This window comes from Paracoccus sp. SY, from assembly GCF_002901215.1.
GTDB lineage: Bacteria > Pseudomonadota > Alphaproteobacteria > Rhodobacterales > Rhodobacteraceae > Paracoccus > Paracoccus acridae.
In genome coordinates this window covers 1-112,212 of the sequence record NZ_NWMQ01000008.1, presented here as the reverse complement: position 1 = coordinate 112,212, position 112,212 = coordinate 1, and the positions used below count along the sequence as shown (strand labels likewise).

The following is a 112,212-nucleotide window of genomic DNA, read 5'->3' as shown; positions in this document are numbered from 1 at the left end:
GCGCGTTCGTCGGCCGCCTGGCGCAGTTCGCCGGTCATGATGTCCAGGGCGGCCGTGACCTCCTCGGGGTGGGCGGTGTCGGGCTGGACACCCGTGGCCTGGGCCATGGCGCGGGCGCTGTCGCGTTCGCTGATCGCGTTGCGCAGGGTCGATTGAACGACGTCAAGCCCGGCTTCCAGTTCGCGGCGCTGTTCTTCGGATTGCAGCAGCTGGGACTGCATCTGCGACACCTGGTCCAGGGCTGCGGCAAAGCGGTTCTGGGCGGCAAGCGCCTCGGCCGCGCGGGCGTCGCGTTCCTGGGACAGTTCGGCCAGCCTTTCCTCGAACGCGGACTGGGTGATGACGATGCTGTCGCGCGACGATCCGGCACTGATCGCGTCGATGGCCAGGACCGAACTGGCAACCAGCGTCCAGCCGAAGGCCAGGGTGATGCCGCTGATCGCGGCCAGTTGCGTCAAGGGGCGCAGGCGAACGAACCGGCTATCGTCATCCGACCGCAGGAACAGGCGCTTTTCGGGCAGGACGCGTTCCAGCGAAGCGTTGAGGCGGTTCGTCACGTTTGGCAAGTCATGTCCCCCGACGGCCTGCCCGATCTTTTCGGGCGATCTGGTTCCAGTTGCAGCGGGTTAAGCCCATGTGTGCCTTCCTGGCAACAAGGGCGATGATTTCGGTTCCCTTCATGCGCGGAACATCGCCCCGCCGGGCGAGAATCCGCCGAACCACGCAAGATATAGCTTCTAAGTCTCGGAAATTTCATAAGGTAGTGGTCCGTTCCGATCCCCTGGAATGCGCAAGGGGCGGTCAATGGGCGGCACGGAACGCTGATGGCAATCGGGACGCGGGCAGATCCGGCAGGAGATCCCGATGGGTTCGAAGGCCCGCGGCTTGGTCAGATCCAGCCCGTCGGCATAGACGACGCTGCCCGCATGGGCCACTTCGCAGCCCAGGCCGATGGCAAAGCGGCGCACCGGCGCGTTGAAGGCGCCCGCGTGCTTGGACACGTCGCGCGACATCAGCAGATAGCGCACCCCGTCCGGCGTTTCCGCCAGTTGGCGCAGAAAGCGGCCCGGCTGCTCGAACGCCTGGTGGACGTTCCACAGCGGGCAGGCGCCGCCGAAGCGGGCGAATTGCAGCCGGGTGGCGGAATGGCGCTTGGTGATGGTGCCGGCCTGATCGACGCGCACGAAGAAGAAGGGCACCCCCTTGGCCCCCGGCCGTTGCAGGGTGGACAGCCGATGCGCCACCTGTTCCAGCGAGGCGCCGAACAGATGCGACAGCCGTTCCAGGTCGTGCCGTTCCGCCTGCGCGGCAGACAGGAACGCGCGATAGGGCATCAGCGCCGCCCCCGCGAAATAGTTGGCAAGGCCCACCCGCGCGACGTCTCGCGCGGTCTGGCTGCGGAAGCGGGCCAGATCCAGCGTCGCCTCCAACAGGTCGGCCTGACGTTCCAGGGCAACCAGGTGCAGCAACTGGAACAGCTGCGTCGGCTTTTCGGCGGCGGCATTGACGTGGATTTCGGAGCCCGTGCGGCGGAACACGGCATTGGCGGGCAGTTCGGCGCGCGTCACGCGGATGCCGCGCTGCGCCAGGGCCGCCACGCCCGCATCCCACGGATCCAGCCGTTGTCCCGCCGGGCAGGCAAAGCGTTCCGCCGCGCGGTCCACCGCGTCGATATAGTTGTCGCAATAATGGAAGAAGTCGCGCACCTCCTCCCACGGGGTGGAGAGGGCGTTCTGCCCCGAGGCACCGATCGCCTCGTCCAGGGCGGCCAGGCGTTCCTGGCCCTGCCGGTGGGCGCGGTAAAGATCCAGGAAGGCGCGGGCCAGCACCGGCGCGTTGGTGGCGGCAAGGCGCAGGTCGGCCAGGGGCGGAACGGCATCGAACAGGGGATCGGCCAGGGCTTCCTGCATGTCGATCACCATGCGTTCCGCATCGCCCGCCGCCAGCGTGGACAGGTCCACCCCGAATTCCTGGGCCAGCCGCAGCAGCACGCCCACCGAGATCGGGCGGTGGTTGTTTTCCATCTGCGACAGATAGGGCAGCGACACCCCCAGCCGGTCCGCGAACCGCTTCTGGGTCAGCCCGCTGCGCGCCCGCGTTTCGCGCAAGGAAGTGCCTGCATAGATCTTCTGCGTGGCCATGACGTCCCCCCACCTTTGCAAAAGCCGCATTAGCGTTTGCAAAGCGGCCAGGGCAAGGGCCGCGATGATGGGGAAGGGAAGGGCGCGAGTCAGGATCATGGGGGGATCATCGCGCGAACATCCTAAGATATCGTTGCCGCTTGCGAAGCCCGTCCCACCGGGCTTTCATTGCGCCATGAAACAACGCAGCGGCAGCCGCATCCTGACCGGAACCCGCATCCGCGAACGCCGCCTGGCGCTGTCGCGGCGGCAGGCGGATGTCGCGCGGGCGGCGGGGATTTCGGCCGCCTATCTGAACCTGATCGAACACAACCGCCGCCCGGTGGGCGACCATCTGGTCCTGCGCCTGGCCGCCGCGCTGGAGGTATCGGCCGCGGAACTGGCCGAAGGCCGCGAGGAGGCCCAGATCGCCGCCCTGCGGGAGGCTGCCGTGCGCCTGCCCGACGACGTGGCCCCGGAACTGGACCAGGCGCCCGAACTGCTGGCCCGCTTTCCCGGCTGGGGCGCGGCCCTGATCGCCACCGCGCGGCGGGCCGACGCGCTGGAACGCCAGCTTGTCACCCTGTCGGACCGGATGCGGCAGGACCCCTATCTGCTGACCACGCTTCACGAGGTTCTGTCCGCCGTCACCTCGGTCCGGTCCACCGCCTCGATCCTGGCCGAGGGGGGCGAGATCCCGCCCGACTGGCGGCAACGGTTCCATGCCAATCTGGATGCGGACAGCCTGCGCCTTTCGAACACGGCGCAGGCGCTTGTGGCCTATCTGGACAGCTTCGACACCCAGGACGCGATCTTCACCCCGCAGGAGGAGGTCGAGGCCTGGCTGGCCGCCGGCGCCCCCCCGGTCGAGGAGGCGGGCGACCTTGCCTCGGACGCCGCGCGCGCCCTGGCGCGTGTCCATCTGCGGGGGTTGGAGGATGAGCGCGCGGCCTTGCCCGACGCCGTCCTGGCGGTTGCGGCCGAGGATCCCGATCCGCTGCGCATGGCCGCGCGCCTGCGCCAGCCGCTGGATCTGGTCATGCGGCGTCTGGCGGTGCTGAAGCCCGCTGGCTTCGAATCCGCGGGCCTGCTGGTCTGCGACGGGTCGGGCGCGCTGATCCTGCGCCGTCCCGCGCCGGGCTTTCCCTTGCCCCGCCCGGGCGACGCCTGCCCCCTGTGGCCGCTGTTCCAGGCGCTTGCCGCCCCCCAGACCGCCATCGCCCGGCTGGTCGAGGCGCCGTCGGGCCGCCGCTTCCGCACCCTGAGCCTTGCCACCCGCCTTCAGCCCCTGGGCACGGACGGGCCGGTCCTGACGCAGGCGCAGATGCTGATCCTGCCCGAGGATCCGGGATCATCCGGCCGCCCGGACCTGCTGATCGGTCCCGCCTGCCGGATCTGCCCGCGCGCGGATTGCGTGGCGCGGCGCGAACCCTCGATCCTGGCCACCGCGTGAAGACAGGCTTTGACAGCCCTGACCCTGGCGTCACATTATGCACCGAAACGCCGGAGGGAGGGGGCCTTGGCGCGATGCTCGACATCCTGATGATCGAGGATGAACCCAACATCGCCGAGGCGGTGCGCTTCATCCTGACCCGCGAAGGCTGGCAGGTGGAACTGCATTCCGACGGCCTGGGCGGGATCGAGGCGATCCGGGGGGCCAAGCCCCGGCTGGTGATCCTGGACGTGATGCTGCCGCATCGGTCGGGAACGGAAATCCTGGCCGAACTGCGCGGCGATCACGACGCAAGCCTGGCCGCGACGCCGGTGCTGATGCTGACCGCGCGGGGGCAGGCCTCGTTGCACCTGCCGCAGGCGGATGCGGTTCTGGCCAAGCCCTTTGCCAATGACGACCTGCGCGCCATGGTGCGCCGGATGCTGAACTGAGCCATGCCGGACCAGCCGCTGTTTCTTGAACGCGCCTCGTTCCGCCGCAGGCGGCTGGGCGATGCCGCCCGCGTCCTGCCGGTGCTGGCGGCCTGCCTGATCCTGGTCCCCGTCTGGTGGATGCCGGCCGAGGTCAGCTTCGCCTGGGGCGCGGTCTGGCTGTTCGGCACCTGGGCGGTGCTGATCGCCGCCGTCTGGGCGCTTCACCGCGCGCTGCGCCGGGCCGATGCCGCGACCCTGCGCGCCCGCCGCGAGATCGACCAGGACCACGACCATGCCCTTTGAGGCGCTTGTCGCGGGCTGCCTGGCCTATGTCGCGCTGATGTTCGGCGTGGCCTTCGCCGCCGACCGTGCCGCCGCGCAGGGCAGGGTGCGGTGGCTTGACCATCCTGCCGTCTATACGCTGTCGCTGTCGGTCTATTGCTCGGCCTGGACCTTTTATGGGGCGGTCGGTTACGCCAGCCGGTCGGGGCTGGAATTCGCGACGATCTATCTGGGGCCGACGGTGGTCTTCACGGGCGCCTGGTGGGGGCTGCGGCGGCTGGTGCGGGTCGCGCGGATGCACCATGTCACCTCGATCGCCGACCTCATCTCGGCGCGGTTCGGCAAGTCGAACCGGCTGGCGGCCTTTGTCACGCTGATCGCGGTGATCGCCGCCACGCCATACGTCGCGCTGCAACTGCAATCGGTCAGCCTGTCCTTCGATGTCTTCGCCACCGACAGCCTGACGGATATCCCGCTGGCGGGCGGGGGCGGCACGGCGTTGTGGGTGGCGGGCGGTCTTGCGCTGTTCACCATCCTGTTCGGCACCCGCAACCTGGCCGCCGACGAACGCCACCACGGCGTCGTCACCGCCATCGCGCTGGAGGCCATCGTCAAGCTGATGGCCTTTCTGGCGCTTGGCGTCTTCGTGGTCTGGGGTCTGGCCCATGGTCCCGCCGACATGCTGGCCCGCATCGCAGAACGCGCGGGCGATTCCGGCTGGGTCCTGAAACCCGACCGCTGGACCGCGCTGCTGTTCGTGTCGGGCGCGGCGGTCGTCGTGCTGCCGCGCATGTTCCAGGTGCTGGTGGTCGAGGCCGCGGACGAGGATCGCCTGTCCGTCGCGGGCTGGGCCTTTCCGGCCTATCTGTTCGCCATGTCGCTGTTCGTGCTGCCCATCGCCGTGATGGGACAGGAATTGCTGCCCCCGGATGCGAACCCGGACTTGTATGTGCTGACGCTGCCGGCCCAGTCGGGCCAGAACTGGCTGGCCTTCCTGGTCTTCCTGGGCGGATTCTCGGCGGCGACATCGATGGTGGTGGTCTGCACCATCGCGCTTGCCACGATGATCTCGAATCACTGGCTGATGCCGCTGTGGCTGATGCTGCGCCGCAAGCCGCAGGGGGACGACCCCGAGGATCTGCGCGGTTTCGTCCTGAACGCCCGGCGCCTGGCGATCCTGGCGGTGATGGCGGTGGGCTGGCTTTACTACCAAGCCACGGGCGGCACCACGGCGCTTGCGGCGATGGGGCTGGTGGCCTTCACCGGCATGGCGCAGGTGCTGCCCGCGATGATCGGCGGGCTGCTGTGGCGCGGCGCCAACCGGCGGGGTGCCTTTGGCGGGGTGGGCCTGGGCTTTGCGCTGTGGCTGGCCACGATCTTCCTGCCCTCGGTCGGGATCGGCAGCCCGTTGCCGGTGCCGCCCGGCGTCGATCCCCTGGCCTTCGCGATCTTCCTGTCGCTGGCGGTCAACACCCTGGCCTTCATCGGCCTGTCGATCTTCGGAATGCCCGACCCGGTCGAGCGTCTGCAAGGCCTGTCCTTCGTCAGTGCCGTCGATCCGATCCGCCACAGCCGCATCGCCCGCGGGTCCGATCAGGTGGAGCCCCTGCTGGTCATGGCCCGCCGCGTCTGGGGGTCCGAGGATGCGCTGCACTTCTTCCAGTCCGAGGCCGCGTTCCAGGGCAAGTCCGGCTATCTGCCCGACCTGACGCCGCGCTTCCTGACGCGGCTGGAACGGCGGCTGGCGGGGTCCATCGGGGCGGCCACGGCCCATGCCATGATCGACAGCGTGGCGGGCGGGTCGGAACTGACCGTATCGGACCTGATGCAGGTCGCGACCGAGGCGCAGCGCGCCAAGGAGGAAGCGCAGCGGCTGGAAAACGCCACCACCGAACTGGCCCGCACCGCCCGCCAACTGCAGGAAGCGAATGACAAGCTGACCGCCCTGTCGGTGCAGAAGGATGCCTTCCTGGGCCAGATCAGCCACGAACTGCGCACGCCCATGACCTCGGTCAGGGCCTTTTCGGAAATCCTGCGCACCCCCGACCTGTCGGATGCGGACCGGGACCGTTTCGCGAAGATCATCTATGACGAAGCCGGGCGCCTGACCCGTCTGTTGGACGACCTTCTGGATCTGTCGGTCCTGGAAAGCGGCCAGGCGCAACTGTCGATCACGCCCGCCAACCTGCATGACCTGATCGAACGCGCGCTGTCCGCCGCATCCGCCACCCGGCCCGAACGCGTCTTCCGGGTCGAACGCGAACCGCTGGCTGAATATGTGGGCATCATCACCGACGCCGATCGGCTGTTGCAGGTCCTGATCAACGTCATCACCAATGCCCGCAAGTATTGCGACGCCGAACCCCCGGTCCTGTCGATCCGCGTCCGCCGGACCTTGCGGGGCGGGGCGCAGATCGACATCATCGACAACGGATCGGGGATAGAAGCCGCGCGCCAGTCGCTGATCTTCGAGAAATTCTCTCGCCTGAACGATCCGGCGCGGGCCGGGGGGGCGGGCCTGGGGCTGGCGATCTGCAAGGAGATCATGGCCAACCTGGGCGGAGAGATCACCTATCTGCCAGGCCACGGCGGCGCGGCCTTCCGCATCCTGCTGCCCCGGCGACCCCCGGTGCCGGTCAACGCGGGATTGCGGCGCGCTTAAACCTTTCTCAACCGCTTCTTGCCACAGTGCGGATCAGGGAATGCGATTCGGGATGGTCATGGCGCAATCTGGACAGGCAGAACTGCTGAGGACGCTGCTTCGGGTGCGCGGCCGTGGCGCGGACAATCCCGCCCGCCTGCCGCAGCCGCAGCCCTTGTCGCCCGCCCGCGCCGCCGCAAATGCCGTGGGCCGCGCGGCCGAACGGCTGTACCGGATGCCCGTCCTTCCGGTCGATATCACCGCGGGCGCGGCGACCTTGGCGGAACTGCCCGAACTGCTGCCGGACCAATCGCTGCTGATCGTGCTGCAGGGGCCGGGCGACCAGATCGGCGTGATGGCCCTGTCCTTCGAAACCGTGACCGCCCTGATCGAGGTTCAGGCCCTGGGCCGCGTCACCGCCCGGCCCGCCGAACGGCGCAGGCTGACCCGAAGCGACGCCGCGATCTGCGTCGATTTCGTGAACGCCCTCATGTCCGAACTGGGGACCGAGATGGAGCAGGTCGAGGGGTTCGGACCGATCCAGGGCTATCGCTATGCCACCTATCTGGACGATCCGCGCCCGCTGGTCCTGATGCTGGAGGATCGGCCCTATCGCAGCCTCAGCTTCGATCTGCGGCTGGGTGGCGGGGAGGCCCGCAACGGCACGATCCTGATCGCGCTGCCGCACAAGGCCGATCCCCGTCCGGCGCCGGTGCATCGGTCCGCAGTCGCGCAGGCCCCTGCGCCGACCCCGTCGCAGGCCACGCTGGCCGGCGCCATGGCCGCCGCCCCGGTCGAGGTGGTGGGCGTCCTGTGCCGCCGCAGCATGACCCTGGGGGAATTGCGCGCCCTGGTTCCCGGCAAGCTGCTGGCGCTGCCGCGCGTCACCCTGGCCGAGGCGCGGCTGGAAACCCGCGACGGCCAATTGCTGGCCACCGGCAAGCTGGGCGAGGCCGAGGGCTGTCACGCCCTGCGCCTGCACGATCCTGCCCGGAAGGCGGCGGATCCGCAGCTTGGCCCGATTGATCCGCCCGCCACGATGCTTCCCTCGGACCTGGGCGAGGCTGACCCGTTCCGTTCCCGCCAGACAGCGGGGGCAAAGGCCGGCGCCGGCATGGCGCCGCAGGCCCTGGGGGCATGAATCGCGCTTTACACTTGAAATCCGGGCGTGTCGGTCGCATTTAACCCCCGTCCCGAATCAGGCGGGGCGATTATCACGGAGTGACCATGGCCAAGGAAGAAATGCTCGAATTCCCCGGCGTCGTGAAGGAACTCCTGCCGAATGCGACGTTCAAGGTCGAGCTGGAAAACGGCCATGAGATCATCGCGCATATGGCAGGCAAGATGCGCAAGAACCGCATTCGCGTCCTTGCCGGCGACAAGGTGCAGGTCGAGATGAACACCTATGACCTGTCCAAGGGACGGATCAATTACCGCTTCAAGTGATGCAGGCGCCGCGATGACCACGCCCCTTGCGGCCGTGGAACGCCCGCGCCTGATCCTCGGCTCGGCCAGTCCGCGCAGGCTGGACCTTCTGGCCCAGATCGGCATCCTGCCCGATCAGGTCCGCCAAGCCGATATCGACGAAACGCCGCTGAAGGGTGAGTTGCCGGACCGTTACGTCCGGCGGATCGCGCGTGAAAAGGCAATGGCGCTGGATTCCGGCATGGACGATGTGCTGCTTTGCGCGGACACGACGGTCGCGGTCGGCCGCCGGATCCTGGGCAAGCCCACCTCGCGCACCGAGGCAGGGGATTTCATGCGCCTGATGTCCGGTCGCCGCCACCGCGTGCTGACGGCCGTCGTCATCCGCCACGGGGACAAGCTTCGCGACCGGCTGGTCGAAACGACCGTGCGGATGCGACCCATCACCGCCGCCGAACTGGACGCCTATCTTGATGTGGGCGACTGGGAAGGCAAGGCGGGCGGCTATGCCATCCAGGGCGCTGCGGCCGCGTTCATTCCCTGGATCCAGGGATCGTTTTCATCCGTCGTCGGGCTGCCGCTGGCCGAAACCGCCGCCATGCTGGCAAGCTGCGGCATCACCAGGAAGGAAGTCCGGTCATGAAGGGACGTCAGGTCGTTCTGGGCGATTTGTTTGGCGCCGAGGCCGCCGCCCTGATGGAGGACGGCCAGCTGACCGATCTTCTGGTCGATGCCAAGGACCTGGCGCCGCTGGTGCCGGGCGACATCTGCCGCGGCGTGGTCGAACGGCTGATGAAGGGGCAGGGGGGCGTCTTCCTGCGCCTGCCCGACGGACAGCGCGGCTATCTGCGCGACCGATCCGGCCTCTCCGAAGGCCAGGCATTGCTGGTCCAGGTCACGGGTGTCGCCGATGAGGGCAAGGCGATCCCCCTGACGTCGCGCATCCTGTTCCGGGGCCGTCATGTGCTGGTGACGCCGGGTGCGCCGGGGATCAACGTCTCTCGCCGCATCCGGGACGAGGAAGCGCGGGCCGAACTGACTGCCCTGGGCGCGGCGGCCAACCCCTCGGAAGGCACCGGCATCATCTTCCGCAGCCTCTGCGAGGCGGCCCATCCCGACGACATCGCCCAGGAACTGGAAGGTCTTCTGGATCTGGCGGGCAAGGTCATGGCGGAACAGGCGGGATCGCCCGAACTGCTGCTGGGAGCCGCGTCTCCGCATGAACAGGCCTGGATGGAATGGGCCGATCCCGAACCCGACGCGATCGAGGAAGGCGAGGACAGCTTTGACCGCTGCGGCGTGCTGGAGGCCGTGGATGCCCTGCTGACGCCCGCCGTGACGCTGCCCGGCGGTGCCCATGCGGTGATCGAGCCGACGCGCGCCCTGGTCGCCATTGACGTGAACACCGGCCAGGACGGCAGCCCCGCGGCCGCGCTCAAGGCCAATATCGCCCTTGCCCGCGACCTGCCGCGCCAGTTGCGCCTGCGTGGTCTGGGCGGGCAGGTTGTGGTCGATTTCGCGCCGGTCCCCAAGCGCGACCGCGCCACGCTGGACCAGGTGCTGCGTGCCGCGTTCAAGGGCGAAAGCGCCGAGACGTCCCTGATCGGCTGGACCACCATGGGGCTTTACGAGATCAACCGCAAGCGCGACCGCATCCCCCTGCACCGCCTGGCCGGGGGGGCGGACTGATGGCCTGCCCGATCTGCAGCAAGCCGGGGGTGCCGGCCTATCGGCCGTTCTGTTCGAAACGCTGCGCCGACATCGACCTGGGCCGCTGGCTGCGGGGCGATTACGTGATCCCCGGCGCATCCCAGGACGACCTGTCTTCGGACATGAACGGGGAAATCGAAAAAAACAGCGGCGAGGGACTGGACAGTCGCCCCAAGCGACCGTAAACACCGCCCCACACCCCGCCTGACGGCGTCAGGTTGCCCGGATAGCTCAGTTGGTAGAGCAGCGGATTGAAAATCCGCGTGTCGGCGGTTCAAATCCGTCTCCGGGCACCACTTCAACCAAGAAGATCGGTGATTGCTTCCTTGGAAAGCTTGTGCGGCGGTCGGCTGACCTGGTGACTGGCGCGGTTCCGAGCCAAGGGTTCATCCATCAACTGCTGCGAACCGGCCTATGGCATCGCCTGTGCCGGACAGCGGCTTGCGGTGGCATGGGGCGGCGCATTCCTGTCGCATCTTCTTCAACAGGCGCTGCAGTCCTGCCAAGGAAGCCAGATGTGCGGTGGGACCATCGCCCCGCCCCTCCTTTCAAGACAATCCTTGAAAAGGCCATGCATCGGGCGGCGATTTCAGTCGCTTGTCGAAAAGAACAATGCATCCGAAAGCCCGTTTCCTCGTTGAGCATGGGAAAACCCTGCCGAACAAGGAGCCGCCCGATGGTCAACTTCCTCATCACCACCGCCGTCATGTTCCTCGACGCCATCATCATGTTCGGACTTGCCGTCGCCTCCGTGCCCTGAGGGCCGAGGCCGCGCAAAGGCCGTTGCCCCCAGACCCCGGATGGCCCAACTTCGCCGGGTCCACAGAAGGACATAGATGCACAGGGGCCTGATCTGAACCCCCGTGACGGTTTGTCTTCCGCGCGATGCGCCGCCGATTCTGTTGCATGTCTGATCTGTGGGAACACCCTGACGCACAGGATCACGGCCAGGATGCCACCCCCAGCCGCTTTTCCAGCCCTGGTTCGACAAGCGCACCCATCAAGTGCCGGCGTCAGCTAAGCCCGTGACGCGCGCCACCCCGTGCAGTCCGGCAGCCAGCGGAAAGGGGCGACCCGAGGATGACGGGCGCCCCTTCGACGGCTTCGCAGGACAGATGGCCTTACCCCGCCAGCAGGGCCGCGTTGCCCCCCGCTGCCGTGGTGTCCACGCACAGGTGGCGTTCATGGACCACATGGGCCAGATCGGGCATTCCGGTGACAAGGGGAACGATCGCCCCGTCGCGTGCCGCCAGGGCCTGCGCATAGGCGCGGCCTTGGGTATCATCGCCCCACCACAGCGCCGCAGCCATCGGGGGCAGGCGGGTCAATGCCTCAGCGGGGAGGGGGCCGTCCACGCCCACGGCATCGGCGCCAAGGGCGGCAACGGCGGCGATCTGCGCAGCAACCGTCTGCGCGCCGGGGCCAAGGCACAGGACCGGCGGGCGGGTATGGGCGGTCAGGCGGTTCAGCTCTCCGGTCGGGCCGGGCATCAGGCGTTCGTCGATCTTGCGTGGACGATGCGTGGAAAGCTGGTTGCGGATCCGGTCTTCGTCGGCCTGGCCCTGCCAGTCGCCCCCGGCGGCCGCGGGCGCATCGGGGGCGAAGAAGCGGGTGACATAGCACGGCCCGCCCGCCTTGGGCCCGGTGCCCGACAGGCCCTCGCCCCCAAAGGGCTGGCTGCCGACAACCGCGCCGATCTGGTTGCGGTTGACATAGATGTTGCCGACATGGATCGCATCCGACACCTCTTGCACGCGAGAGTCGATGCGGGTGTGCAGCCCGAAGGTCAGTCCGAAGCCGCGCGCGTTGATCTCGGCCACCACGCGGTCCAGTTCATCGCCCCGGAAGGTCGCGACATGCAGGACGGGGCCGAAGATTTCGCGGTCCAGGTCGCCGATACCCCCCACGCGCAGCATGGTCGGCGGAACGAAGGTGCCCTGCACGGGCACGTTCCGCCTGTGAATGACCCGGTTGCCGTTTGCGGCGACATAGCCCGCGATGTCGTCCCGCGCCCTGGTGTCGATCACCGGGCCGACATCGGTCGCCAGATCCCAGGGATCGCCCAGGACCAGTTCGTCCATGGCGCCACGGATCATCTCGATCACATGGGGGGCGATGTCTTCCTGGACATAAAGGCAGCGCAGCGCCGAGCAGCGTTGACCGGCGGACCGGAAGGCGCCGTTCACGATGTCGCGGACGGCCTGTTCGGGCAGGGCGGTGCTGTCCACGATCATCGCGTTCAGCCCGCCGGTTTCCGCGATCAGGGGCGTGCCGGGGGTCAGGTTCGCGGCCATGCTGCGCGCGATGGTCTGGGCGGTGGCGGTCGATCCGGTGAAGACCAGGCCGCGCACGCGGGGATCGGCCGACAGGGCCGCGCCCACCACGCCGCCGCGTCCCGGCAGCAGTTGCAGGGCGGCAAGCGGCACACCCGCCTGATGCATCAGCCGCACGCCCAGGGCCGCGATGATCGGCGTGGCCTCGGCAGGCTTGGCGATCACCGCATTGCCCGCCATCAACGCCGCCGCGATCTGGCCGGTGAAGATCGCCAAGGGGAAGTTCCACGGGCTGATCGCGCCGATGATGCCGCGCGGCGCGCCGGGGTTCGTCTCGCCCTCGGCGGCGTAGTAGCGCAGGAAATCGACCGCCTCGCGCAGTTCGGCCACGGCATCGGTCAGGGTCTTGCCGGCTTCCTTCGCAAGGATGGCGAAGATGGGGCCGAAGTTTTCCTCGTAAAGGTCGACGGCGCGGCGCAGGACGGCGGCACGGTCGGCCGCGGGTGCGTCCCAGGGGCGCGCGTCCTCGATGGCGCGCGCGGTGGTGTCTGCGTCGGCCATCATTACCGTGGCAAGTCTGGCGCCGGTGGCGGGGTTCGTCACGTCCTGCACGGTGCCCGAGGGTTCGCGCACCGTCAGCGGCACCACGTCGGCCAAAGCCACGTTTCGCGCGGCATTGATCCGCGCCAGGGTCTGTTCGTCCGACAGGTCGAACCCGGCCGAATTGCGACGCGACGCGCCATAGAGATCCGCAGGCGCCAGCAGCGACGCCGGGGCCTTTGCCGTGGCAAGCGCGCCGAAAGGATCGCGGGCGACCTCCTCGGGCATCACGGCTTCATCGACGATCTGGTTCACGAAGCTGCTGTTGGCGCCGTTTTCCAGCAGGCGCCGCACCAGATAGGCCAGCAGGTCGCGATGCGCGCCGACGGGGGCATAGATGCGGCAGCGCCCGCCGGTTTCGCGCAGCACGATGTCGTGCAGCCGTTCTCCCATGCCATGCAGGCGCTGGAATTCGAAGCGGGTGTCCCCAGCCATTTCCAGGATCGCGGCAACCGTATGGGCGTTGTGCGTGGCGAATTGCGGATAGATGCGGTCGCCGTATCCGATCAGCTTGCGGGCATTGGCGATATAGCTGACATCCGTGCCGACCTTGCTGGTGAACAGCGGAAAGCCCGGATGGCCGTCCACCTGGGCACGCTTCATCTCGCTGTCCCAATAGGCGCCCTTGACCAGGCGCACCATGATGCGGCGGTCCAGCCGCACCGCCAGATCATGCAGCCAGTCGATCGTCTGGCCCGCGCGCTTGCCATAGGCCTGCACGACGACACCAAAACCGTCCCATCCGGCCAGCGAGGGGTCGGACAGCACCGCCTCGATCACCTTGAGCGACAGGACCAGCCGGTCCTGCTCCTCGGCGTCGATGTTCATGCCCATGTTCGCGGCCTTCGCGGCCTGCGCCAGACGCAGCACCACGGGCACCAGATCGCGCATCACGCGGGCTTCCTGCGCGACCTCGTATCGGGGATGCAGCGCCGACAGCTTGATCGAGATGCCCGGGTTCTGTTCCACCGACCTCTTGTCGCAGGCTTTCGCGATGGCGGCGATGGCATCGCCATAGGCGCGGGCATAGCGGGCGGCATCGGCGCCGGTCATCGCGGCCTCGCCCAGCATGTCATAGCTGTAGGTGAAGCCCTGCTTCTCGCGCGCCCTCGCGCGGTCCAGCGCATCGGCGATGGTCTGTCCCAGCACGAACTGGCGGCCCATTTCCTTCATGGCCCGGCCCACGGCGGTGCGGATCACGGGTTCGCCCAGGCGGCGGACCATGCGGCGCAGCGTGCCGGCCTGATCGTCGTCCAGAACCTTGCCGGTCAGCATCAAGGCCCAGGTCGAGGCATTGACTAGCGAGGACGAGGCCTCGCCCAGGTGCTTGCCCCAGTCGGACGGGGCGATCTTGTCCTCGATCAGCGCGTCGATGGTGGTCTTGTCGGGCACGCGCAGCATCGCCTCGGCCAGACACATCAGGGCCACGCCCTCGCGGGTGGACAGGCCGTATTCGGCCAGGAAATGCTCCATCAGGGACGGGCGCGCCTCGGCCCGGATGCGGCGCACCAGGTCGGCCGCGCGGTCGCTGATCGCGGCGCGGGTCTGGGGCGACAGGGCGGCCTGTTCGGCCAGCCGTTCCAGAAGCTGCCTTTCGTCTGCGAACTTTGCCTGGGTGGAAAAGACGCTGGGGCTGACGGAAGACATGGCCGATCTCCTTGACTGGATCGGACAGGTTTATCATAGGTCCGGCAGGCCGTGCGCCTGAAGACGGCGGGCGATCTGGTCCGATAGAACATTTTGGGGGCGATTTTCAGGATGAACGTCAAGCTGGACGCCCTGGACCGCAAGATCCTGGCCGAACTGACCCGCAACGCCCGCATCCCCATCGCGGAACTGGCGCGAAAGGTGGGCCTGTCCAAGACCCCCGTGGCCCTGCGCATCCGGCATCTTGAGGAGATCGGCCTGATCACCGGATACCGCGCGATCCTGTCGCCCCTGAAACTGGGCCTGACCCATGTCACCTATGTCGAGGTCAGCATGAGCGACACGCGCGAGGCTGCATTGCAGCAATTCAACGCAGCCGTCCGCGCCATTCCGGAAATCGAGGAATGCTACATGATCGCGGGGGGCTTCGACTATCTGGTCAAGGTCCGGTCCCGCGACATGGCCGATTTCCGGCGCATCATGGCCGAAAAGATCTCGGGTCTGCCCCATATCAGCAACACCTCCAGCTATGTCTCGATGGAGGCGGTGGTGGAACAGACCTTCACCTTCGGCTGAACGCCTGTTCCCTTTCCGCCAGAAGCACTTTGGGCAGCGCCTGGGCAAAGGCGCGCAGCATGTCCGGGCAGGTCAGGGCTTCCGGGAAGATCGCGTGGCTTTGTGCCGCCAATCTCCATTCGGCTTACCTGGGCGTCACGGAAGAAGCACGGGATTTGACGGTCTGCACTGTCAGGCCTCCGACCGTGATGCGCTTTGCAAAGAACCCAAAGGCGAAGGGGATCGTTGGGTGTCGGAGAAGCGGCAGACCGGCAATCAGACCGCCATCACGGCTGGTTGCCGTGCCATCCGGGGGCAGGCACTGCCAAGCCCGGCATGGTGGTAAACGATCTGTCAGGGAATAATGGCGGAGAGGGTGGGATTCGAACCCACGGAACCCGTGAAGGCTCAACGGTTTTCGAGACCGCCGCATTCGACCACTCTGCCACCTCTCCGCGGCGTGGTGAGGCGGGGATTTAGAGGGGTGGGGGTTGAAGCGCAAGTGGTTTTGTCGAAAAAAACACCTGTGTCACGAAAGGATGCCGGATGCTGCGGTTCTTGTGCCTTTGTCTTCTGGTCGCGGTGGGGCAACCGGCCCATGCGCAGCCGCGCCAGCCTGCGCCCCACCACCAACAGGCCGCCCATGTGCTGTGGGATGTGATGCAGCTTGACCGGCTTGCCCCCGTCCTGCGCGACGAGGCCGTGGCCGAAGCTGCGGACATGGCCGCGACGATGTTTCCGCGCGGCGGCACCGGACGCTGGCTGCGGCAGGTCGCGGCGATCCATGCGCCGCCGCGTGTCCAAGCCCTGTTCACGCGCGGCGCGTCGGAATCGCTGTCCACGACGGATCCGGCCGATCTGCAAGCGGGCCTGGCCTTCTATCGCACCCGTCTTGGTCAGCGGCTTCTGGCGCTGGAAACGACTGCGCGGGTGGCGATGCTGGACAAGGATGTGGAGGCTGCCGCCGAGGCGGCCTGGGCACAGGCGCAGCAGCGGTCGGCCCCACGCGCCCTCCGCATTGCCCGGCTGATCGAGGCGGCGGACCTGGTCGATCCGAACGTGGCGGGCGGGTTGAACGCCTCCATTGCCTTTGCCAGGGGGTTCCAGGCAGGCAGCGGTTCCCCGATGCCGCTGGCCGAGGGCGAGATCATCCAGAACGCCTGGGCCGGGGAACCGGAACTGCGCGCCGACACCGAACGCTGGATCGGCGCCTATCTGTTTCTGGCCTATGCCTCGCTGGGGGACAGGGAACTGGAGGCCTATATCGCCTTTGCCGAATCCAGCGGGGGCCGGGCGCTGTCGCGGGTGATGTTCGCAGGCTTCGACCGGGTCTTCACCCAGACCGCCCATGACATGGGCCTGGCCGCCGCGGCCGAGATGCGCGGGCGGCAATTGTGAACGGTTCTGTCCTGTTGACGGGCATCCTGGCGCTGCCCCAGATGATGGATGTCTTCGGCCTGACGGGAAGGCCCGAAACGTTGCCGGGCACCTTGGTCGGCGGTGCGCGGGCCGGGATCGACCGGAACGGCTGGCCCAGGCTGGCGGCGGGGCAGGGGACCGTCGCCGCCCTACGCGTCGTGCCGAATGCGGCGCTGAACCGCTATGCCGCGGTGATGGGGCTGGAGCCACGGGACGGCATCCTGGGGCTGGGGTCCGGCACGGCCGAGGGAGAGCCGCAGGTGCCGCTGGCCGCTGCCATCGCGCGCCATGTCCTGGCCGCGCCCGCCGATCGGCCCGTGGAAGACATCGCCGCACGCCTGCCGATGATCGGGGTGATCGCGGCATCGGAACTGCGCGGTGCGGCCAGCCCCCCGTCCGGCGGATCGCTGGTCGATCTGCGGGCGCCCGATGCCGTGAAGGCCGTGGCGTGGGACGAGCCCCATGCGGGCTTCTTCTCGCTGCAAATCTGCCAATTGCGTCACGGCACCCATGCGGGCGGCATGACGCCCCTCCTGCGGCGAGAGGTGCTTGTTTCTGGCGACGCGGTCGTCGTGCTGCCCTGGGATCCGGTGCGCGACCGTGTGCTGCTGATCGAACAGTTCCGGGTCGCCCCCTGGTTGCGCCACGATCCCCAGCCCTGGCTGCTGGAGGCGGTCGCGGGCCGCGTCGATGCCGGCGAAACGGTCGAGGATGCCGCCCGCCGCGAGGCGCGCGAGGAAGCGAACCTGACCGTCACGCGGCTGTTCCCCGCGATGCACCATTATCCCAGCCCCGGCGCGCTTGGCGAATACCTGTATCTGTTCGTGGGCATCGCCGACCTGGCGGATGGCATCGAGGGCATCCACGGCCTGGAAAGCGAAGCCGAGGATATCCGGGGCCATCTGACGTCCAGGGCGGAACTGACCCAGATGGCCTTGTCGGGACAGCTGGCAAGCGGGCCCCTGGCCATGATCGCGCTGTGGCTGGAACTGCGCCACCAGGCGATTCGCACGGAATTGGGACTCGGTTGATCCGGGCTGCGGGGTTGTGCCTCTGACGGACCCGTGTGTAGGTAACGCGGAACTGGACCCCGACGGATAGGTTGCTTGACCATGCGAATTTGCCCTGACCTGGCCGACATGATCGGCAACACGCCCTTGATCCGCCTGCGCCAGGCCAGCGAGGCGACGGGCTGCGAGATCCTGGGCAAGGCCGAATTCATGAACCCCGGCCAGTCGGTCAAGGATCGCGCGGCGCTCTACATCATCAAGGATGCGGTGGCACGCGGCGTCCTGCGGCCCGGCGGCACCATCGTGGAAGGCACGGCGGGCAACACCGGCATCGGGCTGGCGCTTGTCGGCGCCTCGATGGGCTTCAGATCCGTGATCGTGATTCCTGAAACCCAAAGCCAGGAGAAAAAGGACATGCTGCGCCTGGCGGGGGCAACCCTGGTCGAGGTTCCGGCGGCCCCCTACAAGAATCCCAACAACTATGTCCGTTATTCCGGCCGTCTGGCCGAGGCCCTGGCCCGGACCGAACCCAATGGCGCGATCTGGGCCAACCAGTTCGACAACACCGCCAACCGCCAGGCCCATGTCGAAACCACCGGCCCCGAGATCTGGGACCAGACCGGCGGCAAGGTGGACGGCTTCATCTGCGCGGTCGGTTCGGGCGGCACGCTGGCGGGCGTGGCGCAGGCATTGCAGCCCAAGGGCGTGAAGATCGGCCTGGCCGACCCCGAGGGCGCGGCGCTGCACTCCTTTTATACCACGGGCGAATTCGACGCGCCCGGAAGCTCGATCACCGAAGGCATCGGGCAGGGGCGCATCACCGCCAACCTGGAAGGCTTCACCCCCGACTTCAGCTATCGCATCCCCGATGCCGAGGCGCTGCCGGTGGTCTTCGACCTGCTGGAACACGAAGGGCTGTGCCTGGGCGGGTCGTCCGGCGTCAATGTCGCGGGCGCAATCCGCATGGCGCGCGACATGGGTCCGGGCCACAGGATCGTCACGATCCTGTGCGACTATGGCAACCGCTACCAGACCAAGCTGTTCAACCCGGACTTCCTGCGCGCCAAGGGCCTGCCCGTGCCTGGCTGGCTGACGCGCGAAGCGCCCGACATTCCCGAAGTTTACGAAGGCTGACCCCCATGATCCGCGCGTTCCTGGCTGTCGTCCTGACGGTCCTGACCATCCATGTGTCGCCTGCCTGGGCGCAAGAGCCGGCGGTTCCCAATTACCAGACCTGGGAACGCGTCGCGACCCAAAGCGAGCAACTGGTGGGCGAGGCCGACACCCCGGCCGCCCAGTTGAACGACATCCGAACCCGCGTCGTCGATTGGCGCCGGCAGTTCGAGGCGGCGCAGGGCATCAATGCCGACCGGATCGCCACGCTCGAAAGCCAGATCGCTTCCCTGGGTCCCGCGCCGGCTGAAGGCGCCACCGAGCCCGAGGACATCGCCAACCGGCGGTCGGAATTGCAGGCGCAGCTTTCAGAATTGCAGGCCCCCCGGCGTGCCGCCGTCGAGGCCTTCAGCCGCGCGGATTCCATCGTCCGCCGCATCGACCAGGCGTTGACCGAACGCCAGGTCAGCGAACTGGCGCGCTTGTCCACCTCGCCGCTGCTGCCGGGCAACTGGCTGCTGGCGGCATCGGAAACGACGCGGCTGGTCAACGGGATCTGGGAAAACACCGGCCAAAGGATCGCCGAGCGGGCGACCTGGACGGAACTCCGCCCCCGTTTGCCGCAGGTGGCGGGTTACCTGATCGCGGCGCTGCTGCTGCTGACGCTGGGGCGGCATTGGGTGGGAACGCTTCCCTCGCGCGTGTCGGCGCGGGCAATGGATTATTCGCGCGCCGTGCTGGCCTTCGTGGTCTCGCTGGGGCAGATCGTGCTGCCGATGATCGGGATCTATCTTCTGATCAGCGCCCTGACGGCGACGGGGATCTTTGGCCCCTGGACCCGGCCCTTCCTGGACGCGCTGCCTGTCGCGGCGGTGATCCTGTTCGGCGCCGCCTGGCTGGCGCGGCAACTGTTCCCCACCAAGGCGGTCGCCTATGACACGCTGAACGTGCCGCCGCAAAAACGCCAGAACGCCCGCTGGCTGGTGAACGCGCTGGCGCTTGCCCTGGCGGTCCACCATGTCGCCTCGGTCGCCTTCCTGCCGCTGTCGGGTCTGGCCGAGCGCAATGCCAGGCTGCAGCGCGTCCCGCTGGATTTCGCCGAAGGCGCGGCGGTCGTCTGGCATTTCGTGCTGATCGTGATCGCCGGGGCCTTGCTGTTCAAGCTGGGCGTCATCCTGCGCCGCCTGAAACCCTGGGCCGACCAGACCGGCACCAGCTATCGCCATCGCGTCCTGTCCCTTGCGGGCACGCTGAGCCGGCCCCTGGCCATCGTGGCGGTGATTGCGGCCGCCATCGGCTATGTCAATATCGGCAACCTGCTGATCTGGCCCTGGATCCAGACCCTTGCCATGCTGGGCCTGCTGATCCTGTTGCAGGATTTCGTCGCCGATCTGTTCAACATGCTGAAACGCGGCCAGGAAGGCGCGCGCGACGGGCTGGCGCCTTTGCTGATCGGCTTTGCCTTGGTGCTGCTGTCGATCCCCGTCTTCCTGCTGATCTGGGGCGCCTCGGGCAACGAGCTTGCCGAATACTGGGTCCGCTTCCGCCAGGGCGTCACGCTTGGCGGCGTGCGCTTGTCGCCCGGCGCGGTCCTGATGTTCCTCTTGGTCTTCGCCCTCGGCTATTCCATCACCCGTGCGGTGCAGGGGGCGATGCGCACCTCGGTCCTGCCGAAGACCAAGCTGGACGCCGGCGGGCAGAACGCGGTCGTGTCCGGCATGGGCTATGTCGGCATCATCCTGGCGGCGATGCTGGCCATCACCTCGGCCGGGATCGACCTGTCGTCCTTTGCCATCGTTGCCGGTGCGTTGTCGGTCGGCATCGGTTTCGGCTTGCAGAACATCGTGTCGAACTTCGTGTCCGGCATCATCCTGCTGATCGAACGTCCGGTCAGCGTGGGCGACTGGGTCAGCGCGGGCGGACAGCAGGGCATCGTCAAGCGGATCTCGGTCCGCGCGACATCGGTCGAGACCTTCGACAAGCAGCAGGTCATCATCCCGAACAGCGACCTCATCAGCCAGCCGGTGACCAACTGGACGCGGCAAAGCAAGACGGGGCGGATCATCATCCCCATCGGCGTCAGCTATGGCAGCGACACGCGCCAGGTCCACCGCATCCTGACCGAGATCATCGAGGATCAGCCCCTTGTGACCATCGACCCGCCGCCCTCGGTCCTGTTCCGGGGCATCACCGTCGATTCGCTGAACTTCGAGATCCGCGCGGTGATTTCCGACATCGGATCGGGCATGTCCGTCACGTCCGAGGTGTATCACCAGATCGTGGAACGCTTTGTCCACGAAGGCATCGGGATGCCCTTCACCACCCGCGACATCTGGCGCGACACGGACGACCTGCCCGATGCGGACAAGGAAGACGACAAGGCCGGCCTGCCGCCGGGGGCGCAGGCGCAAAAGCAGCAGCAGGGCGCAAGCTAGGGATCGGTGGCGGGTCTGGCCGTGTCGATATCGGCCAGGCCTTCGCGCGACAGCAGGATCGCGACGGGGCGGAGCCAGGGGATGTGCCAGCAGACGATCATCACGGCCACCATGATCGGCACCGCCAGGAAGGCCCCGGCGATGCCCCAGATCGCGCCCCAGAAGGCCAGCGACAGGATGATCCCGAAGCTGGACAGTTGCAGCGTCTGGCCGGTCAGCATCGGGTCCAGGATATTGCCCAGCACGAAATGGACCAGCAGGCAGGCAAAGCCCACGGCGATGGTGGCGGTGGAATCGCCGGTCAGCACGAAGGCCAGGGCGACGGTGATCCCCCAGGCGATGACCGAGCCGATATTGGGGATGAAGTTCAGCACGAAAGTCAGCAGCGCCATCGCCATCGCCAGCTCAAGCCCGGCGACGACATAGATCAGCCAGACACCGGCCGCGGTCAGCGCGCTGACGAATGTCTTGACCACCAGATAGCGGTTCACCCGCCGCATGATCGAGGCCATGATCAGCCGCACCCGCAGCGCCTGGTCGGGATCGCCCGTCAGCCGTTCGACCTTGATCGGCAGCCAGACCCGTTCGGCGAACATGAAGCCCACGAACAGGATCACCAGCAGGCTGCCCGACAGCAGCCCCGAGGCCTGCCCGGCAAGCGAGCGCAGCCAGCCGGTGATGTTGAACTCTGTCAGCGCGGCCAGCAGGCGGGTCTGGGCCTCGGGGCCGAAACGCTCGATCAGGGCCGTCAGCGCCACCTGCACGGATTCGGCATAGGTGATGGCGCGGCCCACGACCTCGTTGATCTGGGCCATGATCGTGGTGGACAGCCAGATCAGCCCCAGGGTGATGCCGATCAGCGCCAGCGTCGTCGCCAGCCAGTTCGGCACCTTGAGCCGGGTCGAGATCGCCTGGATCGCGTCCGAGGTCAGCGAGAACAGGATGATCGCGATGGCCAGGCAGATCAGCACGAAGCGCGCCTGGAACAGCAGGAACAGGACCAGCGAAAAGGCGATGATGCCCAGGAACCCCGTCTGGAGCCTTTGCCGCAGCACCTCTTCGCTGGATGGGGTCAAGCTGTCCTCGTCTTGAAAAAGGCCCGGCAGATGCCGGGCCCTGGTTCATGCTTCGGCCGGTTCCTCGTCGCCCTGTTCCGCGATGCGCGCCACGGAGACGACTTCCTCTTTCGCGGCGGTGTTGAAGACCCTGACGCCGCCCGCGCTGCGCGACCGGAAGCTGATCCCGTCCACTGGCACCCGGATCGACTGGCCCGTGGATGTCGCCAGCATGATCTGGTCGTCCATCTCGACCGGGAAGCTGGCGACAAGCGCACCGCCCCGCATGGCCTTGTCCATCGCCATCACGCCCTGGCCGCCGCGCCCGCGCACCGGGTAATCGTGGCTGGAACTGATCTTGCCCGCACCCTTGGTGGTGATGGTCAGGATCAGATCCTCGGCCGCCGACATTTCGGCATAGCGTTCCTGGGTGATCGCCGCCTCCACCACGGTTTCCTCGTCCTCGTCGGCCTCGGCCCCGTCGTCAAGCGCACCTTCAACCGCACGGCGCATCTTCAGATAGGCGGCGCGTTCGGCGGGATCGGCCTCGAAATGCCGGATCACGGACATGCTGACCACGCGGTCGCCATCCGCCAGCCGGATGCCCCGCACGCCGGTCGAATCGCGGCCCTTGAAGACGCGCACGTCGGTCGTCGGGAAGCGGATCGCCCGGCCCGATGCCGTGACCAGCATCACGTCGTCGTCCACGGTCGCCATCCGCACGCCCACCAGTTCCACGCCCTCGGGCAGCTTCATCGCGATCTTGCCGTTCGACTTGACGTTGGTGAAGTCCGACAAGGCGTTGCGCCGCACGTCCCCGTCCGAGGTGGCGAAGACCGCCTGATAGTTTTCCCATTCGGTTTCCGGCGCATCGACCGGCATCAGCGCGGCGATGGACACGCCGGGTTCGATCGGCAGGATGTTCACGATGGCCTTGCCCTTGGCCGTGCGCCCGCCCAGCGGCAGGCGCCAGGTCTTCAGGCGATAGACCATGCCGTCCGTGGTGAAGAACAGCAGTTCGGTATGGGTATTGGCGACGAACAGCGTGGTGACCACGTCGTCTTCCTTGGTCGCCATCCCCGACAGGCCCTTGCCGCCACGGCGCTGCGACCGGAACTCGGCCAGGGCCGTGCGCTTGATATAGCCGCCCGAGGTGATGGTGACGACCATGTCCTCGCGCTCGATCAGATCCTCGTCCAGCATGTCGCCGGACCAATCGGTGATCTCGGTCCGCCGGGGCACGGCGAACAGGTCGCGCACCTCGCGCAGCTCGTCGCTGATGATGCCCATGATCCGTTCCCGCGATCCCAGGATCGCCAGATAGTCGCGGATCGAATCGGCCAATTGCTGCAATTCGTTGGTGACTTCCTGGACGCCAAGCTGCGTCAGGCGCTGCAGGCGCAGGTCCAGGATCGCGCGGGCCTGGGTTTCCGACAGGTTGTAGGTCCCGTCGTCGTTCACCGGATGCAGCGGATCGTCGATCAGGCGCAGGTATTCCAAGATTTCATGCGCGGGCCAGCGGCGTTCCATCAGCCGTTCGCGCGCCTCGGCCGCGTCGGCAGAGGACCGGATCGTCGCCACGACCTCGTCCACGTTGCTGACCGCCACGGCCAGGCCGCACAGCACATGGCTGCGTTCGCGGGCCTTGCGCAGTTCGTATGCGGTGCGGCGGGCCACCACCTCCTCGCGGAAGGTGATGAAATGGGTCAGGAAGTCGCGCAGCGTCAGCTGTTCGGGCCGCCCGCCGTTCAGCGCCAGCATGTTGCAGCCGAAGCTGGTCTGCAGGGCCGTGAAACGGAACAACTGGTTCAGCACCACATCGGGCGTGGCGTCGCGTTTCAGCTCAACCACGACGCGGACACCCTGCCGGTCGGATTCGTCCTGGACCGAGGCGATGCCCTCGACCCGCTTTTCCTTGGCCAGTTCCGCGATGCGTTCGATCAGGCTGGACTTGTTGACCTGATAGGGCACCTCGTCCACGACGATGGCCCAGCGGTCCTTGCGCAGTTCCTCGATATGCGTTTTCGCGCGGATGATGACGCTGCCCCGGCCTTCCAGGTATGCCTTGCGCGCGCCGGACCGGCCCAGGATCAGCGCCCCGGTCGGGAAGTCCGGGCCGGGGATGATTTCAAGCAGGCGTTCGGTCGGCAGGTCGGGGTTGTCGATCAGTTCCAGCGTGGCATCGACCACCTCGCCCAGGTTGTGGGGCGGGATGTTGGTCGCCATGCCGACGGCGATGCCGCCCGCCCCGTTGACCAGCATGTTCGGGAAGCGCGCGGGCAGGACGGTGGGTTCGCGGTCCTTGCCGTCATAGTTGTCCTGGAAATCGACCGTGTCCTTGTCGATATCCATCAGCAGGAAGTTCGCGGGCTTGTCCATCCGCACCTCGGTATATCGCATGGCGGCGGGGGGATCGCCGTCCATGGACCCGAAGTTGCCCTGGCCGTCCAGAAGCGGCAGCGACATGGAGAAATCCTGCGCCATCCGCACAAGCGCGTCATAGATCGCGGCGTCGCCGTGCGGGTGATACTTACCCATCACGTCGCCCACGGGCCGCGCGGACTTGCGATAAGCCTTGTCATGGGTGTTGCCGGACTCGTCCATCGCATAAAGGATGCGGCGGTGAACGGGCTTCAAGCCGTCGCGCAGGTCGGGGATCGCGCGGCTGACGATGACCGACATGGCATAGTCCAGATACGAGGTCCGCATCTCGGCGCTGATGTCGATCACCGGGCCGTCATGGGGCATCACCTGGCGGGTCGCAGCGGCGGTATCGTCACCCGCCTCGGGGGTCTCGGGCAGGTCGTCTTCGGGGGTGTCGGCCACGGGATTTCCTCAACATCTTGTTGGGTTATATATAGGCAACCTCCCCCTTGGGGGCAATGTTTGGCGGCACCCCGAACACGGTTTAAGACCGCCTTACGACCGTTTCGCCGCCATTCCCCAGACGACCGCCAGCCCGACCGAAAAGACCGCGTTCCAGGCGGCCATCGACAGGCCCAGGAACCGCCACGCCACCTCGTCGCAGCGGACCACGGGGGCCGATTGCAACCGTTCCATCAGATCCTGCGCGGACATGGTGGCCAGGTTTCCGATCGTGCCTGAACAATGCGTCGGACCCTGCCACAGCTTCCATTCGACCCCCGTGTGATAGATCGCAAGCCCCATCGCGGCCCCCGCCGCGATCATGCCCAGGATCGCAAGTCCGCGCACCCGGCCGGTCCACCACACCAGCACCGCCACGACGATCGCCATGACATGCGGCCAGCGTTGCAGGATGCACAATTCGCAAGGCGCGTAACCCGCCGCCTGAAAACCCAGGGCGGCGATCAGAAGGCCCGCCGAACCGGCCCCTGCCAACAGGGAAAGTTGTCGTCCGTCCATGATGCCCTCGTCCTTGATTTGGCTTGTGGATCGTCCCGCGGGACGGCGGCGTCAAGCGCCTTGCGATCTTGTCGCGGCGCTGTGATTGCCGCGCCAGGGGATGCCGCGACGGGAACCGGCGGCATGGCCCTTGTGTTTTGGGGTGGAAGGCCACTTTGGCCAAGGGAGATGGCGGCAATGCAATGGCGTGGACGGCGCGGCAGCAGCAATATCGATGACCGGCGCGGCATGGGCGCCGCCGGGGCAGGGGGCGTCGGCGTCGTGGGGATGCTGGCGATCCTGGCCGTGGGCTATTTCTTCGGCATCGACATCACGCCGGTCGTGCAGGGACTTGACCAGGGCCAGCCGCAAGAAAACCGTCCGCTGACCCAGGAAGAACAGGAATGGGGCGAATTCGTGTCGGTCACGCTGGCCGACACCGAGGAAGTCTGGGGCCAGGTCCTGCCGCAGCAGGCTGGCATCGACTATGCCGAACCCCGGCTGGTGCTGTTCAGCGGCGTCGTGCAGTCGGCCTGCGGGGGTGCGTCCTCGGCGATGGGCCCGTTCTATTGTCCGAACGATCAGCGGGTCTATCTGGACACCGACTTCTTCGACATGATGGCCAGCCGCATGGGGGCAGGGGGCGATTTCGCCTATGCCTATGTCATCGCGCATGAGGTCGGCCACCATGTCCAGAACCTGACCGGCGTGCTGGGTGAAACACAGCGGCTGCGCAGCCAGGTGGGTGATCGGCAGGCCAACCAGATCTCGGTCCTGACCGAACTTCAGGCCGATTGCTATGCGGGCATCTGGGCGCGCCAGGCGCAGCAGCGCTTCGGCACGCTGGAGGAAGGGGATCTTGAGGAAGCCATGGGCGCGGCCGAGGCCGTGGGCGACGACGTGATCCAGTCGAATGCCGGGCGCACGCCGATGCCCGACAGCTTCACCCATGGCAGCGCGGCGCAGCGTCAGGAATGGCTGATGCGCGGCTTCAATTCGGGCGACATGGCCCAGTGCGACACGTTCCAGGCGGCGGGGCTGTAAGCCCCCGCAACGAAAGGAAAGGCAATGCTGACGCTTATCACCCTCATGACGCTGGGCCTTGCGGCCCTGGCAGTCCGTCGTCCCCAGCCGCAGCCCGTCCGTGCCCGTCGTTAACGCGGAATTCGCGGGGCGCGGCCTTCTTCCAGGCGCGCCCAGTCCGGCCACATTTCCAGCCATTCCAGGACGGCGATCGACAGACCTGCCGCGACGACCAGCAACACCAGCTTGACCATGCGGGCGCTTGGCGGATTGCGCGCCCATTTCGACGCGCGCAGCAGCCAGATCAGGTTGTTCAAGGCAATAGCCTCCTGCTAGACCGGGCGACAGGATCAGAAACCAGATCGCCTGACAAGACAGAACCCTGCGAGACACCATTGCCCCATCATCAGGATTCCCGCGACCTTCCCTATACCGCCCAGCAGATGTTCGACCTGGTGGCCGACATCGAAAGCTATCCGCAGTTCCTGCCGTGGAACAGCGCCGCACGCATCCGGTCCCGCGAAACCCGTCCCGACGGATCCGAGGAAGTCGCCGCCGATCTGGTCATCAGCTTCAAGGTCTTCCGCGAACGCTTCGGCAGCCGAGTGGTGCTGTGGCCCAAGGCCGATCCGCTGAGGATCGACACCGAATACCTGGATGGCCCGTTCAAGTACATGCGCAGCGGATGGACCTTCATCGACCGCCCCGAAGGCGGTTGCCATGTCGAGTTCTTCGTCGATTTCGAATTCAGGAACGCGATCCTGCAAAAGCTGATCGGCGTGGTGTTCCACGAGGCGATGGTCCGGATCGTCCGTGCCTTCGAAAGCCGCGCCAAGGTGCTTTACGGTGCGAAGGTGGGGTAAGGCCCCACCCGGCAACAACAAGCCGCGACGGGCGGGATTTTACCCGCCCACCCGCCTTCAGCTCAGGGCCGCCTTCAATGCTTCAGCCCGGTCGGTCCGTTCCCAGCTGAAGGCGGTTCCCCGGTTCAACTGATATGGCTGGCGCCCGAAATGCCCATAGCTGGCCGTCGGGCGATAGATCGGGTGCAGCAGGTCCAGATCGCGGATGATCGCGAAGGGGCGCAGGTCGAAGACCTCGCGCACAGCGGCCACGATCTTGTCGTGCGGGACGGTCTCGGTCCCGAAGGTGTTCAACGAAATCGACGTGGGCTGCGCCTCGCCGATGGCATAGCTGACCTGGATCTCGCAGCGGCTGGCAAGCCCGGCTGCCACGATGTTCTTGGCGACCCAACGCCCGGCATAGGCCGCCGACCGGTCCACCTTGGAGGGATCCTTGCCCGAAAACGCCCCGCCGCCATGGCGCGCCATGCCGCCATAGCTGTCCACGATGATCTTGCGGCCCGTCAGCCCGCAGTCGCCCACCGGCCCGCCGATCACGAACTTGCCCGTCGGGTTGATGAAATACTTGGTATGGTCCGACAGCCATTCGGCGGGCAGGACGGGCTTGATGATCTCCTCGATCACCGCCTCGCGCAGGTCCGACAGGGTGATTTCCGGGTTGTGCTGCGTGGACAGCACCACGGCGTCGATCGCCTCGGGGCGGCCGTCTTCGCCGTAACGCAGCGTCACCTGCGACTTGGCGTCGGGACGCAGCCATTTCAGCGTGCCGTCGCGGCGGACCTTGGCCTGTCGTTCCACCAGCCGGTGGGCATAGGTGATCGGCGCGGGCATCAGCACGTCGGTTTCGTCAGAGGCATAGCCGAACATCAGACCCTGGTCGCCCGCGCCCTGGTCTTCCAGGTTGTCGCGATCGACGCCCTGGTTGATCTCGGGCGACTGCTTGCCGATGATGTTGATGACCGAACAGGTCGCGCCGTCAAAGCCCACATCCGACGAGGTATAGCCGATGTCGTTGATGACGCCCCGGACGATGCCTTCCAGGTCAACCCAGGCATTGGTCGAAATCTCGCCCGAGATGATCGCGACGCCGGTTTTCACCATCGTCTCGCAAGCGACGCGGGCGCGCGGATCCTCGGCCAGGATGGCGTCGAGGATCGCGTCGGAAATCTGGTCGGCAATCTTGTCGGGATGGCCCTCGGACACGGATTCCGAGGTGAACAGGCTGTATTCTGTCATGAACTCAATACCGGTAATGATCTGACTTGAAGGGACCTTCGGGCGTCACGCCGATATAGTCGGCCTGTTCGCGCGACAGTTCTGTCAGCTTCGCGCCCACCTTGTCCAGATGCAGCCGCGCGACCTTTTCGTCCAAGGCCTTAGGCAGGATATAGACGCCCGGCGCGTATTCATCGCCCTTGGTCCACAACTCGATCTGGGCCAGGACCTGGTTGGTGAAGCTGGCTGACATCACGAAGGACGGATGGCCCGTGGCATTGCCCAGGTTCAGCAACCGGCCCTGGGACAGCAGGATGATGCGGTTGCCCGAAGGCATCTCGATCATGTCCACCTGGTCCTTGATGTTGGTCCATTTGTGGTTGCGAAGCGCGGCGACCTGAATTTCGTTGTCGAAATGGCCGATATTGCCGACGATCGCCATGTCCTTCATCTCGCGCATATGCTCGATGCGGATGACGTCCTTGTTGCCGGTGGTGGTGACGAAGATGTCGGCCGTGGCGGCCACATCTTCCAGCAGGACGACCTCGTATCCGTCCATCGCGGCTTGCAGGGCGCAGATCGGGTCCACTTCCGTGACCTTCACCCGCGCGCCCGCGCCGCGCAGGGACGCGGCCGAGCCCTTGCCCACGTCGCCATAGCCGCAGACGACCGCGACCTTGCCCGCCATCATCGTGTCGGTGGCGCGGCGGATGCCGTCCACAAGGCTTTCCTTGCAGCCGTACTTGTTGTCGAATTTCGACTTGGTAACGCTGTCGTTCACGTTGATGGCCGGGAAGGGCAGCAGGCCCTTCTTGTGCAGGTCGTACAGGCGGTGGACGCCGGTGGTCGTTTCCTCGCTGACGCCCTTGATGGCGTCGCGCTGGCGGGCGAACCAACCGGGCGTTTCGGCGATCCGGCGGCGGATCTGGGCGAACAGGGCCTCTTCCTCCTCGCTGGTCGGGACGTCGATCAGGCCGGTTTCGCCCGCCTCGACCCGCGCGCCCAGCAGGACATACATGGTGGCATCCCCGCCATCGTCCAGGATCATGTTGCAGGTGCCTTCCGGGAACTGGAAGATCTTGTCGGTATAGGCCCAGTATTCGGCCAGCGTCTCGCCCTTGATGGCGAAGACGGGAACGCCCGATGCCGCGATGGCCGCCGCCGCGTGGTCCTGGGTCGAATAGATGTTGCACGACGCCCAGCGGACATCGGCGCCAAGCGCCACAAGCGTTTCGATCAGCACGGCGGTCTGGATGGTCATGTGCAGGCTGCCCGCGATGCGCGCGCCTGCCAGGGGTTTGGCCGCGCCGTATTCCGCCCGCAACGCCATCAGGCCGGGCATTTCCGTTTCGGCGATGTCCAGTTCCTTGCGGCCGAAATCGGCCAGCGAGATATCCCTGATGATGTGGTCTGTCACGGCGGTTCGTCTTTCATCTGCTGCGGTCGTGGATGGGATAGCCCAAGGCCGCCGCGACCGAAAGGGAAAATGGCTGCCGTGCCCGACGCCGTCCAGGCCACCGGGATGTGGCTGCGGCGGAACCCCAGATCCGCCGCAGCCCGGAAGACGGCGGTGCGCCACGCGTCTTCCTTTCCTGCGACAAGCACGCTGCGGGCGACGGCAGCCACCCTTCGAAGCAGCAAGCTGTCAGATAAATCTGAAAATATGATTAAGCCGGGGTCGGCCCGTGGGGCAGGTTGACCGCGATGTTAAATGGCATCACTGAAACAGCCGGCAGCCCGAGGTTCTTACCCCCTGCTGCGGCGCTTGCGCCTGGTCGTGGCACGGGCGATCCTGGTCACGAAATCCGCCATTGCCTGTTCTGCCGCCTCCAGCGGGGAGCGGGCGTTCCGGGGCGTTTCCAGGCGCCCTTCGACGATCATCTGCGCCAGGCCGACGGCGAAGGCGCGCGACGACAGGACCAGCATCGGGATATCCTCGTCGGCGCGCAGGTGGCCTGCATTGCGCGCGCGTTCCAGCATCCGCGTCATCAGGTCGATCACGGAATCCAGATAACGGCGCAGGTCAGGTTCGCGCGCAGCATCAAGCCCGGGATGGCTGGAGATCAGCCGGAACTGGACCCGATGATCCACAGCCCAGCGGATATAGGCCTTGCCCAAGGCAAGGAACTGGGCCACCGCGTCGTCGGGATTGACCTTCACGACCGCCTTGGTGCAGGAATCCATCAACCGGACCAGGGCCTGTTCGGCCACCGCGATCAGCAGGCTGCGATCATCGGGAAAGATGCGGCGAAGATCATCGACGGGAATTCCGATGCGCCTGGCGACACCGGGAAGATCGGGGTCGCGGCTGTCGGGATCCGCGATGATCTCCAGCGTGGCCACCACCGCCTGTCCGTGCAGACCCAAGCCCTTCATGATGTCGTTGTGCTTGGTCACGCGGCTGTCCTGGTCAACAAGGTTCATGGCGGGGCAAACGTGCAGGCGTGGCGCCGGACGCCCCTCCCATAACTTGAACCGATCCTTTCGTTGCTGGTTCCCTGCCAGTGTCGCCGACAAGCGAAGATGTGGCCGATCCATCGGATGCACGGCACTGTCGCAGACACCACAAGACCCTATCACCAGACATCAGGGACATGCGCCGACGATCCCGACACGGGTTCCATCGACGCAGCCTAACATGCCGCGGCCGGTCTGCGAACTTCGCCAAATGGTCAGGTCAGGGATTTCAGCCTTCGGCGCGGGACTGGCGCTTGCGCTCGTGCGGGTCCAGATAGCGCTTGCGCAGGCGGATGTTCTTGGGCGTGACCTCGACCAGCTCGTCGTCGTTGATATAGGCGATGGCCTCTTCCAGCGACATGCGGACCGGGGGCGTCAGGCGAACGGCCTCGTCGGTGCCGGATGCACGGACGTTGGTCAGCTTCTTGCCCTTCAGCGGGTTCACTTCCAGGTCGTTGTCGCGCGAGTGTTCGCCGATGATCATGCCGGTATAAAGCTGTTCCTGCGCGCCGATGAACATCTTGCCGCGCTCTTCCAGGTTCCACAGGGCATAGGCGACGCTGACGCCGTTCTCCATCGAGATCAGCACCCCTTGGCGGCGGCCCTGGATCTGGCCCTTGTAGGGGGTCCAGCCGTGGAAGATACGGTTCAGGACGCCGTTGCCGCGCGTGTCGGTCATGAATTCGCCATGGTACCCGATCAGCCCGCGCGAGGGCACATGGGCCACGATCCGTGTCTTGCCCACGCCTGCCGGGCGCATGTCCACCATGTCGCCCTTGCGATCGCCCGTCAGCTTTTCGATGACGACGCCGGTATAGTCGTCGTCCACGTCGATGATGACTTCCTCGACCGGTTCAAGCCGCTGGCCGTCTTCCTCGCGGAAGATCACGCGGGGGCGGCTGATCGACAGTTCGAATCCTTCGCGGCGCATGTTCTCGATCAGCACGCCCATCTGCAATTCGCCGCGCCCCGAGACGATGAAGGCGTCGCCGCCCGGCGTATCCTCGACCTTGATGGCGACGTTGACCTCGGCCTCGCGCATCAGGCGTTCGCGGATCACGCGGGATTGGACCTTCTTGCCGTCCTGTCCGGCCAGCGGGCTGTCGTTGATGCCGAAGGTCACGCTGATGGTGGGGGGGTCGATGGGCTGGGCGGGCAGGGCGGTGTCCATCTCAAGCGCGCAGATGGTGTCGGCGACCGTGGCCTTGGACATGCCGGCCAGCGTGACGATGTCGCCGGCCTGCGCCTCGTCGATGGGGGTCTGGGTCAGGCCGCGGAAGGCCAGCACCTTGCTGATGCGGAACTGTTCGATCCGTTCGCCGTCGCGCGACAGGGCCTTGACGGTGTCGCCCGCCTTGGCGCGCCCAGCCTCGACCCGGCCGGTCAGAAGGCGGCCCAGGAAGGGGTCGGCCGACAGCGTGGTCGCCAGCATCTGGAAGGGCTCGGCCACGCGCGTGATCTGCTTGGGCGGTTGGACATGCGACAGGATCAGGTCGAACAGCGCCGACATGTCCTTGCGCGGACCGTCCAGCGTGTCGTCCGCCCAACCGCCGATGCCGCTGGCATAGACATGCGGGAAATCCAGCTGTTCGTCATTCGCGCCCAGGTTGGCAAACAGGTCGAAGACATCGTTCAGCGCGTTGTCGGGTTCGGCTGCGGGCTTGTCCACCTTGTTCAGCACGACGATGGGGCGCAGACCAAGCGCTAGCGCCTTCGAGGTCACGAACTTCGTCTGCGGCATCGGGCCTTCGGCGGCATCGACCAGCAGGCAGACGCCATCGACCATGGACAGGATCCGTTCCACCTCGCCACCGAAATCGGCGTGGCCGGGCGTGTCCACGATGTTGATGCGCGTGCCCTTCCATTCGACCGACGTGGCCTTGGCAAGGATGGTGATGCCGCGTTCGCGTTCGATGTCGTTGCTGTCCATCACCCGTTCGGCGACGGCCTGGTTTTCGCGGAACGACCCGGACTGGCGCAACAGCTGGTCGACCAGCGTCGTCTTGCCGTGGTCAACGTGAGCGATGATGGCGATGTTGCGGATATCCATGGGCGACCTTTTCAATTTGCGGCCGCCCTACAGAAAAGTCGCCCGAAAGACCAGACGCAATCGCGGCGCCCGCTGGCGCCGCGCGCCGGGCCTCAGCGCAATCCCAGGAAGGACAGGATGAACAGGACGACGACGACCAGGCCGACGATGTAGATGATCGAGTTCATGGCAACGGCTCCTTTGTGTTGACTGCCATGCCTGTATCCTTGAGTGGATGCGGCCGGGCCTGTGCCCCCTTGGGCGATCGAACCTTTAACGGTTTGATCTGCATCGGGTTCCATCGTCAAGGCCGACCGTTTCAGGTCCGTGGCAACCAGCCCAGACCCTGCGCGGTCAAGGCGCGGGGATTGTATTCCGCGCTGACCCAGCCCTTGTAGCCCGATTGATCCAGGGCGGCGAAAAAGCCCGGATAGTCGATCATCCCGCCCGTCGGTTCGTGACGTCCGGGAACGCCCGCGATCTGGACATGGCGGACGATGCCCGCATGCCTGCGCCAGACTTCCATCGCGTCCCCGGTGATCAACTGGGCATGATAGCTGTCGAATTGCAGCCCCAGATTCGGGGCACCGACCTGGGCGATGATTTCCGCCGCCAAGTCGAAGTCCGCCAGGAAATAGCCGGGCTGGTCCATGGGGTTCAGCGGCTCGATCATCAGGCTGACATGGGGGGCACGATCCGCCGCCCAGGCCAGGTTGCGCGTGAATGTCGCGCGTGCGTCCGGGCCTTCGGCGTAACCCGCCATGATGTGGACATGCCGCGCCCGCAGCGCCTCGGCAAAGCGCAGCGCGCGGTCGAAGTCGCTGCGGAACCGATCCTCGCGCCCCGGTTCGGCGGCGAAACCGCGCGGCCCGCCCGCCCAGTTGGGCGGCGGCGTGTTCATCAGCACGAATTCCAGCCCCGCCGCTATGGCTGCGCGCGACAGGTCGCGGGCGGGGATGTCATAGGGGAACAGGATCTCGACCCCCTGGAAGCCTGCATCCGCGGCGGCCGCGAATCGCTCCAGCATGGGCAGTTCGGTGAACAGCATCGTCAGGTTGGCGGCGAAGCGGGGCATCAGGGTTCCAGCGGAAAGAACACGCCGCCCGACCGGATGCCCGCGCGGCCCGCATCCTCGATTGCGGCGGCGGCAAGGCGATAGAAGGTCTTGCGGTCGATCAGGGCTTCCAGCCCGGCGCGCACATGGACATAGGGGCGCGGCGCGTCGGGGGTGCCGCGCAGGGTGATCGGGTTGTCCGGCCCGGCCGTGACACTGTCGCCCACATTCGTGGTGAACGTCACCGCATCGGGCAGGATATCGGCGTCGATGGCCACGAAAGGCGCGTCCACCACGCGGATGCCCACCTTTTCGACGGGCGTCACCAGGAAGAATTTGTCCCCTTCCCGTTTCAGGATCGTCGAGAAAAGCCGGACCATGGCAGGACGGCCAATGGGCGTGCCCTGATAGAACCAGCTGCCGTCGGCGCGGATCTCCATGTCCAGGTCGCCGCAGAAGGGCGGGTTCCACAGATGCACCGGCGGCAGGCCCCCCTTGGCCGCCTTGCTGGCCGCTGCGGCGATGCCTTCGGCGCTCACAGCTTTGTCACCGCGATCTGCCATTCTCTGTAGTCGCCTTTCCGATATCCTCTTATGGTTCGTGTAAAGCAGCGAAGGGACGTTGTCATGGCTTCGGATGAGAATCTGGTTACGCGGGTCGAGCAGCTTGGGCAAAGCCTTGCCGATGCCCGCGCCAGCATCGAGCGCCGCTTCGTGGGCCAGCATCAGGTGGTCGAACAGGTGCTGGCGGCGATCCTGTCGGGCGGGCACGCGCTTCTGGTGGGCCAGCCGGGCCTGGGCAAGACCATGCTGGTCGATACGCTGTCCACCGTCATGGGCCTGGGCAGCCAGCGGATCCAGTTCACCCCCGACCTGATGCCCGCCGACATCCTGGGGTCCGAGGTTCTGGACGTGCTGCCAGACGGTTCCCGCGCCTTCCGCTTCATCGAAGGCCCGGTCTTCACCCAGCTTCTGATGGCGGACGAGATCAACCGGGCGTCCCCCCGCACCCAATCTGCCCTGCTGCAGGCCATGCAGGAACGAGAGGTCACGATCAGCGGCCAGCACCGGCCCCTTGGCCGCCCATTCCATGTCCTTGCCACCCAGAACCCGATCGAACAGGAAGGCACCTATCCACTGCCCGAGGCGCAGTTGGACCGCTTCCTGTTGCAGATCGACGTGGACTATCCCGACCGCGACACCGAACGCGCGATCCTGCTGGCCACCACCGGGGTCGAGGATGGCCGCGCCCATGCCGCCTTCGACGCCGAGGGGCTGATCGACGCGCAGCGCCTGGTCCGCCAGATGCCCGTGGGCGAGGGCGTGGTCGAGGCGATCCTGGATCTGGTCCGCGCCTGCCGTCCGGGCGGGGCCGAGGCGGCCGGGTTCATCGGCGACACCCTGATCTGGGGACCGGGGCCCCGCGCGGCGCAGGCCCTGATGCTGGTGACGCGCGCCCGGGCGGTGCTGAACGGCCGCTTTGCCCCCACGCTCGAGGATGTGGAGGCGATGGCCGCGCCCGTCCTGCGCCACCGCATGGCGCTGTCCTTCGCCGCCCGTGCGCGGGGCGAAACCGTGGACGGCGTGATCGGCCGTTTGCTGGACGACCGGTTCAGCGCGCGCCAGGCGGCATGAGGGCGTCTTGACACGAAGCCCCGTCGATCTTCGCGCCGCCACCCTCAGATCGGGGGCGCAATCGGCCAGCGGCCATCTGCCGGCGCTGATCCTGTCGGCGGAACGGCTTGCCGCGATGATCGCGCCGGGCGCCCATGGCCTGCGTCGCAGCGGTCCTGGGGAAGATTTCTGGCAATACCGTCCCGCCACCCAGGGCGATTCCGCCCGGTCCATCGACTGGCGCCGGTCGGCCCGGTCGGACGCCCAATTCGTCCGCGACCGAGAGGCGCAGACGGCGCAGGCGGTGGGCCTCTGGGTCTCGGCCGGGCAGGGCATGGGTTATGCGGGTGCGCCGGATCGGCCGACCAAGGCGGACCGGGCGCATCTTCTGGCCCTGGCGCTGGCGATGGTTCTTCTGCGCGGAGGAGAGAAGGTGGGCCTGCTGGGCCAGCCCGCCCGCGCGGGCCGGGTCCAGGCGGACCGGCTGGCCGAACGGATCGCCGCCTCCGTGCCGATCCCCGGCGACGACGACGCACCATCCCCCGACATGCTGCGCCCCAACCAGCGTCTGGTGATCCTGTCGGATTTCCTGACCGACACGGCTTGGGTCGATGCGCTGCTGGCCCGCGCGGCGGGCATCGGCGTCACCGGGGTCCTGATGCAGGTCCTGGACCCGGACGAGGAGGTCTTTCCCTATGCTGGCGCGGTGCTGTTCCGGTCCCTGTCGGGCGCCATCCGCCATGACAGCCGTGACGCGGGCGGGCTGCGCGATGCCTATCTGGCGCGGCTGGCTGAACGGCGCGACTGGCTGCGCCGCCGCGCGACCGAGGCGGGCTGGCAGTTCGGCCACCATTCCACCGGCAATGCCCCCGCCACGGCACTAAGCTGGCTTTATCAGGTGCTTGCCGACTGATGTTGATGCTGGGTCCCATAGGTTTCGCGGCCCCCTGGGTGCTGACCGCCCTGATCGCGCTGCCGGTGCTGTGGGTGATCCTGCGCGCCCTTCCGCCCGCGCCGCGCCAGGTGGCCTTTCCCGGCGTAGCGCTGTTGCGCGGGTTGCTGGACCGCGTGCCGGTCGCGCGGCGCACGCCCTGGTGGCTGCTGCTGCTGCGCCTGGCGGCGGTGGCCGCGATGATCCTGGCCTTCGCCGGACCAAGCTGGAAGCCGGCGGCGCCCGGCAATCAGACCGGCCCGCTGCTTGTGGTCCTTGACGCGGGCTGGTCCGCCGCGCCCGACTGGCCCGCCCGCGTGACGCGCGCCGAAGCGGCGCTGACGGACGCCGCGGCCCAGGGCCGACCCGCCGCCCTTCTGCTGGCCGACGGCCACCCCGCGCCCGGCGCGCTGCCCTTTGCCCCGGCCGATACGCTGCTGGCGGGCCTGCGCGCCGCGCAACCGGTGTCCTGGTCAACGGGGCTTCCCGAGGATCCCGGCGCGACCCTGGCGGCGGTGCCCGAGGGCCAGCTTTCCACCCTGTGGATCAGCGACGGGCTGGATCACCCGAACCGCGCCGCCTGGCTGGCGGCCCTGGCCGATCTTGGGCCGGTCTCGGTGGTGCCGCCCGCCCGCGCCCTGCGGTCGCTGTCGCTGCATGCGGGCGACACGCCGTCCCTGACGCTGTCCGCCACGGACGAATCCGCGCCCGCGATCATGGCCATCGGTCCCGATCCGCAGGGTGTCGAACGCGAACTGGCCCGTCTGACCCCCGGCGACGCGGCCACGGCTGACGGGATCAGCACCCGCCCCACGGCCATCGACCTGCCGCCCGAACTGCGCAACCGCATCACCCGCTTCCAGGTCGAGGGCGAGGCCCATGCCGGCGCCGTGGTCTTGGCCGACGACCGGGTGAAGCGCCGCAAGGTGGGCCTGGTGGGCGAGGCGGATCGCCAGGCCGAGGGGCAGCAGCTTCTGTCGCAACTGCATTATCTTCGCCGTGCGCTGACCCCCACGACCGATCTGGTTGAAGGGGGGCTTGGCGATGTCCTGAACACCGCCCCCGACGTGATCGTGCTGGCCGACCAGGTCGATCTGGCCGAAGCCGGCGATCTGGCCGGCTGGGTGGATGACGGCGGCTTGCTGATCCGCTTCGCAGGCCCGCGCATGGCCGCGTTCGAGGATTTGCAGGATGAACCCCTGATCCCCGTGGCCCTGCGCCAGGGCGGGCGCGACATCGGCGGGGCGCTGTCCTGGGGCGATCCGCGCGGCATCGCGCCCTTTGCCGCAGACGGGGTCTTTGCCGGTCTAACCCCGCCGGAGGATGTCGCGATCCGCGCGCAACTGATGGCGCAGCCCGCGCCCGAACTTGCCGAACGCACGCTGGCCGCCCTGTCGGACAACACGCCGCTGGTGACACGCGCCCGCATGGGGCAGGGGCAGGTGGTGCTGTTCCATGTCACCGCCAATGCCGAATGGTCGAACCTGCCGATTTCGGGCCTGTTCGTGGACATGCTGAACCGGCTGGTCCAGACCGCCCGCGTCTCGATGGCCGAGGAACAGGCGGACGACCGCGACCAGCCGTTCTGGACGCCGGAAACCGTGCTGGACGGCTTTGGCCGCGCCTCGCCCGCCGAAGGGTTGGCCCCGGTCGCGGCGGCCGACCTGACGCTGGGACCGGGGCCGGACCGCCCGGCGGGCATCTATGTCGCGGGCGAACGGCAGGTGGCGCTGAACGCGGGCGGCCCGCTGGTGCTGGCGCAATGGCCCGGCGCCACGGTCGAGGCTGCGGGCACGGCCACCGGCCGCGACCTGCGCGGCCCGCTTCTGGCGCTTGCGGCGCTGCTTCTGGCGCTGGATGCGCTGGGGTCGGCGGTGATCGCGCGCGGCGGGCGGGTGGCGGCGGCCATGGTGCTGGCCGTGATGATCCTGCCTGCGCCGCAGGCCCAGGCCCAGGCACAGACGCAGCCCCAGGTCCAGGCGCAGGACGTGAACCCGGAACTGGCCCGCGCCGCGAACGAGGTCGCGCTGGCCTATGTCGTGACCGGCGATGACCGGGTGGACAATGCCTCGCGGGAAGGGCTGCGCGGGCTGTCGATGGTGCTGGCGCAGCGCACCTCGGTCGAGCCGGGCCAGCCGGTCGCCATCGACCTGGACCAGGACGACCTGTCGGTCCTGACCTTTCTTTACTGGCCGATCACCGACACCCAGGCCTCTCCCTCGCCGCAGGCCTATGTCCGGCTGAACCATTTCCTGCGATCCGGCGGGATGATCCTGTTCGACACGCGCGACGGGGATGTCACCGGCGTCGGCGGGCCGGACATGTCGCAGGCGCTGCAAGCCCTTGCGGCGCCGCTGGAGGTGCCGCCCCTGTCGCCGGTCCCCGACGATCACGTCCTGACCCGCAGCTTCTATCTGCTGGCCGATTTCCCTGGCCGCTGGCAGGGCAACCCTGTCTGGCTGGAAGCGCCCCCGGCAGGCGCCCAGGCGGCCGAGGGCGTGCCCTTCCGCCAGTTGAACGACGGCGTCAGCCCCGTGGTGATCGGCGGCAATTCCTGGGCCGAGGCCTGGGCGGTCGATGAGAACGGCTATCCGACCTTTCCCATCGGCGGCGGCTGGGAGGGCGAGATGCAGCGGGAAATGGCCTTCAGGTTCGGCGTGAACCTGATCATGTATGTCCTTACCGGCAATTACAAATCCGACCAGGTCCATGTTCCCGCCCTGCTGGACCGGATGCGGACCGAGGAGATGCTTGGCCCATGACCCAGCTTCGCTTCGACCCGCTTCTGCCCTGGTGGGCGATCGCCGCGCTTGGCGTTCTTGCGCTGCTGGTGGCGGGCTTCGCGCTGTGGCGGGGCCTGCGCGGCTGGGCTTGGCGCGGGCTTGCCGGGCTTGCCGCCGCCCTAGCGCTTGCCGGACCCGCGCTGGAAATCGGCAGCCGCGCCGGGTTGTCCGATATCGTGATCCTGATCGACGACCGGTCGGCCAGCCAAGGCCTGCCGGAACGGACCGCGCAGGCCGATGCCGCCGTCGATGCCATGACCCGCCAGATCGCCGCGCTGCCCAATACCGAACTGCGCCGCGTGACGGTGGGCGACAATGACGACGGCACCCTTCTGGCCACGGAAATGGCCCGCGCCATCGCCGCCGAACCCGAAGCCCGGCTGGCCGGCGTGATCGCCGTCACCGACGGGCGGCTGCACGACCCGGCCATGCTGCCCGCGACCGCGCCCGCCCCGGTCCACGTCCTGCTGACCGGCAGGCCCCAGGATTGGGACCGCCGCCTGGTGATCGAGGAAGCCCCCGCCTTCGGCCTGATCGACCAGCAGGTGACGATCCGCCTGCGGATTGAGGACCAGGGCGCCGTCCCGCCCCAGGCGCAGACCGGATCCGTCAACCTGCGCCTGTCCCTGGATGGAGAGGACGAGCAGGTTCTGGCCGTTCCCTTGGGCCAGTCCATCACCCTGCCTTTGACGCTGGATCACGCGGGCCAGAACGTCGTGCAGGTCGGTTTCGACGCGCCCGAAGGGGACGAGCTGGCTGATCGCAACAACAGCGCCGCCATCACCATCAACGGCGTGCGCGACCGGCTGCGGGTGCTGCTGGTGTCGGGCGAGCCCCACGCGGGTGAACGCACCTGGCGCAACCTGCTGAAATCCGACGCGGCCGTGGACCTGATCCATTTCACCATCCTGCGCCCCCCCGACAAGTCGGACGGCGTGCCTGTCAACGAACTGTCGCTGATCGCCTTTCCGACCCAGGAATTGTTCATGGAACGGATCGGCGATTTCGACCTGATCATCTTCGACCGCTACAGCGTGCGGGGCATCCTTCCGCCGGACTATTACCTCAACATCGCCCAATATGTCGAAGACGGGGGCGCGATCCTGGTATCCGCCGGCCCCGAGATGGCCGGGGTGGAAAGCCTGTACCTGTCGCCCCTAGGCCGCATCCTGCCCGCGCGCCCCACGGGCCGGGTGTTGGAGGAACCGTTCCTTCCCCGCCTGACCGAAGAAGGGCAGCGCCATCCCGTCACCGCTGCCCTGCCGGGTTCGGGGGGTGAGGATCCGACATGGGGCCGCTGGCTGCGCATGGCGACGGTCCAGCCCGACCCCGAAGCGCAGGTGGCGATGACCGGCATCGACGGCGAACCCCTGCTGATCCTCGACCGCGTGGGCGAAGGGCGGGTGGCGCTTCTGACCTCGGACCAGGTATGGCTTTGGGGGCGCGGTTTCGAAGGCGGCGGGCCGCAGCTTGAACTGCTGCGCCGCATCGCCCATTGGTCGATGAAGGAACCCGAGCTTGAGGAGGAGGCCCTGCTGGCCGATGTCTCGGACGGGATGTCGGTGCGCTTCACCCGCCGCACCATGGCCGACAGCGCAGGCCCCCTGGTCGTGACCCGCCCCGATGGCCGGACCGAGGAAGTGCCGCTGTCCGAGGCCGGGCCGGGCCGCTTCACCGCCGACTGGACCGCGCCGGAACCGGGGCTGTACCGCCTGGCTGACGGCGACCTGCGCCGGGTGCTGGCGCTTGGTCCCGCCGCCCCGCGAGAGTTCGAGCAGACCGTGGCAAGCCCCGCCGCCCTGCAGCCGCTGATGACGGCGACCGGGGGTGGGGCCGTGGCGCTGTCGGACGGAATGCCCGACCTGCGCACGGTCGATCCCGGTCGCAGCGCGCATGGCAGCGCGGCGCTTGGCGACTGGATCGCGATCACGCCGCGCGACGCGGCTTCGATCACCGGGCTGGAACGCCGGCCCCTGCTGCCCGGCTGGGCCTGGCTGCTGCTGGTGTCGGGGCTGATCCTGACCGGCTGGCTGCGCGAGGGACGGCCCGGCAAGGCTGCGCCCATGGCCCCGACCATGCCGGGCTGACCGCTTGCCAAGTGGCAACCGCATTGCTAACCGGGATAAAACGTCCTGAAGGAACGCTCATGGCCGAAGAAACGCGCGCGCCCGCCCCTTATGCCGAGGCCGATCTGTCGCTGATCAAGCGCATCATTCCCCATCGCTATCCGTTCCTGTTCATCGACAAGGTGCGCGACATCGTCCCGCACGAAGGCGGCGTGGGCATCAAGATGGTGACCTGCAACGAGCCGCATTTCCAGGGCCACTTCCCGGGTGAACCCGTCATGCCCGGCGTCACCATCGTCGAGGCGATGGCCCAGACGTCCGCCGTGATCGTGGGCATCAGCATGAACATCATCGACAAGCCGCTGGCGACCTATTTCATGGGCATCGACAAGTGCAAGTTCCGTCGCATGGTCGTGCCCGGCGACGTGCTGGAACTGCATTGCAAGGCCCTGCGCGGCGGCGGCAAGATCTGGAAGTTCGAGGGCCGCGCCCTGGTGGACGGCCAGCTTTGCGCATCCGCCGAATTCACCGCCATGATGGCGCTGAAGGCCGATGGTTGACATTCATCCCACCGCCGTGATCGAGGACGGCGCGCAGATCGGCGCGGGCGTGCGGATCGGTCCCTTTTGCGTGGTCGGCCCCAAGGTCCGGCTGGCGGATGGGGTCGAGCTGAAATCCCACGTCGCCATCGCCGGGGACACCAGTATCGGGGCGGACACGGTGGTCTTCCCCTTCGCATCCATCGGCGAAGTGCCGCAGGACCTGAAGTTCAAGGGCGAGGATGTGCGGCTCGAGATCGGGGCGCGCAACCGGATCCGCGAATACGTCACCATGAATCCCGGCACCCAGGGCGGCGGCGGGGTGACCCGCGTGGGCGATGACGGGCTGTTCATGGCGGGCTGCCATGTGGGCCACGACTGCCAGTTGGGCGACCGGGTGATCCTGGTCAACAACGCATCCCTGGCGGGGCATTGCCACCTGGACGACGACGTGATCATCGGCGGGCTGTCGGGCGTGCATCAGTTCGTCCGCATCGGTCGCGGCGCGATGATCGGCGCGGTGACGATGGTGACGGCCGACGTGATCCCATACGGCCTCGTGCAGGGGCCGCGCGGGCATCTGGACGGGCTGAATCTGGTAGGGCTGAAGCGCCGGGGCGCCAGCCGGGCCGAGATCCACGAATTGCGAGAGATGCTGGACCGGCTGGGCGCAGGCAGCTTCCGTGACAGCGCCCGCCAGATGGCCGAGGCCGAGACGGGCGCGATGGTGCGCGACGTGCTGGACTTCATCCTGGGTCCATCGGACCGCAGCTTCCTGACCCCGAAACCCGCATGAGCCGGCCCGAATGACTCGAACCGCCGTCATCGCGGGCCAGGGCGCGCTTGCCCCCGCCGTCATCGCCGCGCTGGACGCCCCCCTGGTCTATGCGCTAGACGGCTTCGCGCCCGAAGGGGTCGAGGCACAGCCTTTCCGCCTGGAACGACTGGTGCCATTCCTGGACAGCCTCACCGATCAGGGGGTCGAACGCGTGGTCTTTGCCGGGGCGATCCGCCGCCCGCGCCTTGACCCCGAACTGTTCGACAACCGCACTGCCCAACTGGTGCCGCGGATCATGATGGCGATGCAGTCGGGCGACGATGGCGCGCTGCGCGCGGTCCTGGACGTGTTCGAGGAGCATGGGCTTTCCATCGTCTCGGTCGCCGAGGTCGCGCCCGACCTGATCCCCGGCGAAGGCGTCCTGGCAGGCGAACCGACCGCCGCCGACCGGCGCGATGCCGAACGGGCCGCGCTGATCCACGCGACGCTGGGACCGCTGGACGTTGGACAGGGCAATGTTGTGGCGCAGGGCCAGTGCCTTGCCATCGAAACCCTGCCGGGCACGCAGGCGATGCTGGAATTCGCCGGGCTTCATGCCGGGCTGCGGCCCAATCCAAAGGGGGCGAAAGGCGTGTTCTTCAAGGCGCCCAAGCCCGGCCAGGACATGCGCATCGACCTGCCGACGCTTGGCCCCGACAGCGTGACCCAGGCCGCCGCTGCAGGACTCGCAGGGATCGCCTGGCAGGCGGGCGGGGTGATCCTGCTGGACCGGGCAGAGGCCATCCGGCGCGCGGAAGCGGCTGGATTGTTTTTGTGGGCAATGCCGGGTTAGGGTATTTAGACAACGAAGAAATTGGCTTCTTCGTTGCATAAATACCCACAGGACATCAGCAACGGGGTGACTCGCATGAAGTTCTTCCTGATCGCTGGCGAGCCTTCGGGTGACCAGTTGGGCGCGGCGCTGATGGCCGGGCTGCGCGACCTGGTGCCGGATGCGGAATTTGTCGGCATCGGCGGAGAGGCGATGACGGCCCAAGGACTGACAAGCCTGTTTCCCATGCAGGAACTCAGCGTGATGGGCATCTGGGAGGTGTTGCCGAAATACCGTCACCTGAAGCGCCGCATCGTGGAAACCGCCGCGCGCATCGCGGCCGAGAACCCGGACGCGCTGATCGGCATCGACAGCCCGGATTTCTGCCTGCGCGTGGCCCGCGCGGCGCGGGCGCAGCGTCCCGGCCTGCGGGTGATCCATTACGTCGCGCCATCGGTCTGGGCCTGGCGGCCGGGACGCGCCTTGAAGATGGCCGAGGTGGTTGACCACGTCCTGGCGATCCTGCCCTTCGAGCCGCCGCTGATGCAGGCGGCCGGCATGACCTGCGACTTCGTGGGCCACCCGATCGCGACGGCCCAGGTCGCCGGTCCCGACGAGGCCGCGCTGTTCCGCGCGGGCCATGGCATCACGCCCGAAAGTCCCGTGGTCCTGTGCCTGCCAGGGTCGCGGGCGGGCGAAGTGGGACGTCTGCTGCCCCGCTTCGGAGAGGCGCTGAACGACCTGCGCCACCACGTCCCCGACATGCAGGTGGTTCTTCCGACGATGACCGGCGTCGTGGGACAGGTCCGGCATCTGACCGCGCAATGGCCGATCCGCCCCCTGATCGTCGAGGATGCGGACCAGAAGCGCGTGGCCTTCGCGGCGGCCGACCTGGCGCTGGCGGCATCGGGCACGGTCAGCCTGGATCTGGCGGCGAACCGGGTACCGATGGTGATCGGCTATGACATGGCACCGCTCAGCCGGATGCTGGTGGGAATGCTTCTGAAGACCGACACGGTGACGTTGGTCAACCTGGTCAGCGACACGCGCGCGGTGCCCGAATTCCTGGGGCGCGACTGCCAACCCGCGCCCATGGCGCAGGCGCTGCTGCGGTTGCTGAACGATCCGGCCGCCCGTCAGGCCCAGCTTGACGCGATGGACCTGACCATGGACCGGCTGGGCAAGGGGGGCGAGGCGCCGGGTCTGCGCGCCGCCCGTTCCGTGCTGGGCGCGATCAAAGGACCGCGGTGACGATCACCTCGACCTTGTAGTCCGGCGTTGCCAGCTTCGCCTCGCCCGTGGCGCGGGCGGGGGTGTGGCCCTGGGGCGCCCACTGGTCCCAGACGGCGTTCATCTCGGCGAAATCGGCCATGTCGGCCAGCCAGATCTGGGCGGATACGATGCGGGTCTTGTTGGTCCCCGCCTCGGCCAAGAGGCGGTCCACCTGTTCCAGCACCACGCGGGTCTGGTCGGCCACGGATGCGCCGGGCTCGCCCACTTGGCCCGCCAGCCAGACGATGCCGTTGGCGATGACCGCCTGGCTCATGCGCGGGCCGGTTTCGATACGCTTGATGTCGCTCATGTTCATGCTCCTTGGATGAGACGCCAGAAAAAGATCGCGGTCATGCCGAAGCCCACCACGGCGATCAGCAGGCGCAGCATGTCGCGCGGGATCATGCGGGCCACGGGCGCGCCGGCATAGCCGCCCGCGATGGTGCCCACCGCCATCAGCGCCGCCGGTCCCCAGGCCACCGCGCCGCCCGCCGCGAAGATCGCGAAGGCGATCAGCGACAGCGCGAAGGACAGCCAGCATTTCAGACCGTTCATCGCGTGCAGGTCGGTCATGCCCCACATCGCGAAGACCGCCAGAAGGATGATGCCAAGCCCGCCGTTGAAATAGCCGCCATAGACCGCGACCGGCAGCAGGATGCCCAGGCCGAAGGGCTTGACCACCGACCGCCATCGCGAGGCCATGCGCCGCACGTCGTCGGCGCGATAGAAGACAAGGGTCGCGGCCAGCAGCAGGAAGGGCACCAGGATCGAGAATGCCTCGTTCGAACTGACCAGCAGCAGCCCGCTGCCGATGGCGCCGCCGATCATCGTCCAGATCGTCAGCTTGGCGAAGGGCGCGTCCTGGATGCGGCGGATGTCGCCGCGAAAGGCGATGGCTGCCGACAGATAGCCGGGCAGGGCGGCGATGGTGCTGGTGGCGTTGGCGACGACCGGCGGGATGCCCACGAAGACAAGCGCGGGAAAGGTGATGAACGTGCCGCCGCCGGCGACGGCGTTCAGCATCCCGCCGAAAAACGCGGCGACGAACAGAAGCAGGGCTTCCAGCATGGCAATCCTTCGATCAGGGGCGAAGGACGCATGTCCTTGGCGGTGGCCGGGATTCGGATCGGACGCGACGCTAGCCGCAGGGTTGCAAGGGCACAAGGCCATGCGCTCGTGACCGGTTTTTCGGCGGGGTGATCACCCTGCGGGCGGGCGTGCTTGTGGCATGTTAGCGACCTAAACCCCCGATGAAATGTCGCAAATGGTGTTGCGCGACCACTGGCCGGAGGCTTAACGTGCAGATGCGCTGAACAACGAGAACCAGAAACAGGGAGAGCGCCTTTTGCTGGACACGACCCGCGGCGATGCCTTCGTCGCCTTTGAACATGTGCAAAAAAGCTATGACGGCCAGACTCTTGTGGTCAAGGACCTGAACCTTTCGATCGGCAAGGGAGAGTTCCTGACCATGCTGGGTCCGTCGGGATCGGGCAAGACCACCTGCCTGATGATGCTGGCGGGGTTCGAGACCGCGACCCATGGCGAGATCCGCCTGGCGGGCCGGCCGATCAACCAGGTGCCCCCGCACAAGCGCGGCATCGGCATGGTGTTCCAGAACTATGCCCTGTTCCCGCACATGACGGTCGGCGAGAACCTGTCCTTCCCGCTGGAAGTGCGCGGCATGTCGAAATCCGAACGCGACACCCGCATTACCCGCGCCTTGGACATGGTGCAGATGGGCAAGTTCGCCAACCGCCGTCCCGCCCAGCTGTCTGGCGGCCAGCAGCAGCGCATCGCGCTGGCCCGCGCGCTGGTCTTCGACCCCGAACTGGTGCTGATGGACGAACCCCTGGGGGCCTTGGACAAGCAGTTGCGCGAACACATGCAGTTCGAGATCAAGCACCTGCACGAACGCCTTGGAATCACCTGCGTCTATGTCACCCATGACCAGGGCGAGGCGCTGACCATGTCGGACCGGGTGGCGGTCTTCAACGACGGGCGCATCCAGCAGCTTGCCGCGCCCGCCGATCTTTATGAACGCCCCGAGAACAGCTTCGTGGCCCAGTTCATCGGCGAGAACAACAAGCTGCCCGGCGTGATCGAGGATCTGTCGGGCGACAAGGCCCTGGTCCGCCTGAAGACGGGAGAGCTGATCGACGCCACCCCCGTCAACGTGCGCGAGAAGGGCCAGCAGACGCTGGTGTCGATCCGCCCCGAACGGGTCGAGTTCAAGCCCGAGATGATGCCCCCCGGCGCCCACATGATCGGCGCCGAGGTCTGCGAGGTGATCTATATGGGCGACATCCTGCGCGCCCGCCTGAAGGTCGCGGGCAGCGCGGATTTCGTCATGAAGATGCGCAACACCATCGGCCAGACCCGGCTGGAACCCGGCCAGCAGATCAAGATCGGCTGGCATCCCGCCGACGCCCGCGCCCTCGACCCGGTCTGACCGGCGCCCCCGGGGCCACGAATGACGGCGAATGCCGCATGTCCTTGCAGTTGGAGTGATAGATGAAAAAGACGCTTGCCTTGACTACCGCGCTTGGCCTGATCGGCTTTCCTGCGCTGGCCGAAGTGAACCTGCTGTCCTGGGGCGGGGCCTATGGCAACAGCCACCTGGAAGCCTATGCCAAGCCCTTCGAGGCGGAAACCGGCATCAAGGTGAACATGGCGGATGCCGACAACCCCGCCACCCCCATCAAGGCGATGGTCGAGGCGGGCAATGTCACCACCGACGTGGCCTCGGTCGAATATGCCGATGCGGTGCGCCTGTGCGACGAAGGCCTGCTTGAGGAAATCGACCCGGCGATCCTGGTCGCGGCCGAGGACGGCACCGCCGCCACCGACGACTTCATCGAAGGCGCGATCACCGATTGCTTTGTCGCCACCGACGTCTATTCGATGGTCCTGGCCTTTGACGACAGCAAGTTCCCCGACGCCAAGCCCGCCACCCCGGCGGATTTCTTCGATCTTGAGAAGTTCCCCGGCAAGCGCACCATGCGCAAGGGCGCCAAGTTCAACCTGGAACTGGCGCTGATGGCCGATGGCGTCCCCGCGAACGAAGTCTATGACGTGCTCGCGACGCCCGAAGGCGTGGACCGCGCCTTTGCCAAGCTGGACACCATCAAGAACCAGGTCATCTGGTGGGAAGCGGGCGCCCAGCCGCCGCAGCTTCTGGCCGATGGCGAAGTCAACATGGCTTATGCCTTCAACGGCCGGATCTTCAACGCCGCCCAGGGCGAGGGCAAGCCCTTCCAGATCATCTGGGACGGCCAGATCTATGAGATGGAAGGCTGGGTGATCCCGAAAGGGGCCAACAACCTGGAAGACGCCAAGAAGTTCGTGGCCTGGACGACCTCGCCCGCGCCGCAGGCCCGTGCGGCCGAGTTCATCAGCTATGGCCCGCCGCGCAAATCCGCCGCGGCCCTGGTCGGAAACATCGAGGGTACCGATCAGCCGATGGGTCCGCACCTGCCCACGACCGAGGAAAACCTGACCAACGCCCTGGCGTCGAACCTGGAATTCTGGGTCGATCGTGACGCCGAGTTGAACGAACGCTTCAACAGCTGGCTTGCAAGCTGAACGGATCGGGGCGGGCAGAACGCCCGCCCCAGCCCCGCCGGGGCCAAGAACAAGGGCAATGGCCCATTCATCAACGGGAGTTCAAGAACGTGAAAACCACTCTGGTTCTATCCACCGCCCTTGCGGGCATGGCCTTCGCGGCGACCGCGCAAGAGGTCAATGTCGTCTCCTGGGGCGGCGCCTACGAGGTCAGCCAGGTCGAGGCCTATAACAAGCCCTTCACCCAGGCGACCGGCATCAAGGCCAACATGATCGCCGCCGACGACCCAGCCACGCCTCTCAAGGCGCAGGTCGAGGCCGGCAACGTCACCGGCGATGTCTTCGACCTGGCGATGGCCGATGCGATCCGCCTGTGCGATGAAGGCGCGCTGATGGAATTCGATCCCGCCGACCTGCCCGCAGGTGCCGACGGCACCCCGGCGGCCGAGGATTTCGTCGAAGGTTCGCTGTCCGATTGTGCCGTGGGCAACATCGTCTGGGGAACGGTGATCGGCTATGACAAGACCAAGTTCGAGGGCGAGGCGCCCCAGACTGTCGCCGACTTCTTCGACACCGAGAAATTCCCAGGCAAGCGCGGCCTGCCCAAGTCGCCCAAGCGCACGCTGTATCTGGCGCTGATCGCCGACGGCGTGGCCGCCGACGAGGTTTACGACGTGCTGGGAACGCCCGAGGGCGTGGACCGCGCCTTTGCCAAGCTGGACACGATCAAGAACGACGTGATCTGGTGGGAGGCAGGCGCCCAGCCGATGCAGTTGCTGGCGGACGGAGAGGTGGTGATGACCACCGTCTATAACGGCCGGATCTTCGATGCGATGGTCGGCGAGGGCAAGCCCTTCGACGTGATCTGGGACGGGCAGTACCTGGAAATCAACGCCTTCGTCGTGCCCAAGGACGCGCCCAATCCCGAAGCCGCGGTGGAGTATGTCAAGTTCGCGACCGGCACCCAGCCGCTGGCGGATCAGGCGAAATACATCGCCTATGGCCCGGCGCGCCAGTCGTCGGCCCCGCTGGTCGGGATGTATCAGGACGGCACGACCGAAATGGCGCCGCATATGCCGACCGAACCCGACCACCTGACATCCGCCGTGGTGGACAATCCGGAATTCTGGGCCGACCACGATGCCGAGATGACCGAACGGTTCAACAGCTGGCTGGCCGGTTCCTGACCGGACGCGACCGCAACTCCGAAGGTTTAGGACAGAGCTGACCATGACCAGACAACTGATTGCAGGAACGGCACTGGCGCTGATCGCCGGGGTCGCGGCCCAGGCACAGGATGCGCCGATCAACATCACCACCTATGGCGGTGCCTTCGGGGCGGCCGTGAACGAGGCTTTCGCCAAGCCCTTCACGGCCGAAACCGGCATCCAGACGACGATGGTGGACAATGACAACCCCCCGGCCACGCTGAAGGCGCAGGTCGAGGCCGGCAACATCACCAGCGACGTCTTTGACGTCGAGCAGTCGGACGTCCTGCGTCTGTGCGACGAGGGGCTGATCGAGCCGATCGACCCCGCGTTGCTGCCCGCTGCCGCTGACGGCACCCCTGCGACCGAGGATTATCTGCCCCAGGCGCTGCACGAATGTGCGACGGCGATCATGGTGTGGTCCACGGTCATCGCCTATAACACCGAGGCCTTCCCGGACGGTGCGCCGACGACCGCCGCGGATTTCTTCGACATCCAGAAGTTCCCCGGCAAGCGCGGCATCATCAAGCGTCCGAAATACGCGCTGGAATTCGCCTTGCTGGGCGACGGCGTGCCGGCGGAGCAGGTTTACGAGGTCCTTGGCACCCCCGAAGGCGTGGACCGCGCCTTCGCCAAGCTGGACAGCATCAAGGACCAGGTCGTCTGGTGGGAGGCGGGCGCCCAGGCGCCGCAGCTTCTGGCCGACAAGGAAGTGTCGATGACGCTGGCCTATAACGGCCGGATCTTCGACGCCATCGTGGAAGAAAACAGGCCCTTCGCCTTTGTCTGGGACGGGGCGAACCTGGACATGGACTATTGGGTGGTGCCGATGGGGGCGCCCAACAAGGACACGGCGATGAAGTTCATCGCCTTCGCCTCGGACCCGGCGCGGCAGGCGGACCTGTCGAAATACATCGCCTATGGTCCCCCGCGCCAGTCGGCCTCGGCCAGCGTCGGCACCTACAAGGACGGCACGACGGAAATGGCGCCCTATCTGCCCTCGACCCCCGAGAATGCCGCGCGTGCCCTGGTCAATGACGCAGGGTTCTGGGCCGATCATGACGCCGAACTGACCGAGCGGTTCAACAGCTGGCTGGCCGGGGCGTGACCTGACGATCGCTGCCGTCCCGCGAGACGCGGGGCGGCGGCCTTGATACAACCGAGGAATTCATGGCGAACGCTCTTGATCCGCACGCGGCCATTGCGACAACGGCTGGCGGTGTCACCGACGGCGCGCTGCGGACCGCCGACGGCAAGCCGCTTGCGCGCGCCCTGGCGCGGTCGCAATCGCTGGCCCGCCGCCGCGCCTTTCTGCTGGTGCTGCCGCTGCTGGCCTTCATCCTGATCACCTTCGTGGTGCCGATCGGGCAGATGCTGCAGCGATCCTTCTATAACGACGGCTTCTCGGCCAACATGCCGGCGCTGTCGCAATGGTTCGCCGACAATCCGCGCGGCACCGAACCCGACGAAGCCGCCTGGAGCGCCCTAGCCACGGACCTGCAAGCCGCCGCCGAGGCGCGGACCATCGGCGTCGTCGGTACGCGGATCAACTATGACGTGCCGGGAACGCGGTCGCTGTTCACCTCGACCGGGCGCCAGGTGCGGCGCGGGATCGAGCCGCCCTATCAGGCGGCCCTGCTGGAGATCGACGAGAAATGGGGCAATCCCGCCCTGTGGTCCGCCATGCGAGAGGCGTCCAGCCCCGTGACCGGCAACTTCTATCTGGCCGCCGTGGACCGCAAGCGGGACGAGACCGGCAGCATCACCCAGGTCGAGGAACGCCAGCAGGTCTATGTGATGCTGTTCATGCGCACCTTCTGGCTGTCGCTGCTGATTACCGCGATCACCTTCGTGCTGGGTTTTCCCATCGCGCATCTTCTGGCGACCCTGCCGATGCGCAAGTCGAACCTGCTGATGATCCTGGTGCTGCTGCCCTTCTGGACCTCGCTTCTGGTCAGGACGACAAGCTGGATGGTGCTGCTGCAACAGCAGGGCGTGATCAACGACATCCTGGTCTGGCTGGGGGTGATCGGGGCCGGGCAGCGGCTGCAGATGATCTATAACCAGACCGGCACGATCATCGCCATGACCCATATCCTGCTGCCTTTCATGATCCTGCCGCTGTATTCCGTGATGCGCACGATCAACCCGTCCTATGTCCGCGCCGCGCGCAGCTTGGGCGCGACAAGCTGGACCGCCTTCCGCCGCGTCTATTTCCCGCAGACTCTGCCGGGGCTGGGGGCGGGGGCGCTTCTGGTGTTCATCCTGGCCGTCGGCTATTACATCACGCCCGCGCTTGTCGGCGGATCGTCGGGCCAGCTGATTTCCAACATGATCGCGATGCACATGACCGACACGCTGAACTGGTCGATGGCGGCGGCGCTGGCCGCGCTGCTGCTGGCCTCGGTCCTGCTGCTTTACTGGGTGTATGACCGGATGGTCGGCATCGACAACCTGAAGCTGGGGTGATCCATGGCCGTTCCGACCTATGCAAGCCCGCTGGAGCGCATCTGGCATTACGCCTATCTGGTGATCTGCGGGCTGATCTTCTTCTTCCTGATCGCGCCGATCGTGGTGATCATCCCGCTGTCCTTCAACGCCGAGCCCTATTTCACCTTCACGGAACGGATGCGGTCCTTCGATCCTGAAGGATACAGCCTGCGCTGGTATCGCAGCCTGCTGACCTTCGGGATGCAGAACCCGGATGCGACCGGCTGGGCATTCTGGTCGGATGCCTGGCAGAACGCGAACTGGGTGAAGGCCGCGAAGAACTCGATCATCATCGGCGTCTTCTCGACCCTGGTGGCGACGGTTCTGGGCACGCTGGCCGCCCTTGGCCTGTCGCGCCCCGAGATGCCGTTCCGCCGGGCGATCATGGCGATCCTGATCTCTCCCATGATCGTGCCGCTGATCATCACGGCGACGGGGATGTTCTTCTTCTATTCGAACCCCTGCGAACTGCTGGGCGTCTTCGGCCTGCCCACCAATTGCGGGCGGCTGGCGGGCACCTATGTCGGCGTGATCCTGGCCCATGCGACGCTGGGCATTCCCTTCGTGATCATCACCGTGACCGCGACGCTGGTGGGGTTCGATCAGTCGCTGAACCGGGCGGCGGCATCGCTGGGGGCCAGTCCGCGCACCACCTTTTTCCGCGTGACCATGCCGTTGATCCTGCCCGGCGTGATCTCGGGCGCGCTGTTCGCCTTTGTGACCAGCTTTGACGAGGTGGTGGCGGTGCTGTTCATCGCAGGGCCGGAACAGCAGACCATCCCGCGCCAGATGTGGAACGGCATCCGCGAGCAGATCAGCCCTGCCATCCTGGCCGTGGCGACGCTGCTGGTGATCTTTTCCATCGCGCTGCTGACCACGGTGGAGTTGTTGCGCCGGCGGTCGGAACGGATCCGGGGCGTGACGCCACGGTGAAGCCTGGGGGCTTCGCGCCCCCAGACCCCCGCGGGGTATTTGGGCAAGGAAGAAGTCCTAGGGCAGGATCGCCAGCCACATCCAGATCGACAGGACCGAGACGGCCGTGCCGACAAGGACCGTCGTGGCGGCGACCCGCTTGGCGGCGCCATAAAGATTGGCGAAAAGATAGGCGTTCACGCCCGGCGCCATGGCGGCGGTCATCACCGCCGACCGCAGGCCCGCGTCGTCCAGGCCGGTGATCCGGGCCAAGGCATAGGCGATGCCCGGATGGACCAGCAGCGAACAGGCGCAGCACATGGCGATGGCGCCCATGTCCCCTTCGGGGCGATAGCGGTAGAGAACGCCGCCCAGGCCGAACAGCGCGGCGGGCAGGGCGGCGTCGGCGATCATCTGGACCGCGGCCCAGAAGCCCTCGGGCATCACCAGTCCCGCCTGTTGCAGCACGTTCATGGTCATGCCCGCCATGATGCCGATCACCAGGGGCGTGCGCAGAACGCCCGTCATGGCGCGCAGGGCGACGCGGCCCATCGACAGGCCGCTGCCATGGGCGCGCGTGAACTCCATGAAGGTGATGCCGAAGGTATAAAGCAGCGGCGAATGGATCGCGATGATCGCCCAGTTGCCCGACAGGGAGTCCGGCCCATAGGCGCGTTCCATGATCGGGATGCCCAGCAGCAGGCTGTTAGAGAACAGGCAGACAAAGCCGATCGCCACGCAATCCATGGGCGGGCGGTTGAACAGGTATCGCGCCCCCGCCCAGCCGATGAAGAAGCTGGAAAAGGCACCGATATAGAAGGGAAGCAGCACGGCCGGGCGGAACTCGGCCCCCAGGTCCAGGCGCGACATGGACAAGAACAGCAGCGTGGGCGCGGCGAAGTTCTGGGCGAAGACCATCAGGCCATCGACCGCGCTTTCGCGGAAAAGGCCGCGCCAGGCCACGACATAACCGAAGCCCACGATCAGGAAGACCGGGACGATGATGGTGAACAGCGCGCTCATAGCGCGGCGGGGTGGTCGGGGGTATCCGCCGTGGCCTCGATCACCATGCCGTCGAAGGCGGGCTGGATGTGGTCGGGCGTCGTCGCCGCGACAGTGGCATAGTCCATGTCGATATGCATGTTCGTCAGCACCCCGCGCGGGCATTCGGACCGGGCGATCCAGTCCAGCGCCTGGGCCAGATGCGCATGGCTGGGATGGGGCTGCGGGCGCAGGGCGTCGCAGACAAAGACCTCGGCCCCGTGGATCAGCGGCCAGGCGTCGGGGGGAATGTCCGACACGTCAGGCAGATAGACGATGCCGCCGATGCGCAGCCCCAGGGCGGTGATTTCGCCATGCTGGACGCGGAAGGGGATCAGCGTGACCGGGCCGCCGGGACCGTTCACGGTGATCGGCCCGTTGATCAGGTGCAGGTCGCAGATCGGCGTGTAATAGCTGCCGGGCGGGGTCTTGAAGATATAGCCGAAGCGGTCCAGCAACTGTTCCGAGGTGGGCATGTCGGCCCAGGCGGGGATCAGGCGGCCCGCGTTATAGGCCACCTGCCGCAGGTCGTCGATGCCGTGGATGTGGTCGGCATGGGCGTGGGTATAGACCACCGCATCCAGCGTTCCGACATTCGCGTCCAGCAGTTGCGGCACCAGGTCCGGGCCGGTGTCGATCAGCACCTGCGTTGTGCCATCGGGACCGGGGCGTTCCACCAGCAGCGAACAGCGGCGGCGGCGGTTCTTTGGCTCGGCCGGATCGCAGGCGCCCCAGCGGTTTCCCAGCCGGGGCACCCCGCCCGACGAGCCGCAGCCCAGGATCGTCGCCCGGATCATGCCGCGGCCTTCGAAAACAGCCGGTCAAAATTGGCCGAGGTCTGGGCTGCGAATTGCGGGTAATCCATGCCGAAGACCTCGGCCACCAGGGCTGCGGTCTTGGCGACATAGGCCGGTTCGTTGCGCTTGCCGCGATGCGGGGGCGGGGCAAGATAGGGGCTGTCGGTTTCCACCAGGATGCGGTCCACGGGCGCTGCGGCGAAGATCGCGCGCAGGTCGCCGGAACGCGGAAAGGCGGCGATCCCCGACATCGACAGGTAGAAGCCCAGACCCAGCGCCGTCTGCGCCAGGGCCGCGCCGGAGGTGAAGCAATGCATCACGCAGGAAAACGCGCCCGCGCGGTGTTCCTCGGTCAGGATGCGGGCCATGTCGTCGTCGGCATCGCGGGAATGGATGATCAGGGGCAGGCCGGTGCGGCGCGCGGCCTCGATATGCACCCTCAGGCTTTCCACCTGCACGGCGGCGCTTTCGGCGGTGTAGTGATAGTCGAGGCCGGTTTCGCCGATGCCCACGAATTTCGGATGGGCGGACAGGGCGACAAGCTGGTCCACCGTCGCCAGGGGTTCCTCGGCCGCGCTCATCGGGTGGGTGCCGGCGGCATAGAAGACGCCGTCAAAGCGTTCCGCCAGGGCGCGGACCTGAGGTTCCTGGCGCAGGCGGGTGCAGATCGTGACCATGCGCGTGACGCCTGCCGCGCGGGCGCGGTCGATCAGCGCGTCATGCTCACCCTCGAAATCGGGGAAATCCAGATGGCAATGGCTATCGACGATCGGCGTGGGGGATGCCGCTTGGGACATGGATCAACCTTTGGCTGGCAGGGCGGATCGCGCGGGCGGCAGATGCGCCAGTTCGATCAGCATATCCATCACCAGGGCGGCAGGGTCAAGGTTGACCGACCGCCCGGTCCGGGCGCGGGCAGACAGGCGCGCCTGCGCATCGGCCCAAGCACGGGCCGCCGCATCGTCGGGCGACAGCCGGGCCAGCAGCGCGCCTTCGCCCTGCGCGGCTTGGGGCAGGGGCGGGCCCATCAGCCCGGCCCGCGCGGTGCGCACCAGGAAGCGGTCCAGCACGGTCATGGTCAGGTCGAATGGATCGCCCTCGGTCCCTGCGCGGCCCGTCGCCGCATCGGCAAAACCCGCCGCGCGCGGGCGGTCCAGCCGGGGCAGGGTGGCCATCAGATCCACAAGCTGCTGATAGCGGTCAAGCCCGCCCTGGCCCGCCAGCCGCAAGGCCTCGCCCACCGATCCGTCGGACAGGGCGGCCAGGGCCTCGGCATCCTCGTCGATGCCAAGATGGGCCAGGACATTGCCCATCTGCGCCGGATTCAGCGGCGACAGGCGCAGGGTGCGGCAGCGCGACCGGATGGTGGGCAGAAGGCCCGCCGGCTGGTGCGCGATCATCAGGATCAGCGCGTCGGCGGGCGGTTCCTCCAGCACCTTCAGCAGGGCATTGGCGGCGGCGGGGTTCATGTCGTCGGCCGCGTCGATGATGGCGATGCGCCGCCCGCCCTCGGCCGCAGACAGGTGGAAGAAGGACAGCAGGCGACGGATTTCATCCACCGTGATCTGTGCAGACAGGCGCCCCGCCTTGTCGTCCCAGGGCCGGCGGACCAGATGCAGGCGCGGTTCGGACAAGGCGGCGATGCGCCGCGCCTCGGGCGTGTCGGTGGCGCCGAAGGGACCGGTTGCGCCCGACAGCATCCATCGGGCGATGGCCCAGGCCAGCGTCGCCTTGCCCACGCCGCGCGGGCCGGTCAGCATCCAGGCGTGGTGCAGGCGGCCGCCCTGGGCAGCCTCGATGAATTCGGCAATGGCGCTGTCCTGCCCGATGACGCGGTCCGTGTGGCGCGGATGGGGGGCACCGGGAACGCGGTCCGGTTCGGGAATGTCGTCGGGATCAGGCTTCACAGCGCGGCCCGGATGCGGGCGGCGACATCGCCGGTGCTGCCGCTGCCGTCGATCAGCCGGACGCGGGCGGGAAACTCTTGCGCCAGGGCGCGGAAGCCCTGGGCCAACCGCTGCTGGAAATCGAGGCCCAGGCTTTCGAAGCGGACCTCGGCCCCGCCACGCGCATTGCCCCGGCCAAGCGCAGTTTCGGGGTCGAGGTCGATGACAAAGGTCAGGTCGGGTTCGACCCCGATCGCCAGGCCATGCATCCGGTCCACGAGGCCGCGCAACTCGCCCCGCGTCGCGCCCTGATAGACGCGCGTGCTGTCGGCAAAGCGGTCGGTGATGACGGTCTGCCCCGCAGCAAGGGCCGGGCGGATGGTGCGTTCGAGGTGATCGCGGCGTGCGGCGGTGAACAGCAGGCATTCGGTTTCCGCCGACCAGCGTTCGCCCGCGCCCGTCACCAGCAGGCGGCGGATCTCCTCGGCCCCCGGACTGCCGCCGGGTTCGCGGGTCAGGACGACCTGACGGCCCTCCGCGCGCAAGGCCTCGGCCAGCAGGCGGGCCTGGGTGGACTTGCCGCAGCCGTCGATCCCCTCGAAGCTGATGAACATCAAAGGCCGGCGGCTTCGACGGCCTTGTGGCCCAGCCGCATCACCGCACCCTTCATGCGCCCGGCAAAACCCGCCTCGGGGATGTCCTCGGCCGCCAGCAGGGGCGTCACCGCATCCTGGGTGCCGGGAACCGAGACGACCAGTTGGCCGATCCGGTCGCCCTTGGCGATGGGGGCCGGGATGGGAGATTCATAAACCGCCTCGACCTTGACCTGGTCCTTGGACCCTGCGGGGATCAGCACGTTCACGCCGTCCTTCGTGGTCAGGCCGACGCGGGGCTTGGTGCCCAGCCAGACCGGCGCCTCCAGCACGGTGTCGCCTGCGGGCACCAGCGTTTCCATGCTGAACTGGCGGAAGGCCCAGTTGACAAGGCGCTCGGATTCCTCGGCCCGCGCGGTCTCGGATTGCAGGCCGCTGATCACGAAGATCACCCGGCGCCCGTTCTGCACCGCCGATCCGACCAGGCCATAGCCCGCTTCCTGCGTATGCCCGGTCTTCAGTCCGTCCGCCCCGATGTCCAGCCGCAGGATCGGGTTGCGGTTGAAGCGGTTCGACGGCACCCGGTCCATATAGCGGAATTCGGTCAGCGAGAAATCGTCGTAATATTGCGGGAAATCCTCGATCAGGTGCATCGCCAGCATGCCCAGATCCTCGGCCGACATGACATGGCCCTCGGCCGGCCAGCCGGTCGAGTTCTTGAAGACAGAATGCTTCAGCCCCAGTTCCTTGCCGCGCTGGGTCATCTGGCGGGCAAAGGCTTCCTCGGTCCCGGCCAGCCCTTCGGCCAGCACGACGCAGGCGTCGTTGCCGGACAGGACGATCACGCCCTTGATCAGCTGTTCGACCGTGGGCGTGTCGCGGGGTTCCACGAACATCTTGGACCCGCCCATCTGCCATGCCTTGGTGGACACCGGCAGCGTGTCGGTCAACTTCAGGCGGCCGTTCTCCAGCGCCTCGAACACCATGTACAGCGTCATCAGCTTGGACATCGACGCGGGCGGGATCGGCACATCGGCGTTCTTCGACATCAGCACCGTGCTGGTGTTGACGTCATAAACCCAAGCCGAGGTTGCCGTTGTCTCGAATGCCTGCGCCGGGGCGGCCAGACACAAAAGGGCGAGAAGCCGCAGCAGGAACGCGCGCATGGAAAGTCCTTTGCCTGTTTGGGGCCGATGGTTACAGCAAGGCCGGGCTTGTCGCAACGCGGGCGGCACAGCTTCCGATAGAATTGATGCTCAGTTGCCCGTCGCCTCGCGCCAGTGACGGCGGCAAAGCGACACATAGGTTTCGTTGCCCCCGACCTGGACCTGCGCCCCTTCGGTGATGGCACGGCCTTCCTGGTCCCGGCGGATCACCATGGTGGCCTTCCTGCCGCAATGGCAGATGGTGCGGACCTCGCGCAGGTCGTCGGCCAGGGCCAGCAGGGCGGCGGATCCGGGAAACAGCTCGCCCCGGAAATCGACGCGCAGCCCATAGCACATCACCGGAATCCGCAGGTCGTCGGCCACGCGGGCCAGTTGCCAGACCTGGGCCGCGGACAGGAACTGCGCCTCGTCCACGAAGATGCAGGCGCAGTCCGCGCCGCGTTTCCGGATCAGCGCGAACATGTCGGTTGCATCGTCAAAGGTCAGCGCGTCGTCGCCTATGCCGATGCGGCTGGCGATGCGGCCCTGTCCTGCCCGCCGGTCAAGCGCGGCGGTCAGCAGCAGCGTCTGCATCCCGCGTTCGCGGTAATTATAGGACGCCTGCAGCAGCAGCGTGCTCTTGCCCGCGTTCATCGTGGAATAATGGAAATAAAGCTTGGCCATGCCGCCAGATAGCCCCGTGCCCAAGGGGCATCAAGGCCACAAGAAAGCCGCAGAGGCGATCCCCTGCGGCTTCTTCGTTGTCAAAATACCCAAAGGGCGACATCGCCCCCCGCGTTACGCCTGCCGGCTTTTCGGCGCACGAGAGGGACGGCGCGCCGGCCGCTTGTTCGCGCCCGCGCCCATCGGCTTGCCGCGCCCGCCGCCGCCCTGGGGACGGGCCGAGGGCACCGGTCCGACCGGGGGTTCGCCGCCGATGACCGGGATCGCGGCCTTCATGGCCTTTTCGATGGCGCGCAACTCGCCCACCTCGGCCGGGGCGCAGAAGGCCACGGCGCGACCGTCGCGGCCCGCCCGCGCGGTACGCCCGATGCGGTGGACATAGTTTTCGGGCACGTTCGGCAGGTCATAGTTATAGACATGCGCGACCTCGGGGATATCCAGGCCCCGCGCCGCCACATCGGTCGCGACCAGCACCTGCGTCTGCCCTTTGCGGAAGGCGTCGAGCGCGCGTTCCCGCTGGCCCTGCGACTTGTTGCCGTGGATCGCCGCCACCGCGAAGCCCCATTTCTCCAGCAGCTTGGCCAGCTTTTCCGACCCGTGCTTGGTGCGGCCAAAGACCATCGCCAGTTCGCCCGGATGCTTGGACAGGTATTCCGCCAGCAGCGTCGCCTTGTCGCCCTGGGTCGTGAAATGCACGCCCTGCTCGATCTTCTTGGCCGCCTGGCCCGGAGGGTTGACGGCGACGCGGACCGGATCGGTCAGATAGGTGTCGGCCAGTTCCTCCATCAGCTTGGGCATGGTGGCGGAAAACAGCAGCGTCTGGCGTTCCTTGGGCAGCATCCGCGCGATCTTGCGCAGCGCATGGATGAAGCCGATGTCCAGCATCTGGTCGGCCTCGTCCAGCACCAGATAGGTGGTGGCCTCAAGGCTGATCGCGCGACGCTCGATCAGATCCATCAGCCGGCCCGGCGTGGCGATCAGCACATCGACGCCGCGCGACAGCCGTTCCGTCTGCACGTTGATGGACGCGCCGCCGACGACGCGGAACGACCGGATCGGCGTGCCTTCGGCATAGGCGTCGATATTGGTGGCGATCTGCGTCGCCAGTTCGCGGGTCGGCGCCAGGATCAGGGCGCGACAGGTCCGGGGATCGGGCTTCTTGCCGAAGTTGATCAGCCGGGTCAGCATCGGCAGGCCGAAGGCCGCCGTCTTGCCGGTGCCGGTCTGCGCCAGGCCCAGCACGTCGCGGCCCTTGACGATCGCCGGAATGGCCTCGTCCTGGATCGGCGTGGGCTTGGTCAGCCCCATCGCGGCCACATTGGCGTTGATGCGGTGGTCGATGCCCATGTCGGCAAAGGGACCAGTGGGCAGCGGATCGCGCGCAGGCGCCCGGCGCCCTTCGTTCGCGTCGAAATTGGGCAGGTTGCGGGGCCGGGGCTTCTGGCCGCGGGACGGGCGGCGGGTATTGGTCTGTTCCATCAAAAACTTTCGTGCCGCGTCCCCCGTATCGGACGCAAGGCAATGGCCGCGACGGTGCGCGACGTTCAGCAGGGATGCGGGCGTGATACGAGGGTGCCCACAAGCCTCCCCGCGTGAATGGGAAACTGGAATTGATGCCGAACCCTGGGGCGAAAACGCGGCTGCTCACGCGGCAGCAGGCATCGGCCAGACCCACATGGGGGCTTTTGACGTGCAAGTCAAGGACATTGGCATGAAGCACCCCGATGCGGCTCGGTGCGGCGCTCGCGTTAATCTTGATTAAGACTTTTTCTGGCGGAGTTGATTGCCCGATGGCACATTCGTGGCCAATTCCGACGTGTTTGCCAACCAGTTACAGTTTTGCAGGATACCATATGGCAAGGATCTGGGCCAATTACGGCATCGACAGCTTTTCGATCGACCTGAATTTCTACGATCGGCATTTCTACGACCATTTCTTTCTGGACAACCAGTACGAACGGTACAATGGCAGGACGTATCAGGATGTCTATGCCATCAACGGCTATGACGGCGATGACGACCTGATCATGGCCGTCGGGGGGCACGGTATCCGGTTTGACGGCTGGGGCAATGTCGCAGGGGGCACGGTCACCGGCTTGCTGGAAAGCTTCTATGACGGCGGCGACATCTGGTGGGCGCAGGATTTCTCGGTTTCCGCGGTCAGCCTTTACAAGGTTGGCCTGACTTACGGAAATGCCGATGATCGCGCCCTGCTGTCCTCGATCATGGCGGGTGCCGACACGATCAACCTCAGCGCCTATGACGACCGCTTCGAGGGGTGGGGCGGCAATGACCAGATGTGGGGGCACGGCGGCAACGATACGCTGATCGGCGGCTTGGGGAACGACATGCTGAACGGCGGCGCGGGTGCCGACCGCCTGCTGGGCGGGAACGGCCATGACCGCCTGATCGGCGCCATGGGCAGCGATTACCTGGAGGGCGGGTTGGGCAGCGACACGCTGGAAGGCGGGCCGGGCCGCGACCAGATGTTTGCCGGGGCCGATGCGGTCCGGGACGTGTTCATCTTTCGCGCGCCGGGCGAAACTGCCGTCGGCGCACAACGCGACCAGATCCATCAGTTCAGGCTGGGTCAGGACGATATCGACCTGTCGCTGATCGACGCCAATGTCGCGCGCGCCGGAAATCAGGCCTTTGCCTTTGCCGGCACGACCGCCGCCGCCCATTCGGTCTGGTATGCCAAGGCAGCCGGCGGCGTGATCGTGCGCGGCGACCTGAACGGCAACAAGATCGCCGACTTCGAGATCTGGGTGGATGACGCGACACGCCTGGGCGCGACCGACTTCATCCTCTAGGCGCGGTCGGCCGTGTCCAGCCAGATCGTGACCGGCCCGTCATTCGTCAGCCGGACCTTCATGTCCGCGCCGAAGCTGCCGGTCTGGACCGGGATCCCCTGCGCGGCAAGGCTGGCCGCGAAATGTTCGTAAAGCCGCCGCCCGTCATCGGGCGCGGCGGCGGATGAAAAGCCGGGACGGTTGCCGGTGCGGGTATCGGCGGCCAGGGTGAACTGGCTGATCACCAAAGCGCCGCCGCCCACGTCCAGCAGCGACCGGTTCATCCGCCCCTGATCGTCGCGGAAGATGCGCAACTTGGCCACGCGCAGCGCCAGCTTGTCGGCGGCGCCTTCGTCGTCGCCCGCCATGGCGCAGACCAGGACCAGCAGGCCCGGCCCGGTGCGGCCGATAATGGCGCCGTCCACCTCGACCTCGGCCTCGGTCACGCGTTGCACCAGGGCGCGCATCAGTCCAGCATGATCCCGGTGATGACCAGCAGCAGCCCGATCATCGACAGCGCCAGCGCACCCATGTTCACCGCGATCACCGGCCGCATCCTTTGGCGCAAGGCGTCGTCGTCAAGGCCCGCCCGGCGGGCGCGGGCCACCGTCAGGACGCACCAGATCAGCGCCCCGACCCCCGCCAGCGTCAGTGCCGCCCCGCCCCAGATCAGCCCGTCGAAAACCGTCATCGCACACCCCCGCCGATATCCGTGCCAGCGCCCTAGCGGCGATTGCGCCGCGCGGCAAGACCGCCTAACAGGTGCGGCAAAGAACGAGCAGGACCAAACGGAAGGAATCGCGATGATGGACGATCAGGCCTACAGCGTGGCGGCGGACGAGCTGCGCCAGTTCATCGAGCAGTTCGAGCAGCTGGAAGCCGAGAAGAAGGACATCGCCGAACGCCAGAAAGAGGTGATGGCCGAGGCCAAGGCCCGCGGCTATGACACCAAGGTGATGAAGAAGATCGTGGCCTTGCGCAAGCGCGACCGCGACGACATCGCCGAGGAAGAGGCCATCCTGGAGATGTACAAGCAGGCGCTTGGCATGGGCTGACGCCCTTATTCCTTTGACTTCCCCCGTCTGATCCCCTATGCACGCCGTTCGGCTTCGGATTTCCGGGGCGGCGGACCACGGGAGATGTCTGTCGCAAGGATCGCGGTGCCTTCACGGGTGTCCGCACCCCCCATTCTGGCGAAGACATGACAGACATTACGATAGCCGCGCCCTTGGCAGCGGCCCTGGCGGCCAAGGGCTATGCCAGCCTCACCTCGGTTCAGCAAGCGGTTCTGGAAAGCGATGCGCAAGGCCGGGACATGCTGGTTTCGGCGCAGACCGGATCGGGCAAGACCGTGGCCTTTGGCTTGGCCATCGCGCCGCAATTGCTGGACGGCGACAGCCTGCCCGATGCCGTGGCGCCCATGGGCCTTGCCATCGCGCCGACGCGCGAGCTGGCCCTGCAGGTCGCGGCCGAACTGGGCTGGCTTTATGCCCAGGCGGGCGCCCGCATCGCAACCTGCGTGGGCGGCATGGATTACCGCACCGAACGCCGCGCCCTGGAACGCGGCGCCCATATCGTCGTGGGCACGCCGGGCCGGTTGCGCGACCATATCGAACGGGGGTCGCTGGACCTGTCCGCCCTGCGCGTCGCCGTTCTGGACGAAGCGGACGAGATGCTGGACCTAGGTTTCCGCGAGGATCTGGAATTCATCCTGCAATCCGCGCCCGAAGACCGGCGCACGCTGATGTTCTCGGCCACGGTGCCGCCTGCGATCGAACATCTGGCGACGACGTTTCAGCAGGATGCCCTGCGGATCCAGGCCCAGGGCGAATCGCGCCAGCATGGCGACATCGAATACCGCGCCTTTACCGTGGCGGCCCGTGACCGCGAGCCTGCGATCTTCAACATCCTGCGCCTGCACGAGGCACGCACCGCGATCATCTTCTGCAAGACGCGGGCCAATGTCAGCCATCTTCTGGCCCGCATGGGCAATCGCGGCTTCAAGGCCGTGGCCCTGTCGGGCGAACTGAGCCAGCAGGAACGGACCCACGCCCTGCAAGCCCTGCGCGACGGGCGCGCGCAGGTCTGCGTGGCGACCGACGTGGCCGCGCGCGGCATCGACCTGCCGGGGCTGGAACTGGTGATCCATGCCGACCTGCCCACGAATTCCGAAACGCTGCTGCACCGGTCGGGTCGGACCGGGCGGGCAGGGGCCAAGGGCGTCTCTGCGCTGATCGTCATGCCGTCCGAGTTGCGCAAGGCGCAGATGCTGCTGAAGCGCGCCAAGGTCGAGGCCACCTGGGGTCCGGCACCCTCGGCCGACGAGGTCCGGGCACAGGACGACACGCGGATGCTGGACCATCCTGCCTTGCACAACGCCGCCGAGGACGACGGAGACATGGCCCGGACGCTGCTGGACCGGTTCGGCGCCGAACGCCTGGCCCAGGCCTTTGTCAGCCTGTGGCGCGAAGGCCGGCCGGCGCCCGAGGAACTGACCGTCCTGCAGGACCGTGCCCCTGCGGCGGCGCGCGAACGCCCGCCCTTCGGCGAGGCCGTGTGGTTCTCGCTCTCGGTCGGCCATACAGGCCGGGCCGAGGCCCGCTGGCTTTTGCCCAAGATCTGCGACGGTGGCGGCATCAACCGCGATGCCATCGGCGCAATCCGCGTCCGCGAAGACGAAAGCTTTGTCCAGATCGCCGTGGCCCAGGCCGACAGGTTCGGCAAGACGATGGAACTTGAACCAGGCCTAACCATGCGGCGCCTGGACGGAGAGCCCGACCTGAACCGCGCCCCACGGCCGACCGAGGCTCGTCCCCCGCGCCGCAAGCCCGATCCCGAGTGGAAAAAGCCCCAGCGCGTCGAAAGCCAGGGTGACGCCCCCGCCAAGGTCCGCAGCAAGCCCCGCTGGACGGCCGAGGAACGCAGCGCCAAGGCCGCAGCCCGCCCCGGCGGCCCGAAGGCCGGTGCGCACAAGGCGGCCGGCGGCAAGGATCGCGGCGCCAAGTTCGCGGCGCCCCGCAAGGACAAGCCGCGCAAGGGCGGACGCTGAAAGCAGGTGCGGCATCTCCCCGCTTGGGGGGATGCCTGCGCAGAATTGGTTAACAAATCCTGTTGACCTTGGGTCAAACAAGTCCCACGCTGAACTGCATCGTCTAGTTGTTGGAGTGTGTGATGGTCAAACGTGTTTCTTCCGGTGATGGATCGGGAACGGTTCCCCACCATCCCCAGCCGGCTCATGTTCTGCAGAAAAAGGATTTCGTGGACCGGGTCGTCGCGGCCAGCGGCGCCAAGAAGGCCGAAGCCCGCCCCATCATCGAAGCGACCCTGGCCCAGCTTGGCAAGGCGCTTGCAGCCGGCGAGACGCTGGCCGTTCCCCCGCTTGGCCGTGCCAGGGTCAACCTGGAACGCGATCAGCGCGGAGGAGAGATCATCACCCTGCGACTGCGCCGCCGCCCCACCAATATCCGCCAGTCTGCCCGGCACTCGGCCGACTGAATCGCCGTCGATTCGCCCTTGCGGTCGTCTTTCACCCCTGCTAGATGCTGCGCCCACGGGTGATTAGCTCAGCGGTAGAGCGCTTCGTTCACATCGAAGATGTCAGCGGTTCAAATCCGTTATCACCCACCATTCCTTTCCTTGCGCCGCGTCTGTCAGATGATGAATACCGCTGTCACAGATGCTGCCACCCTGTCCGTCGCGCCCATGATGGACTGGACCGACCGCCATTGCCGCGTCTTTCACCGGCTGATGTCGCGCCGCGCGCTGCTTTATACCGAAATGGTGACGGCCCCCGCCATCATCCACGGCGACCGGCACCGGTTGCTGGATTACGACGCACGCGAACATCCCCTGGCGCTGCAACTGGGCGGCTCCGATCCCGCCGAACTGGAATCCGCCACTCGGATCGCCGCCGACTGGGGCTATGACGAGATCAATCTGAACGTCGGCTGTCCCAGCGACCGGGTGCAATCGGGCTGTTTCGGCGCGGTGCTGATGAAGACGCCGGACCTTGTCGCCGAATGCGTGTCGCGGATGATCGCCGTCAGCCCGGTCGAGGTGACGGTGAAATGCCGGATCGGCGTCGATGACCAGGTTCCCGAAGATGTCTTGCCCGCCTTCCTGGACAAGCTGCGCAAGGCGGGCATCCGCCGCGTGACGATCCATGCCCGCAAGGCCTGGCTTCAGGGTCTCAGCCCCAAGGAGAACCGCGACATCCCTCCGCTGGACTATCCCCTGGTCCACCGGATGAAGCAGGACTTCCCGGACCTGCACCTGTCGATCAACGGCGGGATCGCGGACAGCGATTCGATCCGCGATCATCTGCGGGTCATGGACGGGGTCATGGTGGGGCGCGCCGCCTATCACCAGCCCTGGGACATCCTGGGGCAGGCGGATCGGCTGTGGGGCGACACGCCGCCCCTTGCCACGCCGCACCAGGTCGCTCTGGCGATGCGTCCATATATCCAGGATCACCTAGGGACCGGGCGCCTGCACCAGATCACCCGACACATGCTGGGCCTGTTCCACGGGATGCCCGGGGCGCGCGGCTGGAAGCGCACCCTGTCCGAAGGCGCGTCCAAGGGCGGGATCGAGGTTTATGACGCCGCCCTGCAGCAGGTCACCGAACTGGCCGCGTAACCACTTCATCTTCTGTGCTCAAATATCCTGGGGTGAGGTCCCGCAGGGGCCGAGGGGCAAAGCCCCTTACTGCGCCGCCTTCTCGGCCGCCTTCGCCTCGTCCCACAGCCGATCCATCTCGGCCAGGTCGCTATCCTCGGGACGGCGGCCGTCCAGGGCAAGCGCGGCCTCGATGGCCTGGAAGCGGCGCGTGAACTTGGCATTGGCGCGGCGCAGGGCCTGTTCCGGGTCGATCTCCAGGTGCCGCGCCAGGTTTGCCATGACGAACAGCAGGTCGCCGAATTCTTCCTCACGCGCGTCGGGGCCAAGGCTGTCGCGCGCCTCGACCAGTTCGGCGGTTTCCTCGGCGATCTTGTCCAGCACTTCGGCGGGACCGGGCCAGTCGAAGCCCACGCGGGCCGCGCGGTTCTGCAGCTTGACCGCGCGGGTCAGGGCCGGAAGGCCCAGGGCCACGCCGTCCAAGGTGCCGCGCTCGGCCTTGCCGGCGCGCTCGACCGCCTTGATCGCTTCCCAGTCCTTGACCTGCTGGGCGGCGGACTTGTCGCGGGATTCGTCGCCGAAGACATGGGGATGGCGGAAGACCAGCTTGTCAGAAATCGCCGCCGCGCAATCGGCGAAATCGAACATGCCCGTCTCGCGCGCCATCTGCGCGTGGAACACCACCTGCAGCAGCAGATCGCCCAATTCGCCGGGAAGCTCGTCCCAGGCCTGACGCTCGATGGCGTCGGCGACCTCGTGGGCTTCCTCGATCGTATAGGGGGCGATGGAGGCGAAGTCCTGCTCGATGTCCCAGGGGCAGCCCGTCTTCGGGTCGCGCAGCTGCGCCATGATGTCGATCAGGCGGGCGATTTCGGCCCCGGCGTCGCGATCTGCCTTGGTCATTGCGATTTCCCCCGGCTTCTGTCCTGATGGGCCATTGCCACAGCCAAGGTCGTTAGTCCACATGCCCGTCCTGAACCGCATCGCCGATTTTTCCGATGACTTGATCCAGTGGCGGCGGCACCTGCACCGGCATCCCGAACTGGGCTTCGAATGCTATGGCACCGCGGCCTTCGTGGCCGAACGGCTGCGCGACTTCGGCGTGGACGAAATCCATGACGGCATCGGCCAGTCGGGCATCGTGGGAATCATCGAAGGGCAGGGACCGGGGCCGACGATCGGGCTGCGCGCCGACATGGACGCCCTGCCGATGGACGAGGCGACGGGCCTGGATTACGCGTCCACCGTGCCGGGGCGGATGCACGCCTGCGGCCATGACGGGCATACCACGATGCTGCTGGGCGCCGCGCGATATCTGGCCGAGACGCGCAACTTCGCGGGCCGCGTCGCGCTGATCTTCCAGCCGGCCGAGGAGAACGGCGCCGGCGGGCAGGCGATGGTGCAGGACGGCATGATGGACCGCTTTGCCATCGAGCGGGTCTTTGCGATGCACAACAGCCCCGGCCTGCCGGTCGTCATGATGAACACCACGTCCGGCCCGATCATGGCCGCCGTCGATACCTTCGAGATCCATGTCCAGGGTCGCGGCGGGCATGGCGCTATGCCGCATCTGACCGCCGATCCCATCGTCGCTGCGGTGGCTGTGGTCAACGCCATCCAGACCATTTCCAGCCGCAACCACTATGCGCTGGAGGATCTGGCCCTGTCGGTCACGCAGATCCACACGGGCAGCGCCGACAACATCGTGCCCGACACCGCCTATGTCTGCGGCACCGTGCGCACCTTCGCCCCCCATGTCCGCGACATGGTGCGCCGCCGGATGACGCAGATCTGCGACGGACAGGCCGCCGCCTATGACGTGGCGATCCGGCTGGATTACGTCGAAGGCTATCCCGCCACCGTCAACGATCCCGTCCAGACGGCCTTTGCCGTGCAGGTGGCGCAGGAAATCGTCGGGCCGGACAACGTCTCGGGCGAGGCGGGGCGCGAGATGGGGGCCGAGGATTTCAGCTACATGCTGAACGAACGTCCCGGCTGCTATCTGTTCATCGGCCAGGGAGAGACCGCCAGCGTCCATCACCCGGCCTATGATTTCAACGACGCGATATCCCCCATCGGGGCCAGCTTCTTCGCCCGGTTGGTCGAGCGCGCGCAGCCCGTGGTGCGCTGACGTTCACGATCCTGTTCGTCGCAGGCTCATGTCCCGGCCTTTCTTGCCAAGCAGGGGATGCGGGGATAGGTTGCGCGCCAATCCGGGCGGGGTCCACCGCCATGACAAGCCGAAAGGATATCCATGTTCGTCACCCCCGCCTATGCCCAGGCCGCAGGCAATGCAGGCGCCGGCGCGGCCTTTGCGCAGTTCATCCCGCTGATCCTGATCTTCGCGATCATGTATTTCCTGATGATCCGCCCCCAGCAGAAGCGGGTCAAGCAGCACCGCGAGATGGTCTCGGCGCTGAAGAAGGGCGATCATGTCGTCACCCAGGGCGGCATCATCGGCAAGGTCGCATCCGTGCGCGACGAGGAGCTTGAGGTCGAGATCGCGACCGGCGTCAAGGTCCGCGTGATCCGTTCGACGGTGTCCCAGGTGCTGAACAAGACCGAGCCTGTCGCAGCGAACGCCTGACGCCATTCAACAATATCAATCAAGGGCTTCGGCAAGATGCTTCAGATCGACCGTTGGAAACGCATCCTGATCATCGGGCTTTGCGTCCTGGGCATAGGCTTTGCCGTGCCCAACCTGTTCTACCAGCGGGTCGAAAGCCACAACGACGCCGTGGCCGAGATCGAGCGCACCGGTGTCGAGACGCCCGAACTGGCCGCCGCGCGCGATGGCTGGCCGTCGTGGCTGCCGTCGTCGGTCGTGGCGCTTGGCCTTGACCTGCGGGGCGGGGCGCATCTGCTGGGCGAGGTCCGCGTGGCCGAGGTCTACAAGGCCCGCATGGACGCCCTGTGGCCCGAACTGCGCCGCGCGCTTGCCGACCAACGCGCCACGCTGGGCGCGATCCGCCGCCTGCCGTCGCCCGAAGGCACCCTGAAGATCGAGGTCGAGAACGCCGACCAGATGCCCCGTGCCACGGAAATCGTGCGCGGCTTTTCCACGCCCGTGACGACGCTGACCGGTGCGGGCCAGCAAAGCCTTGCGATCCAGGTCCAGGGCAACACCATCACCATCCAGTTGTCGGACGCCGAGAAGGCCGTGACCGACGACCGCACCGTCCAGCAGAGCGTCGAGATCATCCGCCGCCGCGTCGATGAGGTCGGAACCCGCGAACCGACCATCGTCCGCCAGGGCGCCGACCGCATCCTGATCCAGGTGCCGGGCATCGGCTCGGCCGAGGAGTTGAAGGCGCTGATCGGCACCACCGCCAAGCTGACCTTCAATTCGGTCGTGGGCACCGGAACCGATCCCGATGCGCGGCCCGGCGTGGGGCAGGTGGTTCTGCCATCCGCCGACCAGGACGGCATCTACTATACGCTGGAAGAAAGCCCCGTCGTCACCGGCGAGGAACTGACCAATGCCGTGCCGGGAACCGACCCGAACGGCCAGCCTGCGGTCGATTTCAGCTTCAACCCGACCGGCGCGCGCAAGTTCGGCGCCTATACGGCCGCCAATATCGGCCAGCCTTTCGCGATCGTCCTGGACGACCAGGTGATTTCCGCCCCGGTCATCCGGTCCGCCATTCCCGGCGGAACGGGGCAGATTTCAGGCTCGATGGGGTTCGAGGAAGCGAACCAGCTGGCCGTGCTGCTGCGTGCGGGGGCGCTGCCCGCGCAACTGGATTTCCTGGAAGAACGCACCATCGGCCCGGAACTGGGCCAGGACAGCATCGACGCGGGCCGCCTGTCGTCGGTCATCGCCATGGCTGCCGTGGTGGCCTATATGATCGCCAGCTATGGCCTGTTCGGGGCATTCGCGTCGATTTCCGTGATCGTGAACGTTATCCTGATCCTGTCGATCATGTCCATCATGGGCGCCACCCTGACCCTGCCGGGCATCGCCGGGATCGTGCTGACCGTCGGCACCGCGGTGGACGCGAACGTCATCATCTATGAACGCATCCGCGAGGAATTGCGGGCGGGCAAGCGCGTCGCCAAGGCCATCAGCGACGGCTTCGACGAGGCGATGAGCGCGATCATCGACGCCAACGTCACGTCCTTCATCGCGGCGGCGGTGATGTTCTTCCTGGGTTCCGGCCCGGTCAAGGGCTTTGCCGTCACGCTGACCATCGGGCTTGTCACCTCGGTCTTCACGGCGATCTTCCTGACGCGCCTGATGATCATCTGGTGGCTGGAATGGCGCAAGCCCAAAGAACTGATCCTGTGAGGGGACCGATATGGCATTCCGTCTGAAACTTGTCCCCGACCACACCACCATCAACTTCTTCCGCTGGCAGTGGCTGACCTTCGGCATCTCGGCGGTGGCGATGGTCATCTCGGTGGTGCTGATCGCGACCATGGGCCTGAACTTCGGCATCGACTTCAAGGGCGGCACCACGATCCGCACCGAAAGCTCGACCGCGTTCGAGGTCGGCGATTACCGCGAGGCCCTGGACGACCTCGGCTTCAGCGACCTTGCCATCACCGAGGTCTTCGACCCCAGCTTCGGCGCCGACCGCCACGTCGCCATGATCCGCATCGGCACCACCGACGACACCGGATCGGTCAGCCCCGAGCAGTTGAACCAGATCGAGGCCGCGCTGCACGAAGTCGATCCGCAGATCGTCTTTGCCTCGGTCGAATCGGTCGGGCCGAAGGTTTCGGCGGAGCTGATCACCACGGCCTTCTATGCCGTGGGCGCAGCCTGCCTTGGGATCATGGCCTATATCTGGCTGCGGTTCGAATGGCAGTTCGCCATCGGCTGCGTCGCCGCGCTGATCCACGACGTGCTGCTGACGGTCGGGCTGTTTTCGCTGTTCCAGTTGAAATTCGACCTGACGACCATCGCGGCGCTGCTGACGACGCTGGGCTTTTCCTGCAACGACACGGTCGTGGTCTTCGACCGGCTGCGGGAAAACCTGATGAAGTACAAGACGCGGCCCTTGATCGACCTGATGAACCTGACCTGCAACGAAACCCTGTCGCGCACCATCATGACCGCCGTGACCACCGCCATCGCGCTGACCGCGATGCTGATCTTCGGCGGCGACGTGATCCGCGACTTCGTGATCGCCATGCTGTTCGGGGTGGTCGTCGGGTGCTATTCCACGATCTACATGGCCAAGAACATCGTGCTGTGGCTGGGCGTCAAGCGCGACTGGTCCAAGAAGGACCCCAAGCTGGCGGCATCGCCCTTTGAAAACGCGGAACGTCCCTGATGAAGCTGACCCCCACCCAGTTCGGCGGGGCGGTGCCCGTGGATGGCTATGGCCCGGGCTTTTTCCGCGTCGGCGGCCGCGTCATCGAGGGTCCGGTGCTGGTGACGGCGGCCGGTGCGACGGCCTGGAACGGTCTTGACGATCGGGCGCCCTTGCTGGCCCTGGCGGGGCAGGTGGATGTGCTGTTCATCGGCATGGGGGCGGACGTGGCCCATGCGCCGGCCGATCTGGTCGCCGCGCTTCGCGATGGCGGCGTGGCCGTGGAATCCATGGCCTCGCCCACGGCCGCGCGGACCTATAACGTCACCATATCCGAGGGGCGGCGTGTCGCCTGCGCGCTTCTGCCGCTTTGAGCCTGCTTGCCGTCCATGACCTTGCCGTCGCGCGCGGCGGTTTGCGGACGGTCGAGGGGGTGTCCTTCGCCATCGACGCCGGACAGGCCCTGATCCTGCGCGGCCCGAACGGCATCGGCAAGACGACGCTGCTGCGCACGGTCGCGGGTCTGCAACCTGCGGTGACGGGCCGGATCGAGATGCCCGAGGATGCGGTCGCCTATGCCGCCCATGCCGACGGGCTGAAGGGCGCGCTGACGGTTGCCGAGAACCTGGGGTTCTGGGCAGAGGTATTCGGGGGCGGCGATATCGACCGGGCCCTGAAGGCGGTGGATTTGACGGCCTTGGCGGATCGCCCCGCCGCCGCCTTGTCCGCGGGGCAGAAACGGCGGCTTGGCCTGGCGCGTCTGGTGGTTTCGCGCCGTCCGCTGTGGATCCTGGACGAACCCACCGTATCGCTGGATGCCGCTTCGGTGATGCGCTTTGCGGATATGGTGCGTGGGCATCTGGCCCAAGGCGGGGCGGCGCTGATCGCCACCCATATCGACCTTGGACTGGATGCGCAGGTGCTGGACCTGACGCCATACAGGGCCGGGGCCACCCCGGCCGCGCGCCCGGCGGGCTTCAACGAGGCTTTCGCATGATCGCCCTTCTGGCGCGCGACCTGCGGCTGGCCGTTCGGGCGGGCGGCGGCTTCGGCCTTGGCGTGGCCTTCTTCCTGATCCTGTGCGCGCTTGTTCCTTTCGGCGTCGGTCCGGACACCGCCGCGCTGCAGCCGATTGCCGCCGGCATCCTGTGGCTGGGCGCGCTGCTGGCCTGTCTTCTGTCGCTCGACCGCATCTTCGCGCTGGATCACGAGGATGGCAGCCTGGACCTGCTGGCGACCTCGCCCCTGCCGCTGGAGGGGGCGGTGGCGGTCAAGGCGCTTGCGCATTGGATCACCACCGGCCTGCCGCTGATCGTGGCGGCGCCCTTGTTCGGCATCCTGCTGCACCTGCCACCCGCCGCGATCCCGGCGCTGCTGGGATCCCTGTTGCTGGGCACGCCGGCCCTGTCGATGCTGGGCGCCTTTGGCGCGGCCGTCACCGTGGGCCTGCGGCGCGGGGGGTTGCTTTTGTCGCTGTTGGTGCTGCCGCTCTACATCCCGACGCTGATCTTCGGGACCGAGATGATCCGGCGAGGGCAGGAGGGGGGCGACATGGGGCCGCCACTGCTGTTCCTGGCGGGCATCACGGCGGGCGTGCTGGCGGTGATACCTTTTGCCGCAGCCGCCGCGCTGCGGGTCAATCTGCGGTGAAGCGGCTTGAGTGGCACCGCTGCGGGCGCTAGGGGAATATCCATGTCGATCTGGGAATATGCAAACCCTGTCAAGTTCATGCGCACATCCGGCGCCGCCCTGCCTTGGGTCGTAGCGGGTGCGGCCGTCTGCACCGTCACGGGCCTTGTCTGGGGCTTCCTGACGCCCGAGGATTACCGGCAAGGGTCCACCGTCAAGATCGTCTTCCTGCACGTCCCCGCCGCCATGATGGCGATCAACATCTGGGTGATGATGCTGGTCGCCTCGCTGATCTGGCTGATCCGCCGCCACCATGTCAGCGCGCTTGCCGCCAAGGCCGCCGCCCCCATCGGCGCGGTGATGACGCTGATCGGGCTGATCACCGGCGCGGTCTGGGGCCAGCCGATGTGGGGCACCTGGTGGGAATGGGATCCGCGCCTGACCAGCTTCCTGATCCTTCTGCTGTTCTATATCGGCTATATCGCCCTGTGGTCCGCGGTCGAGGATCCGGACAGCGCCGCCGACCTGACGGGGGTCCTGTGCCTTGTGGGGTCGGTCTTCGCGCTGTTGTCGCGCTATGCGGTGTTCTTCTGGAACCAGGGCCTGCACCAGGGCGCCAGCCTGTCGGTCCAGCCGGGCGAGAGGATGAGCGCAGTGTACCGTTATCCGCTTTACCTGACCATGCTGGGCTTCGGCTTGCTGTTCCTGGCGCTGCTGCTGATCCGCACCCGCACGGAAATCCGCAGGCGCAGGCTCGCCGCCCTGCAAGCACGAGAGATGCGCGCATGATCGAACTTGGGAAATACGCGGGCGCGGTGATCGGCGCCTATGGACTGTCGCTTGCGCTGCTGGGCGGGTTGATCTGGCAGACGCTGGCCGCCAATGCCCGCGCCCGCCGCGATCTGGAAAGGCAGGAAAACCGTGGCTAGGATTTCACCGCTTGTCGCCGTCCCGCCCCTGGCCTTTGCCGCCCTGGCGGGGATGTTCTTGTGGGGAATGGGCCGCGACGCGCCGAACGAACTGCCCTCGGCCATGGTGGGCCGCGATGCGCCCGCCGTGCCGCAGACCACCTTGCCCGGCAAGACCCAGTTGACCGACGAGATGCTGCGCCAGCCCGGGGTGAAGCTTGTGAATTTCTGGGCAAGTTGGTGCCCGCCCTGCCGGGCGGAACATCCGACGCTGACCGACCTTGCCAAGCGGATGCCGGTCTATGGCGTCGATCTGCGCGATACGGATGCCAACGCCCTGCAGTTCCTGGCGGAAGACGGTGACCCTTACGCGGCGATCGCGACCGATCCCAAGGGGCGCACCGCGATCGACTGGGGCGTCACCGCCCCGCCGGAAACCTTTATCGTCGATGGCGAGGGACGCATCCTTTATCGCTATGCCGGTCCGCTGGTGCGCGAGGATTACAGCAACCGCTTCCTGCCGGAACTCGAAAAGGCCATGGCGGCCGAGGAATAGACCCGCCCCCGGCCGGGGGCAGGCGCGGATCGACCCTCAGGGCCCGTCGTTCAGATAGGGGGTCGAGGTGGCCGATGCGGATTTGCCGGCCTTGGCCGAGGTGGCCTTGGTCGATTTCCGGGTCTTCTTCTTCGGCTCCTGCTCCATCAACTGGGGCTGGCTTTCGTCCGCGGTCTGGGCCGCGTCGGGAGACTGGATCGAATCCTCCCCCTGGCCGCCCGACATGTCGCCGCTGCCGGTCTGGTCGCCCTGGCCCGCCTGGTTGCGCAGTTCTTCCTCGGCGCGCGACCAGTGGTCGGCGTCGCGTCCTTCGGGGCGGCCTTCGCTTTCCCAGATCTCGTGGGCGCGTTGCCTGATGCGTTCCTGATGGTCCTGGTCCATGTCTTCCTCCTTTGGTTTAGGCCTGGGGCGTTCCTGCCGCGACAAGCGCCATCACGGTCTGCCATGGCACCGTCAGGGTGCCGGTGACGGAATGATCCTGTTCGACCTGCTCGGCCGAGGTGTCGATGCGCAGCGTCCATTCGCCCTCGGGCAGGGCGAATTCCACATCCTCGCCCGCGTTGATCACGATCAGCAGGTTCGGCCCGCCGGGGGTCGCCTGGTGCAGGCCAAGGCAACGCAGTTCGGCATCCTGCCAGTCACCTTCCTCCATCGTGCCGCCGCGCGGGTGCAGCCACAGGAACGCGGGCTGGCGGTCCTGCGCATCGTCCGGTGAGGCGCCGAAGCGCGACTGCGACAGCGGCACGTCCTTGCGGAACGCGGCAAGCGCCTGCACGGCGGTCAGGATGTCTTCCCTTGCCTTGTCCCATTCCAGCCAGCTGATCGCGTTGTCCTGGCAATAGGCGTTGTTGTTGCCGTCCTGCGTATTGCCCAGGTCGTCGCCCGCCAGGATCATCGGCACGCCCTGGGACAGCATCACGGTCGCCAGCATCGCGCGGACCCGGCGGACGCGCGCGGCGATGATGCCGGGATCGTCGGTCGCGCCTTCGGCCCCCAGGTTGTCGGACAAATTGTGATCGTGCCCGTCGCGGTTTTCCTCGCCATTGGCGTCGTTGTGCTTGTCGTTGAAGCTGACCGTGTCCCACAGGGTGAACCCGTCATGGGCCGCCACGAAGTTCACGCTGGACGTCGCCGGGCGATGGCTGTGGTTGAACTGCACGGGCGATCCCGACAGCCGTTCGGCCATGGCGGGCAACAGTCCCGGATCGCGGCGCCAGAAGGCGCGGGTATCGTCGCGGAACTTGTCGTTCCATTCGCGGAAGGGCCAGCGATAGCCGCCGACCTGATAGCCGCCTTCGCCGATGTCCCAGGGTTCCGCGATCAGCTTGGCGCTGGACAGGATCGGATCCTGGCGAATGGCATTGAAGAACGACCCGTCGCGTTCAAAGCCCTGCGCTTCGCGCCCCAAGGTCGAGGCAAGGTCGAAGCGGAAGCCGTCCACATGCATCGCCTCGACCCAGTATCGCAGGCTGTCCATCACCATCCGCAAGACCATGGGATGGGCGACGTTCAGCGTGTTGCCGGTGCCGGTCGTGTCGAATCCGTGGCGCGGGTTGTCGGGCGACAGCAGGTAATAGGACGCGTTGTCGATGCCCCGGAAGGACATCGTCTGGCCCAGTTCGTTGCCCTCGGCCGTGTGGTTATAGACCACGTCCAGGATCACCTCGATCCCCGCCTTGTGCAGCTTGCGGATCGCCTCCTTCACCTCTCGGATCTGGCCGGATTTCAGATAGGGGGCGTGGGGCGCGAAGAAGGACAGCGTGGAATAGCCCCAGTAGTTCGACAGCCCCCGTTCGACCAGGAAACGGTCGTTGGCAAAGGCATGGATCGGCAAAAGCTCGATCGCGGTGGCGCCGATGCGGTGCAGGTGTTCGATCACCGCGTCGCTGCCAAGGCCCCGGAATGTCCCGCGATCGGCCTCGGGGACGCCCGGATGCAGTTGCGTCAGGCCCTTGACGTGGCTTTCATAGATCATGGTGCTTTGCCAGGGCGTGCGGATGGCGCGGTCGGTGTCCCAGTCGAACTTGGCATCGACCACCACGGCCTTGGGCATGAAGGCCGCGCTGTCGCGGGTATCGAAGGTCAGGTCATCCTCGCCCACCTGATAGCCGTGCAGGGCGTCGTCCCACTTGATCTGGCCGCGCAATTCGCGGGCATAGGGGTCCAGAAGCAGCTTGTTGGGGTTGAAGCGGTGACCCTGTTCGGGGGCATAGGGGCCGTGGACGCGATACCCATAGACCTGTCCCGGCCCGATGCCGGGCAGATAGCCGAACCATACCCCGCCCTCCATGTCGGGCAGTTCCAGCCGGTGCAGCTCATGTTCGCCGCTGTCGTCGAACAGGCACAGTTCCACCTTGGTCGCATGGTCGGAAAACAGGGCGAAGTTGGTGCCTTCGCCCAGGAATTCGGCGCCCAGGATGTCAGGGCGGGTCACGGTCAGGTCGAAGGCAGGCACTTGCTTCGTGTCGCGCATCATGTGTTCCGATTCAGGCGACATCGCGCGGCTGCAACGACGGACGTGTCCCGGCCGGCAGGAATGTCGCCCTGCGCATCGTGTCACGGCGGTCCAGCATGGCCTGGGTGATCAGAAGGGTGTTCCGGTCGCGGCGGAACCAGCGGTCGTCCTCGTCCGGGTCCTCGCCCACGACCAGGCCCGCGGGAATGCGCACGCCAGGTGCCACCAGGCACTGCGACAGCCGCGCCGAGGAGGGGACAAGCGCCCCCGGCATCGCCACGCTGCCCCGGCCGAGATACCATTCCGACAGGGTCGATATGCGCGGCAGCCGCACCGGTTGCTGGCCCCGGAAGTCCAGATGGGACTGGCGCAAGGCGTCGATCGTTCCGACATCGCGCCAATAGGCCTGTCCCGAAGGCCCGGCGGGAAGGCGATAGGCCATGGCCAGGCCCTGCGACACGGCGGCGGGAATGACCTCGTGCCCGAAGTCGAGGGATTCGATATCCCGGCCGAACAGCGCGTCCCGAAGCCAGTCCGTCTCGAAGACATAGATGCCCATCGACACCATGGCCCGGTCCGGCTCGCCCGGGATTGCGGGGGGATGAGCGGGTTTTTCCAGGAAGGACCGGATGCGACCGGTGGCGTCGGCCTGCATCACGCCGAAGCTGCTGGCCTGGGACAGGGGAACCACGTCCACGGCGACGGTGACCGCGGCGCCCGATGCGCGGTGCGCGGCGATCAGCGCGGCATAGTCCATGTCATAGATATGATCGGCGGCCAGGACCAGAACCTGATCCGACCCCCAGTCCTTTATCTGCGCCCAGTTGTGCCGCACCGCATCGGCGGTTCCCAGATAGCGGTTGTGACCGTTGCGCAGGATCATCCCGCCATCCGGGAAATGGCCGCCCCACCGCGCGGGCAAATGATCATGCAGGGTGGCAGGGGCAAATTGGGTGGCCACAAGCAACCTGTCCAGCCCCGACCGGACGACGTTCGCCATGGCAAAATCAACGATCCGGTTGCGGCCGGCGAAATGCACGGCCGGCTTGCTTTCGGCAGTTGTCAGGTCGTGCAACCGGGATCCCTTGCCGCCCGCCAGAAGGACGGTTGCAACAGCCTGGCCCGTTGGATTGGATGTGCGCAATGCTGACACCGAAGCGATCCTTTGTATGGAGATGCAAGCAGCCCCGTGGGCAACTTGCTTTCCAAACTGAAACAACGCGTGATTGTTCCCGGGAACGCCAAATATTGTGGGGCGTCAGGAAGCCTGGGTGATCGTCACGCTGACCTGGCTGCCATCGCCGAAGGCACGAAACAGGATTTCTGCTTCGCGTTGCGCCGGGATGCGTGAAAATGCGGCGGTCAGAACCTGCCCCTGGCTTCTGCGGATCAGACGAACGCCCGCATCGTCGATCTGGATCGCGGCATCCGCATCGCGCAGGAAATCCTGCCGGGTCTTGCGCAGGAACAGAAGCTGCTGCGTCCAGTGCATCTTGGCGTCCTTGTCCTGCGCCCGTTCGGGAAACGCCGCCCAATCGACGGCCAAGCGATTGTCCGGGTCGGTCAGCGCCAGAAGCCCCGCCTCGTCCCCGCGATAGATGTCGGGAAAGCCGGGCATCAGCATCTGGAAGGCAAGCTGCGCAAAGGCCAGCGCTTCGCCCCGTTGCAGCAGGGATTGCAGGGCAGGGGGTTCCCGGTCGCCCCATTGATCCAGGATGTCCCGCGCAAAGGTCTTTGCGGCGGTTTCGGCAGCCTCGTCCGGGTTCGTCCAGAAGCTTGTCAGCTTGGCCTCGCGCATGGCCTTTTCGATATGCTGGTTCAGCCGGTCCGCGGTCCTTTCCGCCTGCCCGTCCCAGATCGCCAGCGCGGATTGGAGGACATACCACCGCCAACGAGGCTCGACCCCTTCGGCCGAAGGCAGAGCCGCCGATTGGTCATGAAGCGCCTGGAACGCCTGGGGCAGGTGGCTGATCGCGACCAGGCGCATCCGGGAATCGCCCGACCGCTTGGTGTCATGGGTGGACACCAGCGTCATGTCCGCAGGGCGCCGCGCGGCCAGGAACGCGGTGGCCTCGTCGACGGTGACGGTGGGTTCGTCGGGCTCCGCCCCCACCTCGTTCGCCGCCAGATAGCGGGTCCAGCGGAAGCCTGCGGTGTCTTCCTGCGCCTTGGCAAGCAGCGCGCCGGACACCTGCTGGAAGCGACGCACGAAGGCGCGGGCGGCATCGGTCCGGGGATCCGTCATCAGGTCCGCCAGCAGATCGACCACTGCCCGGCTGCGCAGCCCCTGCGCCGCGTCCTCGGCAATGGTGCGCAGCAACTCGCGATCCTCGGGGCCAGCCGCGTCGGTGACATAGGTGCGGTATCGCGGCGTGGCGACCAGCAGCGCCGTCACGGCCTCGCGCAGGGATTCCGGGCCGGGCTCGGCCAGGGGGGATCCTTGCGCCGCCAGGGCCGCCATGTCGCGCAACTGCCGCCGTTCGGCCGCCAGTTCGTTGTCCAGAACGTCCAGCTTGGCCTGGCGCAATTCGTCGCGGAAATCGCTGTCGATGCCGGTCGCCAGCCGCCAGGCATGGTCCAGTTCCTCGATCCCCGAAGGATCGGTGAAAGCCCTGGCGATCAGGCGCGCGGCCTCGTATCCGGTGGTGCCGGCGGTCTTCCAGTCAGGCGGCAGGGTTTCATGGCCCACCAGGATCTTCTCCACCCAGACCGGGGTGTCGGGCAGGGCCTCGTGCAGCCAGTCCAGATAGGTGGCGGGATCGGCCAAGCCGTCGATGTGATCGACGCGCAGGCCCTGGACCCGGCCCGAACGCACCAGATCGAAGATCAGGCTGTGGGTGTCGTCGAAGACCGCCCGATCCTCGACCCGCATCCCGATCAGGCTGGTGACGTTGAAGAACCGCCGATGGGTGATGCCGTCGCGTTCCAGTTCGTAATGGACCAGCCGCCAATGCTGGGCATCGTGCAAGGCGCGCAGGTCGTCGGTGGCGGGGCTGCCTTCGGCCAAAGGCACGGCGACATCGCCGAACCGCCACATCCCGTCCGCCGCGCTGAAGGCGCCATCGGCCAGCATCTTCTCGAACGGTTCGGGCAGGAAGGGCAGGACCAGCGGCCCCGCATCCCAGTCGATGTCGAAATGCCGGGCATAGCGGCTGGAAGGCCCGTGCTTCAGAACATCCAGCAGCCATGGGTTTTCCAGGGTGAAGGCCGTGTGGTTCGGCACGATGTCCAGGATGATCCCCAGGCCCCGGTCATGCGCCGCCTGGGCCAGCCGGTCGAAGCCCTCGCGCCCGCCAAGGGCCGGGTCGATCCTGGTCGGGTCGATGATGTCATAGCCATGCGTCGATCCGGTCGAGGCCTGGAAGATCGGCGACAGATACAGGTGCGACACCCCCAGATCGGTCAGATAGGGCAAAAGCCGCGTCACGCGGTCGAAGTCCACGCCCTCGCGCATCTGGATCCGATAGGTCGCCGTGGGGATATGGGGGGTCATGTGAACCTTGTGCTGACAGAAAGGGCAAAGGGATCGGTGCCGATGCGGCCCAGGGAAAAGGCGGCATCCTCGTGGGGCTGCAGGTCGGGTTGGGTCTGGCCCATACTAAGCCGCAGATCCAGGATGCCGGCATGGAAATGCCAGTTGGCAGACAGGGACGCGGTGCCGTGGCGCGTGACCTGGGCAGGCTGGCTGCGCCCGCTTTTCAGCAGCGGCACCACATGGTCGCGGCGGAAGGCCAGGGCGCGGGCGGTCAGATCAAGCCAGTCGCGGCCCTGCGGGTCGTTCCAATCCAGCTTCGACCGGGCAAAGGTGTCCATGGCCAGCGGATCGGGCACCTTGGATCCCAGGCTGGCGATGCCCGCGAATTCGGCGGCGCGGCCCTTGCGCACGGCTTCGGCCAGGTCGCCGGTGAAATCGGCGAAGAACAGGAAGGGGGTCGTGGCGCCCCGTTCCTCGCCCATGAAGATCATCGGGATATAAGGCGCGGTCAGCAGCAGGGCGAAGGCGGTCCTGACGCCCTGCGGATCGGCCAGCGACAAGAGGCGTTTGCCCAGGGCGCGGTTGCCGACCTGGTCATGGGTCTGGGTGGAATTGACGAAGCCCGTGGGGGGCAGATCGCCGCAAGGCTCTCCTCTCGGTTCGCCGCGGCCGGGGCGTGGCTGGCCTTCCTCGATATGGCCGCGCTGCAGGGCCAGGCACAGATCGCCGATGGGGTCATGCGAGAAGCTGGCGTAATAGCTGTCGGACTCGCCGGTCAGCGCGCAATGGACCGCATGATGGAAGTCGTCGTTCCAGCTTGCGTCATAGCCGTTTTCGCGCAGGAAGCGTTCGTTGCGCTCGTCCTCGACGATCAGGTGGATGGCGCGGCTTTCGTCCACCGCGCGGACGCGACGGGCGAAGGTCGTCATGAAGTCGTCGGCGCCCGGCCCGCTGATCTGATGGACCGCATCGAGCCGCAGCCCGTCCAGGCGGTATTCGCCGATCCAGTATTCGGCGCACTGGATCCAGTATTCCCGCACGGCATCTTGCGAAAAGTCGATGGCCGCGCCCCAGGGGGTATGGCGGCTTTCGTCGAAGAAGGGCGGGGCGGCGTGGTGCAGATAGGCGCCTTCGGGACCGAAATGGTTCATCACCAAGTCCAGGATCACCATGATCCCCAGCGAATGGGCGCGATCCACGAAGCGGCGCAGGTCGTCGGGCGTGCCATAGGCCGGGTGCAGCGCATAGGGCAGCACCCCGTCATAGCCCCAGCCGCGGTCCCCCTGCCATTGCCCCACGGGCATCAGCTCGACCGCGGTGATGCCCAGTTCCGCCAGTTCCGCCAGCTTGTCGGACGCGGCGTCCAGCGTGCCCTGGGGCGTGAAGGTGCCCAGGTGCAGTTCATAGATGACCGCCTCGGCCCAGTCGCGCCCGGACCAGGGTGTCTGCCAGTCGTGACCGGACGGACCAACAACCACCGAAGGCGCGTGGACATCGCCCGATTGCAGGCGGCTGGCCGGATCGGGAATGTCCTGGCCGTCCACGCGCAGCAGATAGCTGTCGCCCGGCCGCGCCGGAACGATGGCCGACCAGAACCCGTCCGCCGCGCGTTCCATGGCGTGCGCCCGCTCGTTCAGGATCAGGCCCACTTCATTCGCCTTGGGTGCCCAGATGCCGACCGACCAGCCGGCATCTGTCCACCGTCCCCCCCATGCCTGCATCATCGTCACATCATCGGCTTGCCGCCGGTGACGGCGATGGTGGTCCCGGACACATAGCTGGACATGGGTTCCGCCAGCATCACATAGGCCGAGGCAAGCTCGACCGGCTGGGCCGGGCGGCCCATGGGATAGTTCTCGCCGAACTTGGACACCTTCTCGGCATCCATGCTGGCGGGGATCAGCGGCGTCCAGACGGGACCGGGGGCCACGGCATTGGCGCGGATCCCGCGTTCGGCCAGCAGTTGCGCCAGACCCATGGTGAAGTTCTGGATCGCGCCCTTGGTCGTGGCATAGGCCAGCAGGTTCGGGCTGGGATTGTCCGAATTGATCGAGGCCGTGTTGATGATGGAACTGCCCGGTTTCATATGCGGCACCGCCGCCTTGGTCAGGTAGAACATCGCGTCGATATTGGTCGCGAAGGTATAGCGCCATTCCTCGTCGGGGATGTCCTCGATCTTGTCGAAGGTCAGCTGGTGGGCGGCGTTGTTGACCAGGATGTCGATCTTGCCGAACTTCTCGGCCGTTTCGGCGATGATCTTGCGGCAATGTTCTGGGTCCGAGATGTCGCCCGGAAAGGTCAGGCATTCGCGCCCGGCGTCGCGGACCAGTTGCGCCGTGGACCGGGCGTCGTCTGTTTCGTCCAGATAGGAAATCGCCACATCCGCGCCTTCGCGGGCAAAGGCGATGGCGACGGCGCGGCCGATGCCGCTGTCGCCGCCGGTGATGATGGCCTTCATCCCCTCGAGCCGGTTCGCGCCGCGCCAGCTTTCCTCGCCGTGGTCGGGCTTGGGGTCCATCTTCTGAAAGCTGCCGGGCAGTTCCTGCTGCTGTTTCGGAAAAGGAGGCTTGGGATAATCGCGCATCTTGCGGCCTTTCTGGTCTGAAGAATGCTGTCCGCCGTGGGACGGCTTGGCCAAGGCAGAACCACCGGGGACCGATCAGGTTTCCGTCTTGCTGTTTATCAGTTCGGGAAAACCGCTGCGGAACATCTGCCGCCATGCGGTCGTTTGGCACCTGAACAAGGATCGGAGCGATATCATGCGCAACTGCGATATTCTGATAGCAGCGGGGGGATTCCTGCTGGCGGGCGGGTTGATCGCCAAGGCCATCGGCGGCAGCGGCTCGTCGCATCACCGCTATGTCCGTCCGGCAGGCCCCCGGGAAATGTCCGCCCCTCCGCGGGACTGGGACCGCGTGGACGAGGCGGTGGACGAATCCTTTCCCGCCAGCGACCCCCCCTCGACCTATTGAGGCTGTCATGCCCATCGGACAGGACGCCCGGCTGATCGCCTATGGCAAGTTGATCGACGCCCTGCCGGACCTGCTGGACACCAGGGGCCGCCAGGCGCTGTGCGACTGGCTGGCCCCGCGCCAGGTCCTGCATGACGGGCAGGAAGACCCCGGCGCGGTGATCGTCGAAGGGCTGGAAACCGAACTGGCGATCGCCGAAGTCTTTCGCCAGCTTGCCGAAAAACTGGACTGCCCGCCCAGTGACGCAGGCCCCGCCTAGACCATCGCGGCGATCAGGCGGTCGGTCGGGATCATCTCGATCTGCTGGCCGAAGCGTTTGGCATACATCTCCATCGCCGCGTCATGGGTGTCGTCCGTGGATGAACAGACGGCATCGGACACGACGATGACCCGGTATCCCAGATCGACCGCGCCGATGACCGCGGCCAACAGGCAGATGTCGGTTTCCCCGCCCGTGAGGATCAACGTATCGACGCGATCTTGTTGCAGCATCGGATGAAGGCGCCCGTCCATCCAGGGCGAATAGACCGGCTTGTCGAAGACCTGCGCGCCGGGCAAATGGATCTCCAGTTCCGGCAGCAGCCGCAGCCAGTCGGAATCCAGGTTCTGCCGCAGCATCTGCGGCCATTTCTCGTAATAGCGCCGCCATGCGCCGGGGGCGTGGTCCAGGGACTCGGGCGGGATGAAGCGGGTGAAGATGGTGCGGGCGGGAAACATCTCGACCACCTGGCATACATTGGGCAGCACCTGCCGCATCCAGTCCACCGCCCATTCGGATCCTTCATCGAACAGCCGTTGCATGTCGATGCACAGATGCACCGCCCGGTCGCCCGGCGGACCATAGCGCAGCCCTTCTTCCACCTTGCCTGCTTCGGCCCCTTGCACGGTCATAAGACACCCCTGTGATTGAGCATCACCCAGAACGGCCACGCCCGAGGGAAGTTTCCAATTCTGTCCGCGCCCAAACATTTGTTCTGTCCACCATCATGCGCGGCGTCAGTGCAGGTGCGTGCGTCCCCGCAGCCTGTGTTCCTGGTCCAGCAAGCGCAGCAGCCAGTCGCCGACATCGTCCGGCGCCCTGCCTGCGGACCGCTGCGCCACGGCGCGCTGCAAGGTCGCTTCGACCAGCCGTTCGGCCGAGGGATCGTCCGGCATGATCCGGCGCGACCGCTGCATCATCTCGACGGCGATGGCGCCCAGGCTGTCGTCGTCCACGGGCCGCAGGTTTCGCCGCTGCCGGTGAAGATCGGCCAGAAGCGGGGCCGCATGCCGGTGCCGGGGATAGGTGGGGCAATACCGGAAGCGCAGGGGAAGGGCGCCAGTGCCCCGGTCCTTGAGAAACACGAAGGGGACGTCGCTGCGTTGCAGGCTGTCGGCCAGCCAGAAGCCGGTTTCCGGCTGCACGGCCAGGTCCACGATCGCCGCCTGCACCGTTCCTGCAACCTCGATCGCCTCGTGCATGTCTGCGAAGGGTCCGACGACCACATGGCCATGGCGGCGAATTTCGCCCGCAAGCCTTTCGGCAAGGACGGCATCTGCCTGAACAAGCATGACGCGAAGGGCATCAATCGTCATCTGGCCTCTCTTTCCCCGGGCAAGGCATATGCCCCCGATCAAGGAAGTCCAGGAAAGATAGGGACGATCCAGGTCATGTTGAACCGCGGCACAGCCGGATATGGGTTGGCCGGTTCGGCTTGGCCGGAAACCGCCGATGGCGATGTCCGTGCTTCGACCAGCGGCAGACGGCGGCAGGAAGGACGTGCGCAAAGGCGCTTTTCGTTCTGGCTTTGTTTCCGTGCAAGGGTGGACTAGACTGCGGATCGGCAAACCAGGGAAACCAGATGGCGGAACCCCAGGATCAAGATGCACCTGCCGCCGGGAAGGCGGTCCGCAAGATCATCCATGTGGACATGGACGCCTTCTATGCCTCGGTCGAACAGCGCGACAATCCCGATTTGCGGGGCAAGCCGGTTGCCGTGGGCGGGTCCGCCGCGCGCGGCGTGGTCGCCGCCGCCAGCTATGAGGCGCGGGCCTTCGGGGTCCGCTCGGCCATGCCTTCGGTGACCGCGAAACGGCGCTGCCCCGACCTGATCTTCGTCAAGCCCCGGTTCGAGGTCTATCGCGCCGTGTCCCAGCAGATCCGAGAGGTCTTTGCCGAACATACCGATTTGATCGAGCCGCTGTCGCTGGACGAAGCCTATCTGGACGTGACCCAGAACAAGCAGGGCATCCCCATCGCCACGGACATCGCCCTGTTGATCCGCGACCGCATCAGGCAGGTGACGGGGCTGAATGCCTCGGCCGGGATTTCCTACAACAAGTTGCTGGCGAAACTGGCCAGCGACCTGAACAAGCCCAATGGCCAGGCGGTCATCACGCCCGCACGCGGCCCTGACTTCGTGGCCGCGCTTCCGGTCAGCAAGTTTCACGGCATCGGTCCCGCGACGGCCGCCAAGATGCAGCGGCTGGGCATCGTCACCGGCGCCGACCTGCGCGACAAGCCGGTGGAGTTCCTGCGCCAGCATTTCGGCAAGTCCGGCGACTGGTATTTCCGCATCGCGCGGGGGATCGACCATCGCCCCGTCGAACCAGACCGGATCCGCAAATCCGTGGGGGCCGAGGATACGTTCGACCGCGACATCTTCGACTTCGACGCCGCCTGCCAGGAGATCGTGCCCCTGGCCCAAAAGGTCTGGCGGGCCTGCGAAGGAAAGGGGCTGACCGGACGGACCGTGACGCTTAAGGTGAAATACGCCGATTTCCAGCAGATCACCCGCAGCCGCACCCTGACCGCCCCCGTCCACGGCGCCGAGGATCTGCGCGCCATCGCGGTCGGCCTGATGCAGCCGCTGTTCCCGGTGGAAAAGGGCGTCCGCCTGCTGGGCGTCACGCTGTCCTCGTTGGAGGATGACGGCGCCAGGGTGCAGCAGCTTTCGCTGAGCCTGCCCGGCTTCTGATCGCCGCCTGGGCGCGGCCGTTGCATGGCGATGTCTGTCGGAATCGCGGTGCCCTGGGTGGGCCTTGGCGGCCCATCCAGTCGTCCGGCGATCATTCCCAAGGGCATGGCCTGACGATCACCCGGTCGGCGGCCTGGCGGGAAAGCCCATTTCACGCGTGACGCGGATCAACGCCATGCCGTCGCGGACCAGGCCGACCATGATGTCCAGAACCCTCCCTGATCGTCTTGGGGTCAAGCACGGGCGTTGGTTCATCCAACATGGCCATGCAAGGTGTTACGCCTCGGTTCCGGCGAGGGTCACGATGCGACGCAGGGCCAGCCTGTAGCCCTCGGTCCCGCAGCCTGCGATCACGCCATCGGCGCGCAGGCTGACATAGGAGTGATGGCGAAACGCCTCTCGTTTGTGGACGTTCGAGATATGGACCTCGATCACGGGGCCGTCGAAGGCGTTTAGCGCATCCAGGATTGCCACGGACGTGTGGGTATAGGCGGCCGGGTTGATGACGATGCCGGCCGCTTCCTCGCGCGCCTGGTGGATCCAGTCGATGATCTGGCCTTCGGTGTTCGATTGCAGGAAGCGGATCTTCACGCCCAGTTCGGCCGCCAGGGCCGCGCAGTCGCGTTCCACGTCAGCCAGAGTCTCGGACCCATAGATATGTGGCTGGCGCTTGCCCAGCAGGTTCAGGTTGGGACCGTTGAGGATATAGACAAGCTTCGCCATGGAACAACCTTCAAGGCAGGGAAATGCCCGGCGGAACACCCGTCGGGCCGGGGATTCATCGGGCGATGGTGAAGGGAACGCCTTTCATTTCCGTCGGCAACTGCGGCGCGTCCATCTTCATCCAGATGTTGTGGATGCCCTTGATTTCGTCCGTTGCCATGAAATCGGTCAGGAAGGCCTTCACCGTCTGGTTCCAGTCCGCCTCGCCCAGGCGGGTGCCGACGCCGTTATACAGCGCAGTCGGCGTCGGCGTCCATCCCGGGCCCCGCAGCAGGAACGGCGATGCTTTCGACACCGCCCCCGATGAACTCGGCCGTAAGGTTCCGCCGACGCCTGAAATTCGGGCCATCGCGCCCAGAGGGCGCACCATGTTCGATGCGTCGAACATTGATCTAGTGTTTTCGTGACGCGACATGCCGCAGCCAGGTCCTGCCGGCCATCCTGTCTGGCGCGTTTGGGGGTTTTGATGGATCATGGCCGTGACTGACCCCGAAGGACCATGCCATGACCAATCCCTGCATCATCTGCGTGGCGATCACCGGATCGCTGCCGACCAAGGACAACAACCCCGCCGTGCCGATCACCATCGCCGAGCAGGTCGAGTCGACGCAGGAGGCGTTCGAGGCAGGCGCAACCATCGCCCATTGCCATGTCCGCGACGACGACGGCAGGCCGACAAGCGATCCCGACCGTTTCGCCGCCCTGAAGGAGGGGCTTGAGAAGCACTGTCCCGGCATGATCGTGCAGCTGTCCACCGGCGGGCGGTCGGGCGCGGGGCGGGAACGGGGCGGGATGCTGCCCCTGCGCCCCGACATGGCATCGCTGTCGGTGGGGTCCAACAACTTTCCGACCCGCGTTTACGAAAACCCGCCCGATCTGGTGGACTGGCTGGCGTCCGAAATGCTGGCCCACGACGTCAAGCCCGAGATCGAGGCCTTCGACCTGTCGCACATCTTCAAGGCCCATCAGATGTGGAAGGCAGGTCAGATCAAGGACCGCCCCTATGTGCAGTTCGTGATGGGGGTGAAGAACGCCATGCCCGTGGATCGCGAGGTCTTCGACTTCTACATTCACACCGTCAGGCGCCTGTTCGGGGACGATGTCCCGTGGTGTGCCGCGGGCATCGGGGCGCGGCAGTTGACGGTCAACGAATGGGCCATCGGCGCGGGCGGCCATGCCCGCACCGGGCTGGAGGACAACGTGCGCCTTGACCGCGACCGGCTGGCGCCGTCGAACGCGGCGCTTGTGCAGCGTGCGGTCGATCTGTGCGGCCAATACGGCCGCCCTGTCGCCACCTGGCAGCAGGCGCGCGAGATTCTGGGGCTGCGGATGGTCCATCCATGACCGTCGGGGCAGGAAGGAAGGAGGAGGCGTAATCGCTGGCCCCTGGGACTTCGCGGCAGATGCCGCCGGGGACCGGGGGAACCGGTATGGCCTGCGCGCTTCTGTTGCAGCCGGACAGGGGCCGTCAGCCAAGGAAACTTTTAGGCAACTCGGCGATTGGCAAAAGGGGCGGTGCGTGTTTCCCTGTGCGTAAAGGGGGTGGCATGGCGTCTTTGATGATCATCGTGCAACTGGGCGGCGCGGTCGCCTTGTTGCTGTTCGGTCTGAACCTGGTCCGCGACGGCATGACCGAGGCTTTCGGCATCCGCCTGCGCATGGCCCTGGGGATCGGCACGCGCACGGGTGCGGGGGCGTTCCTGGCGGGGCTTGCCGCGACGCTGGGCCTGCAATCCTCGACCGCGACGGCGCTTTTGGCCGCGTCCTTCGTGGATCGCGGCATGATCCGCGCGCGGATGGCGCAGATCGTGCTGCTGGGCGCGAATGTCGGCACCGCGCTGACCGCCTGGGTTGTGTCGTCGGGGGCAGGGGCCTTGACCCCTGTGTTGCTTGTGGCCGGCTATGCCCTGTCGAAGCGGTCCGGGCCGATGCTGGCGGGCACCGGAAGGGGTCTGATGGGCGTCGGGCTTATGTTGCTGTCGCTGACGCTGCTGGATCTTGCGGCGGCGCCCGTGCGGGAATCGCCCCTGCTGGCGGCATTCCTGCCGATGCTGGATCAGGCCTGGCCCGTGGCCGTGCTGATGGCGGCGGGACTGGCCTTCGCCTGTTCGTCGTCCTTGGCGGCCGTGCTGCTGGTGCTGTCGCTGGGCCTTCCGGCCCCGCTGACGGTGGTTCTGGTGCTGGGTGCCAACCTGGGGGGCGCGGTGGTGCCGGTGGTGCTGACGAAAGGCCTTGCGGCCCCCGCGCGACGCGTCGCGATGGGCAACCTTGTGATCCGCGCCATCGGCTGCATCATCGCCTTGCCTTTCGCCGGGTGGATCGGTCCCGCGCTGCAACAGGTTCCCTTGCCCTGGACCGGCCTTGCGGTCGAGGCGCATCTGGCCTTCAACCTGACCCTTGCCGTCCTGATCTGGCCCTTTGCCGGCCTGATCACCCGTGGGCTGGAACGCCTTGTGGCGTCGGATGACCGCGAAGCCGAACCCGGCCCCCTGTGGCTGGACGACGCCGCCCTGGACACCCCGCTTGTCGCCCTGACCGGCGCCGCAAGAGAGGTTCTGGCCATCGGCGACACGGTCGAACGGATGCTGGTCCAGACCCGGCTGGCCTTCCAGCAGAACGACCCGGCCCCCCTGGCCGAGGTGCAGGAGCTGGAGCGCCGCGTGGACCGGCGGCAGCAAGAGGTGAAGACATACCTGTCCCGCCTGGGCAACCAGGCCAGCGAGGAGGAGCGTCGCCGCGCCATCACCATCCTGGACTATGTCATCAACCTGGAACATGTGGGCGACATCATCGACAAGGGCCTGGCCCCCGAGGTGCGCAAGAAGATCGGCCTTGGCCTGCGCTTTTCGCCCCAGGGTTTTGATGAACTGGACCGGATGTTCGTGATGACCCAGGAAAACCTGCGCATGGCGCAGACGGTCTTCATGACCCGCGACCGCGACATGGCGCGCAGGCTGATGGAGCTGAAGGTCGAGATCCGCAACCTTGAACGCCAGTCGTCGCAGCGCCACCTGTTCCGCCTGCGCGAGGGGCTGGCTGCCAGCCGCGAGACATCGTCGCTGCATCTGGACATCCTGCGCGACCTCAAGCGGGTGAATGCCCATGTCATCTCGGTCGCGCATCCGATCCTGGATGAAGACGGGCTGCTGTTCGAAAGCCGCCTGCGCAGCCGTTGACGCTGGGGCAACTTATTAAATGTCACTTCCGATCAAGGCTGCGGGAACAGTCCCCTTGCGGGTTGGTTGACTTGGCGATGCTGCTGCCCCGGACAGGGGCGGCGGCGCAACCAAGAGGAGCTTTTCATGGCCGACCAAACGCTTGACACGCTGTTCCACGAAACCCTGAAGGACATCTATTACGCCGAACGCAAGATCACCACGTCCCTGCGCAAGATGGCCCGTGCCGCCCAGAGCGAGGATCTGAAGGCCGCGTTCGAGATGCACGAACAGGAAACCCAGGGCCAGATCGAGCGTCTGACCCAGGTGTTCGAACTGATCGGCAAGCGCCCGCGCGGCAAGACCTGCGATGCCATCGAAGGCATCATCGCCGAGGGCGAGGAGATCATGGACGAATTCAAGGGCAGCCCGGCGCTTGACGCGGGCCTGCTGGCTGCGGCCCAAGCGGTCGAGCATTACGAGATCAGCCGCTATGGCACCCTCAAGGCCTGGGCGCAGATGCTGGGAATGAACGAGGCCGTCTCGCTGCTTGACGAGACCCTTCAGGAAGAATCCGCGACGGACGAAAAGCTGACCGGCCTGGCCGAAGCGGTGATCAACGCCGCCGCGACCGCCAAGGCGGCCTGATCCCCCCGCAACGGTCTTTCAGGCGGCCCCCTCGGTGGGGCCGCCTTTTTCATGCGCCGGAGCGCGGCCCTGGTCGTCCCGAACCGGTCCATGCCGGCAGTTTGCCTTGGCAGAGTGGTTGCTAGGTAACCAAGGCCGTAACGCCGACCGGTTCAGAGACGCACGATCGGATCAGGATCACGTCCGCCGGGCTAAGGAATGGCGACGACAGATTCGTTCCTGCCTTGCCAGACAGCCGGCGACTTCAAGCTGCTCTCATTTATGTGAACGAACGCATTGCGGCAGCGTCTGTTGTTTCTGTGCTGGTCGCAATGACCGATGAACCGCGGAGGGCGGATGCCTGACGAACCCAATGCCGATATCATCCCCGTTGTCGAGGAAACGATATCGCTGTCCAAGCAGGCCGTGATCACCGGACGGGTGCGTGTATCGACGCAAACCGAAACCGTCGAGCATCGCCTGCCGGCAGATCTGTCCAGCACAGAGGTCGAGGTGGTTCGGGTGCCCGTCAACCGCAGGATCGACGCCGTGCCGGAGGTGACGACCCGGGACGATCTAACGATCATTCCCGTCGTCGAGGAACGGCTGGTCGTGACGCGCGAGCTGTATCTCCGAGAGGAGGTCCACATCCGGCGTGTCGAACGGCACGAAACCGTCGAGATCCCGGCGGAAACGCGGCGTCAGGTCGTTCGGGTCGAACGCCTGTCCGAAAACGGGCAGGGCGCCGATCCGACCCAATCAAACAGCAAGGAAGATCACGATGACCTATGACAATCAAACCGGCACCATGGGCGGCACTTCGGTATCCGCCATGTTCGACAGCCAGCACGACGCGCAGCGTGCGGTGGATCGCCTGGTTCAGGCAGGCATTCCGACCGCACGGATCAGGATGGTGTCTGGCGGATCGGACGTCACCGCGACAACCGGGACAAGGACCGGCGACGACAAGGGCTTCTGGGATTCGCTCAGCGATTTCTTCTTTCCTGACGAAGACCGCTATGCCTATGCCGAAGGGCTGTCGCGCGGGGGCTATCTGGTCACGGTGACCGGTCTTGCGTCGTCGGAATACGACACGGCCCTGGACATCCTGGACGACGAAGGCAGCATCGACCTGGACGAGCGCGTCGATACCTGGCGGGCCGAGGGCTGGGGCGGATATGAAGCGAGCAGCTATGCCACGGCGTCAGCGGGCGGCGCCGTGGCAGGTGGCGCCATGGCGGGCGGCTCGGCCACCGGCGACCTGGATGCGCGCACGGAATACGGCGCCCATGGCGAACAGATGGGCCTGCGATCGGACGAGACGATCCCCGTGGTCGAGGAACGCATCCGCATCGGCAAGCGCGACACCAGCCATGGCCGCGTCCGCGTCCGCGCCTATACGGTCGAGGAGCCGGTCACCGAAAGCGTCGATCTGCGCGAGGAGCGTGTGGAGATCGAACGCCGTCCTGTGGATCGCGCCGTCACCGGCGAGGATGTGTCCTTCCAGGACCGCGTGATCGAGGCCGAGGAATACCGCGAGGAAGCGGTGGTCCAGAAAGAGGCCCGCGTGGTCGAGGAGATCGGCCTGCGCAAGACCAGCGACACCCATCGCGAGACGATTTCGGACACCGTGCGCCACACCGAGGTCGAGATTGAGGACGACCGCGACGCGACCGGTACCATCCGTCGCGACACCAGCCGCGACGACCGGATCGTCTGAGGGATCGCCCGAGGACCGCTAAACAGGAACGGCGCCCCCCTGCGGGCGCCGTTCTTCCGTCAGCGCAGCCGCGCCCGGCGCAGATCCGCAAGGTTCGCGCTGCCGGTGCAGAAACAGGCCGTGCGCAACTGCTTCAGCACGATTTCCAGTTGCTGTTCCAGCGTCCCCGGTCCCTCGATTGCCGAGGCGAGGACAGCGCCAGCCAGCGACACCACGTCCGCCCCCAGCCTGATGGCACGCGCGGCGTCCAGGCCGGTGACGATGCCCCCCGATCCGATGACGGTTGCCCCAGGTGCTGCCTCGCGGGCGGCGCGGATCGCCTGGGACGTGGGAATGCCCCAGCCGGCAAAGCAGGCGGCCACCTGCGCCGATACGGGATCGGGCGCCCGCGCGGCCTCGACCAGGGCCCAGTCGGTGCCGCCCGCGCCCGCGACATCGAAATGGGTGATCCCTTCGTCGGCAAGGCGGGCGATGACGGGGGCGGACAGTCCGGCGCCGACCTCTTTCACGACGACCGGAACCGGCAGGTCGCGGGCAAGGGCACCGATCTTGGCGGCAAGGCCGCGCCAGTCGCGGTCGCCTTCGGATTGCACGGCTTCCTGCAGCGGGTTCAGGTGCAGGATCAGCGCATTCGCGCCGATCGCCTCGACCGCGCGCAGGGCCTGGTCGCGTCCAAAGCCCCGGTTCAGTTGCGCCGCGCCGAAATTGGCAAGGATGGGGATGTCCGGCGCCAGTTCGCGCAGGCTGCCGTCCAGTCCCGCCGCGCTGCCGCCCTCGATCATCACGCGCTGCGATCCGACCGCCAGGGGCAGGCGCAGCTGCTGGCAGACCTGCGCCAGGGCACGATTGATCGCGCCCGCCCGGCTTGGCCCCCCGGTCATCGACCCGATCATCACGGGGGCGTCAATGCGGTGGCCCAGAAATTCGGTGGACAAATCGACGTCGTGCCATGAAACTTCGGGCAATGCGACGTGTTCGAACAAGACCGTCTCCAACCCGGTCGTTATTGTCGGCCCTGCCTGTCCGGCAAGCACGACGTCCAGATGCTGTTCTTTCCGAGAGGTGAGCGTGAGACCGGAATCATTGTCTTTCCCAAGCGACGGGTGGGGGTGGGTCATGCCTGTCAGCCCTTGTCGTTTTGCGTTGTCCCTGTTTGAACAACGCCAATCTTGAAGGACAGTGTCATGCACCAGCAGGCAATAGACAAGCCGAACGCGTCGCCCCGCCACCCTGATGCCCAGGCGGGCTTCGCGCGCCAGCTGGACCAGCGGATCACCCATCACCTGTCCCAGCTTGCGCCCGCGCCCGCCCGCCTGGTCGAGGCCGCACGCGATGCCATGTCCAGCGGCAAGCGGCTGCGGCCCTATCTGCTGCATCTGGTCGCGGGCGACGCGGCCGACCGGGACGCCGTGCTGGACATGGCCGTGGCGCTGGAGATGGTGCATACCGCGTCGCTGATCATCGACGACCTGCCGTCCATGGACAACGCCTTGCTGCGGCGCGGACGCCCCACCACCCATGCCCGCTTCGGCGAGGCGACGGCGATCCTGACGGCCATCGGCTTGCTGAACCACGCCGTGTCCATCGCCAACGGCCTGCCCCGCATGGATGCGGTCCAGCGCGGGGCGCTGGTGGCGATCCTGTCGGGGGTTATGGGCTGGCAGGGGCTGGTCGCCGGCCAGGAACTGGATCTGAACGGCTTTTCCGACGCGGACCACACCGGCGACGCCCTGGACCGCATCACCCGGATCAACGCGCTGAAGACCGGTGCGCTTCTGTGCGCCGCAGTTGAGGCAGGCGCGATCCTGGGCGGCCGGGCGGATGGCGAACGAAGCCTGTTGCGCCGCTTTGGCGAGGATCTGGGGCAAGCTTTCCAGATCGCCGACGACCTGATCGACATGCTGTCGGACAGCACGGCGGTCGGCAAGGATGTCGGCAAGGACGCGGGCAAGGAAACCTATCTTGCCGTCTTCGGCGCCGAGGAGGCCCTTCGCCGCTGCCGCGCCCTGCTGGCGTCGGCGGATGCGGCGCTTGTGGGGGCCGGCCTGTCGCCCGAACCGTTCCGCTGCATGATCGACGCCATCTTCACCCCGATGCTGGACCGCGTGCCCGCCGCGCAGCAGCAGGCAGGCGCGGCCAGATAGGCGGGGCGCGCACGGCCTGCCCCCTAGGGCCGGACATAGAGACCGTGCCGGCTGACCGGGACGACCCTGCGGCGCGGGGCCAGAACGGTTGACCCGACCGCCTTGGCCGCCAGCCGCAGCTTTTCGCCCTTGGTCGTGGACAGCCGCCCGTTCCAGGCATCCGGTCCCTGCGCCCGCAGCTTGACGCCGATCTGGCGATAGATGTTGCGGGCGGCGGCGATGGCCAGGGCCGGGCGGCGGGGCAGGGCGGCAATGCCCACGTCCGCGCTGCGATAATAGATCTCGGCATCGTCCAGCAGGAGCAGCGCGACGCGGTGCAGGGCGGGGCGCTGGGACAGGTCGTCGGGGTCCACGGCCTCGACCCCCTCGGCCCGCAGCAGATCGCGCGGCAGATAGGTCCGCCCGATCCGCGCATCGTCGATCACGTCCCGCGCGATGTTGGTCAACTGGAAGGCAAGCCCCAGGTCGCTGGCGCGGTCCAGCACGCCCTCGTCCCGGACGCCCATGATCCGCGCCATCATCACGCCCACGACCCCCGCCACGCGATAGCAGTATTCCAGCAGGTCGCCCATCCCGTGATAAACCTGTCCGTTCACGTCCATCGCGAAGCCGTCCAGCAGTTCATCGACATGACGGTGCGGGATGTCGCGGGCCGCCACGACGCGGGCGAGCCCGGCATAGACCGGCGCTGCCGCATCGCCGCGCAGCGCCCGATGCGTCAGGTCGCGCAGTTCCGCCAGCCGGGCGGCAGGATCGCCCTGGGCTGCGGCCGCGAAACCGGCTTCCTGCCCGTCGATCACGTCGTCGGCGTGGCGGCACCAGGCGTAAAGCATCACGCAATCCTCGTGCATCCCGGCCGGCAGGAATTTCGAGGCCATGGCGAAGCTTTTCGACCCCACCGCGATGGATTGCCGGGCCTGGTCCAGGGTCGTGTCGGTCATACGCGCTGCCCGATCATCAGGGATGCCGTGGCCTCGGCCGATCCGACGACCCCGGGAATGCCCGCGCCGGGATGGGTGCCCGCGCCGACGATATACATGTTCTCCAGCCGTTCGTCGCGGTTGTGGGGGCGGAACCAGGCGCTTTGCGTCAGGATCGGCTCGATGGAAAAGGCCGATCCCAGATGCGCGTTCAACTCGGTCTTGAAATCCTGCGGGGTGAAGTGCCGGACGGTCACAAGATCGCGGCGCAGGTTCGGGATATAGCGTTCTTCCAGATAATCCAGGATCCGGTCGCGATAGGCCTCGGCCGCCTTGTCCCAGTCCATATCCACCGTGCCCAGATGCGGCACCGGGGCCAGAACGTAATAGGCGCTGCACCCTTCCGGGGCGAGGTCGGGATCCGTCACCGACGGCGCGTGCAGGTAAAGCGAGAAGTCATCGGCCAGCTTCTTGCCCCCGAAGATCTCGGCGATCAACTCGCGATAGCGGGGGCCGAACAGGACCATGTGGTGGCGCAACTCGGGGCGCAGGCCGCGCAGCCCGAAATAGATCACGAACAGCGACATGGAGTGGCGCTTCTTGGCCAGCTTGTCGCCCTTGGGATCGCGCAAAAGGTTGCGATAGGTGTGAACCACATCGGCATTGCTGGCGACCATGTCGAAGGGGTGGCGCTGTCCGCGCGCATGGATTGCGGTGGCGCGGTTGCCCTCGGTCTCGATCCGGTCCACGGGGCTGTCCAGATGGATGGTGCCGCCCAGGTCCTGGAACAGTTGCACCATGCCCGCGACAAGGGCGCCCGTGCCGCCCTTGGCGAACCAGACGCCGCCCTGGCGTTCAAGCGCATGGATCAGCGCATAGATCGACGAGGTGCTGAACGGATTGCCGCCCACCAGTAGCGTGTGGAAGCTGAAGGCCTGGCGCAGGTGTTCGTCCTTGATGTGGCGCGCGACCATCGAATGGACCGATCGCCAGGCCTGCAGCCGCGCCAGTTGCGGCGCGGCACGGATCATGTCCGAGAAATGCAGGAAGGGCACGGTGCCCAGCTTTTCATAGCCTTCGCGATAGACGTCGCGGGAATAGGCCAGGAAGCGGCGATACCCCTCGACATCGGGCGGGTTGATCGCGTGGATCTGGCGTTCGATCGACGGCTGGTCGTCGGCATAGTCGAAGACCGTCCCGTCTTCCCAGCACAGGCGATAGAAGGGCTCTACCGGCAGCAGGGTGACGTGTTCGGAAATGTCGCGTCCCGACAGGCGCCACAGCTTCTTCAGGCAGTCGGGATCGGTGATGACCGTCGGCCCCGCATCGAAGGTGAAGCCTGCGTCGTGATAGACATAGGCCCGCCCGCCGGGCTTGTCGCGCTTTTCAAAGACCGTGGTCGCGATGCCCGCGCTTTGCAGACGGATCGCAAGCGCAAGGCCGCCCAGGCCCGCGCCGATGACGGCGGCGGTCTTGCCGGGTTCGTGTTTCATGCAGGTTTCACCTTGAGGGTTTCGGGCAGGCAGCGCAGCGCGCGGCCCACGGGGACGGGCGGGCGGCCCGTCAGGATGCGGGCCTTGTCGGCAAGCGTGCTGCGCCCTGCGTAAAGCCGTTCGATCAGCGGTTCGGGCAGGCGATAGAACCGTTGCATCACATGCCGCCGTTCGTCAGGGTCGGCGGCCTCGAACAGCATCCGCGACAGCAGGCGGTAAAAGCCCTGGGCCTTTGCCTCGGCCAGCGACTCGCGGCGCAGTGCCTGGGCCAGGGCGTGCGGACCCTGCCGCCAGTGCCGCGCGATCAGGTCGGCGCTGCGCACCGCATGGGGCAGGCTGTAGCCGGTCAGCGGATGAAACCGCATGGCCCGCAATCCGATGACGGGAACGTCCTGGGGCCGGGCGCGCCAGAAGGCATCGGCGTCGAAGCGCAGGGCGATGGGCAGGACGCCGCTTTCCTCTCGCTCAATCTCGTCCACCTGCCAGCCGTGATCTGCCGCGTAATCCGCGATGCCCGCGCGCTGGTCGGCGGCGGAAAGGACGGCGCCGTCGGAATAATAGGTCGCCTCGATCAGCAGGCGAGTGTCGTCGAAGGGCAGCAGATAGAAGAACCGGTATCCGTCCTGCTGCGGCACGGTGGCGTCCATGATGACGGGACGCGTCAGGCCATGGGGGGCGGCCAGGCGCAGTTCCTGGCCCAGGAACTTCTGGAACCGCACCTGGATCGCGGGATGGGGGGCAAAGCCGCGCGCGTCGATGGCAAGCGCGTCGATCCGCGACCCATCCGCCAGCACGACACTCCCCGCGTCGATCGAGGTGACGCGGGCCGTCAGCCGCGACACCCCCGGCAGATCGGCCAAGACCACGCCCAGGCTTTCCGCGTCCACCGAGGCATAGCCCGCCCGCAACTGCCGGTCATAGCCGGGAAAGCGCACGTCCTGTCCGTCCCAGGCCCGCCGGATCGCGGGGGCAAGCCAGGCACGCTGGGTCGCATCCACGTCATCCGCGTGAAAGGACCATGTATGGCCGGCCAGGGGATCGGGTCGCTGATCGACCAGCAGCACGCGTGCCGCGCCCGCCAGGCGCAGAGCCGCAAGCGAAGCCGACAGCCCCGCGCCGACAATGACGATGTCTGTGGAGTTCGCTGTCATATCCCGTTGATCTTGTGCCCCTTGTCACTGCGGCTGGCGTCCTTACTGTGGCAAGGATGACCGATGAAAACCGTTCCGCCCCGCCGCTATCCTCCGAACGATCCGCCAGCCTGACGCTGGATGCAAGCGAATTGCCGCAGGGCAGGGGATGGGGGCGGCAAGCTGTCGCACTGATCGCGATGGCGCTGCTGGGAAAGCTGGCGATGCTGGCGATCCTGGGCCGCCCGATCAACTGCGGTTGCGGCCAGATCTGGGCGATGCCGGACCAGGCCGGGTTGAATTCGCAGACGGTGCTGGACCCTTACAGCGTGCTGCACCTTGTCTTTGGCGCGGTGCTGGCCAAGCTGATCTGGTGGAAACGGCCGGACTGGTCGTTGTGGAAGATCGCCGCGGCCGTGGTCGTCAGCAGCACCGTCTGGGAGGTGGTCGAGAACCTTCCCCTTGTGATCGACCTGTTCGGCTATTCCCAGGATGATCCGCTGGCCTACGATGGGGACAGCATCGTCAATTCCTTCAGCGACAGCGCCGCGACGGTGCTGGGGGCCGCGCTTGCGCTGCCGCTGGCCGGCTGGCTGGTGGCGGCCCTGGCCGTCGGGGCGGAACTGCTGTTGTCGCTGTGGGTCGGCGACGGCTTCCTGATCATGCTGTGGCGGGCCTTGGGGCTGTGAACAGCGCCTCGACCCGGTCGATGGCGCCTGCCGCGCCTTCCCACGTTCCCGCCTGCGCCGCGAACCGCCGGGCCGCCTGGCGATAGCCGGGGTCGTCCAGCAAGGTCCGCACGGCAGCGGCGATCCGCGCCGTGTTGCGTTGCCAAGGATGCAGCCGCAGGCCCGCGCCGCAATGGGCGATCCGCGCGGCCACCCCCGGCTGGTCATGGGTCAGGGGCAAGGCCAGCATCGGCACCCCGGCCGCAAGGCATTCCAGCGCCGTGTTCAGCCCGGCATGGGTCACGCACAGGTCGGCGCGCGCCAGGACCGCCTGCTGCGGCACGAAGCTGCGCACCCAGTCTGCGGGGATCGCGCGCGCCTGGTCGTCGGTCAGCGATCCCGCATGGGACACCAGCACCTGCGCGCCCGCCTGCCGGCAAGCCCGCGCGATCCGCGCCAGAAGCCGCGCCCGGTGACCCTGCAAGGTGCCCAGCGAGGCATAGACGAAGGGCCGCCCCGGATCGGGGGCGATGTCGGCCGGAAAGTCCTGCGCCACCTGGCCTTGCCGGAAGGGACCGGCGGGGACGATGTGGCAGCCGTTCGCGGGGCGGGGATAGTCGAAGCCCGGCGCCATCTGCGACAGCGCCAGATCGGGGGACAGGCAATCCTGCAGGCGGCGCAGATCGCCCAGTGACCAGCTTCGCGCCCAATGCCGGATGACGCGCGATTGCGGGGTCATCAGAAGATCGGCCACCCGTTCGCCCCCCCTGTTGCGGCGCAGGCCATCGGCCGAGGGATCATGCGGCCAGCCCAGGAAGGGCAGGGGAATGCCCGGTTCGGGATCCATCGGCACCGCGCAGGCCACCGACACCAGCGGTACCCCAAGCGCGCGGGCCAGCAGGCCCGACGCGGGCTCCATCTGATCGCCCAGGATCAGGTCGGGCGACAGGCCGCGCAGCACGCCCAAGCCCTCGCGGCACAGCCGGTCGGTGCGCCGCGCGCCCGTCACGATCTCGGCCAGCAGGCGGCGGGGCTGGGGGCGGGCAGGGGCGCCGGGCAGCGTGACCTGCGCCGCGCCATGCTCAAGCGCGATGCCGGGTTCGGTTAGGAAGATCGCCTCGTGACCACGGCGGACCAGTTCGCGGGCCAGGGCCTCGAAGGCGCGCAGGTGGCTGTGAAGCGGCGGGGTGATCAGGACGGCGCGCATGGAACCTCGGGCAGGTGGGCAGGGCTTTGGCGGGGCAGTGGTCGCACAAATGCCGCCGGGTTGCACTTGCGCTTTCGCTGCGGTTTGCCGCATGGGTATGGCAAGGGGAAGGACCATTGGCGATCAGGCTGATCATCTTCGATTGCGACGGCGTGATCGCCGACAGCGAAGGCCTGTCGGCTGCGGTCCTGATCGACCTGCTGGCCGCCCTGGACATTGCCGTGACAGCCGACGATGTGCGCCGCGATTTCGTGGGCCGCAGCTTCCCGACCGTCGCCCAGACCATCCGCCGGCAATTCGGCAAGCCCCTGCCCGACAGCTTCGAGGCCGATTACCGCGCGCGCCTGCTGGCCCGTTTCACCACCGAACTGGGGCCGACCCCCGGTTTCATGGCGATGCTGGATGCGCTGCGGATCCCGTCCTGCATCGCCACGTCGTCAAGCCCGCAGCGAGTCGGGCACACGCTGCACGTCCTTGGGCTGGCCGACCGTTTCGGGGACCGGGTCTTCACGGCAAGCCAGGTCCGCCACGGAAAGCCCGCGCCCGACCTGTTCCTGCTGGCCGCCGAACGCATGGGCTGCCCGCCCGCCGCCACCCTGGTGATCGAGGACAGCGGCCCCGGCGTCGCGGCCGCGCTGGCGGCCGGGATGCGCGTGCTGCATTACGCGGGCGGCGTGCATCTGCGGGGCCATGACCCGCTGGCCCTGCCCGACGGGGTGCGATCCTTTGACAATTGGGGCGATTTTCCGCATCTGTTGATGGATCTTCAGGAAGGAACCGCGATCCCGTGAACGCAGGACGATCCAGCCCCGAAGCAGTCCGCCTGGACGATGCCGCACGGGCAGGGTGGCTTTATTACGTCGCGGGCAATACCCAGGACGAAATCGCCCGCAAGCTGGGCGTCAGCCGTCAATCGGCGCAGCGGCTGGTCGCCATGGCGGTCAGCGAGAAGCTGATCAAGGTGCGCGTCGATCATCCCATCGCGCGCTGCATGGATCTGGCCAACGCCTTGTCGGACCGTTTCGGGCTGACCTCCTGCGAGGTCGTGCCGTCCGATCCCGATGCGCCCGACCTGCTGACCGGCATCGCCATTGCGGCGGCGGCGGAACTGGAACGGCTGCTGAAATCCCCCGAAAGGCGCATCGTCAGCCTGGGGACGGGCCGGGCGCTGAAGGCCACGGTGGAACAACTGCCGCGCATGTCCTGTCCGCAGCATGTCGTGGTGTCCCGGCTGGGGAACATGATGCAGGACGGCTCGGCCTCGCCCTATAACGCGACGATCAGCCTGGCCGGACGGATCGGGGCGCCGCATTACCCCTATCCCTTGCCGGTGCTGGCGCGGAACCCCGGCGAGCTGGCCGCTATGCGGAACCAAGAAGCCGTGCAGAACACGATCCGCCTGTGCGAACGGGCCGACCTGTCGCTGGTAGGCATCGGCCAGATGGACCGCAGCGCGCCGATGTTCCTGGACGGCTTTGCCAGCGCGGCCGAGATGGACGAGCTTGCCGCCCTTGGGGCGGTGGGGGAAATCACCAGCTGGGTTTACGACCGGAATGGCCGGATCATCGACTGCGCCTTCAACGAACGCGTGGCCTCGGCGCCCCTGCCGCGTGCGGGCGACCGCCCGATGATCGCCGTCGCCACCGGCGAGGCAAAGCTGCCCGCGATGCGGGCCGCACTGTTGGGGCATCTGGTGAACGGGTTGATCACCTCGGAAGCCATGGCCGAACGCTTGTTGGCCGGCTGACGTCCAATCCCCTTTGACGACACGAAATTTGCCGCTTTGGCGGATCGGCCGGGCATGGCAAACTTTGCTGATTGACAGACGGCCAGAGCTTTGTGAGTATTTGCCCGTCGAAGTGGCAAATGCCCAAACGACAAGGGGAGGATAGCATGACCACGACTTTGCGCGCCCTGTTGGGTGCGACGGCGCTGTGCGCCACCGCCGGTATTGCTGCTGCGCAGGACAATGTGACGCTGACCATCGCCACCGTGAACAATGGCGACATGATCCGCATGCAGGGACTGACCGACGAATTCACCGCCGCCAATCCGGGCATCCAGGTGCAATGGGTGACGCTCGAGGAAAACATCCTGCGCGAGCGCGTGACCACCGACATCGCCACGCAGGGCGGCCAGTACGACGTCCTGACCATTGGTACCTACGAGGTTCCGATCTGGGCCAAGCAGGGCTGGCTGGTGCCGCTGGAACTGGGCGACGCCTATGATGTCGATGACCTGATCCCGGCCGTCCGCGACGCGCTGTCGGTCGATGGCAAGCTGTATGCGGCGCCCTTCTATGCCGAATCCGCGATGGTGATGTATCGCACCGACCTGGCCGAGGCCGCGGGCGTGACCATCCCCGAGGCCCCGACCTGGGCCGACATCCGCGACGCGGCGGCGAAGATGACCGACAAGTCCAAGGAACAATACGGCATCTGCCTGCGCGGCAAGCCGGGCTGGGGCGAGAATATCGGCTTCATCACCGCGATGGCCAACAGCTATGGCGCGCGCTGGTTCGACACCGACTGGAAGCCGCAGTTCGACAGCGAGGAGTGGAAGGCCACGCTGACCGATTACCTGGCCATGATGAACGAATATGGCCCGCCCGGCGCATCGTCGAACGGCTTCAACGAAAACCTGTCCCTGTTCCAGCAGGGCAAGTGCGCCATCTGGATCGACGCCACCGTCGCGGCCAGCTTCGTGACCGACCCCAACACCTCGACCGTGGCCGACAGCGTGGGATTTGCGCAGTTCCCCAACCGCGAGGGCGTGGACAACCGCGGCAACTGGCTTTGGGCCTGGAGCCTGGCGATCCCGACATCCTCGGACGCGCAGGAGGCTGCCCAGACCTTCATCGCCTGGGCCACGTCCAAGGAATATTCGGAACTGGTCGCCGAACGCGAGGGCTGGCGCGCGGTGCCGCCGGGAACCCGGACCTCGCTTTACGAGAACCCCGACTATCAGGCCGAGGCGCCCTTCGCGGCCATGACGATCGACTCGATCAACGCGGCCAATACGCAGAAGGCCTCGGTGCAGGACGTTCCCTATACCGGCGGGCAGTTCGTGGCGATCCCTGAATTCCAGGGCATCGGCACGGCGGTGGGCCAGCAGTTCTCGGCGGCCCTGGCCGGGCAGATGTCGGCCGAGGATGCCCTGGCGGCGGCCCAGTCCAACACCACCCGCGAAATGACGCGGGCGGGCTACATCAAGTAACGAGTCTCTCGGTTGCCAGTCCGGCACCGCCCAGCCCTCCTCTGGGCGGTGCCCCCTTCGGGGTCCGGGCCGTTGCGCCCATCGTCAACGGAGTTTCGCCATGGCCACACGCCAGACCCAGGGGCTTGCCCGGCTGATGCGGGCGCCCGCGATCATCCTGCTGTTCGTCTGGATGATCGTGCCGCTGTGCATGACGCTGTATTATTCTTTCCTGAACTACAACCTGTTGAACCCCGGCATGACCAGCTGGGCGGGGTGGTTCAACTATCAGTATTTCTACACCGACCCGGCCTTCTTCGAGGCGATCCGGAACACGCTGGTGCTGGTGCTGGGGGTGCTGCTGATCACCGTCGTCGGCGGCATCGCCATCGCCATGCTGATCGACAAGCCGATCTGGGGGCAGGGGGTCGTGCGCATCCTGGTGATCAGCCCCTTCTTCGTGATGCCTCCGGTGGCCGCGCTGATCTGGAAGAACATGATCATGCACCCGTCATACGGCGTGCTGGCGGATGTCGCCCGGTTCCTGGGCACAAGCCCGGTTGACTGGTTCGCGCAATACCCCCTGACCTCGATCATCCTGATCGTGGCCTGGCAATGGCTGCCCTTCGCCACGCTGATCCTGCTGACATCGCTGCAATCGCTGGACACCGAGCAGATGGAAGCGGCCGAGATGGACGGCGCGCCTGCATACGCCCGTTTCCTCTATCTGGTGTTGCCGCACATGGCGCGTGCGATCACGGTGGTGATCCTGATCCAGACCATCTTCCTGCTGGGCATCTATGCGGAAATCCTGGTGACGACCAACGGCGGGCCGGGAACGGCGTCCACCAACCTGACCTTCCTGATCTATCGCGCCGCGCGGCTGAACTTCGACATCGGCGGGGCCGCCGCCGGGGGCATCATCGCGGTGGTGCTGGCAAACCTGATCGCCATCTTCCTGATGCGCGCCGTCGGCAAGAACCTGGACTGAGGGGGCAACACATGGCACGCGCAACATCCCGCAAGGCCCGCATCGGCTGGACCGTCGCCGCATGGCTGGTGGCCCTGCTGATCTTCTTTCCGATCCTCTACACGATCATCACCAGCCTGAAGACCGAACAGGAGGCCATCGCGGGCTTCGACCTGATCCCGTCCTTCACGCTGGAAAGCTTCCAAACGGTGCAAAGCCAGAACAACTATTTCCGGCCCTTCACCAATTCGGTGATCCTGGCCGTGGGGTCCACGCTTCTGGCGCTGATCGTGGCGATCCCTGCGGCCTGGGCCATGGCCTTCTCGCCCACGAAGCGGACCAAGGACATCCTGATGTGGATGCTGTCCACCAAGATGATGCCCGCCGTGGCCGTGTTGGTGCCGATCTATCTGATCTTTCTGCGCACGGGGCTGATGGACACGCGGATCGGGCTGACGGTCCTTTTGATGCTGATCAACCTGCCGATCGTGATCTGGATGCTCTACACCTATTTCCGCGAAATCCCCGGAGAGATCCTGGAAGCCGCGCGGATGGACGGCGCGACCCTGCGCGACGAGATCCTGTATGTGCTGACGCCCATGGCGATCCCGGGCATCGCATCCACGCTGCTTCTGAACATCATCCTGGCCTGGAACGAGGCTTTCTGGACGATCCAGCTGACCACCACCAATGCGGCGCCCTTGTCGGCCTTCATCGCCAGCTTCTCAAGCCCGCAGGGGCTGTTCTGGGCCAAGCTGTCGGCGGCCTCGGTCATGGCCATCGCGCCGATCCTGGTGCTGGGCTGGTTCAGCCAGAAACAACTGGTCCGGGGCCTGACCTTCGGCGCCGTGAAATAAGGGGGAACATTATGGGACAGATAACCCTGCAGGGCGTGACCAAGCGGTTCGGCGAGATCGAGGTGATCCCGCCCCTGGACCTGACCATCGACGACGGCGAATTCGTGGTCTTCGTGGGTCCCTCGGGCTGCGGCAAGTCCACGCTTCTGCGCCTGATCGCGGGGCTGGAGGATGTGAGCGACGGGCGCATCCTGATCGACGGTCAGGATGCGACCGACGCGTCCCCGGCCAAGCGCGGGCTGGCGATGGTGTTCCAGTCCTATGCGCTTTACCCGCACATGTCGGTCCGAAAGAACATCGCCTTCCCGATGAAGATGGCAGGGGTGCCCAAGGCCGAACAGGACCGCCGGATCGAGGCGGCGGCAAAGGCCCTGAACCTGACCAACTACCTCGACCGCCGTCCGGGCCAGTTGTCGGGCGGCCAGCGTCAGCGCGTCGCCATCGGCCGGGCCATCGTGCGCGAACCGGCGGCCTTCCTGTTCGACGAACCCCTGTCGAACCTTGACGCCGCCTTGCGCGTGGGGATGCGGCTGGAGATCAGCGAATTGCACAACCGCCTGAAGACCACGATGATCTATGTCACCCACGACCAGGTCGAGGCGATGACCATGGCCGACAAGATCGTGGTCCTTCAGGCGGGCCGGATCGAGCAGGTGGGATCGCCGCTGGACCTGTATCACAGCCCGCGCAACGTCTTCGTGGCGGGCTTCATCGGAAGCCCCAGGATGAACCTGTTCGGGGGCGCGGCGGCTGCGGAATACGGCGCCCAGACCATCGGCGTGCGGCCCGAACATATCCGCATCTCGGCCACCGAGGGCAAATGGAGGGGCCGCGTGGGCGTCAGCGAACACCTGGGGTCCGACAGCTTCTTCTATGTCGAGGATACGGGCTTGGCGGACACCATCACCGTCCGGTCCACCGGCGAAGTCGATCTTCACCACGGCGACACCGTCTGGCTGACCCCGGACGAGGGAAAAATCCATCGCTTTGACAAGAACGGAGACCGCATCTGATGCGACGACTGGACGGCAAGCGCGCGCTGATCACGGGGGCTGCGCGCGGCATCGGGCTGGAATTCGCCCGCGCCTATCTGGCCGAAGGCGCCCGCGTGGCGATCTGCGACATCAACATCGACGCGGCGCGGAAGGCGGCCGATGGCCTTGGCGAAGGCGCCATCGCGGTGCGCCTGGACGTCACCGACCAGACCAGCATCGACACCTGCGTGGCCGAGGTCGAGGCGGCATTCGGCGGCATCGACATCCTGGTGAACAACGCGGCCCTGTTCACCGCGGCCCCCATCGTGGAAATCACCCGCGCCGATTACGACCGCATCTTCGCGGTTAACGTATCCGGCCCGCTGTTCATGATGCAGGCGGTGGCGCGCGGCATGATCGAACGCGGAAAGGGCGGCAAGATCATCAACATGGCGTCCCAGGCGGGGCGGCGCGGGGAACCGCTGGTCGCCGTCTATTGCGCCAGCAAGGCCGCCGTCATCAGCCTGACGCAATCGGCAGGGCTGAACCTGATCGAACACGGCATCAACGTGAACGCCATCGCGCCCGGCGTGGTGGACGGAGAACATTGGGACGGCGTGGATGCCTTCTTCGCGAAATACGAGAACAAGGCCCCCGGCCAGAAAAAACGCGAAGTGGGCGCCGCCGTCCCCTTCGGCCGCATGGGCACCGCCGCCGACCTGACCGGCATGGCGATCTTCCTGGCCTCCTCGGACGCAGACTACATCGTCGCCCAGACCTACAACGTCGATGGCGGCAACTGGATGAGCTGAGGCTTGTCCCCCAGAAGAAAGGTTCCGGCCATGGCCGTTTCATTGAACGCATCCGCCCTGCACGACCTGCCCGATACCGTGGGCCGCCCCGGATATGACCGCGCAGGCCTGCGCCCCGGCATCGTCCATGTCGGCGTCGGCAACTTCCACCGCGCGCACATGGCCTGGTACCTGGACCAGCTGTTCGAGATGAGCGAGGGCCGGGACTGGGCGCTGATCGGCGCGGGCGTGCGTCCGGGCGATGCCGCCATGCGCGACAGGTTGGCGGCGCAGGATTGGCTGACCACCGTGGTCGAACTGGACCCGGACGGGCTGAACGCCCGCGTGATCGGGTCGATGATCGACTTCGTCCCCGTGGATCCCCAGGCGGTGATCGGTGCCATGGCCGAACCCGACATCCGCATCGTCTCGCTGACCATCACCGAGGGGGGGTATTACGTCGATGCCAAGACCAACGGCTTCGACGCGGCCCATCCCGACATTGCCCATGACGCCGCCAATCCCGATGCGCCGCGCACGGTCTTCGGCATGATCCTGGCCGCGCTGCGGCAGCGGCGGGATGCGGGGGCGGAACCCTTTACCGTCCTGTCCTGCGACAACCTGCCGGAAAACGGCCATGTCTGCGCGCGCACCGTGACCGAGCTTGCGCAACTGTCCGACCCGGATCTGGCGCAATGGATCCGCCAGAACGTGGCCTTTCCGAATTCCATGGTCGATTGCATCACCCCGGCCACCTCCGATCGCGAACGGGCGCTTGTCCGCGACCGCTTCGGCATCACCGACGCGGCACCCGTGGTCTGCGAACCCTTCCGCCAGTGGGTGCTGGAGGATCGCTTTCCCCAAGGCCGTCCGCCGCTGGAGAAGGTCGGCGCCGAATTCGTCACAGATGTCAGCCGCCACGAGTTGATGAAGCTGCGGATCCTCAATGGCGGGCACGCGGCCATCGCCTATCCTTCCGCGCTGCTGGGCCATCACTTCGTCCATGACGCCATGGCCGACCCCCAGATCGCCGCCTGGCTGCGCGCTCTGGAAACGCGGGAAATCATCCCGACGCTGCAACCGATCCCCGGCGTCAGCTATGACGACTATCTCGACCTGATCGTCGGCCGCTTTTCCAACCCCGAGATCGGCGACACGATCCCGCGCCTGTGCCTGGACGGATCGAACCGGCAGCCGAAGTTCATCCTGCCGACGCTGGCCGACGCGCTCAAGGACGACCGCGCCATCGACGGTCTTGCGCAAGAGGTCGCCTTCTGGTGCCGCTATTGCGAACGCAGGGACGAGGCGGGCAACGACATCGCCCCGAACGACGACAACAGCGACATGCTGCGCGAATATGCCATCGCCTCGCGCGCCGATCCGCTGGCCTTCCTGCGCAACGAGACTGTCTTCGGACCCCTGGCCGACAATCCCGTCTTCCAAGAGGCTTTCGCCCGCAAGCTGACCCTGGTGCAAAAGCTGGGCGTGCGCCGGGCCATCGAGGCTTATCTGTCCGGCACATGAGGGACCGGCCCGCGAAGGGGCCGGTCGTCTGGTCAGGGCCGCAACGTCTGGATCGTCACAAAGCCAAGCACGGGTCCGATCCACTGGCGCGACACGGCGATCTGGCCGCCCTGGACCATGTAGCTGTTCTGGAAACGCGCGCCATGGCCTTCGCAGTTCTCCACCGTGACGCCGGGGGCGGGTCCCGCGCCGACGGTGCAGGTGAACTGCAAGGGCCGTTCCACGCCGTCGCCCGCGAAATAGCGCATGATCCGGGTGCCGGTCCCGGCGGCGCCCGCGCGGATCAGGGATTCGGTCCCCGGCTCGGCCACCGACAGGTCGTTGCCCAGCCCGCGCGTGCCCACCAGCATCCCGTCGCGCAGGATCAGCGCCTCCTCGGCCGGGGTCATGTAGGTGCGCATGGCGCCGTTCTGGCCGGTCATGGCCATGACGGTCGTGCGGCCCAGGTTCTCGAACCCGGCCTGGATCAGCGGACCGGGATTGACGCGCAGCGCCTCGGCCGCGGCATCCTCGGGCGATCTGGCCGGTGCGGCAGGCTGTTCGGCGGCGCTGCGCTGCGCGACGACCTGGCCCGCCGTCTGCGCCAGGATGCCGAAGGGTCCGGTGCCTTCGCTGTCGTTTCCGCACCCTGCAAGGCCGGCCAGCAACGCGGCCGCCAGCGTGATCTTCAACGCGCCGTTCATCGCCAGAACCTCCCCCAGCCTTCATAGAGTTTGACGGAATGACTGTCCCGGACGCGGTCATACAGGCGGTCGCGGACATTCAGTTGCGCGCCACCGTCGCGCGACAGCGACCGCAGGTTGGCATCCACACGCTCGCGCGAGGGTTGGCCGGTCGCCCAGCCAAGCGGGATCGACAGGGTGATGCCCTTGTCGAAGCTGCCCTCGCCGAATTCCTCGGCCGAGAGATCCGTCTTGGTGGCATAGGCCCCGATGCGCCAGCCATTGGCAAATTCGCGCGTCAGGGTCAGGGTCGCGCCCTTGTCCCCCGCCAGATACTTGCCGACATCCAGTTGCGCCGTGAAGCCTTGCGTGAATTCGTAATAGGCCGAGACATGGCCCATCGTGACTTCGTAATCGCGGAAGTCGAACAGCTGGTCGAAATCGCGCTTCTTCACGCGGTTCACCTCGGCCCCGAAGGCCAGGGGCGAATTCGCGGGCTTCCACAGAACCTCGGTCGAGACGCCGCCATAGGCGCGTTCCAGCAGGCCGGCGGTGACGCGGGTATAGACGGTGGGCGTGGGCTTTGCATACCAGGCCAGCGTCAGTTCGGGGATCACCGGGCTGCTGTTGCCCGTGTACATGCGCGTGTCCGACCGCACGCGCGGCACGCCTTCGGGCGTGGTTTCCAGGGCGGGGTTGGCCTCGTATTCCTCGGGGGTATAGTATTCGCCGCGCTGGCCCGGAATGCCCGGCCCACGCTGGTCGATGTTGCCGAAGGCCCGCTGCCGCAGGGCGCCGGTCAGGACAAGGCCGGGCGCGATTTCGTAACTTGCACGCGCCTCGGCCCCGACCTCGTGGGTCAGCCCGTCCTCGGCGCTGAAGATGCCCAGATCGACATAGGGCTTGATGGACCAGCGGAACCGTGGATAGACGCCCTCGCTGCGGACCAGCCCGGGTGCGCCGGCGGCGGCGTCGGACAGGATGGACGCGTCGGCGATCTGCCCGGCCTCGGTGTTTTCCAGCCTTTCGACATCCGATCGGCGGACGGTGACAGAGGAGGCAGGCACCCCGTCGGCGGTCGAGGTGATGACGAAGGTTTCCACCGAAGGGGGCAGGGCGCGGGTCATCAGGCGCGCGGTGCGACCGATGGCCTCGGCCTGGTTGATATAGCGGTTGTTGCGCAGCCGCACCTCGGCCCGGTTGGCCGACAGCGCCATGCTTTCCAGGATCTGCCCTTCCTTGGCCATGGCGTCGCCAAGCGCGGTCTGGATCGCGGGCTGCGCGGTCGGATCCTGCGCCCAGACGCCCGACCAGCCGTCCGGATCGGCAGCGGGCGCGGGGCGCGGGCGCACCGGGGCCGGGGCCTTTTCCAGCCCCGAAGGATAAGGCGACTGGCGCGGGTTCAGCAGGATCGAGAACTGCGCGCCAAAGGTATTGCCGCCGATCGTGTAAAGGCCCGCCTCGTAATTCTCGCCGAAGCGATAGAACGCGGCCAGGTTCACCTTGCTGTCCGGTTCCTCGCCCTGCTGGAAGACATCGCCGTTGCTGTAGCGCGCGATGTAGTCGGTGTTAGAATATTCCGCGACCAGGTTCAGGCGGTCATTGACCTGCCAGCTGACCGACGCGAAGGGTTTGGCCCCGCCCCGGAACCACTGGTCGGCATTGGGGGTGCCGCCTTCGTCGTCGATGTCGATGGTGCGCGGCTTGCCCGCCAGGACGCCCCAGCCCAGACCTGCGGACACTCGCACGGAAGGGGTGAGGGTCTTGGTGGCGACGATGTATTCCCCCGAATAGACGCCGGTGCCCAGAAAGTCCTGCAAGCCCACCGCAACGGCAGGCCGCCATCCCTGTTCGTCAAGCACCTGATAGCGAAGATCCAGCGATCGGTCCGAGATGAAGCCTTCGTCGCGGAAATCGTTGATCCCCTCGACCCGCGAATAGCGCAGCACGGTCGTCAGCCCCGGCAGGGCCTGGAAGACAAGGCTGCTGCGCCGGCCATAGTCGGACCAGGACACCGTGGCCCCCAAGGTGCCGTCGGGCAGCGTTTCCGCCGTGGGCGTGTCGATGCCGCCCCCCAAGCCATAGGTGGACATGTTCCGCGCATACATCGGTTCCGCGACGGCGGTCGTGCCGGCGGACCCCAGCACCAGGGCCACCGGCAGGGTCGTCGCCATCAGGCGTCTCAGGATGGGGGATCTGCGCATCACGTATCCTCGTTCTGCTTCTGGCGGGTCATGGACGCATGGCACGCCCCCCGGCAGCCGATGACGCGATCCGGCCCGAAGGCTGCATCATGGCTGGGACAGGGGCGGTCATGGCATCATTCGGCGGGTTCGGTCGTGGTCGTGCCGCCCGTCGTTCCCGCCGGCGGCAGGACGCGCAGGTCCGGGACGATGGGCGCGGCAGGCGTTGCGGCAGGCGCTTCCGCAGCGGGCGGGGGCGGCAGGTCGGCGGTGCCTTCGGATGCCGGCGCGGGCGCGGCGGGCGCGCTTGCGGGCGGGGTCTCCGGCGCCGGTTCAGGGGCGGCAGGCGTGGCAGGCGTGGTGGCGGGCGTTTCCTCGGCCGGGG

Annotated in this window: 110 protein-coding genes and 3 tRNA genes (1 of these 113 only partly in view); 67 read left to right on the top strand and 46 right to left on the bottom strand. The window is 66.8% G+C overall.

The genetic code is table 11. The annotated features are described in order from the left end of the window. Positions 1–557: the 5' portion of a M23 family metallopeptidase gene (locus tag CK944_RS09110; RefSeq protein ID WP_239986015.1), read on the bottom strand. It extends 730 nt beyond the left edge of the window; the window shows 557 of its 1,287 coding nt (coding positions 1–557); it begins with the start codon at positions 555–557; its stop codon lies beyond the left edge, outside the window. A 180-nt stretch (positions 558–737) separates the two neighbouring features. Continuing rightward, positions 738–2,141 (bottom strand): short-chain fatty acyl-CoA regulator family protein, encoded by a 1,404-nt coding sequence (locus tag CK944_RS09105; protein WP_103172775.1) that lies wholly within the window; start codon positions 2,139–2,141, stop codon positions 738–740. Between the two features lie 175 nt (positions 2,142–2,316). On the opposite strand from CK944_RS09105, the gene CK944_RS09100 reads away from it, so the two are divergent. The 11 genes from CK944_RS09100 to CK944_RS23195 all read left to right on the top strand — a co-directional run bounded on the left by CK944_RS09100 (position 2,317) and on the right by CK944_RS23195 (position 10,804). After that, entirely contained in the window at positions 2,317–3,573 is a 1,257-nt protein-coding gene (locus CK944_RS09100) for a helix-turn-helix transcriptional regulator (RefSeq protein WP_103172744.1), read from the top strand. 74 nt (positions 3,574–3,647) lie between these two features. After that, positions 3,648–4,004, top strand: coding sequence for a response regulator transcription factor (locus tag CK944_RS09095; RefSeq protein ID WP_103172743.1), 357 nt, complete (start codon positions 3,648–3,650; stop codon positions 4,002–4,004). A 3-nt stretch (positions 4,005–4,007) separates the two neighbouring features. Then, entirely contained in the window at positions 4,008–4,289 is a 282-nt protein-coding gene (locus CK944_RS09090) for a hypothetical protein (RefSeq protein WP_103172742.1), read from the top strand. Next, complete coding sequence (locus tag CK944_RS09085) at positions 4,279–6,930, top strand: ATP-binding protein (RefSeq protein ID WP_103172741.1); 2,652 nt, start codon at positions 4,279–4,281, stop codon at positions 6,928–6,930. Before CK944_RS09090 ends, CK944_RS09085 begins: the two co-directional genes overlap by 11 nt. 40 nt (positions 6,931–6,970) lie before the next feature. After that, complete coding sequence (locus CK944_RS09080) at positions 6,971–8,050, top strand: FliM/FliN family flagellar motor C-terminal domain-containing protein (protein WP_103172740.1); 1,080 nt, start codon at positions 6,971–6,973, stop codon at positions 8,048–8,050. Between the two features lie 86 nt (positions 8,051–8,136). After that, on the top strand, positions 8,137–8,355 hold the full coding sequence (gene infA, locus CK944_RS09075; RefSeq protein ID WP_085377819.1) for a translation initiation factor IF-1: 219 nt from the start codon (positions 8,137–8,139) through the stop codon (positions 8,353–8,355). Positions 8,356–8,368: 13 nt separating this feature from the next. Beyond that, positions 8,369–8,977 carry a nucleoside triphosphate pyrophosphatase gene (locus CK944_RS09070; RefSeq protein WP_103172739.1) on the top strand — a complete coding sequence of 203 codons (609 nt, stop codon included), beginning with the start codon at positions 8,369–8,371 and terminating at the stop codon, positions 8,975–8,977. After that, positions 8,974–10,023 carry a ribonuclease E/G gene (locus CK944_RS09065; RefSeq protein WP_103172738.1) on the top strand — a complete coding sequence of 350 codons (1,050 nt, stop codon included), beginning with the start codon at positions 8,974–8,976 and terminating at the stop codon, positions 10,021–10,023. Before CK944_RS09070 ends, CK944_RS09065 begins: the two co-directional genes overlap by 4 nt. Beyond that, positions 10,023–10,229, top strand: coding sequence for a DNA gyrase inhibitor YacG (locus CK944_RS09060; protein ID WP_103172737.1), 207 nt, complete (start codon positions 10,023–10,025; stop codon positions 10,227–10,229). Before CK944_RS09065 ends, CK944_RS09060 begins: the two co-directional genes overlap by 1 nt. Positions 10,230–10,264: 35 nt before the next feature. After that, a tRNA-Phe gene (locus CK944_RS09055) sits at positions 10,265–10,340 on the top strand. A gap of 155 nt (positions 10,341–10,495) precedes the next feature. Further along, the gene (locus tag CK944_RS23195) at positions 10,496–10,804 is read left to right on the top strand and encodes a hypothetical protein (RefSeq protein ID WP_158247981.1); all 309 of its coding nucleotides are present in this window, start codon (positions 10,496–10,498) and stop codon (positions 10,802–10,804) included. A gap of 361 nt (positions 10,805–11,165) precedes the next feature. Here the strand turns inward: CK944_RS23195 and putA are convergent, their stop codons facing one another. Then, positions 11,166–14,564: a bifunctional proline dehydrogenase/L-glutamate gamma-semialdehyde dehydrogenase PutA gene (gene putA, locus CK944_RS09050; protein WP_103172736.1), complete on the bottom strand. Its 3,399-nt coding sequence runs from the start codon at positions 14,562–14,564 to the stop codon at positions 11,166–11,168. 111 nt (positions 14,565–14,675) lie between these two features. On the opposite strand from putA, the gene CK944_RS09045 reads away from it, so the two are divergent. Continuing rightward, positions 14,676–15,140, top strand: a complete 465-nt coding sequence (locus CK944_RS09045) for an Lrp/AsnC family transcriptional regulator (protein ID WP_103172735.1) — start codon at positions 14,676–14,678, stop codon at positions 15,138–15,140. A gap of 344 nt (positions 15,141–15,484) precedes the next feature. Here the strand turns inward: CK944_RS09045 and CK944_RS09040 are convergent. Then, a tRNA-Ser gene (locus tag CK944_RS09040) sits at positions 15,485–15,574 on the bottom strand. A gap of 91 nt (positions 15,575–15,665) precedes the next feature. Between CK944_RS09040 and CK944_RS09035 the strand changes: the two genes are divergently transcribed. The 4 genes from CK944_RS09035 (at position 15,666) to CK944_RS09020 (ending at position 21,096) form a co-directional block, all read left to right on the top strand. Further along, positions 15,666–16,517, top strand: coding sequence for a DUF2059 domain-containing protein (locus CK944_RS09035; protein WP_103172734.1), 852 nt, complete (start codon positions 15,666–15,668; stop codon positions 16,515–16,517). Then, complete coding sequence (locus CK944_RS09030; protein ID WP_103172733.1) at positions 16,514–17,569, top strand: NUDIX domain-containing protein; 1,056 nt, start codon at positions 16,514–16,516, stop codon at positions 17,567–17,569. Before CK944_RS09035 ends, CK944_RS09030 begins: the two co-directional genes overlap by 4 nt. Before the next feature lie 81 nt (positions 17,570–17,650). After that, on the top strand, positions 17,651–18,682 hold the full coding sequence (locus CK944_RS09025; RefSeq protein WP_103172732.1) for a cysteine synthase A: 1,032 nt from the start codon (positions 17,651–17,653) through the stop codon (positions 18,680–18,682). A gap of 5 nt (positions 18,683–18,687) precedes the next feature. Continuing rightward, entirely contained in the window at positions 18,688–21,096 is a 2,409-nt protein-coding gene (locus CK944_RS09020; protein WP_103172731.1) for a DUF3772 domain-containing protein, read from the top strand. Here CK944_RS09020 and CK944_RS09015 read toward each other — a convergent pair. The 3 genes from CK944_RS09015 to CK944_RS09005 all read right to left on the bottom strand — a co-directional run bounded on the left by CK944_RS09015 (position 21,093) and on the right by CK944_RS09005 (position 25,535). Further along, positions 21,093–22,172: an AI-2E family transporter gene (locus CK944_RS09015; protein WP_103172730.1), complete on the bottom strand. Its 1,080-nt coding sequence runs from the start codon at positions 22,170–22,172 to the stop codon at positions 21,093–21,095. The genes CK944_RS09020 and CK944_RS09015 overlap by 4 nt on opposite strands. Before the next feature lie 45 nt (positions 22,173–22,217). Next, positions 22,218–24,899: a DNA gyrase subunit A gene (gene gyrA, locus CK944_RS09010; RefSeq protein ID WP_103172774.1), complete on the bottom strand. Its 2,682-nt coding sequence runs from the start codon at positions 24,897–24,899 to the stop codon at positions 22,218–22,220. 171 nt (positions 24,900–25,070) lie between these two features. After that, entirely contained in the window at positions 25,071–25,535 is a 465-nt protein-coding gene (locus tag CK944_RS09005) for a disulfide bond formation protein B (protein WP_103172729.1), read from the bottom strand. A 177-nt stretch (positions 25,536–25,712) separates the two neighbouring features. On the opposite strand from CK944_RS09005, the gene CK944_RS09000 reads away from it, so the two are divergent. Then, positions 25,713–26,558: a neutral zinc metallopeptidase gene (locus CK944_RS09000; RefSeq protein WP_103172728.1), complete on the top strand. Its 846-nt coding sequence runs from the start codon at positions 25,713–25,715 to the stop codon at positions 26,556–26,558. A gap of 110 nt (positions 26,559–26,668) precedes the next feature. Here the strand turns inward: CK944_RS09000 and CK944_RS08995 are convergent, their stop codons facing one another. Continuing rightward, the gene (locus CK944_RS08995) at positions 26,669–26,854 is read right to left on the bottom strand and encodes a hypothetical protein (RefSeq protein ID WP_103172727.1); all 186 of its coding nucleotides are present in this window, start codon (positions 26,852–26,854) and stop codon (positions 26,669–26,671) included. 78 nt (positions 26,855–26,932) lie between these two features. On the opposite strand from CK944_RS08995, the gene CK944_RS08990 reads away from it, so the two are divergent. Next, positions 26,933–27,400 (top strand): type II toxin-antitoxin system RatA family toxin, encoded by a 468-nt coding sequence (locus tag CK944_RS08990; RefSeq protein WP_103172726.1) that lies wholly within the window; start codon positions 26,933–26,935, stop codon positions 27,398–27,400. A 57-nt stretch (positions 27,401–27,457) separates the two neighbouring features. On the opposite strand, the gene metK is transcribed toward CK944_RS08990, so the two are convergent. The 7 genes from metK to CK944_RS08955 form a co-directional block, all read right to left on the bottom strand. Next, a complete protein-coding gene (gene metK, locus CK944_RS08985; RefSeq protein ID WP_103172725.1) occupies positions 27,458–28,636 on the bottom strand; it encodes a methionine adenosyltransferase in 1,179 nt (392 codons plus the stop codon). A gap of 4 nt (positions 28,637–28,640) precedes the next feature. Then, the gene (gene ahcY / locus CK944_RS08980) at positions 28,641–30,032 is read right to left on the bottom strand and encodes an adenosylhomocysteinase (protein ID WP_103172724.1); all 1,392 of its coding nucleotides are present in this window, start codon (positions 30,030–30,032) and stop codon (positions 28,641–28,643) included. Between the two features lie 329 nt (positions 30,033–30,361). After that, positions 30,362–31,039: a TetR-like C-terminal domain-containing protein gene (locus CK944_RS08975; RefSeq protein ID WP_158247980.1), complete on the bottom strand. Its 678-nt coding sequence runs from the start codon at positions 31,037–31,039 to the stop codon at positions 30,362–30,364. 262 nt (positions 31,040–31,301) lie between these two features. Continuing rightward, on the bottom strand, positions 31,302–33,122 hold the full coding sequence (gene typA / locus CK944_RS08970; protein ID WP_103172722.1) for a translational GTPase TypA: 1,821 nt from the start codon (positions 33,120–33,122) through the stop codon (positions 31,302–31,304). Positions 33,123–33,214: 92 nt separating this feature from the next. Beyond that, a complete protein-coding gene (locus tag CK944_RS08965) occupies positions 33,215–33,409 on the bottom strand; it encodes a hypothetical protein (RefSeq protein WP_146038628.1) in 195 nt (64 codons plus the stop codon). A gap of 11 nt (positions 33,410–33,420) precedes the next feature. Then, entirely contained in the window at positions 33,421–34,176 is a 756-nt protein-coding gene (locus CK944_RS08960; protein WP_103172720.1) for a hydroxypyruvate isomerase family protein, read from the bottom strand. Further along, the gene (locus CK944_RS08955) at positions 34,176–34,718 is read right to left on the bottom strand and encodes a DUF1285 domain-containing protein (RefSeq protein WP_103172719.1); all 543 of its coding nucleotides are present in this window, start codon (positions 34,716–34,718) and stop codon (positions 34,176–34,178) included. Before CK944_RS08955 ends, CK944_RS08960 begins: the two co-directional genes overlap by 1 nt. A gap of 63 nt (positions 34,719–34,781) precedes the next feature. Here CK944_RS08955 and CK944_RS08950 point away from each other — a divergent pair, with 63 nt between their 5' ends. The 8 genes from CK944_RS08950 to lpxB all read left to right on the top strand — a co-directional run bounded on the left by CK944_RS08950 (position 34,782) and on the right by lpxB (position 44,927). Beyond that, a complete protein-coding gene (locus CK944_RS08950) occupies positions 34,782–35,789 on the top strand; it encodes a MoxR family ATPase (RefSeq protein ID WP_103172718.1) in 1,008 nt (335 codons plus the stop codon). A 7-nt stretch (positions 35,790–35,796) separates the two neighbouring features. Continuing rightward, positions 35,797–36,681, top strand: coding sequence for a DUF58 domain-containing protein (locus tag CK944_RS08945; protein ID WP_239986014.1), 885 nt, complete (start codon positions 35,797–35,799; stop codon positions 36,679–36,681). Further along, positions 36,681–39,461, top strand: coding sequence for a DUF4159 domain-containing protein (locus CK944_RS08940; protein ID WP_103172717.1), 2,781 nt, complete (start codon positions 36,681–36,683; stop codon positions 39,459–39,461). Before CK944_RS08945 ends, CK944_RS08940 begins: the two co-directional genes overlap by 1 nt. Beyond that, positions 39,458–41,569 (top strand): hypothetical protein, encoded by a 2,112-nt coding sequence (locus CK944_RS08935; RefSeq protein ID WP_103172716.1) that lies wholly within the window; start codon positions 39,458–39,460, stop codon positions 41,567–41,569. The genes CK944_RS08940 and CK944_RS08935 overlap by 4 nt, the downstream gene beginning before the upstream one ends. A 59-nt stretch (positions 41,570–41,628) precedes the next feature. After that, on the top strand, positions 41,629–42,108 hold the full coding sequence (gene fabZ, locus CK944_RS08930; RefSeq protein ID WP_103172715.1) for a 3-hydroxyacyl-ACP dehydratase FabZ: 480 nt from the start codon (positions 41,629–41,631) through the stop codon (positions 42,106–42,108). Beyond that, on the top strand, positions 42,101–42,883 hold the full coding sequence (gene lpxA / locus CK944_RS08925; protein ID WP_103172714.1) for an acyl-ACP--UDP-N-acetylglucosamine O-acyltransferase: 783 nt from the start codon (positions 42,101–42,103) through the stop codon (positions 42,881–42,883). The genes fabZ and lpxA overlap by 8 nt, the downstream gene beginning before the upstream one ends. A gap of 10 nt (positions 42,884–42,893) precedes the next feature. Next, the gene (locus CK944_RS08920; protein WP_103172713.1) at positions 42,894–43,697 is read left to right on the top strand and encodes an LpxI family protein; all 804 of its coding nucleotides are present in this window, start codon (positions 42,894–42,896) and stop codon (positions 43,695–43,697) included. A gap of 75 nt (positions 43,698–43,772) precedes the next feature. Beyond that, positions 43,773–44,927 (top strand): lipid-A-disaccharide synthase, encoded by a 1,155-nt coding sequence (gene lpxB / locus CK944_RS08915; RefSeq protein ID WP_103172712.1) that lies wholly within the window; start codon positions 43,773–43,775, stop codon positions 44,925–44,927. On the opposite strand, the gene CK944_RS08910 is transcribed toward lpxB, so the two are convergent. Then, complete coding sequence (locus CK944_RS08910; RefSeq protein WP_103172711.1) at positions 44,911–45,258, bottom strand: RidA family protein; 348 nt, start codon at positions 45,256–45,258, stop codon at positions 44,911–44,913. The genes lpxB and CK944_RS08910 overlap by 17 nt on opposite strands. A gap of 2 nt (positions 45,259–45,260) precedes the next feature. Next, positions 45,261–46,016 (bottom strand): sulfite exporter TauE/SafE family protein, encoded by a 756-nt coding sequence (locus tag CK944_RS08905; protein ID WP_103172710.1) that lies wholly within the window; start codon positions 46,014–46,016, stop codon positions 45,261–45,263. Between the two features lie 277 nt (positions 46,017–46,293). On the opposite strand from CK944_RS08905, the gene CK944_RS08900 reads away from it, so the two are divergent. The 6 genes from CK944_RS08900 (at position 46,294) to CK944_RS08875 (ending at position 53,140) form a co-directional block, all read left to right on the top strand. Beyond that, on the top strand, positions 46,294–47,397 hold the full coding sequence (locus CK944_RS08900) for an ABC transporter ATP-binding protein (RefSeq protein WP_103172709.1): 1,104 nt from the start codon (positions 46,294–46,296) through the stop codon (positions 47,395–47,397). 62 nt (positions 47,398–47,459) lie between these two features. Next, entirely contained in the window at positions 47,460–48,530 is a 1,071-nt protein-coding gene (locus CK944_RS08895) for an ABC transporter substrate-binding protein (protein WP_103172708.1), read from the top strand. Positions 48,531–48,619: 89 nt separating this feature from the next. Then, positions 48,620–49,696: an ABC transporter substrate-binding protein gene (locus CK944_RS08890; protein ID WP_103172707.1), complete on the top strand. Its 1,077-nt coding sequence runs from the start codon at positions 48,620–48,622 to the stop codon at positions 49,694–49,696. 43 nt (positions 49,697–49,739) lie between these two features. After that, positions 49,740–50,825: an ABC transporter substrate-binding protein gene (locus tag CK944_RS08885; RefSeq protein WP_103172706.1), complete on the top strand. Its 1,086-nt coding sequence runs from the start codon at positions 49,740–49,742 to the stop codon at positions 50,823–50,825. Positions 50,826–50,887: 62 nt separating this feature from the next. Continuing rightward, positions 50,888–52,186 (top strand): ABC transporter permease, encoded by a 1,299-nt coding sequence (locus tag CK944_RS08880; protein WP_103172705.1) that lies wholly within the window; start codon positions 50,888–50,890, stop codon positions 52,184–52,186. Positions 52,187–52,189: 3 nt separating this feature from the next. After that, positions 52,190–53,140: an ABC transporter permease gene (locus tag CK944_RS08875; RefSeq protein WP_103172704.1), complete on the top strand. Its 951-nt coding sequence runs from the start codon at positions 52,190–52,192 to the stop codon at positions 53,138–53,140. Positions 53,141–53,197: 57 nt separating this feature from the next. On the opposite strand, the gene CK944_RS08870 is transcribed toward CK944_RS08875, so the two are convergent. From CK944_RS08870 to CK944_RS08840, 8 genes are all read right to left on the bottom strand, one after another. Beyond that, a complete protein-coding gene (locus tag CK944_RS08870; RefSeq protein ID WP_103172703.1) occupies positions 53,198–54,142 on the bottom strand; it encodes an AEC family transporter in 945 nt (314 codons plus the stop codon). Next, positions 54,139–54,957 carry an MBL fold metallo-hydrolase gene (locus CK944_RS08865; protein ID WP_103172702.1) on the bottom strand — a complete coding sequence of 273 codons (819 nt, stop codon included), beginning with the start codon at positions 54,955–54,957 and terminating at the stop codon, positions 54,139–54,141. Before CK944_RS08865 ends, CK944_RS08870 begins: the two co-directional genes overlap by 4 nt. Beyond that, positions 54,954–55,754 (bottom strand): TatD family hydrolase, encoded by an 801-nt coding sequence (locus CK944_RS08860; protein WP_103172701.1) that lies wholly within the window; start codon positions 55,752–55,754, stop codon positions 54,954–54,956. Before CK944_RS08860 ends, CK944_RS08865 begins: the two co-directional genes overlap by 4 nt. A 3-nt stretch (positions 55,755–55,757) precedes the next feature. Further along, complete coding sequence (locus tag CK944_RS08855; RefSeq protein WP_239986013.1) at positions 55,758–56,864, bottom strand: DNA polymerase III subunit delta'; 1,107 nt, start codon at positions 56,862–56,864, stop codon at positions 55,758–55,760. Then, on the bottom strand, positions 56,861–57,457 hold the full coding sequence (tmk, locus tag CK944_RS23985; protein WP_239986019.1) for a dTMP kinase: 597 nt from the start codon (positions 57,455–57,457) through the stop codon (positions 56,861–56,863). The genes CK944_RS08855 and tmk overlap by 4 nt, the downstream gene beginning before the upstream one ends. Continuing rightward, on the bottom strand, positions 57,457–58,602 hold the full coding sequence (locus CK944_RS08850; protein WP_103172699.1) for a D-alanyl-D-alanine carboxypeptidase family protein: 1,146 nt from the start codon (positions 58,600–58,602) through the stop codon (positions 57,457–57,459). Before CK944_RS08850 ends, tmk begins: the two co-directional genes overlap by 1 nt. A 90-nt stretch (positions 58,603–58,692) precedes the next feature. Further along, positions 58,693–59,265, bottom strand: coding sequence for a thymidine kinase (locus CK944_RS08845; protein WP_103172698.1), 573 nt, complete (start codon positions 59,263–59,265; stop codon positions 58,693–58,695). Positions 59,266–59,379: 114 nt separating this feature from the next. Then, positions 59,380–60,612 carry a DEAD/DEAH box helicase gene (locus CK944_RS08840; RefSeq protein WP_239986018.1) on the bottom strand — a complete coding sequence of 411 codons (1,233 nt, stop codon included), beginning with the start codon at positions 60,610–60,612 and terminating at the stop codon, positions 59,380–59,382. A 506-nt stretch (positions 60,613–61,118) separates the two neighbouring features. On the opposite strand from CK944_RS08840, the gene CK944_RS23980 reads away from it, so the two are divergent. Continuing rightward, the gene (locus CK944_RS23980) at positions 61,119–62,078 is read left to right on the top strand and encodes a calcium-binding protein (protein ID WP_158247979.1); all 960 of its coding nucleotides are present in this window, start codon (positions 61,119–61,121) and stop codon (positions 62,076–62,078) included. On the opposite strand, the gene dtd is transcribed toward CK944_RS23980, so the two are convergent. Then, a complete protein-coding gene (gene dtd, locus CK944_RS08830; protein ID WP_103172695.1) occupies positions 62,075–62,524 on the bottom strand; it encodes a D-aminoacyl-tRNA deacylase in 450 nt (149 codons plus the stop codon). The two genes, CK944_RS23980 and dtd, sit on opposite strands and share 4 nt — an antisense overlap. After that, the gene (locus CK944_RS08825; protein ID WP_103172694.1) at positions 62,524–62,748 is read right to left on the bottom strand and encodes a hypothetical protein; all 225 of its coding nucleotides are present in this window, start codon (positions 62,746–62,748) and stop codon (positions 62,524–62,526) included. Before CK944_RS08825 ends, dtd begins: the two co-directional genes overlap by 1 nt. A 112-nt stretch (positions 62,749–62,860) precedes the next feature. Here CK944_RS08825 and CK944_RS08820 point away from each other — a divergent pair, with 112 nt between their 5' ends. From CK944_RS08820 to dusA, 5 genes are all read left to right on the top strand, one after another. Then, a complete protein-coding gene (locus CK944_RS08820) occupies positions 62,861–63,112 on the top strand; it encodes a DUF2312 domain-containing protein (protein WP_103172693.1) in 252 nt (83 codons plus the stop codon). Between the two features lie 146 nt (positions 63,113–63,258). Further along, on the top strand, positions 63,259–65,106 hold the full coding sequence (locus CK944_RS08815; protein WP_103172692.1) for a DEAD/DEAH box helicase: 1,848 nt from the start codon (positions 63,259–63,261) through the stop codon (positions 65,104–65,106). Between the two features lie 122 nt (positions 65,107–65,228). Continuing rightward, positions 65,229–65,552, top strand: a complete 324-nt coding sequence (locus tag CK944_RS08810) for an HU family DNA-binding protein (protein ID WP_103172691.1) — start codon at positions 65,229–65,231, stop codon at positions 65,550–65,552. 57 nt (positions 65,553–65,609) lie between these two features. After that, positions 65,610–65,684 (top strand) — tRNA-Val (locus CK944_RS08805). Positions 65,685–65,711: 27 nt separating this feature from the next. Then, complete coding sequence (gene dusA, locus CK944_RS08800) at positions 65,712–66,695, top strand: tRNA dihydrouridine(20/20a) synthase DusA (RefSeq protein WP_103172690.1); 984 nt, start codon at positions 65,712–65,714, stop codon at positions 66,693–66,695. Between the two features lie 66 nt (positions 66,696–66,761). Here the strand turns inward: dusA and mazG are convergent, their stop codons facing one another. Continuing rightward, on the bottom strand, positions 66,762–67,577 hold the full coding sequence (gene mazG / locus CK944_RS08795) for a nucleoside triphosphate pyrophosphohydrolase (protein WP_103172689.1): 816 nt from the start codon (positions 67,575–67,577) through the stop codon (positions 66,762–66,764). Between the two features lie 61 nt (positions 67,578–67,638). Between mazG and CK944_RS08790 the strand changes: the two genes are divergently transcribed. From CK944_RS08790 to CK944_RS08745, 10 genes are all read left to right on the top strand, one after another. Further along, entirely contained in the window at positions 67,639–68,805 is a 1,167-nt protein-coding gene (locus CK944_RS08790) for a M20 aminoacylase family protein (protein ID WP_103172688.1), read from the top strand. A gap of 123 nt (positions 68,806–68,928) precedes the next feature. After that, the gene (gene yajC, locus CK944_RS08785; RefSeq protein ID WP_103172687.1) at positions 68,929–69,261 is read left to right on the top strand and encodes a preprotein translocase subunit YajC; all 333 of its coding nucleotides are present in this window, start codon (positions 68,929–68,931) and stop codon (positions 69,259–69,261) included. A 36-nt stretch (positions 69,262–69,297) separates the two neighbouring features. Then, a complete protein-coding gene (gene secD / locus CK944_RS08780; RefSeq protein ID WP_103172686.1) occupies positions 69,298–70,962 on the top strand; it encodes a protein translocase subunit SecD in 1,665 nt (554 codons plus the stop codon). A 10-nt stretch (positions 70,963–70,972) separates the two neighbouring features. Further along, the gene (secF, locus tag CK944_RS08775) at positions 70,973–71,953 is read left to right on the top strand and encodes a protein translocase subunit SecF (RefSeq protein ID WP_103172685.1); all 981 of its coding nucleotides are present in this window, start codon (positions 70,973–70,975) and stop codon (positions 71,951–71,953) included. Continuing rightward, entirely contained in the window at positions 71,953–72,306 is a 354-nt protein-coding gene (locus tag CK944_RS08770; protein WP_103172684.1) for an Mth938-like domain-containing protein, read from the top strand. The genes secF and CK944_RS08770 overlap by 1 nt, the downstream gene beginning before the upstream one ends. Further along, positions 72,303–72,929, top strand: coding sequence for a heme ABC exporter ATP-binding protein CcmA (gene ccmA, locus CK944_RS08765; protein ID WP_103172683.1), 627 nt, complete (start codon positions 72,303–72,305; stop codon positions 72,927–72,929). The genes CK944_RS08770 and ccmA overlap by 4 nt, the downstream gene beginning before the upstream one ends. After that, positions 72,926–73,582: a heme exporter protein CcmB gene (gene ccmB, locus CK944_RS08760; RefSeq protein ID WP_103172682.1), complete on the top strand. Its 657-nt coding sequence runs from the start codon at positions 72,926–72,928 to the stop codon at positions 73,580–73,582. The genes ccmA and ccmB overlap by 4 nt, the downstream gene beginning before the upstream one ends. 42 nt (positions 73,583–73,624) lie before the next feature. Beyond that, positions 73,625–74,350, top strand: coding sequence for a heme ABC transporter permease (locus CK944_RS08755; protein WP_103172681.1), 726 nt, complete (start codon positions 73,625–73,627; stop codon positions 74,348–74,350). After that, positions 74,347–74,490 (top strand): heme exporter protein CcmD, encoded by a 144-nt coding sequence (gene ccmD, locus CK944_RS08750; RefSeq protein ID WP_103172680.1) that lies wholly within the window; start codon positions 74,347–74,349, stop codon positions 74,488–74,490. The genes CK944_RS08755 and ccmD overlap by 4 nt, the downstream gene beginning before the upstream one ends. Then, the gene (locus tag CK944_RS08745) at positions 74,483–75,025 is read left to right on the top strand and encodes a DsbE family thiol:disulfide interchange protein (RefSeq protein ID WP_239986011.1); all 543 of its coding nucleotides are present in this window, start codon (positions 74,483–74,485) and stop codon (positions 75,023–75,025) included. Before ccmD ends, CK944_RS08745 begins: the two co-directional genes overlap by 8 nt. Before the next feature lie 36 nt (positions 75,026–75,061). Here CK944_RS08745 and CK944_RS08740 read toward each other — a convergent pair whose 3' ends face one another. From CK944_RS08740 to CK944_RS08715, 6 genes are all read right to left on the bottom strand, one after another. Next, entirely contained in the window at positions 75,062–75,406 is a 345-nt protein-coding gene (locus tag CK944_RS08740) for a DUF2934 domain-containing protein (protein WP_103172678.1), read from the bottom strand. A gap of 16 nt (positions 75,407–75,422) precedes the next feature. Continuing rightward, the gene (gene glgX / locus CK944_RS08735) at positions 75,423–77,501 is read right to left on the bottom strand and encodes a glycogen debranching protein GlgX (RefSeq protein WP_103172772.1); all 2,079 of its coding nucleotides are present in this window, start codon (positions 77,499–77,501) and stop codon (positions 75,423–75,425) included. 10 nt (positions 77,502–77,511) lie between these two features. After that, on the bottom strand, positions 77,512–78,633 hold the full coding sequence (locus CK944_RS08730; RefSeq protein WP_256388113.1) for a sugar phosphate nucleotidyltransferase: 1,122 nt from the start codon (positions 78,631–78,633) through the stop codon (positions 77,512–77,514). Between the two features lie 105 nt (positions 78,634–78,738). After that, positions 78,739–80,973: a malto-oligosyltrehalose synthase gene (treY, locus tag CK944_RS08725; protein ID WP_103172676.1), complete on the bottom strand. Its 2,235-nt coding sequence runs from the start codon at positions 80,971–80,973 to the stop codon at positions 78,739–78,741. Continuing rightward, the gene (treZ, locus tag CK944_RS08720) at positions 80,970–82,679 is read right to left on the bottom strand and encodes a malto-oligosyltrehalose trehalohydrolase (RefSeq protein ID WP_103172675.1); all 1,710 of its coding nucleotides are present in this window, start codon (positions 82,677–82,679) and stop codon (positions 80,970–80,972) included. The genes treY and treZ overlap by 4 nt, the downstream gene beginning before the upstream one ends. Positions 82,680–82,681: 2 nt before the next feature. After that, positions 82,682–83,539, bottom strand: coding sequence for an SDR family oxidoreductase (locus CK944_RS08715; protein WP_103172674.1), 858 nt, complete (start codon positions 83,537–83,539; stop codon positions 82,682–82,684). A 175-nt stretch (positions 83,540–83,714) separates the two neighbouring features. Between CK944_RS08715 and CK944_RS08710 the strand changes: the two genes are divergently transcribed. Together CK944_RS08710 and CK944_RS08705 are read left to right on the top strand one after the other, a co-directional pair. After that, positions 83,715–83,927, top strand: coding sequence for a hypothetical protein (locus CK944_RS08710; RefSeq protein ID WP_103172771.1), 213 nt, complete (start codon positions 83,715–83,717; stop codon positions 83,925–83,927). A gap of 7 nt (positions 83,928–83,934) precedes the next feature. After that, a complete protein-coding gene (locus CK944_RS08705) occupies positions 83,935–84,186 on the top strand; it encodes a hypothetical protein (protein WP_103172673.1) in 252 nt (83 codons plus the stop codon). Here CK944_RS08705 and CK944_RS08700 read toward each other — a convergent pair. Continuing rightward, complete coding sequence (locus CK944_RS08700) at positions 84,183–84,818, bottom strand: cysteine hydrolase family protein (RefSeq protein WP_192877743.1); 636 nt, start codon at positions 84,816–84,818, stop codon at positions 84,183–84,185. The genes CK944_RS08705 and CK944_RS08700 overlap by 4 nt on opposite strands. A 105-nt stretch (positions 84,819–84,923) precedes the next feature. Beyond that, a complete protein-coding gene (locus CK944_RS08695; protein WP_158247977.1) occupies positions 84,924–85,388 on the bottom strand; it encodes a hypothetical protein in 465 nt (154 codons plus the stop codon). 24 nt (positions 85,389–85,412) lie between these two features. Between CK944_RS08695 and CK944_RS23190 the strand changes: the two genes are divergently transcribed. Then, entirely contained in the window at positions 85,413–85,739 is a 327-nt protein-coding gene (locus CK944_RS23190; RefSeq protein WP_158247976.1) for a hypothetical protein, read from the top strand. Between the two features lie 29 nt (positions 85,740–85,768). After that, on the top strand, positions 85,769–86,884 hold the full coding sequence (gene dinB / locus CK944_RS08690; RefSeq protein WP_103172671.1) for a DNA polymerase IV: 1,116 nt from the start codon (positions 85,769–85,771) through the stop codon (positions 86,882–86,884). A gap of 276 nt (positions 86,885–87,160) precedes the next feature. Here the strand turns inward: dinB and aroQ are convergent, their stop codons facing one another. Next, positions 87,161–87,607 carry a type II 3-dehydroquinate dehydratase gene (aroQ, locus tag CK944_RS08685; RefSeq protein ID WP_103172670.1) on the bottom strand — a complete coding sequence of 149 codons (447 nt, stop codon included), beginning with the start codon at positions 87,605–87,607 and terminating at the stop codon, positions 87,161–87,163. Positions 87,608–87,662: 55 nt separating this feature from the next. Next, entirely contained in the window at positions 87,663–87,995 is a 333-nt protein-coding gene (locus tag CK944_RS08680) for a hypothetical protein (protein ID WP_103172669.1), read from the bottom strand. A 116-nt stretch (positions 87,996–88,111) separates the two neighbouring features. Here CK944_RS08680 and CK944_RS08675 point away from each other — a divergent pair, with 116 nt between their 5' ends. The 5 genes from CK944_RS08675 to CK944_RS08655 all read left to right on the top strand — a co-directional run bounded on the left by CK944_RS08675 (position 88,112) and on the right by CK944_RS08655 (position 93,109). After that, positions 88,112–88,951 (top strand): 3-keto-5-aminohexanoate cleavage protein, encoded by an 840-nt coding sequence (locus tag CK944_RS08675; RefSeq protein ID WP_103172668.1) that lies wholly within the window; start codon positions 88,112–88,114, stop codon positions 88,949–88,951. Positions 88,952–89,154: 203 nt separating this feature from the next. After that, positions 89,155–90,783, top strand: a complete 1,629-nt coding sequence (locus tag CK944_RS08670; protein WP_103172667.1) for a Na/Pi cotransporter family protein — start codon at positions 89,155–89,157, stop codon at positions 90,781–90,783. Between the two features lie 126 nt (positions 90,784–90,909). Further along, positions 90,910–91,410, top strand: coding sequence for a ferritin-like domain-containing protein (locus tag CK944_RS08665; protein WP_103172666.1), 501 nt, complete (start codon positions 90,910–90,912; stop codon positions 91,408–91,410). Positions 91,411–91,746: 336 nt separating this feature from the next. After that, the gene (locus CK944_RS08660; RefSeq protein ID WP_103172769.1) at positions 91,747–92,181 is read left to right on the top strand and encodes a YsnF/AvaK domain-containing protein; all 435 of its coding nucleotides are present in this window, start codon (positions 91,747–91,749) and stop codon (positions 92,179–92,181) included. Continuing rightward, complete coding sequence (locus CK944_RS08655) at positions 92,171–93,109, top strand: YsnF/AvaK domain-containing protein (RefSeq protein ID WP_205049017.1); 939 nt, start codon at positions 92,171–92,173, stop codon at positions 93,107–93,109. The genes CK944_RS08660 and CK944_RS08655 overlap by 11 nt, the downstream gene beginning before the upstream one ends. A 59-nt stretch (positions 93,110–93,168) precedes the next feature. On the opposite strand, the gene fni is transcribed toward CK944_RS08655, so the two are convergent. After that, complete coding sequence (gene fni / locus CK944_RS08650; RefSeq protein WP_103172665.1) at positions 93,169–94,227, bottom strand: type 2 isopentenyl-diphosphate Delta-isomerase; 1,059 nt, start codon at positions 94,225–94,227, stop codon at positions 93,169–93,171. Positions 94,228–94,293: 66 nt separating this feature from the next. Here fni and CK944_RS08645 point away from each other — a divergent pair, with 66 nt between their 5' ends. Further along, positions 94,294–95,253, top strand: coding sequence for a polyprenyl synthetase family protein (locus CK944_RS08645; RefSeq protein ID WP_103172664.1), 960 nt, complete (start codon positions 94,294–94,296; stop codon positions 95,251–95,253). Positions 95,254–95,276: 23 nt separating this feature from the next. On the opposite strand, the gene CK944_RS08640 is transcribed toward CK944_RS08645, so the two are convergent. From CK944_RS08640 to crtY, 3 genes are read right to left on the bottom strand one after another with little or no spacing between them, the layout of a single operon-like run. Next, a complete protein-coding gene (locus CK944_RS08640; protein ID WP_103172663.1) occupies positions 95,277–96,194 on the bottom strand; it encodes a phytoene/squalene synthase family protein in 918 nt (305 codons plus the stop codon). Further along, on the bottom strand, positions 96,191–97,666 hold the full coding sequence (locus tag CK944_RS08635) for a phytoene desaturase (RefSeq protein WP_103172662.1): 1,476 nt from the start codon (positions 97,664–97,666) through the stop codon (positions 96,191–96,193). Before CK944_RS08635 ends, CK944_RS08640 begins: the two co-directional genes overlap by 4 nt. Beyond that, positions 97,663–98,817, bottom strand: a complete 1,155-nt coding sequence (gene crtY, locus CK944_RS08630; RefSeq protein ID WP_103172661.1) for a lycopene beta-cyclase CrtY — start codon at positions 98,815–98,817, stop codon at positions 97,663–97,665. The genes CK944_RS08635 and crtY overlap by 4 nt, the downstream gene beginning before the upstream one ends. 56 nt (positions 98,818–98,873) lie before the next feature. Between crtY and CK944_RS08625 the strand changes: the two genes are divergently transcribed. Beyond that, positions 98,874–99,485, top strand: a complete 612-nt coding sequence (locus CK944_RS08625; RefSeq protein WP_103172660.1) for a DUF2585 family protein — start codon at positions 98,874–98,876, stop codon at positions 99,483–99,485. On the opposite strand, the gene CK944_RS08620 is transcribed toward CK944_RS08625, so the two are convergent. After that, the gene (locus CK944_RS08620) at positions 99,457–100,671 is read right to left on the bottom strand and encodes a glycosyltransferase (protein WP_158247975.1); all 1,215 of its coding nucleotides are present in this window, start codon (positions 100,669–100,671) and stop codon (positions 99,457–99,459) included. The genes CK944_RS08625 and CK944_RS08620 overlap by 29 nt on opposite strands. 116 nt (positions 100,672–100,787) lie before the next feature. Here CK944_RS08620 and CK944_RS08615 point away from each other — a divergent pair, with 116 nt between their 5' ends. The 8 genes from CK944_RS08615 (at position 100,788) to CK944_RS08580 (ending at position 108,982) form a co-directional block, all read left to right on the top strand. Next, a complete protein-coding gene (locus CK944_RS08615) occupies positions 100,788–101,462 on the top strand; it encodes an HAD family phosphatase (RefSeq protein ID WP_239986010.1) in 675 nt (224 codons plus the stop codon). Continuing rightward, positions 101,459–102,418, top strand: coding sequence for a sugar-binding transcriptional regulator (locus CK944_RS08610; RefSeq protein ID WP_103172658.1), 960 nt, complete (start codon positions 101,459–101,461; stop codon positions 102,416–102,418). Before CK944_RS08615 ends, CK944_RS08610 begins: the two co-directional genes overlap by 4 nt. Before the next feature lie 146 nt (positions 102,419–102,564). Further along, on the top strand, positions 102,565–103,887 hold the full coding sequence (locus CK944_RS08605) for a sugar ABC transporter substrate-binding protein (RefSeq protein WP_103172657.1): 1,323 nt from the start codon (positions 102,565–102,567) through the stop codon (positions 103,885–103,887). Positions 103,888–103,987: 100 nt separating this feature from the next. Continuing rightward, complete coding sequence (locus CK944_RS08600) at positions 103,988–104,857, top strand: carbohydrate ABC transporter permease (protein WP_103172656.1); 870 nt, start codon at positions 103,988–103,990, stop codon at positions 104,855–104,857. Positions 104,858–104,868: 11 nt separating this feature from the next. Beyond that, positions 104,869–105,693, top strand: coding sequence for a carbohydrate ABC transporter permease (locus CK944_RS08595; protein WP_103172655.1), 825 nt, complete (start codon positions 104,869–104,871; stop codon positions 105,691–105,693). Positions 105,694–105,704: 11 nt separating this feature from the next. After that, on the top strand, positions 105,705–106,706 hold the full coding sequence (locus CK944_RS08590; RefSeq protein WP_103172654.1) for an ABC transporter ATP-binding protein: 1,002 nt from the start codon (positions 105,705–105,707) through the stop codon (positions 106,704–106,706). Then, positions 106,706–107,479: an L-iditol 2-dehydrogenase gene (locus tag CK944_RS08585; RefSeq protein ID WP_103172653.1), complete on the top strand. Its 774-nt coding sequence runs from the start codon at positions 106,706–106,708 to the stop codon at positions 107,477–107,479. Before CK944_RS08590 ends, CK944_RS08585 begins: the two co-directional genes overlap by 1 nt. 30 nt (positions 107,480–107,509) lie before the next feature. After that, a complete protein-coding gene (locus CK944_RS08580) occupies positions 107,510–108,982 on the top strand; it encodes a mannitol dehydrogenase family protein (RefSeq protein ID WP_103172652.1) in 1,473 nt (490 codons plus the stop codon). Between the two features lie 32 nt (positions 108,983–109,014). On the opposite strand, the gene CK944_RS08575 is transcribed toward CK944_RS08580, so the two are convergent. From CK944_RS08575 to CK944_RS23185, 3 genes are all read right to left on the bottom strand, one after another. Next, positions 109,015–109,665 carry a YjbF family lipoprotein gene (locus CK944_RS08575; RefSeq protein ID WP_103172651.1) on the bottom strand — a complete coding sequence of 217 codons (651 nt, stop codon included), beginning with the start codon at positions 109,663–109,665 and terminating at the stop codon, positions 109,015–109,017. Continuing rightward, positions 109,662–111,848, bottom strand: a complete 2,187-nt coding sequence (locus CK944_RS08570; RefSeq protein ID WP_103172650.1) for a YjbH domain-containing protein — start codon at positions 111,846–111,848, stop codon at positions 109,662–109,664. The genes CK944_RS08575 and CK944_RS08570 overlap by 4 nt, the downstream gene beginning before the upstream one ends. Positions 111,849–111,964: 116 nt before the next feature. Next, a partial coding sequence (locus CK944_RS23185) for a hypothetical protein (protein ID WP_205049016.1) occupies positions 111,965–112,212 on the bottom strand: 248 nt, incomplete at its 5' end.

Bases quoted from the DNA above. Each gene is read 5' to 3' on its own strand.
- CK944_RS08815 (WP_103172692.1), top strand. From the start codon at position 63,259: ATGACAGACATTACGATAGCCGCGCCCTTGGCAGCGGCCCTGGCGGCC.
- glgX (WP_103172772.1), bottom strand. From the start codon at position 77,501: ATGATGCGCGACACGAAGCAAGTGCCTGCCTTCGACCTGACCGTGACC.
- aroQ (WP_103172670.1), bottom strand. From the start codon at position 87,607: ATGGCGAAGCTTGTCTATATCCTCAACGGTCCCAACCTGAACCTGCTG.
- CK944_RS08580 (WP_103172652.1), top strand. From the start codon at position 107,510: ATGGCCGTTTCATTGAACGCATCCGCCCTGCACGACCTGCCCGATACC.
- CK944_RS09045 (WP_103172735.1), top strand. From the start codon at position 14,676: ATGAACGTCAAGCTGGACGCCCTGGACCGCAAGATCCTGGCCGAACTG.
- CK944_RS08895 (WP_103172708.1), top strand. From the start codon at position 47,460: ATGAAAAAGACGCTTGCCTTGACTACCGCGCTTGGCCTGATCGGCTTT.
- CK944_RS09005 (WP_103172729.1), bottom strand. From the start codon at position 25,535: ATGGACGGACGACAACTTTCCCTGTTGGCAGGGGCCGGTTCGGCGGGC.
- CK944_RS09060 (WP_103172737.1), top strand. From the start codon at position 10,023: ATGGCCTGCCCGATCTGCAGCAAGCCGGGGGTGCCGGCCTATCGGCCG.
- CK944_RS23195 (WP_158247981.1), top strand. From the start codon at position 10,496: ATGGGGCGGCGCATTCCTGTCGCATCTTCTTCAACAGGCGCTGCAGTC.
- CK944_RS08665 (WP_103172666.1), top strand. From the start codon at position 90,910: ATGGCCGACCAAACGCTTGACACGCTGTTCCACGAAACCCTGAAGGAC.
- ccmB (WP_103172682.1), top strand. From the start codon at position 72,926: ATGATCGCCCTTCTGGCGCGCGACCTGCGGCTGGCCGTTCGGGCGGGC.
- CK944_RS08905 (WP_103172710.1), bottom strand. From the start codon at position 46,016: ATGCTGGAAGCCCTGCTTCTGTTCGTCGCCGCGTTTTTCGGCGGGATG.
- CK944_RS08910 (WP_103172711.1), bottom strand. From the start codon at position 45,258: ATGAGCGACATCAAGCGTATCGAAACCGGCCCGCGCATGAGCCAGGCG.
- mazG (WP_103172689.1), bottom strand. From the start codon at position 67,577: ATGACCAAGGCAGATCGCGACGCCGGGGCCGAAATCGCCCGCCTGATC.
- CK944_RS08640 (WP_103172663.1), bottom strand. From the start codon at position 96,194: ATGACCGACACGACCCTGGACCAGGCCCGGCAATCCATCGCGGTGGGG.
- lpxB (WP_103172712.1), top strand. From the start codon at position 43,773: ATGAAGTTCTTCCTGATCGCTGGCGAGCCTTCGGGTGACCAGTTGGGC.
- CK944_RS08705 (WP_103172673.1), top strand. From the start codon at position 83,935: ATGCCCATCGGACAGGACGCCCGGCTGATCGCCTATGGCAAGTTGATC.
- metK (WP_103172725.1), bottom strand. From the start codon at position 28,636: ATGACAGAATACAGCCTGTTCACCTCGGAATCCGTGTCCGAGGGCCAT.
- CK944_RS08940 (WP_103172717.1), top strand. From the start codon at position 36,681: ATGTTGATGCTGGGTCCCATAGGTTTCGCGGCCCCCTGGGTGCTGACC.
- CK944_RS08975 (WP_158247980.1), bottom strand. From the start codon at position 31,039: ATGAACCTTGTTGACCAGGACAGCCGCGTGACCAAGCACAACGACATC.
- CK944_RS08710 (WP_103172771.1), top strand. From the start codon at position 83,715: ATGCGCAACTGCGATATTCTGATAGCAGCGGGGGGATTCCTGCTGGCG.
- ccmD (WP_103172680.1), top strand. From the start codon at position 74,347: ATGATCGAACTTGGGAAATACGCGGGCGCGGTGATCGGCGCCTATGGA.
- secF (WP_103172685.1), top strand. From the start codon at position 70,973: ATGGCATTCCGTCTGAAACTTGTCCCCGACCACACCACCATCAACTTC.
- CK944_RS08635 (WP_103172662.1), bottom strand. From the start codon at position 97,666: ATGAAACACGAACCCGGCAAGACCGCCGCCGTCATCGGCGCGGGCCTG.
- crtY (WP_103172661.1), bottom strand. From the start codon at position 98,817: ATGACAGCGAACTCCACAGACATCGTCATTGTCGGCGCGGGGCTGTCG.
- CK944_RS08935 (WP_103172716.1), top strand. From the start codon at position 39,458: ATGACCCAGCTTCGCTTCGACCCGCTTCTGCCCTGGTGGGCGATCGCC.
- tmk (WP_239986019.1), bottom strand. From the start codon at position 57,457: ATGTTCATCAGCTTCGAGGGGATCGACGGCTGCGGCAAGTCCACCCAG.
- CK944_RS08605 (WP_103172657.1), top strand. From the start codon at position 102,565: ATGACCACGACTTTGCGCGCCCTGTTGGGTGCGACGGCGCTGTGCGCC.
- CK944_RS09035 (WP_103172734.1), top strand. From the start codon at position 15,666: ATGCTGCGGTTCTTGTGCCTTTGTCTTCTGGTCGCGGTGGGGCAACCG.
- treY (WP_103172676.1), bottom strand. From the start codon at position 80,973: ATGACCCCCCATATCCCCACGGCGACCTATCGGATCCAGATGCGCGAG.
- yajC (WP_103172687.1), top strand. From the start codon at position 68,929: ATGTTCGTCACCCCCGCCTATGCCCAGGCCGCAGGCAATGCAGGCGCC.
- CK944_RS23190 (WP_158247976.1), top strand. From the start codon at position 85,413: ATGGCCATGGCGGCGAATTTCGCCCGCAAGCCTTTCGGCAAGGACGGC.
- CK944_RS08695 (WP_158247977.1), bottom strand. From the start codon at position 85,388: ATGCACGAGGCGATCGAGGTTGCAGGAACGGTGCAGGCGGCGATCGTG.
- CK944_RS08715 (WP_103172674.1), bottom strand. From the start codon at position 83,539: ATGCGCGATTATCCCAAGCCTCCTTTTCCGAAACAGCAGCAGGAACTG.
- treZ (WP_103172675.1), bottom strand. From the start codon at position 82,679: ATGATGCAGGCATGGGGGGGACGGTGGACAGATGCCGGCTGGTCGGTC.
- CK944_RS08740 (WP_103172678.1), bottom strand. From the start codon at position 75,406: ATGGACCAGGACCATCAGGAACGCATCAGGCAACGCGCCCACGAGATC.
- CK944_RS09020 (WP_103172731.1), top strand. From the start codon at position 18,688: ATGATCCGCGCGTTCCTGGCTGTCGTCCTGACGGTCCTGACCATCCAT.
- CK944_RS08840 (WP_239986018.1), bottom strand. From the start codon at position 60,612: ATGGGCATCGACCACCGCATCAACGCCAATGTGGCCGCGATGGGGCTG.
- CK944_RS09090 (WP_103172742.1), top strand. From the start codon at position 4,008: ATGCCGGACCAGCCGCTGTTTCTTGAACGCGCCTCGTTCCGCCGCAGG.
- CK944_RS09000 (WP_103172728.1), top strand. From the start codon at position 25,713: ATGCAATGGCGTGGACGGCGCGGCAGCAGCAATATCGATGACCGGCGC.
- CK944_RS08770 (WP_103172684.1), top strand. From the start codon at position 71,953: ATGAAGCTGACCCCCACCCAGTTCGGCGGGGCGGTGCCCGTGGATGGC.
- CK944_RS08875 (WP_103172704.1), top strand. From the start codon at position 52,190: ATGGCCGTTCCGACCTATGCAAGCCCGCTGGAGCGCATCTGGCATTAC.
- CK944_RS08950 (WP_103172718.1), top strand. From the start codon at position 34,782: ATGGCTTCGGATGAGAATCTGGTTACGCGGGTCGAGCAGCTTGGGCAA.
- putA (WP_103172736.1), bottom strand. From the start codon at position 14,564: ATGTCTTCCGTCAGCCCCAGCGTCTTTTCCACCCAGGCAAAGTTCGCA.
- CK944_RS08570 (WP_103172650.1), bottom strand. From the start codon at position 111,848: ATGCGCAGATCCCCCATCCTGAGACGCCTGATGGCGACGACCCTGCCG.
- infA (WP_085377819.1), top strand. From the start codon at position 8,137: ATGGCCAAGGAAGAAATGCTCGAATTCCCCGGCGTCGTGAAGGAACTC.
- CK944_RS08660 (WP_103172769.1), top strand. From the start codon at position 91,747: ATGCCTGACGAACCCAATGCCGATATCATCCCCGTTGTCGAGGAAACG.
- CK944_RS08680 (WP_103172669.1), bottom strand. From the start codon at position 87,995: ATGTTCGACGCATCGAACATGGTGCGCCCTCTGGGCGCGATGGCCCGA.
- dusA (WP_103172690.1), top strand. From the start codon at position 65,712: ATGATGAATACCGCTGTCACAGATGCTGCCACCCTGTCCGTCGCGCCC.
- CK944_RS08870 (WP_103172703.1), bottom strand. From the start codon at position 54,142: ATGAGCGCGCTGTTCACCATCATCGTCCCGGTCTTCCTGATCGTGGGC.
- CK944_RS08960 (WP_103172720.1), bottom strand. From the start codon at position 34,176: ATGCCCCGCTTCGCCGCCAACCTGACGATGCTGTTCACCGAACTGCCC.
- CK944_RS08670 (WP_103172667.1), top strand. From the start codon at position 89,155: ATGGCGTCTTTGATGATCATCGTGCAACTGGGCGGCGCGGTCGCCTTG.
- CK944_RS08880 (WP_103172705.1), top strand. From the start codon at position 50,888: ATGGCGAACGCTCTTGATCCGCACGCGGCCATTGCGACAACGGCTGGC.
- CK944_RS09065 (WP_103172738.1), top strand. From the start codon at position 8,974: ATGAAGGGACGTCAGGTCGTTCTGGGCGATTTGTTTGGCGCCGAGGCC.
- dtd (WP_103172695.1), bottom strand. From the start codon at position 62,524: ATGCGCGCCCTGGTGCAACGCGTGACCGAGGCCGAGGTCGAGGTGGAC.
- CK944_RS09100 (WP_103172744.1), top strand. From the start codon at position 2,317: ATGAAACAACGCAGCGGCAGCCGCATCCTGACCGGAACCCGCATCCGC.
- CK944_RS08625 (WP_103172660.1), top strand. From the start codon at position 98,874: ATGACCGATGAAAACCGTTCCGCCCCGCCGCTATCCTCCGAACGATCC.
- CK944_RS08675 (WP_103172668.1), top strand. From the start codon at position 88,112: ATGACCAATCCCTGCATCATCTGCGTGGCGATCACCGGATCGCTGCCG.
- CK944_RS08600 (WP_103172656.1), top strand. From the start codon at position 103,988: ATGGCCACACGCCAGACCCAGGGGCTTGCCCGGCTGATGCGGGCGCCC.
- CK944_RS09070 (WP_103172739.1), top strand. From the start codon at position 8,369: ATGACCACGCCCCTTGCGGCCGTGGAACGCCCGCGCCTGATCCTCGGC.
- CK944_RS08885 (WP_103172706.1), top strand. From the start codon at position 49,740: ATGACCAGACAACTGATTGCAGGAACGGCACTGGCGCTGATCGCCGGG.
- CK944_RS08860 (WP_103172701.1), bottom strand. From the start codon at position 55,754: ATGTCCCAAGCGGCATCCCCCACGCCGATCGTCGATAGCCATTGCCAT.
- CK944_RS08575 (WP_103172651.1), bottom strand. From the start codon at position 109,665: ATGAACGGCGCGTTGAAGATCACGCTGGCGGCCGCGTTGCTGGCCGGC.
- CK944_RS08590 (WP_103172654.1), top strand. From the start codon at position 105,705: ATGGGACAGATAACCCTGCAGGGCGTGACCAAGCGGTTCGGCGAGATC.
- CK944_RS08790 (WP_103172688.1), top strand. From the start codon at position 67,639: ATGCCCGTCCTGAACCGCATCGCCGATTTTTCCGATGACTTGATCCAG.
- CK944_RS09085 (WP_103172741.1), top strand. From the start codon at position 4,279: ATGCCCTTTGAGGCGCTTGTCGCGGGCTGCCTGGCCTATGTCGCGCTG.
- CK944_RS09080 (WP_103172740.1), top strand. From the start codon at position 6,971: ATGCGATTCGGGATGGTCATGGCGCAATCTGGACAGGCAGAACTGCTG.
- CK944_RS08850 (WP_103172699.1), bottom strand. From the start codon at position 58,602: ATGCGCGCGTTCCTGCTGCGGCTTCTCGCCCTTTTGTGTCTGGCCGCC.
- CK944_RS08955 (WP_103172719.1), bottom strand. From the start codon at position 34,718: ATGGCAGATCGCGGTGACAAAGCTGTGAGCGCCGAAGGCATCGCCGCA.
- CK944_RS08820 (WP_103172693.1), top strand. From the start codon at position 62,861: ATGATGGACGATCAGGCCTACAGCGTGGCGGCGGACGAGCTGCGCCAG.
- CK944_RS08845 (WP_103172698.1), bottom strand. From the start codon at position 59,265: ATGGCCAAGCTTTATTTCCATTATTCCACGATGAACGCGGGCAAGAGC.
- secD (WP_103172686.1), top strand. From the start codon at position 69,298: ATGCTTCAGATCGACCGTTGGAAACGCATCCTGATCATCGGGCTTTGC.
- CK944_RS09095 (WP_103172743.1), top strand. From the start codon at position 3,648: ATGCTCGACATCCTGATGATCGAGGATGAACCCAACATCGCCGAGGCG.
- CK944_RS08645 (WP_103172664.1), top strand. From the start codon at position 94,294: ATGCACCAGCAGGCAATAGACAAGCCGAACGCGTCGCCCCGCCACCCT.
- CK944_RS09105 (WP_103172775.1), bottom strand. From the start codon at position 2,141: ATGGCCACGCAGAAGATCTATGCAGGCACTTCCTTGCGCGAAACGCGG.
- dinB (WP_103172671.1), top strand. From the start codon at position 85,769: ATGGCGGAACCCCAGGATCAAGATGCACCTGCCGCCGGGAAGGCGGTC.
- CK944_RS08700 (WP_192877743.1), bottom strand. From the start codon at position 84,818: ATGACCGTGCAAGGGGCCGAAGCAGGCAAGGTGGAAGAAGGGCTGCGC.
- lpxA (WP_103172714.1), top strand. From the start codon at position 42,101: ATGGTTGACATTCATCCCACCGCCGTGATCGAGGACGGCGCGCAGATC.
- CK944_RS08865 (WP_103172702.1), bottom strand. From the start codon at position 54,957: ATGATCCGGGCGACGATCCTGGGCTGCGGCTCGTCGGGCGGGGTGCCC.
- typA (WP_103172722.1), bottom strand. From the start codon at position 33,122: ATGGATATCCGCAACATCGCCATCATCGCTCACGTTGACCACGGCAAG.
- CK944_RS23980 (WP_158247979.1), top strand. From the start codon at position 61,119: ATGGCAAGGATCTGGGCCAATTACGGCATCGACAGCTTTTCGATCGAC.
- fni (WP_103172665.1), bottom strand. From the start codon at position 94,227: ATGACCCACCCCCACCCGTCGCTTGGGAAAGACAATGATTCCGGTCTC.
- CK944_RS08620 (WP_158247975.1), bottom strand. From the start codon at position 100,671: ATGCGCGCCGTCCTGATCACCCCGCCGCTTCACAGCCACCTGCGCGCC.
- fabZ (WP_103172715.1), top strand. From the start codon at position 41,629: ATGGCCGAAGAAACGCGCGCGCCCGCCCCTTATGCCGAGGCCGATCTG.
- CK944_RS08655 (WP_205049017.1), top strand. From the start codon at position 92,171: ATGACCTATGACAATCAAACCGGCACCATGGGCGGCACTTCGGTATCC.
- CK944_RS09025 (WP_103172732.1), top strand. From the start codon at position 17,651: ATGCGAATTTGCCCTGACCTGGCCGACATGATCGGCAACACGCCCTTG.
- CK944_RS08825 (WP_103172694.1), bottom strand. From the start codon at position 62,748: ATGACGGTTTTCGACGGGCTGATCTGGGGCGGGGCGGCACTGACGCTG.
- gyrA (WP_103172774.1), bottom strand. From the start codon at position 24,899: ATGCCCCATGACGGCCCGGTGATCGACATCAGCGCCGAGATGCGGACC.
- CK944_RS08810 (WP_103172691.1), top strand. From the start codon at position 65,229: ATGGTCAAACGTGTTTCTTCCGGTGATGGATCGGGAACGGTTCCCCAC.
- CK944_RS08920 (WP_103172713.1), top strand. From the start codon at position 42,894: ATGACTCGAACCGCCGTCATCGCGGGCCAGGGCGCGCTTGCCCCCGCC.
- CK944_RS08755 (WP_103172681.1), top strand. From the start codon at position 73,625: ATGTCGATCTGGGAATATGCAAACCCTGTCAAGTTCATGCGCACATCC.
- CK944_RS08595 (WP_103172655.1), top strand. From the start codon at position 104,869: ATGGCACGCGCAACATCCCGCAAGGCCCGCATCGGCTGGACCGTCGCC.
- CK944_RS08585 (WP_103172653.1), top strand. From the start codon at position 106,706: ATGCGACGACTGGACGGCAAGCGCGCGCTGATCACGGGGGCTGCGCGC.